General features: G+C 65.3%; 111 protein-coding genes and 2 tRNA genes (1 of these 113 running past the window's edge). 66 read left to right on the forward strand and 47 right to left on the reverse strand.

The window, feature by feature from the left end:
- The first annotated feature begins 205 nt into the window (after positions 1–205).
- The 4 genes from lpxC to ligA all read left to right on the forward strand — a co-directional run bounded on the left by lpxC (position 206) and on the right by ligA (position 6,193).
- On the forward strand, positions 206–1,105 hold the full coding sequence (gene lpxC, locus ABJO18_RS04700; protein WP_348508648.1) for a UDP-3-O-acyl-N-acetylglucosamine deacetylase: 900 nt from the start codon (positions 206–208) through the stop codon (positions 1,103–1,105).
- Between the two features lie 118 nt (positions 1,106–1,223).
- The gene (locus ABJO18_RS04705) at positions 1,224–2,057 is read left to right on the forward strand and encodes an outer membrane protein assembly factor BamD (RefSeq protein WP_348508649.1); all 834 of its coding nucleotides are present in this window, start codon (positions 1,224–1,226) and stop codon (positions 2,055–2,057) included.
- Between the two features lie 25 nt (positions 2,058–2,082).
- Positions 2,083–3,780: a DNA repair protein RecN gene (recN, locus tag ABJO18_RS04710; protein ID WP_348508650.1), complete on the forward strand. Its 1,698-nt coding sequence runs from the start codon at positions 2,083–2,085 to the stop codon at positions 3,778–3,780.
- Positions 3,781–4,084: 304 nt separating this feature from the next.
- Entirely contained in the window at positions 4,085–6,193 is a 2,109-nt protein-coding gene (ligA, locus tag ABJO18_RS04715) for an NAD-dependent DNA ligase LigA (RefSeq protein ID WP_348508651.1), read from the forward strand.
- Between the two features lie 193 nt (positions 6,194–6,386).
- Here the strand turns inward: ligA and ABJO18_RS04720 are convergent, their stop codons facing one another.
- Both ABJO18_RS04720 and ABJO18_RS04725 read right to left on the reverse strand, forming a co-directional pair.
- Complete coding sequence (locus ABJO18_RS04720; RefSeq protein WP_348508652.1) at positions 6,387–6,920, reverse strand: hypothetical protein; 534 nt, start codon at positions 6,918–6,920, stop codon at positions 6,387–6,389.
- Positions 6,917–8,755: an aminopeptidase P family protein gene (locus ABJO18_RS04725; RefSeq protein ID WP_348508653.1), complete on the reverse strand. Its 1,839-nt coding sequence runs from the start codon at positions 8,753–8,755 to the stop codon at positions 6,917–6,919. Before ABJO18_RS04725 ends, ABJO18_RS04720 begins: the two co-directional genes overlap by 4 nt.
- Positions 8,756–8,925: 170 nt before the next feature.
- Here ABJO18_RS04725 and ABJO18_RS04730 point away from each other — a divergent pair, with 170 nt between their 5' ends.
- Positions 8,926–9,087: a hypothetical protein gene (locus ABJO18_RS04730; RefSeq protein WP_348508654.1), complete on the forward strand. Its 162-nt coding sequence runs from the start codon at positions 8,926–8,928 to the stop codon at positions 9,085–9,087.
- A gap of 16 nt (positions 9,088–9,103) precedes the next feature.
- Here the strand turns inward: ABJO18_RS04730 and ABJO18_RS04735 are convergent, their stop codons facing one another.
- Positions 9,104–10,567, reverse strand: coding sequence for a LytTR family DNA-binding domain-containing protein (locus tag ABJO18_RS04735; RefSeq protein ID WP_348515751.1), 1,464 nt, complete (start codon positions 10,565–10,567; stop codon positions 9,104–9,106).
- Positions 10,568–10,668: 101 nt separating this feature from the next.
- Here ABJO18_RS04735 and ABJO18_RS04740 point away from each other — a divergent pair, with 101 nt between their 5' ends.
- Positions 10,669–11,670: a serine hydrolase domain-containing protein gene (locus tag ABJO18_RS04740; RefSeq protein ID WP_348507175.1), complete on the forward strand. Its 1,002-nt coding sequence runs from the start codon at positions 10,669–10,671 to the stop codon at positions 11,668–11,670.
- A 25-nt stretch (positions 11,671–11,695) separates the two neighbouring features.
- On the opposite strand, the gene ABJO18_RS04745 is transcribed toward ABJO18_RS04740, so the two are convergent.
- Both ABJO18_RS04745 and ABJO18_RS04750 read right to left on the reverse strand, forming a co-directional pair.
- On the reverse strand, positions 11,696–12,559 hold the full coding sequence (locus ABJO18_RS04745; protein ID WP_348507176.1) for a 50S ribosomal protein L11 methyltransferase: 864 nt from the start codon (positions 12,557–12,559) through the stop codon (positions 11,696–11,698).
- 52 nt (positions 12,560–12,611) lie between these two features.
- Positions 12,612–13,445 carry a folate-binding protein gene (locus ABJO18_RS04750; protein WP_348507177.1) on the reverse strand — a complete coding sequence of 278 codons (834 nt, stop codon included), beginning with the start codon at positions 13,443–13,445 and terminating at the stop codon, positions 12,612–12,614.
- Between the two features lie 44 nt (positions 13,446–13,489).
- Between ABJO18_RS04750 and ABJO18_RS04755 the strand changes: the two genes are divergently transcribed.
- From ABJO18_RS04755 to ABJO18_RS04770, 4 genes are all read left to right on the forward strand, one after another.
- Positions 13,490–14,467, forward strand: a complete 978-nt coding sequence (locus tag ABJO18_RS04755; protein ID WP_348507178.1) for a glycosyltransferase family 9 protein — start codon at positions 13,490–13,492, stop codon at positions 14,465–14,467.
- Entirely contained in the window at positions 14,464–15,804 is a 1,341-nt protein-coding gene (locus ABJO18_RS04760) for a dihydroorotase (RefSeq protein WP_348507179.1), read from the forward strand. Before ABJO18_RS04755 ends, ABJO18_RS04760 begins: the two co-directional genes overlap by 4 nt.
- 289 nt (positions 15,805–16,093) lie before the next feature.
- Positions 16,094–16,471, forward strand: coding sequence for a DUF6165 family protein (locus tag ABJO18_RS04765; RefSeq protein ID WP_348507202.1), 378 nt, complete (start codon positions 16,094–16,096; stop codon positions 16,469–16,471).
- Between the two features lie 65 nt (positions 16,472–16,536).
- Positions 16,537–17,298 carry a hypothetical protein gene (locus ABJO18_RS04770; protein ID WP_348507180.1) on the forward strand — a complete coding sequence of 254 codons (762 nt, stop codon included), beginning with the start codon at positions 16,537–16,539 and terminating at the stop codon, positions 17,296–17,298.
- 202 nt (positions 17,299–17,500) lie between these two features.
- On the opposite strand, the gene ABJO18_RS04775 is transcribed toward ABJO18_RS04770, so the two are convergent.
- From ABJO18_RS04775 to ABJO18_RS04790, 4 genes are all read right to left on the reverse strand, one after another.
- Positions 17,501–18,682 carry an ABC transporter permease gene (locus ABJO18_RS04775; protein ID WP_348507181.1) on the reverse strand — a complete coding sequence of 394 codons (1,182 nt, stop codon included), beginning with the start codon at positions 18,680–18,682 and terminating at the stop codon, positions 17,501–17,503.
- A 10-nt stretch (positions 18,683–18,692) separates the two neighbouring features.
- On the reverse strand, positions 18,693–19,850 hold the full coding sequence (locus tag ABJO18_RS04780) for an FtsX-like permease family protein (protein WP_348507182.1): 1,158 nt from the start codon (positions 19,848–19,850) through the stop codon (positions 18,693–18,695).
- Positions 19,847–20,542, reverse strand: coding sequence for an ABC transporter ATP-binding protein (locus tag ABJO18_RS04785; protein ID WP_271184999.1), 696 nt, complete (start codon positions 20,540–20,542; stop codon positions 19,847–19,849). Before ABJO18_RS04785 ends, ABJO18_RS04780 begins: the two co-directional genes overlap by 4 nt.
- Positions 20,543–20,629: 87 nt before the next feature.
- Positions 20,630–21,655, reverse strand: a complete 1,026-nt coding sequence (locus ABJO18_RS04790; protein ID WP_348507183.1) for an efflux RND transporter periplasmic adaptor subunit — start codon at positions 21,653–21,655, stop codon at positions 20,630–20,632.
- A 174-nt stretch (positions 21,656–21,829) separates the two neighbouring features.
- Between ABJO18_RS04790 and ABJO18_RS04795 the strand changes: the two genes are divergently transcribed.
- The gene (locus ABJO18_RS04795) at positions 21,830–22,516 is read left to right on the forward strand and encodes a hypothetical protein (RefSeq protein ID WP_348507184.1); all 687 of its coding nucleotides are present in this window, start codon (positions 21,830–21,832) and stop codon (positions 22,514–22,516) included.
- 14 nt (positions 22,517–22,530) lie between these two features.
- Here ABJO18_RS04795 and ABJO18_RS04800 read toward each other — a convergent pair whose 3' ends face one another.
- From ABJO18_RS04800 to yaaA, 4 genes are all read right to left on the reverse strand, one after another.
- Positions 22,531–22,950 (reverse strand): TIGR02301 family protein, encoded by a 420-nt coding sequence (locus ABJO18_RS04800; RefSeq protein ID WP_348507185.1) that lies wholly within the window; start codon positions 22,948–22,950, stop codon positions 22,531–22,533.
- An 8-nt stretch (positions 22,951–22,958) separates the two neighbouring features.
- Positions 22,959–23,444: an NUDIX domain-containing protein gene (locus ABJO18_RS04805; RefSeq protein ID WP_348507186.1), complete on the reverse strand. Its 486-nt coding sequence runs from the start codon at positions 23,442–23,444 to the stop codon at positions 22,959–22,961.
- A gap of 43 nt (positions 23,445–23,487) precedes the next feature.
- Positions 23,488–24,288 carry a 3-hydroxybutyrate dehydrogenase gene (locus ABJO18_RS04810; protein WP_348507187.1) on the reverse strand — a complete coding sequence of 267 codons (801 nt, stop codon included), beginning with the start codon at positions 24,286–24,288 and terminating at the stop codon, positions 23,488–23,490.
- 339 nt (positions 24,289–24,627) lie between these two features.
- A complete protein-coding gene (gene yaaA, locus ABJO18_RS04815) occupies positions 24,628–25,413 on the reverse strand; it encodes a peroxide stress protein YaaA (RefSeq protein WP_348507188.1) in 786 nt (261 codons plus the stop codon).
- Between the two features lie 180 nt (positions 25,414–25,593).
- Between yaaA and ABJO18_RS04820 the strand changes: the two genes are divergently transcribed.
- On the forward strand, positions 25,594–26,658 hold the full coding sequence (locus ABJO18_RS04820) for an endonuclease/exonuclease/phosphatase family protein (RefSeq protein WP_348507189.1): 1,065 nt from the start codon (positions 25,594–25,596) through the stop codon (positions 26,656–26,658).
- Here the strand turns inward: ABJO18_RS04820 and ABJO18_RS04825 are convergent.
- From ABJO18_RS04825 to ABJO18_RS04840, 4 genes are read right to left on the reverse strand one after another with little or no spacing between them, the layout of a single operon-like run.
- Positions 26,655–28,067, reverse strand: a complete 1,413-nt coding sequence (locus ABJO18_RS04825; RefSeq protein ID WP_348507190.1) for an FAD-binding oxidoreductase — start codon at positions 28,065–28,067, stop codon at positions 26,655–26,657. The two genes, ABJO18_RS04820 and ABJO18_RS04825, sit on opposite strands and share 4 nt — an antisense overlap.
- Positions 28,064–29,020 carry an L-threonylcarbamoyladenylate synthase gene (locus ABJO18_RS04830; RefSeq protein ID WP_348507191.1) on the reverse strand — a complete coding sequence of 319 codons (957 nt, stop codon included), beginning with the start codon at positions 29,018–29,020 and terminating at the stop codon, positions 28,064–28,066. The genes ABJO18_RS04825 and ABJO18_RS04830 overlap by 4 nt, the downstream gene beginning before the upstream one ends.
- Positions 29,021–29,059: 39 nt before the next feature.
- Positions 29,060–29,602, reverse strand: a complete 543-nt coding sequence (locus ABJO18_RS04835; RefSeq protein ID WP_348507192.1) for a YceI family protein — start codon at positions 29,600–29,602, stop codon at positions 29,060–29,062.
- A gap of 6 nt (positions 29,603–29,608) precedes the next feature.
- A complete protein-coding gene (locus ABJO18_RS04840; RefSeq protein WP_348507193.1) occupies positions 29,609–30,184 on the reverse strand; it encodes a cytochrome b in 576 nt (191 codons plus the stop codon).
- A 185-nt stretch (positions 30,185–30,369) separates the two neighbouring features.
- Between ABJO18_RS04840 and ABJO18_RS04845 the strand changes: the two genes are divergently transcribed.
- Complete coding sequence (locus ABJO18_RS04845; protein WP_348507194.1) at positions 30,370–32,127, forward strand: acyl-CoA dehydrogenase; 1,758 nt, start codon at positions 30,370–30,372, stop codon at positions 32,125–32,127.
- A gap of 12 nt (positions 32,128–32,139) precedes the next feature.
- On the opposite strand, the gene ABJO18_RS04850 is transcribed toward ABJO18_RS04845, so the two are convergent.
- Positions 32,140–32,523 carry a hypothetical protein gene (locus ABJO18_RS04850; RefSeq protein WP_348507195.1) on the reverse strand — a complete coding sequence of 128 codons (384 nt, stop codon included), beginning with the start codon at positions 32,521–32,523 and terminating at the stop codon, positions 32,140–32,142.
- A 213-nt stretch (positions 32,524–32,736) separates the two neighbouring features.
- On the opposite strand from ABJO18_RS04850, the gene ABJO18_RS04855 reads away from it, so the two are divergent.
- The 6 genes from ABJO18_RS04855 to ABJO18_RS04880 all read left to right on the forward strand — a co-directional run bounded on the left by ABJO18_RS04855 (position 32,737) and on the right by ABJO18_RS04880 (position 36,306).
- Positions 32,737–32,958 carry a hypothetical protein gene (locus ABJO18_RS04855; RefSeq protein ID WP_348515752.1) on the forward strand — a complete coding sequence of 74 codons (222 nt, stop codon included), beginning with the start codon at positions 32,737–32,739 and terminating at the stop codon, positions 32,956–32,958.
- The gene (locus tag ABJO18_RS04860) at positions 32,955–33,275 is read left to right on the forward strand and encodes a YbjQ family protein (protein WP_271185015.1); all 321 of its coding nucleotides are present in this window, start codon (positions 32,955–32,957) and stop codon (positions 33,273–33,275) included. The genes ABJO18_RS04855 and ABJO18_RS04860 overlap by 4 nt, the downstream gene beginning before the upstream one ends.
- Before the next feature lie 8 nt (positions 33,276–33,283).
- Positions 33,284–34,036, forward strand: a complete 753-nt coding sequence (gene lepB, locus ABJO18_RS04865) for a signal peptidase I (RefSeq protein WP_348507197.1) — start codon at positions 33,284–33,286, stop codon at positions 34,034–34,036.
- A gap of 3 nt (positions 34,037–34,039) precedes the next feature.
- Positions 34,040–34,813 (forward strand): signal peptidase I, encoded by a 774-nt coding sequence (gene lepB / locus ABJO18_RS04870; RefSeq protein ID WP_348507198.1) that lies wholly within the window; start codon positions 34,040–34,042, stop codon positions 34,811–34,813.
- 45 nt (positions 34,814–34,858) lie between these two features.
- Positions 34,859–35,731 carry an NAD(P)-dependent oxidoreductase gene (locus ABJO18_RS04875; protein ID WP_348507199.1) on the forward strand — a complete coding sequence of 291 codons (873 nt, stop codon included), beginning with the start codon at positions 34,859–34,861 and terminating at the stop codon, positions 35,729–35,731.
- A gap of 152 nt (positions 35,732–35,883) precedes the next feature.
- Entirely contained in the window at positions 35,884–36,306 is a 423-nt protein-coding gene (locus ABJO18_RS04880; RefSeq protein WP_348507200.1) for an SET domain-containing protein, read from the forward strand.
- A gap of 21 nt (positions 36,307–36,327) precedes the next feature.
- Here ABJO18_RS04880 and ABJO18_RS04885 read toward each other — a convergent pair whose 3' ends face one another.
- A complete protein-coding gene (locus tag ABJO18_RS04885; RefSeq protein ID WP_348507201.1) occupies positions 36,328–37,038 on the reverse strand; it encodes a type 1 glutamine amidotransferase domain-containing protein in 711 nt (236 codons plus the stop codon).
- Positions 37,039–37,189: 151 nt separating this feature from the next.
- Between ABJO18_RS04885 and ABJO18_RS04890 the strand changes: the two genes are divergently transcribed.
- The 6 genes from ABJO18_RS04890 to dxs all read left to right on the forward strand — a co-directional run bounded on the left by ABJO18_RS04890 (position 37,190) and on the right by dxs (position 42,330).
- The gene (locus ABJO18_RS04890; protein WP_348515753.1) at positions 37,190–38,122 is read left to right on the forward strand and encodes a histone deacetylase family protein; all 933 of its coding nucleotides are present in this window, start codon (positions 37,190–37,192) and stop codon (positions 38,120–38,122) included.
- Between the two features lie 92 nt (positions 38,123–38,214).
- Positions 38,215–38,817, forward strand: a complete 603-nt coding sequence (locus ABJO18_RS04895) for a histidine phosphatase family protein (protein WP_348506786.1) — start codon at positions 38,215–38,217, stop codon at positions 38,815–38,817.
- Positions 38,818–38,883: 66 nt separating this feature from the next.
- Positions 38,884–39,132, forward strand: coding sequence for an exodeoxyribonuclease VII small subunit (locus ABJO18_RS04900; RefSeq protein ID WP_271185023.1), 249 nt, complete (start codon positions 38,884–38,886; stop codon positions 39,130–39,132).
- Position 39,133: 1 nt separating this feature from the next.
- On the forward strand, positions 39,134–39,493 hold the full coding sequence (locus tag ABJO18_RS04905) for a tRNA-binding protein (RefSeq protein ID WP_348506785.1): 360 nt from the start codon (positions 39,134–39,136) through the stop codon (positions 39,491–39,493).
- A 9-nt stretch (positions 39,494–39,502) separates the two neighbouring features.
- A complete protein-coding gene (locus tag ABJO18_RS04910) occupies positions 39,503–40,390 on the forward strand; it encodes a polyprenyl synthetase family protein (RefSeq protein ID WP_348506784.1) in 888 nt (295 codons plus the stop codon).
- Between the two features lie 14 nt (positions 40,391–40,404).
- Complete coding sequence (dxs, locus tag ABJO18_RS04915) at positions 40,405–42,330, forward strand: 1-deoxy-D-xylulose-5-phosphate synthase (RefSeq protein WP_348515754.1); 1,926 nt, start codon at positions 40,405–40,407, stop codon at positions 42,328–42,330.
- Between the two features lie 4 nt (positions 42,331–42,334).
- Here dxs and ABJO18_RS04920 read toward each other — a convergent pair whose 3' ends face one another.
- Positions 42,335–43,732, reverse strand: a complete 1,398-nt coding sequence (locus ABJO18_RS04920; RefSeq protein ID WP_348506810.1) for a S41 family peptidase — start codon at positions 43,730–43,732, stop codon at positions 42,335–42,337.
- A 30-nt stretch (positions 43,733–43,762) separates the two neighbouring features.
- A complete protein-coding gene (locus tag ABJO18_RS04925; RefSeq protein ID WP_348506809.1) occupies positions 43,763–44,380 on the reverse strand; it encodes a TetR/AcrR family transcriptional regulator in 618 nt (205 codons plus the stop codon).
- 55 nt (positions 44,381–44,435) lie between these two features.
- On the opposite strand from ABJO18_RS04925, the gene ABJO18_RS04930 reads away from it, so the two are divergent.
- Positions 44,436–45,170 (forward strand): TlyA family RNA methyltransferase, encoded by a 735-nt coding sequence (locus tag ABJO18_RS04930; protein WP_348506808.1) that lies wholly within the window; start codon positions 44,436–44,438, stop codon positions 45,168–45,170.
- A 28-nt stretch (positions 45,171–45,198) separates the two neighbouring features.
- On the opposite strand, the gene ABJO18_RS04935 is transcribed toward ABJO18_RS04930, so the two are convergent.
- The 4 genes from ABJO18_RS04935 to ABJO18_RS04950 form a co-directional block, all read right to left on the reverse strand.
- A complete protein-coding gene (locus tag ABJO18_RS04935; protein WP_348506807.1) occupies positions 45,199–45,987 on the reverse strand; it encodes a hypothetical protein in 789 nt (262 codons plus the stop codon).
- 182 nt (positions 45,988–46,169) lie between these two features.
- Positions 46,170–47,471 (reverse strand): hypothetical protein, encoded by a 1,302-nt coding sequence (locus ABJO18_RS04940; RefSeq protein WP_348515755.1) that lies wholly within the window; start codon positions 47,469–47,471, stop codon positions 46,170–46,172.
- Positions 47,472–47,591: 120 nt separating this feature from the next.
- Positions 47,592–48,683, reverse strand: coding sequence for a chorismate synthase (aroC, locus tag ABJO18_RS04945; RefSeq protein ID WP_348507874.1), 1,092 nt, complete (start codon positions 48,681–48,683; stop codon positions 47,592–47,594).
- Positions 48,684–48,729: 46 nt separating this feature from the next.
- Positions 48,730–49,239 carry a hypothetical protein gene (locus ABJO18_RS04950; protein WP_348507873.1) on the reverse strand — a complete coding sequence of 170 codons (510 nt, stop codon included), beginning with the start codon at positions 49,237–49,239 and terminating at the stop codon, positions 48,730–48,732.
- Between the two features lie 88 nt (positions 49,240–49,327).
- On the opposite strand from ABJO18_RS04950, the gene pdxH reads away from it, so the two are divergent.
- On the forward strand, positions 49,328–50,002 hold the full coding sequence (gene pdxH, locus ABJO18_RS04955) for a pyridoxamine 5'-phosphate oxidase (protein ID WP_348507872.1): 675 nt from the start codon (positions 49,328–49,330) through the stop codon (positions 50,000–50,002).
- Positions 50,003–50,026: 24 nt separating this feature from the next.
- Entirely contained in the window at positions 50,027–50,833 is an 807-nt protein-coding gene (locus tag ABJO18_RS04960; protein ID WP_348507871.1) for a DUF1499 domain-containing protein, read from the forward strand.
- Here the strand turns inward: ABJO18_RS04960 and ABJO18_RS04965 are convergent.
- Positions 50,830–51,741: an MBL fold metallo-hydrolase gene (locus tag ABJO18_RS04965; protein ID WP_348507870.1), complete on the reverse strand. Its 912-nt coding sequence runs from the start codon at positions 51,739–51,741 to the stop codon at positions 50,830–50,832. The genes ABJO18_RS04960 and ABJO18_RS04965 overlap by 4 nt on opposite strands.
- The gene (locus ABJO18_RS04970) at positions 51,738–52,682 is read right to left on the reverse strand and encodes a hypothetical protein (protein WP_348507869.1); all 945 of its coding nucleotides are present in this window, start codon (positions 52,680–52,682) and stop codon (positions 51,738–51,740) included. Before ABJO18_RS04970 ends, ABJO18_RS04965 begins: the two co-directional genes overlap by 4 nt.
- Before the next feature lie 361 nt (positions 52,683–53,043).
- Between ABJO18_RS04970 and ABJO18_RS04975 the strand changes: the two genes are divergently transcribed.
- Positions 53,044–53,976, forward strand: coding sequence for an ABC transporter permease subunit (locus ABJO18_RS04975; RefSeq protein WP_348507868.1), 933 nt, complete (start codon positions 53,044–53,046; stop codon positions 53,974–53,976).
- Positions 53,976–54,881 carry an ABC transporter permease subunit gene (locus tag ABJO18_RS04980; RefSeq protein WP_291886520.1) on the forward strand — a complete coding sequence of 302 codons (906 nt, stop codon included), beginning with the start codon at positions 53,976–53,978 and terminating at the stop codon, positions 54,879–54,881. The genes ABJO18_RS04975 and ABJO18_RS04980 overlap by 1 nt, the downstream gene beginning before the upstream one ends.
- An 81-nt stretch (positions 54,882–54,962) precedes the next feature.
- Here the strand turns inward: ABJO18_RS04980 and ABJO18_RS04985 are convergent, their stop codons facing one another.
- Entirely contained in the window at positions 54,963–55,655 is a 693-nt protein-coding gene (locus ABJO18_RS04985) for a hypothetical protein (RefSeq protein WP_348507867.1), read from the reverse strand.
- Between the two features lie 22 nt (positions 55,656–55,677).
- Positions 55,678–56,277 (reverse strand): hypothetical protein, encoded by a 600-nt coding sequence (locus ABJO18_RS04990; protein ID WP_348507866.1) that lies wholly within the window; start codon positions 56,275–56,277, stop codon positions 55,678–55,680.
- A 128-nt stretch (positions 56,278–56,405) separates the two neighbouring features.
- Between ABJO18_RS04990 and ABJO18_RS04995 the strand changes: the two genes are divergently transcribed.
- Entirely contained in the window at positions 56,406–58,046 is a 1,641-nt protein-coding gene (locus tag ABJO18_RS04995; protein ID WP_348507865.1) for a peptide ABC transporter substrate-binding protein, read from the forward strand.
- A 67-nt stretch (positions 58,047–58,113) separates the two neighbouring features.
- Positions 58,114–59,334, forward strand: a complete 1,221-nt coding sequence (locus tag ABJO18_RS05000) for a DUF3667 domain-containing protein (RefSeq protein WP_348507864.1) — start codon at positions 58,114–58,116, stop codon at positions 59,332–59,334.
- 84 nt (positions 59,335–59,418) lie between these two features.
- Here ABJO18_RS05000 and sppA read toward each other — a convergent pair whose 3' ends face one another.
- Together sppA and ABJO18_RS05010 are read right to left on the reverse strand one after the other, a co-directional pair.
- Positions 59,419–61,206: a signal peptide peptidase SppA gene (gene sppA, locus ABJO18_RS05005; protein WP_348507863.1), complete on the reverse strand. Its 1,788-nt coding sequence runs from the start codon at positions 61,204–61,206 to the stop codon at positions 59,419–59,421.
- Positions 61,207–61,402: 196 nt separating this feature from the next.
- Positions 61,403–61,479 (reverse strand) — tRNA-Pro (locus ABJO18_RS05010).
- Positions 61,480–61,694: 215 nt separating this feature from the next.
- Here ABJO18_RS05010 and ABJO18_RS05015 point away from each other — a divergent pair.
- The 11 genes from ABJO18_RS05015 to ABJO18_RS05065 all read left to right on the forward strand — a co-directional run bounded on the left by ABJO18_RS05015 (position 61,695) and on the right by ABJO18_RS05065 (position 72,441).
- Positions 61,695–61,769 (forward strand) — tRNA-Gln (locus ABJO18_RS05015).
- 619 nt (positions 61,770–62,388) lie between these two features.
- Positions 62,389–63,135, forward strand: a complete 747-nt coding sequence (locus ABJO18_RS05020) for a DUF3450 domain-containing protein (protein ID WP_348507862.1) — start codon at positions 62,389–62,391, stop codon at positions 63,133–63,135.
- A 25-nt stretch (positions 63,136–63,160) separates the two neighbouring features.
- Positions 63,161–64,546: a MotA/TolQ/ExbB proton channel family protein gene (locus ABJO18_RS05025; RefSeq protein WP_348507861.1), complete on the forward strand. Its 1,386-nt coding sequence runs from the start codon at positions 63,161–63,163 to the stop codon at positions 64,544–64,546.
- Between the two features lie 14 nt (positions 64,547–64,560).
- Positions 64,561–65,100 carry a MotA/TolQ/ExbB proton channel family protein gene (locus ABJO18_RS05030; protein WP_348507860.1) on the forward strand — a complete coding sequence of 180 codons (540 nt, stop codon included), beginning with the start codon at positions 64,561–64,563 and terminating at the stop codon, positions 65,098–65,100.
- Complete coding sequence (locus ABJO18_RS05035; protein ID WP_348507859.1) at positions 65,097–65,507, forward strand: biopolymer transporter ExbD; 411 nt, start codon at positions 65,097–65,099, stop codon at positions 65,505–65,507. Before ABJO18_RS05030 ends, ABJO18_RS05035 begins: the two co-directional genes overlap by 4 nt.
- 14 nt (positions 65,508–65,521) lie before the next feature.
- Entirely contained in the window at positions 65,522–65,926 is a 405-nt protein-coding gene (locus ABJO18_RS05040) for a biopolymer transporter ExbD (RefSeq protein WP_348507858.1), read from the forward strand.
- 12 nt (positions 65,927–65,938) lie between these two features.
- Positions 65,939–66,556, forward strand: a complete 618-nt coding sequence (locus ABJO18_RS05045; RefSeq protein ID WP_348507857.1) for an energy transducer TonB — start codon at positions 65,939–65,941, stop codon at positions 66,554–66,556.
- A 137-nt stretch (positions 66,557–66,693) separates the two neighbouring features.
- A complete protein-coding gene (locus tag ABJO18_RS05050) occupies positions 66,694–68,232 on the forward strand; it encodes a tetratricopeptide repeat protein (RefSeq protein WP_348507856.1) in 1,539 nt (512 codons plus the stop codon).
- A gap of 223 nt (positions 68,233–68,455) precedes the next feature.
- On the forward strand, positions 68,456–69,901 hold the full coding sequence (locus tag ABJO18_RS05055; protein ID WP_348507855.1) for a tetratricopeptide repeat protein: 1,446 nt from the start codon (positions 68,456–68,458) through the stop codon (positions 69,899–69,901).
- Positions 69,902–70,217: 316 nt separating this feature from the next.
- Complete coding sequence (locus tag ABJO18_RS05060; protein ID WP_348507854.1) at positions 70,218–70,835, forward strand: TonB family protein; 618 nt, start codon at positions 70,218–70,220, stop codon at positions 70,833–70,835.
- A gap of 97 nt (positions 70,836–70,932) precedes the next feature.
- Positions 70,933–72,441, forward strand: a complete 1,509-nt coding sequence (locus tag ABJO18_RS05065; RefSeq protein WP_348507853.1) for a hypothetical protein — start codon at positions 70,933–70,935, stop codon at positions 72,439–72,441.
- A 280-nt stretch (positions 72,442–72,721) separates the two neighbouring features.
- Here ABJO18_RS05065 and ABJO18_RS05070 read toward each other — a convergent pair whose 3' ends face one another.
- Genes ABJO18_RS05070 through ABJO18_RS05080 form a run of 3 tightly spaced genes read right to left on the reverse strand, consistent with a single transcriptional unit; the run spans position 72,722 to position 76,718 of the window.
- A complete protein-coding gene (locus ABJO18_RS05070; RefSeq protein WP_348515756.1) occupies positions 72,722–74,980 on the reverse strand; it encodes a S9 family peptidase in 2,259 nt (752 codons plus the stop codon).
- Between the two features lie 27 nt (positions 74,981–75,007).
- Positions 75,008–75,418 carry a peptide-methionine (R)-S-oxide reductase MsrB gene (msrB, locus tag ABJO18_RS05075; RefSeq protein ID WP_348507851.1) on the reverse strand — a complete coding sequence of 137 codons (411 nt, stop codon included), beginning with the start codon at positions 75,416–75,418 and terminating at the stop codon, positions 75,008–75,010.
- Complete coding sequence (locus ABJO18_RS05080; protein ID WP_348507850.1) at positions 75,402–76,718, reverse strand: MFS transporter; 1,317 nt, start codon at positions 76,716–76,718, stop codon at positions 75,402–75,404. Before ABJO18_RS05080 ends, msrB begins: the two co-directional genes overlap by 17 nt.
- Before the next feature lie 185 nt (positions 76,719–76,903).
- Here ABJO18_RS05080 and ABJO18_RS05085 point away from each other — a divergent pair, with 185 nt between their 5' ends.
- Positions 76,904–77,992, forward strand: a complete 1,089-nt coding sequence (locus tag ABJO18_RS05085; protein WP_348507849.1) for a DUF2336 domain-containing protein — start codon at positions 76,904–76,906, stop codon at positions 77,990–77,992.
- A 45-nt stretch (positions 77,993–78,037) separates the two neighbouring features.
- Here the strand turns inward: ABJO18_RS05085 and ABJO18_RS05090 are convergent, their stop codons facing one another.
- Positions 78,038–78,409, reverse strand: a complete 372-nt coding sequence (locus tag ABJO18_RS05090; protein ID WP_348507848.1) for a VOC family protein — start codon at positions 78,407–78,409, stop codon at positions 78,038–78,040.
- Between the two features lie 40 nt (positions 78,410–78,449).
- On the opposite strand from ABJO18_RS05090, the gene ABJO18_RS05095 reads away from it, so the two are divergent.
- From ABJO18_RS05095 to ABJO18_RS05105, 3 genes are all read left to right on the forward strand, one after another.
- Positions 78,450–78,986, forward strand: coding sequence for a winged helix-turn-helix transcriptional regulator (locus tag ABJO18_RS05095; protein WP_348507847.1), 537 nt, complete (start codon positions 78,450–78,452; stop codon positions 78,984–78,986).
- A gap of 130 nt (positions 78,987–79,116) precedes the next feature.
- Entirely contained in the window at positions 79,117–79,362 is a 246-nt protein-coding gene (locus tag ABJO18_RS05100) for a DUF2061 domain-containing protein (RefSeq protein WP_348507846.1), read from the forward strand.
- A gap of 125 nt (positions 79,363–79,487) precedes the next feature.
- A complete protein-coding gene (locus ABJO18_RS05105; protein WP_348507845.1) occupies positions 79,488–79,757 on the forward strand; it encodes a zf-TFIIB domain-containing protein in 270 nt (89 codons plus the stop codon).
- A gap of 63 nt (positions 79,758–79,820) precedes the next feature.
- On the opposite strand, the gene ABJO18_RS05110 is transcribed toward ABJO18_RS05105, so the two are convergent.
- Positions 79,821–82,253, reverse strand: a complete 2,433-nt coding sequence (locus ABJO18_RS05110; RefSeq protein WP_348507844.1) for a TonB-dependent receptor — start codon at positions 82,251–82,253, stop codon at positions 79,821–79,823.
- A 364-nt stretch (positions 82,254–82,617) separates the two neighbouring features.
- Between ABJO18_RS05110 and ABJO18_RS05115 the strand changes: the two genes are divergently transcribed.
- The 12 genes from ABJO18_RS05115 to ABJO18_RS05170 all read left to right on the forward strand — a co-directional run bounded on the left by ABJO18_RS05115 (position 82,618) and on the right by ABJO18_RS05170 (position 91,653).
- Entirely contained in the window at positions 82,618–83,124 is a 507-nt protein-coding gene (locus ABJO18_RS05115; protein WP_348507843.1) for a Na+/H+ antiporter subunit E, read from the forward strand.
- Positions 83,124–83,441, forward strand: coding sequence for a monovalent cation/H+ antiporter complex subunit F (locus tag ABJO18_RS05120; RefSeq protein WP_348507842.1), 318 nt, complete (start codon positions 83,124–83,126; stop codon positions 83,439–83,441). Before ABJO18_RS05115 ends, ABJO18_RS05120 begins: the two co-directional genes overlap by 1 nt.
- Positions 83,438–83,812, forward strand: coding sequence for a monovalent cation/H(+) antiporter subunit G (mnhG, locus tag ABJO18_RS05125; protein WP_348507841.1), 375 nt, complete (start codon positions 83,438–83,440; stop codon positions 83,810–83,812). Before ABJO18_RS05120 ends, mnhG begins: the two co-directional genes overlap by 4 nt.
- Positions 83,813–84,436 carry a DUF4040 domain-containing protein gene (locus tag ABJO18_RS05130; RefSeq protein WP_348515757.1) on the forward strand — a complete coding sequence of 208 codons (624 nt, stop codon included), beginning with the start codon at positions 83,813–83,815 and terminating at the stop codon, positions 84,434–84,436. It abuts the gene before it with no gap.
- A complete protein-coding gene (locus tag ABJO18_RS05135) occupies positions 84,433–84,891 on the forward strand; it encodes a Na(+)/H(+) antiporter subunit B (protein WP_348506826.1) in 459 nt (152 codons plus the stop codon). Before ABJO18_RS05130 ends, ABJO18_RS05135 begins: the two co-directional genes overlap by 4 nt.
- A gap of 2 nt (positions 84,892–84,893) precedes the next feature.
- The gene (locus ABJO18_RS05140; RefSeq protein WP_348506827.1) at positions 84,894–85,382 is read left to right on the forward strand and encodes a cation:proton antiporter subunit C; all 489 of its coding nucleotides are present in this window, start codon (positions 84,894–84,896) and stop codon (positions 85,380–85,382) included.
- Complete coding sequence (locus ABJO18_RS05145) at positions 85,383–86,909, forward strand: monovalent cation/H+ antiporter subunit D family protein (RefSeq protein WP_348506828.1); 1,527 nt, start codon at positions 85,383–85,385, stop codon at positions 86,907–86,909. It begins immediately after the preceding gene.
- A gap of 4 nt (positions 86,910–86,913) precedes the next feature.
- Positions 86,914–88,395, forward strand: coding sequence for a proton-conducting transporter membrane subunit (locus ABJO18_RS05150; protein WP_348515758.1), 1,482 nt, complete (start codon positions 86,914–86,916; stop codon positions 88,393–88,395).
- On the forward strand, positions 88,392–88,694 hold the full coding sequence (locus ABJO18_RS05155) for a hypothetical protein (RefSeq protein WP_348507662.1): 303 nt from the start codon (positions 88,392–88,394) through the stop codon (positions 88,692–88,694). Before ABJO18_RS05150 ends, ABJO18_RS05155 begins: the two co-directional genes overlap by 4 nt.
- Positions 88,691–90,442 carry a Na(+)/H(+) antiporter subunit D gene (locus tag ABJO18_RS05160; protein ID WP_348515759.1) on the forward strand — a complete coding sequence of 584 codons (1,752 nt, stop codon included), beginning with the start codon at positions 88,691–88,693 and terminating at the stop codon, positions 90,440–90,442. The genes ABJO18_RS05155 and ABJO18_RS05160 overlap by 4 nt, the downstream gene beginning before the upstream one ends.
- Positions 90,443–90,604: 162 nt before the next feature.
- On the forward strand, positions 90,605–90,964 hold the full coding sequence (locus ABJO18_RS05165) for a helix-turn-helix domain-containing protein (protein ID WP_348507664.1): 360 nt from the start codon (positions 90,605–90,607) through the stop codon (positions 90,962–90,964).
- The gene (locus tag ABJO18_RS05170; RefSeq protein ID WP_348507665.1) at positions 90,961–91,653 is read left to right on the forward strand and encodes a DUF6456 domain-containing protein; all 693 of its coding nucleotides are present in this window, start codon (positions 90,961–90,963) and stop codon (positions 91,651–91,653) included. The genes ABJO18_RS05165 and ABJO18_RS05170 overlap by 4 nt, the downstream gene beginning before the upstream one ends.
- Positions 91,654–91,672: 19 nt before the next feature.
- On the opposite strand, the gene ABJO18_RS05175 is transcribed toward ABJO18_RS05170, so the two are convergent.
- The 3 genes from ABJO18_RS05175 to ABJO18_RS05185 form a co-directional block, all read right to left on the reverse strand.
- Positions 91,673–92,092: a SufE family protein gene (locus tag ABJO18_RS05175; RefSeq protein ID WP_348507666.1), complete on the reverse strand. Its 420-nt coding sequence runs from the start codon at positions 92,090–92,092 to the stop codon at positions 91,673–91,675.
- 83 nt (positions 92,093–92,175) lie between these two features.
- Positions 92,176–92,445 carry a hypothetical protein gene (locus tag ABJO18_RS05180; protein WP_348507667.1) on the reverse strand — a complete coding sequence of 90 codons (270 nt, stop codon included), beginning with the start codon at positions 92,443–92,445 and terminating at the stop codon, positions 92,176–92,178.
- Positions 92,446–92,668: 223 nt separating this feature from the next.
- A complete protein-coding gene (locus tag ABJO18_RS05185) occupies positions 92,669–93,700 on the reverse strand; it encodes a hypothetical protein (protein WP_348507668.1) in 1,032 nt (343 codons plus the stop codon).
- Between the two features lie 198 nt (positions 93,701–93,898).
- Between ABJO18_RS05185 and ABJO18_RS05190 the strand changes: the two genes are divergently transcribed.
- On the forward strand, positions 93,899–95,671 hold the full coding sequence (locus ABJO18_RS05190) for a HAMP domain-containing sensor histidine kinase (protein ID WP_348507669.1): 1,773 nt from the start codon (positions 93,899–93,901) through the stop codon (positions 95,669–95,671).
- Between the two features lie 108 nt (positions 95,672–95,779).
- On the opposite strand, the gene ABJO18_RS05195 is transcribed toward ABJO18_RS05190, so the two are convergent.
- Together ABJO18_RS05195 and ABJO18_RS05200 are read right to left on the reverse strand one after the other, a co-directional pair.
- Positions 95,780–96,688, reverse strand: a complete 909-nt coding sequence (locus ABJO18_RS05195) for a hypothetical protein (RefSeq protein WP_348507670.1) — start codon at positions 96,686–96,688, stop codon at positions 95,780–95,782.
- Between the two features lie 109 nt (positions 96,689–96,797).
- Entirely contained in the window at positions 96,798–98,471 is a 1,674-nt protein-coding gene (locus tag ABJO18_RS05200; protein ID WP_348507671.1) for a hypothetical protein, read from the reverse strand.
- 58 nt (positions 98,472–98,529) lie between these two features.
- On the opposite strand from ABJO18_RS05200, the gene ABJO18_RS05205 reads away from it, so the two are divergent.
- The 4 genes from ABJO18_RS05205 (at position 98,530) to ABJO18_RS05220 (ending at position 102,177) form a co-directional block, all read left to right on the forward strand.
- Positions 98,530–98,871, forward strand: a complete 342-nt coding sequence (locus tag ABJO18_RS05205) for a DUF1491 family protein (RefSeq protein WP_348507672.1) — start codon at positions 98,530–98,532, stop codon at positions 98,869–98,871.
- A 67-nt stretch (positions 98,872–98,938) separates the two neighbouring features.
- Complete coding sequence (locus ABJO18_RS05210) at positions 98,939–99,361, forward strand: hypothetical protein (RefSeq protein WP_348507673.1); 423 nt, start codon at positions 98,939–98,941, stop codon at positions 99,359–99,361.
- 33 nt (positions 99,362–99,394) lie between these two features.
- A complete protein-coding gene (locus tag ABJO18_RS05215) occupies positions 99,395–101,002 on the forward strand; it encodes a peptide chain release factor 3 (protein ID WP_348507674.1) in 1,608 nt (535 codons plus the stop codon).
- Positions 100,999–102,177, forward strand: coding sequence for a mechanosensitive ion channel family protein (locus ABJO18_RS05220; RefSeq protein ID WP_348507675.1), 1,179 nt, complete (start codon positions 100,999–101,001; stop codon positions 102,175–102,177). The genes ABJO18_RS05215 and ABJO18_RS05220 overlap by 4 nt, the downstream gene beginning before the upstream one ends.
- A gap of 6 nt (positions 102,178–102,183) precedes the next feature.
- Here ABJO18_RS05220 and ABJO18_RS05225 read toward each other — a convergent pair whose 3' ends face one another.
- The 3 genes from ABJO18_RS05225 to ABJO18_RS05235 all read right to left on the reverse strand — a co-directional run bounded on the left by ABJO18_RS05225 (position 102,184) and on the right by ABJO18_RS05235 (position 105,773).
- Positions 102,184–103,266: a DUF2336 domain-containing protein gene (locus ABJO18_RS05225; protein WP_348507676.1), complete on the reverse strand. Its 1,083-nt coding sequence runs from the start codon at positions 103,264–103,266 to the stop codon at positions 102,184–102,186.
- 150 nt (positions 103,267–103,416) lie between these two features.
- On the reverse strand, positions 103,417–103,791 hold the full coding sequence (locus ABJO18_RS05230; protein WP_348507677.1) for a PAN domain-containing protein: 375 nt from the start codon (positions 103,789–103,791) through the stop codon (positions 103,417–103,419).
- Positions 103,791–105,773 (reverse strand): EAL domain-containing protein, encoded by a 1,983-nt coding sequence (locus ABJO18_RS05235; protein ID WP_348507678.1) that lies wholly within the window; start codon positions 105,771–105,773, stop codon positions 103,791–103,793. The genes ABJO18_RS05230 and ABJO18_RS05235 overlap by 1 nt, the downstream gene beginning before the upstream one ends.
- A 207-nt stretch (positions 105,774–105,980) precedes the next feature.
- On the opposite strand from ABJO18_RS05235, the gene ABJO18_RS05240 reads away from it, so the two are divergent.
- Positions 105,981–106,817: an ion transporter gene (locus ABJO18_RS05240; protein ID WP_348507679.1), complete on the forward strand. Its 837-nt coding sequence runs from the start codon at positions 105,981–105,983 to the stop codon at positions 106,815–106,817.
- Here the strand turns inward: ABJO18_RS05240 and ABJO18_RS05245 are convergent.
- Positions 106,751–108,691, reverse strand: coding sequence for a PBP1A family penicillin-binding protein (locus tag ABJO18_RS05245; RefSeq protein ID WP_348515760.1), 1,941 nt, complete (start codon positions 108,689–108,691; stop codon positions 106,751–106,753). The two genes, ABJO18_RS05240 and ABJO18_RS05245, sit on opposite strands and share 67 nt — an antisense overlap.
- 116 nt (positions 108,692–108,807) lie before the next feature.
- Here ABJO18_RS05245 and ABJO18_RS05250 point away from each other — a divergent pair, with 116 nt between their 5' ends.
- Positions 108,808–109,260: a YcgN family cysteine cluster protein gene (locus ABJO18_RS05250; protein ID WP_348507681.1), complete on the forward strand. Its 453-nt coding sequence runs from the start codon at positions 108,808–108,810 to the stop codon at positions 109,258–109,260.
- A 158-nt stretch (positions 109,261–109,418) separates the two neighbouring features.
- Here the strand turns inward: ABJO18_RS05250 and ABJO18_RS05255 are convergent, their stop codons facing one another.
- Together ABJO18_RS05255 and ABJO18_RS05260 are read right to left on the reverse strand one after the other, a co-directional pair.
- Positions 109,419–109,622, reverse strand: a complete 204-nt coding sequence (locus ABJO18_RS05255; RefSeq protein ID WP_271185089.1) for a DUF2892 domain-containing protein — start codon at positions 109,620–109,622, stop codon at positions 109,419–109,421.
- On the reverse strand, positions 109,619–109,898 hold the final stretch of the coding sequence (locus ABJO18_RS05260; protein ID WP_348515761.1) for an efflux RND transporter permease subunit. 3,008 nt of this gene lie beyond the right edge of the window; only the last 280 of its 3,288 coding nucleotides appear in the window; its start codon lies beyond the right edge, outside the window; the stop codon is at positions 109,619–109,621. Before ABJO18_RS05260 ends, ABJO18_RS05255 begins: the two co-directional genes overlap by 4 nt.

Raw genomic sequence — 109,898 nt, forward strand, 5'->3', positions numbered from 1 at the left:
CTGGCGTCCGCCGGCGGGCCGTTTTGTTTGAAGCGTCGTGCTGCGAGTGCGTAACAAAACGCAACAATGCTTTAATTGCGTGCTGGAGCCCCGTGGTGTTGTGTGCCAGCCAGGGACGACGGCTTCCGTCGGGGCCTGGCCCGCTTGGCCAGACCACCGGGTGGGACAGACCGTTGAGTAAGATAGTAGCAGGCGGCGTTAGACAGTGACTTACCGGCAGACATTGGCAGCCCCCGCGGTTTGCGCGGGTATCGGTCTCCACTCCGGCGAACGGGTCCGCATGGTCCTGCAACCGGCCTCCGCCGGCTCGGGTATCCGCTTCATCCGCTCCGACATTGATGATCGCGACAACCGTATCGCGGCGCGCGCCGATGCCGTCAGCGAAGTCCGTCTCGGTACCACCCTGCAGAATGACGCCGGTGTGACGATCGCCACTGTCGAGCACCTGATGGCGGCGCTGGCCGGCTTGGGTGTCGACGATGCCGTGATCGAGGTCGACGGTCCGGAAATCCCGGTGATGGACGGTTCGTCCGAGCCCTTCGTCAAGCTGATCCGCCAGGTCGGCCTGAAATCCCAGTCGGTGCCGCGCCGCGCCATCCAGGTGCTCAAGCCGGTCTCGCTGGACCTGGACGATCGCCGCGCCTGCTTCATGCCCGCGCTCAAGCCGATGATCGAGATCGAGATCGCCTTCGAGCACCAGGCGGTGGGCCGCCAGGCCTGCGTGTTCGACATCACGCCGGAAATCTTCTCCACCGATATCGCCCGTGCGCGCACCTTCGGCTTCCGCAAGGATTACGACGCGCTGCTCGCTGCCGGCCTCGCCCGCGGCGGTTCGATGGACAATGCCGTCGTGCTCGACGATACGGGAATCGCCAATCCGGAAGGGCTGCGCTTCAAGGACGAGTTCGTGCGTCACAAGGCGCTCGATGCGCTGGGTGATCTCTATCTCGCCGGCGCGCCGATCATCGGCTGCTATTCCGCCGAGCGTCCGGGCCACGCCATCAACAACATGGCCGTGCGTGCCCTGCTTGAGGATACGAGCGCCTGGAAGTGGGTGAACATGCGCGATGGCGTCACCCGCGACATGGCGATGGCGCACTCCTGACACGCGGTTGACCGTCAAGGTTACTGAAGGGGTACTTTTGCCCCGGCCAATCATCCGCTACAACGCTGATTGAACGGGTGGTCGTCCGGCCGCCAAAATTGTCGAGCCCCGTGTCCCCATGACCCTTTCGCCGCGTATTCTGTTTCCGCTTGCCTTTGCTGTTGTCCTTGCGGGTTGTTCTTCCAACCGTCCGGATACGGCCGTCGCCTACGTCGAGCGCCCGGCGGAAACCATCTACGCGGAAGCCATCCAGCGCATGGACCGCAATCAGTACGACATCGCCGCGGCGATGTTCGACGAGGTCGAGCGCCAGCACCCCTATTCGGAGTGGGCGCGCCGCTCGATGCTGATGGCGGCCTTCGCCAACTACCAGTCGAACAATTACGAGGAAGCGATCTCGGACTCCGAACGCTTCATCTCGCTGCACCCGGGCAATCGCAGTGCGGCCTACGCCTACTATCTGATCGCGATCTGCTATTTCGAGCAGATCATGGATGTCGGCCGCGACCAGGCTGCCACGCGCCAGGCACTCGATGCGCTGGAGCAGGTGGTGCGCCGCTATCCGGAAAGCCGCTATGCCACGGATGCGCGCCTGAAGATCGACATGACGCGCGACCACCTGGCCGGCAAGGAAATGAGCGTCGGCCGCTGGTATCTGCGCCGCAATTATCACCTGGCCGCCATCAATCGCTTCCGCAATGTGCTGCAGGAATACGGCACCACCTCGCACGTGCCTGAAGCACTGCACCGCCTGGTGGAGTCCTATGTGGCGCTCGGCATCGACGAGGAAGCCCGCCAGGTCGCGTCCGTGCTCGGCTACAATTTCCCGGGCAGCGAGTGGTACCAGAACAGCTACGACCTCCTGACGCGTGAGGGTATTACGCTCGAGGTCGATCCCGAGCGCGAGGACCCGTCCTATTTCGAACGGGCCTGGCGTCGTCTGTTCGGCTGACGGGTCGGGGGTGCGAACGCCCTGAATGCTGCTCTCCCTCTCCATTCGCAATGTCGTCCTGATCGATACGCTGGATGCGGTCTTCGAGAGCGGGCTCTGTGCCCTGACCGGCGAAACCGGCGCGGGTAAATCCATTCTTCTCGGGGCTTTGGGGCTGGCGGCCGGCGAACGGGCCGATCGCGCCCTGGTGCGCGCCGGTGCCGACGAAGCCCAGGCCGTCGCCGAATTCGAACTGCCCGACAGTCATCCCGCCCGCGCCCTGCTGGACGAGGCGGGGATCGCGGTCGAACCCGGCGAACCCCTGATCCTGCGCCGCCGCCTTGGCGAGGACGGTCGCTCGCGCGCCCATGTCAACGACCAGGCGGCCAGTATCGGCCTTTTGCGTTCGCTGGGCGATGTGCTGGTGGAAGTCCACGGCCAGCACGACGGGCGCGGCCTGATGGATCCCAAGACCCATCGCGGCTATCTGGACGCCTATGCCGGGCATGACGATCTGCGCACTGCCTGCCGCACCGCCTGGAAGGAGTTTTCCGGGGCCCGGCGCCGGCTCGACGAGCTGGTCAGTGCCAATCGCGCCTCGGACGAGGAAAAGGCCTTTCTCACCCACGCCCTGGAAGAGCTCGAAGCCCTGTCGCCGAAGACCGGCGAAGAGGCCGAGCTGGCCGAAGAGCGTCAGTTCCTGCAGGGCGCCGAGCGGGCGCTGGGCGATCTGCAGGAGGCCCAGGAGGCCCTGGCCGGCGATGGCGGCGGGCTGGAAGGCCGGCTGAACGCGGCCCTGCGCGGGCTGGAGCGTGTGCGTGGCCATATCGGCGAGGGAGGCGGCGCTGCCGGCGAGGCGCTGGACCGCGCCGCCTCCGCCATCGACCGTGCGCTGATCGAGTTCACCGAGGCAGAAGACGCGCTGGGCGATGCGGCCCAGGCTTTCGATGTCGAGCCCGGCCGGCTGGATGCGGTGGAGGAGCGGCTCTTCGCCCTGCGCGGCCTGTCGCGCAAGCACAGTGTCGATACCGACGAGCTGCCCGCCCTGCATGGCCGGCTCGCCGAACAGCTCGACGCGATCGAGAATGCCGCCGACCGCATTGCCGAGGCCGAGAAGGCTGTGACCGCAGCCCGCGCCCGCTATGACGATGCGGCCCACGCCCTGTCGCGCAGCCGCGAGAAGGCGGGCGAAGCGCTGGCTGTGGCCGTGGCCGCCGAACTGCCGCCGCTGAAAATGGACAAGGCGCGCTTCCGCGTCTCCGTCACCTCTGACGACGAGCGCGCCGGCCCGGATGGCCGCGACAGCGTGGTCTTCGAGGTCGCCACCAATCCCGGCGCGCCCTTCGGTGCGCTCGACAAGATCGCATCGGGCGGCGAGCTCTCGCGCTTCGGCCTCGCCCTGAAAGTCTCGCTCGCGGGCGAGGATGAGGGCCTGGTCCTGGTGTTCGATGAGGTCGACCAGGGTGTGGGCGGGGCTGTCGCCGATGCTGTCGGCCGCCGGCTGAAACGCCTTGCCGAGAAAGGCCAGACACTGGTCGTCACCCACTCGCCGCAGGTCGCTGCCGTGGCCGATCATCACTGGAAGATCGTCAAGGATGATGACGGCAAGGGCGGGGTGCGCACCACGCTCGTCCGTCTTGAAGGCGACGAACGCCGCGAGGAAATCGCCCGCATGCTCTCCGGCGCTGAAGTCACCGATGCGGCAAGAGCCCAGGCGGATGCGCTGATGGCGGTGAAGGCCTAGGCCTTTCAGCACCATGCGAATGTCATCCCGGCCGGATAGCCCGCGGAGGCGGGCTGCAGGGCCGGGACCCATACGCTCAGAGACGATCCTGTTCTTCAAAAATCGAAACCGCGCCTGCTCTCGGCCACTGCCGGTGTTTATAGGCCCCGGCTCTGCGCCCGGCCCGGGGCCGGGCATCCGGCCGGGGTGACAATACTGGTGAATTCCGGGAACCCGCGACAAACCCCTCCCGCCCTGCCACTCTTGCTGCGAATGCGGGCCGCGATGCCCTAATCTCGCACTTCGAATCGCAACGGAGCCGGCGATGAGCGCACTCAAGGACGTTGAAAATCTGACAGTCGAAGAGGCGCGGGCCGAGCACAAGCGGCTGGCGAAGGAAATCGCCGCCCACGACAAGGCCTACTACCAGCACGATGCGCCGAAGATTTCCGACGCGGCCTACGACACGCTGCGCCAGCGGCTGGAAGCGGTCGAGGCGCGTTTTCCCGAACTGGCCGGTGCCGACAGCCCGACCCAGCGTGTCGGCGCGGCGCCCTCGGGCAAGTTCGGCGAGATCGTCCATGCGGTGCCGATGTTGTCGCTGGGCAATGCCTTCAATGATGAGGACGTGGCCGATTTCGTGGGCCGTATACGGCGCTTCCTCGGCCTGGCAGAGGACGCGCCCGTGGCGATCACGGCCGAGCCGAAGATCGACGGCCTGTCCGCCTCCATCCGCTATGAAAAGGGCCGCATCGTGCATGGCGCCACCCGCGGCGATGGCCAGACCGGCGAGGATGTGACGGCCAACCTGCTGACGCTGGACGATATCCCGGAAACCCTGCCGGGCTCGGGCTGGCCGGACGTGCTGGAAGTGCGCGGCGAAGTCTATATGTCGCATGAGGATTTCGCCGCGCTCAACAGGCGGCAGGAAGAGGCCGGCAAGCCGGCCTACAAGAACCCGCGCAATGCCGCCGCCGGCTCGCTGCGGCAGATCGATCCGGCCATGACCGCCCAGCGTCCGCTGCGCTTCTTCGCCTATGCCTGGGGCGAGGTGAGTGCACCGCTGGCCGAAACCCAGCTCGACGCGGTCAGGCGCCTGGGCGATTGGGGTTTCCCGACCAACCCGTTGATGAAGCGCTGCGAGAGCGTGGACGATCTCATCGCCGTCTATCGCGATATCGAGGCGAAACGCGCCACGCTGGGCTATGATATCGACGGCGTGGTCTACAAGACCGACCGGCTGGACTGGCAGGAAAGACTGGGCTTTGTCGCCCGTGCGCCGCGCTGGGCCATCGCCCACAAATTCCCCGCCGAACAGGCCACCACCGTGCTGGAAGCCATCGACATCCAGGTCGGCCGCACCGGCGCGCTGACGCCCGTGGCGCGGCTGACGCCCGTCACGGTCGGCGGCGTCGTGGTCACCAATGCCACCCTGCACAATCAGGACGAGCTGGAGCGCAAGGATATCCGCATCGGCGACACGGTGGTGATCCAGCGCGCCGGCGATGTCATCCCCCAGGTCGTGCGGGTGGTCGATCCGGACCGGGCGGGCCGGGCCGAGCCCTTCGAATTCCCCACCGAATGCCCGGTCTGCGGCAGCCAGGCGCTGCGCGAGCACGATCCGAAAACCGGCAAGCTGGACGCGGTGCGCCGCTGTACCGGCGGGCTGATCTGCGCCGCCCAGCTGAAGGAAAGGCTGAAGCATTTCGTCTCGCGCAAGGCCTTCGATATCGAGGGACTGGGCACGCGGCAGATCGACATGTTCCATGAAGAGGGCCTGGTTCGCGAACCGGCCGATATCTTCACCCTGAGACGGCGCAATGAGGCCGGTGAGATCACGCCGCCCCTGCAGGAGCGCGAGGGTTTCGGCGAGACGAGTATCGGCAATCTCTTCGCCGCCATCGACAGTCGCCGCACCATCGCCCTGGGCCGTTTCATCAATGCGCTGGGCATCCGTCATGTCGGCGAGAACACCGCCCAGCTCTTCGCGCGCACCTATGGCAGCTGGACGGCCTTCCGCCAGGCGGCGGAAAACCTCGCCGACGAGACCGTGCGGGCCGAGATGCTGGGCATTGACGGCATCGGCAATGCCGCCGTCGAGGCGCTGGACCAGTATTTCACCGAACAGCACAATCGCGACCTGCTGGACCGGCTGGTGGCCGAACTCGTCATCGAGGACGCCGAAGCCGTCGCCAATGACAGCCCGGTCGCCGGCAAGACGGTCGTCTTCACCGGCACGCTGGAACGCATGACGCGCGACGAGGCCAAGGCCAAGGCGCAATCGCTCGGCGCCAAGGTCTCCGGCTCGGTCTCGGGCAAGACGGATTACCTCGTCGCCGGCCCCGGCGCCGGCTCAAAGGCCAAGAAAGCCGCCGAACTGGGCGTGGAGACGCTCACCGAGGACGAGTGGTTCGTGCTGATCGGGGAAGGGTGAGGGCCATCGTAGGTGTCATCCCGGATGGATGCCCGGCGAAGGCCGGGCGCAAGTCCGGGACCTATAATCCCGGTGCCCATCCAGCTGTCGCGGGCAGTGGACCTGCTTCCGGCCAGCAATAGCACGTATGGGTCCCGGCCCTGCGGCCCGCCTGCGCGGGCCATGCGGCCGGGATGACAGGCAGAACTGCCCCCTACTCCTCCACCCGCCGGTACACCCCGTCCACCGGCAGGTCGCCGTCAAACCCGGCGACATAGCTCAGCAGTACGGCTTCCAGCACGTCCCAGTCTTCCAGGCGGCAGGTGCCGGGTTCGACCTCGTTCTCGAAGATCTCGTAGCGATTGCGGTCGGCCTCGGCGAGGTCGTCGCATTGCGGCTGGTGATAGGCGGCGACGCCGCCCTCATAGACATAGACCAGCCCGTACAGCCACACATCCTCGCTCTGCTTCATGCCGGCATAGAGGCCCGGAGCGATCTCGCGCAGGCGCACGCCTTCATGCGGGAAGTTGGCCACGTCCGAGTGATAGCGCCCGCCGCGGTGCTCGACATAGCCCGTCCACATCGGCCGGTCGAAGGGGCGGCCGTCGGGATGGTTGGGCGTGTGGGCATAAAGACCTTCTTCCAGCGGGAAGTCGGCCGCGAACCGGCCGATCAGGGCCCGGTCTGAATAAAAGCAGCCGCCCAGAAGGGCGGCTGCTGTGATGATGACAAGGCCGGTGCGGATCACGGGGTGGCGCCGGCCAGTGGTTCGGTCGCCTTGAGCAGCCAGTCGGCCACCTCGCCGGAGACCAGCGGCAGCACGCGCTGGCGTACCATGGCGTGATAACTGTCCAGCCAGGCCAGCTCGTCGGCGGTCAGCAGATGCGTGTCGATCAGACCCTTGTGGATCGGTGCGACGGTCAGCGTCTCGAAGCCCAGCATCGGCCGCTCGCCACCGGCAATATCGGCCGCGTCGGTGACGAATTGCAGGTTCTCGATCCGGATGCCATAGCCGTCCGCCTTGTAGTAGCCCGGCTCGTTCGAGACGATCATGCCCGGCTCCAGCGGCACGGTATTGGCGGCCTTGGAAATCCGCTGCGGACCCTCGTGAACGCCCAGGAAGCTGCCCACGCCATGGCCGGTGCCGTGGTCATAGTCGAACCCGGCCTGCCACAGCGGCAGACGCGCCAGCACGTCCAGCTGGGTGCCGGTCGTGCCCTTGGGGAAGCGCACCATGGACAGGGCAATATGGCCCTTCAGCACGCGCGTGAACTGGGTGCGCATCTCCGCTGTCGGAGCGCCGATCGGCACGGTACGGGTGATGTCCGTCGTGCCGTCCGGATACTGGCCGCCACTGTCGACCAGGTAGAGCGTGCCTTGCGCCAGTTTCAGATTGGTCGCTTCGGAGACGCGATAGTGTGCAAAGGCACCATTGCCCTGGGCGCCGGAGATCGTGTCGAAGGAGAGATCGCGCAGTTCGGGCAATTGCTTGCGGAAGCTTTCCAGCTTCTGCGCGGCCTCGATCTCGTCGACCTGGCCGGACTGGGCGAAGGTGTCCAGCCAGTGCAGGAATTGCACGATGGCGCCGCCATCGCGGATATGCGCCTGGCGGGCGCCCTCGATCTCGGCAGCATTCTTGCGCGCCTTGGGACGCATCACCGGATCTTCGGCCTGCTGAACCTCGGCACCGCCGCCGCGCAGGCTTTCCAGAACCCAGGCCGAGGCCGTGGTCGGATCGACGCGTACGGTCTTGCCGGTGTACTCGGCGAGGCCCGCCCCGAACTCGCTTTCCGGACGCAGGGCGATCTCATTGCCCAGATGCGCACGGGTCTCGTCGGTGATCTTCTCCGGCGCGACGAAGAAAGTGGCCGTGCCGTCCTTGTCGATGATCGCGGCCGACAGGGGCAGGGGCGAGCGCGACACGTCGCTGCCGCGCACATTGAACAGCCAGGCGATCGAGGGCGGTGCGGTGATCACCGCCGCATCGGCGCCTTCCTTGCCGACAATCGCGCCGACACGGGCGCGCTTGGAGCCGTGATCTTCGCCGGCATATTCGATCGGGTGCGGGATGACCGGCGTCATCGGCGGTTCAGGACGGTCGGTCCAGGCCCGGTCGACCGGGTTCTCGCTAACCGGAACCAGGGTCACACCGGCCCGGCCCGCGGCGACCTGCAGGCGGTGCAGCGCGGCGGGCGAGTGCAGGCGGGCGTCATAGCCGATCTTTTCACCGGCCTTGCCCTTGTCCTCGATCCAGCCGGCCATGCCCTGTTCCACGAGGTCGGCGTATTCGAAAATCTCGCCATCGACCTGGTTTTTCACCTGCAGGGTATAGCGCCCGTCGACGAAGACCGCGGCGCGGTCCTTCATCACCAGGGCGGCGCCGGCGGAGCCGGAAAACCCGGTCGCCCACAAGAGGCGCTCATTGCAGTCGGGCAGGTACTCATTGTCGTACTCGTCCTCGTGCGGGATCAGGAAACCGTCCAGGCCGAGCTCGTCGAGGGCGGCGCGGATCTTCGGGACGTTCTCGCGACCATAGTGCGGGCCGCCTTTGACGTCGAAAGTCTGGGAAATCATCTGGGTCATGGCGCGGAAGGTATGCCCGCGCGCGAACGGGTTCAATCCTTGTCGCAGCGGGCCTTGTCGCAGCCGGCTTTCCGCCCAGCCATGCGATTGTGCAGGGGCGAATTGCCGGGACGCTGATTGTGCATCGCACAAACTCATGGGAAAGGCCCCGTAAACCAAGGGAGTTTTCCATGTTCTACGGGATCGACGACTGGCGTCACATGAATGCCAACGCCATGATCAACCGCGCCCTCGACCGTTCGCGCGAACGCGCCGGCGTGCGCACCCAGCCGCGCACCACCGATATCGACGCCTTCCTGGCCGGCGCCGGCCTGAGCGCAAAGCGCAAATAAGGCTCACTGTGCAGGGTCAGGCGCTGCCGAGGCGGCGGCGCAGCTCTGCGACGAGGCTGCGGCTGACCGGAATCCGGGTGCCGTCTGTTGTCTCCAGATGATAACGGCTGCCCTCGGCTGAGGTGATTGCCGCAGCCTGGCCGAGATTGACCGCATAGCTGCGGTGCAGCCGGAAGAAGCCGTCTGGCAGTTCGTCCAGCAGGGTGCGCAGATTGCGGTTGTCGAAATGCTGGCCGCCGGACGCCATATGCACTTCGGTGTAATTCCCGGCGGCCTTGAGATAGGCGATGCTATCGGGCTCGACCAGAACGGTGCGGCCCGAGGTCTCCAGCGCAAAGCGTGGCGTGCGCGGCTCTGGATCGGGCAGGAGATAGCTCCTGTGTCGCAGGGCGAAGACGCCCAGCAGCGCCAGCGCAAAGGCATAGATGCCGCGATCGATAATGTCGGCCGGCTGCCACAGCGCATAGGCCGACACGATCAGCAGCCCCGGCACGATCAGTCGCTCGGCCGGTCCGCCGCGCCAGGCCAGCCAGATCGCCGATGAGGCCATCAGCGCGGCCAGGGCAAAGGCGGATTTGCCATCATACCCCGTAACCAGCACGGCGCTCGCCGCCACGGCGGCCAGTGTTGCGGCCAGCCAGGCCGTCGCGATACGCGGCGCTGCCGGCCAGCGCAGTTGTACAAAGCGCAGCCAGCATGTGCCGAAGACGGCCAGCCCGGCCAGGCTTGCGGCCTGGCGCGGCTGGTGCCAGTCATAGGGATAGTTGATCAGCGAGCGGGATATCTCGGCCGCTCCCGCCAGGACCAGGCCGGCCAGAGCCGCCACCAGCCACAGACCCCGCCGGTCGCCGGTGGTGCGGGTGCGCACCATGAGGCTGGCGATCAGGGCGATCAGGCTTCCGCCCATCACGGTCAATGGCAGGTAGTAGCGGATCGAGCGCCGCGGATCGGAGGCATAGGGCATCACGAACAGGCCGTGCACCACCGCATAGGGCGTATAGCCGGCGCGCTGTGAGGAGAAGCGGATGGCAATCCGGTTACCCGACGGGCGGATGAGGCCGGGCGGAATGGCGTAGAGACTGTCGATCGGGCCGGCGGTTTCGGCGTCCCGTGTCGCACCCGGCTCACCCTTGCGGCCGATCACGACGCCGTTGAAATGGATTGTGGCCGACAGCGGACCGATCAGGCTTACGGCCGGCGGCGTGCCGTCATCGGGCAGGGGCACGTCATCCCAGACCATCCAGGCGATGCCGGCCGGGCGTTCGATGGCGTGATAGTGGATCGGCGATCCGGGAAGGTCCGGTCCGGACAGGGCTTCAAGACCGGTATCCGTATCGATCATCTGCACGCGGGCCGGCGCCACGGCGTCGAGTCCGGGGCCGGGCAGGAAGACCAGGGTCACAAGCGCAAGCAGCAGTGCGCCCAGGACCTCCAGCCCCGGGCGGGCGCTGTGCGTCGTGCTGAGCCATCCATCCGCCATGCGAGCAATTCGCCCGTTTTTCCTGTCCGGGGCAAGCAGGGGCTTGCATCAGGCCTTTGCAAGCGCGGCAAGGGTGCCGTGCCGGAAACAGGAGACGAGACGTGTTGTCAGTTACATCCACTGCCATGGCCCTGTGGGCGGCGGTTTCGCTGCAGGCCGTCGAGCCGCAGGTGGAAAGCGCGGCCCAGGCCGCTTTCGATGCCGTTGCCCAGGGCTATCCCGCACTCAACGCCACCGTGATGGTGGGCGATGCCATCGTCTGGGAGGCCGAGGGCGGTCAGGCGCGTCAGTCGCAGGATGGCACCGCGACGGACTATAATTTCTACTCGATCGCCAAGATGCTCACCGGGCTGGTCTATCTGCGTCTGGAGCAGGACGGGCGTCTGGATCTCGACACGCCGGTCCGCAGCATCGATCCGGACCTGCCGGCGCACTATGACGGCGTAACGGTCTACCAGCTGCTCGATCACAGCGCCGGCGTGCGGCACTACGCGAGCGAGGCTGACTGGATCGGCTTTTCCGACCGCCGCTGCGCCCTGCCGTCCGACGCTCTGGGGCATTTCATCGACGATCCGCTGGTCACGACGCCGGGCTACACGACATTCGGCTATGTGCTGCTCAGCCATCTGCTCGTCACGCTAACCGGCCAGGCGGACTTCGATGCAGCGATGCAGGACGTGCTGGGCGAGGCCTACCGGGCGCACACCGATCGCGAGGATGCCGTCAAGGCCACGGCCTGGGTCGGCGAGGCGGGCGACTGGCAGGCCTATGAAGACCTGTCGGCTGAATGCAAGTTCGGCGGGGGCGGGCTTCTGGCCAGTGCCCGCGATCTGGCCGAAACCGGGGCCGCGCTCTATCGCGGCGAGATCGTCGATCCGGCTGTGCTGGCCGAGGGACCGGCTTACTGGGCCGGCCGGGCGGAAGAGGTGAACCTCACCTATGCCGCGCACTCCGGTGGCTCGCCGGGCGGCCGGGCCTTCCTGATCGTCTATCTGGAACCGCAGGTTTCCGTCGCCCTGACCGGCAATTATGACGGCGAGAATCTGCAGGCGCTGGCGATCACCCTGGCCGACCTGTTTGCCGGTCTTCCGCCAGCTGAGTAGGGGCAGCCGAGACGAGGCGGGGCCGTCAGGCCGGGCGCGTGGCGATCAGGGTTTCCCAGCCCTCGATCGGCTCGCGCCGCGTCACCGCGAGGCCGGCATCCGTGTAGGCCTCGCGCACGCGGGCTTCCTGTTCGGTCAACAGGCCGGACAGGATCACCTTGCCGCCCGGCGTCAGGGCCTGCGCGATGCCCGGCGCCAGATCGACCAGCGGGCCGGCGAGGATGTTGGCGAAGATCAGCTCGAACTGCCGGCCGGCGAGCTTGGGATGGTCGAGACCTTCGGCGACGAAGCAGTCGATCCCCGGCGTCGCATTCTTGGTGCAGTTCTCGGCACTTTCCTCGACCGCTTCCGGGTCGATGTCCGAAGCCAGCACCTCGGCGTCCGGCAGCACTTTCGCCGCCGCGATCGCCAGCACGGCCGTGCCGCAGCCCAGGTCGAACACGGTCGCCGGGCTTTCGCCGGCCTCCAGCATGTTCGAGAAGGCCATCAGGCAGCCGCGCGTCGTGCCGTGATGGCCGGTGCCGAAAGCGGGGCCGGCCTCGATCTCGATACCGGTCTGGCCCGCCGCGACCGCATCGCGGTCATGGGCGCCGAACAGGGTGAAACGCCCGGCCTCGACCGGTTTCAGCCCTTCCAGCGACAGGCGCACCCAGTCTTCTTCCGGCATCGGGCCGAATTCCACCGGCACCGCCTCGGTGAGACCGCAGATCTCGCGGAACGTGTCGATGTCCGGCATGGTTTCGAACAGCACGTCCAGCCGCGCGCTGTCGCCATCCTCGAACAGCGACCAGGAGAGGGCCGGGGCCGACGCGGCAGCGTCCAGCCGTTCGACGGCATCGGCGAGGATCGCGAAATCGGCATGCGCGACAAGGCGCCAGAGCGTGGACATGGGCAGCATCTCCTGAAACTGGCGCGGGTGATGGACGTTCAGGGCCGCAAAATCAAGCGCGGCCGGCCGGTTGCGGCGCCGGCGGCGGCAGCAGCGCCTCGTCGATGGTCAGATGCACCTGCTGGCCGTCGGCCTCGGCATGGCGGTCGACCTCGGCCAGCTTGTCGATCCGCGCCAGCACGATCGCCGTGTGTCCGGCCGACGAGCTGATCGCGCCGATCTTGGTCGTACCGGCCATCACGGCGGTGCCGCGCGGCGGCGCTTCGCCAGCAAAGACCGCCGGGATGGAGCGCTTGCGGATCGTGCCGCGGCGCTTCATGCGCGAGACGACTTCCTGGCCGATGAAACAGCCCTTCTTCCAGCCCACCCCGCCATAGACGTCCAGATTGACATCGGTGGGGAAGACTTCCGCCTCGCCATAGTCGCGGCCGAAGGCCGGCACGCCGGCCTCGAATTCATACGTGTCCAGCGGCTTGTCCTCGCCGGTTTCCAGGGCGCGGGCGATGCCGCGATGGATACGCCCGCCCAGGCGCGGATCGGGCGCCGAGCCGGGGAAGGGCGCCGTCGCCCACACGGCGGCCAGATCCGTATTCAGGACGATCTCGGCCTTGGCCCGCAGCTTGAACAGGGTGAGGCGTTTCACCAGCCCTTCGGCCGGGGCCTCCGGCACGTCCAGCCAGACCGTGTTGTCCTCCGCGAAAATCATGAAATCGGCGAGGATCTTCCCCTGCGGCGTCAAGAGCGCGCCGGGCCGGCATTCGCCGGGCTCCAGGCCGGTGACATCGGCGGTGATCACCCGCTGCAGGAAGCTGCGGGCCTCGTCTCCGGCGACGGAGATCACGGTGCGGCCGGGCAGGCGGCGGGGCGGTGTGTCGGGCAGGGTCATGCAATGGCATATGGCATTGTGTTCGCGTCTGGCCAAGTCCCGCCATGCGCGCTATTGCGGCGAGCATGGAACGCGTGCTTTTCATCACCTCGACCCGGATCGGTGACGCCATCATCAATTCCGGGGTGCTGAACCATCTCGTCGAAACGCGTCCGGATGCCCGTTTCACCATTGCCTGCGGCCCCCTGGCGGCCTCGCTCTTTGCCGCCGTGCCGCGGCTGGAGCGGGTCATCGTCATGGCCAAGAAGCCGGCCGGCGGCCACTGGTTCGATCTGTGGCGCCAGACGGTGGGGACTGAGTGGGATCTGGTCGTCGACCTGCGCTGTTCGGCAACGGCCTGGCTGCTGCGCGCGCGCGAACGCCGCATCCTGCGCCAGGCGGACGAACCGGTGCACAAGGTGATCGAGGCCGCCAGCGTTCTCGGGCTCGAAGACACACCGCCCGATCCGGGCCTGTGGCTGTCGCAGGCCGACCGCGCCGCGGCGCTGGAACACATGCCCGAAGGCCCCGGCTATCTGGCGATCTGCCCGTCCGCCTCGTGGATCTTCAAGGTCTGGCCGCCGGAGAAATTCGCCGAATTCATCCTGCGCTTCACCGGGCCGGACGGCGTCATGCCCGGCGCGCGGGTGGTGATGCTGGGCGGGCCGCACGATGCCGGCTATGCCCAGCCGATCTATGACGCCCTGCCGGAATTCGACTTCATCGACCTTCTGGGCCTGGGCCTGCCGGAAACCGCCGCCTGCCTGGCGCGGGCGCGCCTCTATGTCGGCAATGACAGCGGGCTGATGCACATGTCGGCCGCGATGGGCACGCCGACGCTGGGCCTGTTCGGCCCGTCAGACGACCGCTGCTATGCGCCCTGGGGCGATCATTGCGAAGCGGTGCGCGGCCCGGCCACATTCGACGAGATCGACCGCGCCCATGGCGACCGGCGCAAACACCCGGAAAGCCTGCTCGCGGACCTCGCCGTCGATACGGTATATGATGCTGCCCGAAGCCTGTTCGAAAGGACCAAGCCATGAGCCGGACATTCGACCTGATCCTGAAGGGCGGCGAAGTCGTCAATCATGATGGACGCGGCGTTGCCGATATCGGCGTGACCGGCGGCAAGACGGTGGAGATCGGCGATCTCTCGCAAGCCTCCGCGGCCGAGACGATCGACTGTACCGGCCTTCTCGTCGTACCCGGTGTGATCGACACCCAGGTGCATTTCCGCGAACCGGGCATGGAGTGGAAGGAAGACCTGCAATCGGGCTCGCTCGCTGCCGTGATGGGCGGTGTGACGGCGGTGTTCGAAATGCCGAACACCGAACCGACCACCACCTCGCCGGACATGCATCTGGACAAGCTGGCGCGCGCGAAAAACCGCATGCATTGCGATCACGCCTTCTATGCCGGGGCGACATCGGAGAATTCCGAAGTGCTGCCGGAGATGGAGCGCATGGTCGGCTGCTGCGGTGTGAAAGTCTTCATGGGCGCCTCCACCGGTTCGCTGCTGGTGAAGGATGATGAAGGCGTCGAGCGCGTGCTGAACGCGATCTCACGCCGCGCGGCCTTCCACTCCGAGGACGAATACCGGCTGGAAGAGCGCCGCAGCCTGGCAGTCGAGGGCGACTGGACCAGTCACCCGGTGGTGCGCGATGCCGAGGCCGCCATCCTGTCGACCAAGCGCCTGGTGCGCCTGGCCCGCAAGACCGGCAAGCGCATTCACGTGCTGCACGTCTCGACGGCCGAGGAGATGGACTTCCTGGCCGCCCACCGCGACGTCGCCTCGGTGGAAGCCACGCCCCAGCACCTCACCCTGGAAGGCCCGGAAATCTACGAGCGCATCAAGGCGCGCGCCCAGATGAACCCGCCCCTGCGCGACGCCTATCATCGCGCCGGCCTGTGGCGCGGCCTGCAGCGCGGCATTGTCGACGTGATCGGGTCCGACCACGCCCCGCACACGCTGGAGGAGAAGGCCAAGCCCTATCCGGCCAGCCCGTCCGGCATGCCCGGCGTGCAGACCCTGGTGCCGATCATGCTGGACCATGTAAACGCCGGCCGTCTGACCATCGAACGCTTCGTCGACCTGACCTCCCACGGCGCCCAGCGCATTTTCGGCATCGCCGGCAAGGGCCGCATGGCCGCCGGCTGGGATGCCGACTTCACCCTGATCGACATGAAGCGCTCGGTGGAGATCACCGATGACTGGTCGGCCTCCAAGTCCGGCTGGACGCCCTTCGCCGGCATGACCGTCACCGGCTGGCCCGTCGGCACGATCGTGCGCGGCAAGAGCGTCATGCGCGACGGCGCCCTGGTAACCGAAGGCGCCGGCGAACCCGTCATCTTCCAGGAAGCGCTGCCGAAGCGCGGGTAGGGCGTGGTGACGGGCAAAAGGACGGCGTAGATTGTCATCCCGGCCACCCGCCTACGCGGGCGCAGGCTTCTAGCCCGTGGATGCGGGCTGCAGGGCCGGGACCCATAAACACGAACGCTGGCCGGAAGCGGGCAGGGTGTCGATACTGCAGATAGCTGGAACAATACCGGGATTATGGGTCCCGGACTTGCGCCCGGCCCGGGGCCGGGCATTCATCCGGGACGACAACGGAAACGATGTCGCCCTTCAGGAAACCGCATAGAGAGACAACCCCGTGACCACGACCATCATGACGGCCATTGCGCCGGGCGAGCTGATCGACAAGATCACCATTCTGCGCATCAAGTCCGAGCGCATCGGCGATGAGGCGAAGCTGAAGAATGTCCGCACCGAGCTGGATATCCTGCAGAAGACCCAGGCCGCAGAAGTGCCGCAGAGCGACGAGATGGTGCGGCTGGAAGATGCGCTGAAAACCGTCAACGAGGCGCTGTGGGAGATCGAGGACGATATCCGCGACTGCGAGCGCAAGGGCGATTTCGGCGCGGAATTCATCCGTCTGGCCCGCGCCGTCTATGTCACGAATGACAAGCGCGCAGCGCTGAAGAAGGAGATCAATCTCCTCCTGGGCTCGACCATCGTGGAAGAAAAATCCTACGCCGAGTATTGAACCGGGCGCTGTGCGCCGGTATGCGGCGCTGAAACCGACAGCGCTACCGAGCAAGGACAGTCCGCGTGGATCGCCAGAGCTTCTACTTTTTCGATATCGACGAGAATATTCTCCACCTGCCGACCCGGATCCATCTGCTCAACACGATGACCGGCGAAGAGCAGGCCATGCGCCAGCACGAGTATGAGGACATCAAGGCCTATCTCGGCGTGCCGGGCCTGTGGGAAGACTGGGCCGATCCGCCGGCGCGCGCCTATCGCGAGTTTGCCGACGGCAAGGATCGCAATGGCGAGGAATACCTGCTGCGCGATGTGCGCCGGGCGCTCGATACCGCCAGCTGGAAGGGCCCGTCCTGGGAGATCTTCAAGTACGCCGTGCTCAAGCGTCGCCCGGTGGCGATCATCACGGCGCGCCAGCACTCCCGCGAGACCATTCGCGAAGGCCTGAAACTCCTGGTCGAACACGGCCATCTGCCCGAAGAGCCGAACTATCTGGCGATCTATCCCTGCTCCAATCCGGAAATCCGCGACGAGCTGGGCCCGCACCTCACCACGGCCGGCCTGAAGCGCCGCGCCATCCGGCAATGCGTCGAGATGGGGCTGGAACAGTATGGCCGTCAGCTGCCGCACTCCTTCGGCATGTCGGACGACGATCTGAAGAATGTCGACCTGATCACATCGGCCATGCTCGAAAGCAAGCTGGACCATCCCGACAAGCGTTTCTTCGTCATCTCCACCAATCGCCGCCGCCACGTAAAAATGGAAATCCTCCCCCCGCACAAGGACGAGGAAAAACTCCGCGCGGCCGAGGACGCGTATTACGGGTAGGTTTTGCGTGGCCGCTGCCGCGGCCGCCCCTCATCCGCCGCTTCGCGGCACCTTCTCCCCGGCGGGGGAGAAGGGGTTACGCACTTCCTCTCCCCGACCGGGGAGAGGAGGAACGTGGCTCCGCTGGAAACCCCTTCTCCCCGACCGGGGAGAAGGTGGGCGAAGCCCGGATGAGGGGCGGCGCGTAGCGCCAGAAAAAAACCTACTCGCTCCGGTGCACCGTCAGCAGGGGTACATAGGCCGAGCGGATGGCGGGGACGAGGCCGCCGAAGAAGCCGATCACCACGGCCATCACCATGCCGGCAATCACCGATCCGCCGGTCACGGCGAAGGAGAACACGACCTGGGTGAAGCCCGAGCCCAGCGTGGAGGCCGAGACGCCATTGAACAGGAGATAGGTGGCGAGTGCGCCGACGAGGCCGCCCAGGGCAGCCAGCACCAGCGATTCCACCATTGTGCCAACGGCGGCAGCAAAGCCGGAAAAGCCGATGGCCCGAAGGGTGGCGATCTCGCGCATGCGGGTGTCGACCGAGGAATACATCGTGTTCCACGCCCCGGCGAGCGCACCGATCGCCATGGTGATGGCCAGCGGCCAACCGATATAGGTGATGATGTCGGCCATGCCGCCGCTCTGGTCGGCGTAGAAGTCCACTTCCGACGTGATGTCCAGTTCCAGCCGCGGATCGTTCTCGGCGAAATCACGCAGTTCCTCGATGGCGTCCGGTGTGGTGAGGCGGGCGCGTACGGACTGCATGGAGCTGCCGCGTTGGTAGAGGTTCTGCACGACGCCGATATCGGCCCAGATCTCGCCCTCGAAGACAGAACCGCCGGTCGAGAAAATGCCCACCACGACCCACTCGTTATTGCCCAGGCGGATGCTTTCGCCGAGTTCGAAGCCGGCATACTGGCTCTGCACGGCTTCGCCGATGACCAGCTCATTCGTGCCCGGTTCGAACATGCGGCCTTCGAGAAGGCGGAAATTGCCGCGCAGGGCGGCGGCTTGCGGGCCAGCCCCGCGCAGGGGCATGTTGGCTTCAGTGTCCGAACCGCGCTTGATGGCGTTCACGACCACATAGAGCTCGCCGGAAACGAGCGGCTGCCCGTCGCTGTCCGTGGCAATGCCGGGGGCCGTTTCCAGAATGCGGAACTGTTCGGCCGACAGATTGCTGTTGAGTTCGGCCTGGGAGCCGCCGCGCAGCATGATGGCGACATCCTCCGAGCCGGTGCCCGACAGGGTCTGGCGAAAGCCGGCCGCCATGGCGAGGAAGCCCAGAAGCACGCCGACAACCAGGGCGATGGAAAGCACGGTGGCGATGGACAGGCCGGCCCGCTGATGCAGCGAGCGCAGATTGATCATCGTGACGGCGCCGATCTGATTGAACATGGCGCGTCTCCTATTGCTTGCCGAGCGCGTCGACGATGCGCACGCGATGGGCGTTGAGGGCTGGCGCCAGGCCGGTGATCACGCCGAAGCCCAGCATCAGTGCGACGGCGATGCCGAAAATGCTTCCGGTGACTGTCATGCCGGGCAGGACCTGGGCGAGAAGCGGGGCCAGGGCCTGAAGCAGACCGGCCGCCAGGCCGATGCCGAGCAGACCGCCGACCAGGCTGAGCAGCACGGACTCGATCAGCACCATGCGGAAGATGCGTGGCGCCGGGAAGCCGAGCGTTTTCATCACGCCGATTTCCTTGGTGCGTTCCTGGATCGCCATGATCAGGCTGGTGCCGACGATCAGCAGGATGATGCCGAAAGCAGCGCCGACGACATAGAGCATGATCAGGCCGATATTGCCGATCTGGTCGATGAAGGCCCTGGCGAAGGCGGCTTCGTTCGCCGTCTTGGTCTCTGCCGGCGAGTTGGCGAACATGGCGTCGATTTCCTGCGCCACCCGCTCATTCACCGCCGGATCCGTGGTGTTGATGATCATCATCGAGATCTGGTCCTGACCGAAGGCCAGCGACTCGTTGAAATAGTCGTAGTGCAGGTAGGCGGCCATGGTCGAGATTTCCGGCTCGGAGCCGGTATAGATGGCGCAGATATCGAATTCCCAGTTCGAGGACCCGTCCGGCTTCTGCCAGATGTTCGACAGCAGCGGAATCCGGTCGCCGATCTCCCAGCCATACTGGAGTGCCAGCATCTGGCCGACCATCAGGCAGGTCCGGTTGGTCGTGAAAGCCTCGGCCTGGTCTGCGGGGACGACGATTTCCGGATAGGCTTCCAGATAGGTCGCCGGGTCGACCGCGAAGGTCTGCACGATTTGCGTCGGGTCCTGATAATAGCCGCCGAACCAGGTCATGTGAGAGACATTGCGCACACCCTCAACGCCCTGCACCCGGCCCCAATAGGCATAGGGCATCGAGACCGTGAAATTGATCGTGTTCATGGTGATCATGCGATCGGCGGCAGCCATCTCGACACCGGCATTCAGCAGCCGGTTGAAGGCGCCGAGAATGCCGAAGATGAAGAAAGCGATCAGGATCGACAGGGTCAGCAGGATCGCCCTCAGCTTCTTGCGGAAGAGATTCTTCCGGATCAGCGTGAGATCGTTCATTGCGCCGGCTCCGCCTTGGCCTCGATGAAGCGGCCCTTGTCCAGATGCAGTTCGCGTGCGGCGTATTTGGCGGCCGAGGGGTCGTGGGTGACCATGACGATGGTCTTGCCCAGTTCCCGGTTCAGCAATTGCAGCGTTTCCAGGATCTCGTCGGCGGAGGCGCGGTCGAGGTCACCGGTCGGCTCGTCGCACAACAGGACTTTCGGGTCGGCGACGATGGCACGGGCAATCGCGACGCGCTGTTGCTGACCGCCGGAGAGCTGGCGCGGCCGGTGGCCCTTGCGGTCGGCCAGGCCGACAATGTCCAGCGCCGTGGCAACGCGCTCCTTGCGCTGCTTGCCCGACAGCTTGGTCAGAAGGAGGGGAAGTTCGACATTCTGGGCCGCGGTGAGCGTCGGCATCAGATTGTAGAACTGGAAGATGAAGCCGACATGCTGCGAGCGCCATTTGGCCAGCTTGCCTTCCGACAGCTTGTCCACGCGAACGCCCTCGCACTCCACCGAGCCGGAGGAGGGGCGGTCGATGCCGCCCAGCAGGTTCAAGAGCGTCGTCTTGCCCGAACCGGACGGTCCCATGATGGCAATGAAATCGCCCTGCGGGATCGACATGGTCAGCTCTTCGAAGATGGTGATCGTCTCCTTGCCGCGCGTATAGCGCTTGGACAGGTCCTTGAGTTCGTAGAGCGATGTCATCGTGTCAGTCCTCCCGGTCCGCCCGTCTCCTCCCCGGAGCGGGCGCCGTCATCGTGTTCGGATTTAACTTTACAAAATAAAGTTCTTTTACTCAACAAAGATTACGCGAGCCGCCATTTCCGGCAGGATCCGGTCGTCGCGCTCGTCGAAGGCGACGCGCACCTGGATGGTCGCGCGGGCGCGGTCGGCGGTCGGGATGATCGCCTCGACATGGGCCGCGATCCGCCAGTCCGGATAGGCATCCAGCCGCGCTTCCACGCGCTGGCCCGGCGAGACGCGTCCGATCTGGCCTTCATTCACATCGACCTCGATCTCCAGCGAGGCCATGTCGACCAGGGTGGCGACACCGGTCCGGGTGAAACCGCCGCCGGCCGAAGCCGGGGACAGGATCTCGCCGACCTGGGCATTCTTGGCGACAACGACACCGGCGAAGGGGGCGCGAACGATATGCCGGTCGATCAGGTCTTCCTGGCTGGCGACCTGGGCTGAAGCGGCCTGGTAGTCGGCGCGGGCGGCATTGATCTGGGCGGTCAGGCTGTCGGCCTGGGCGCGGGCTGCGGTGACGGCGGCCTGCGACCCGATATCCCGGTCGGCGAGGTTTCGCGCGCGCTCGAACACGCGCTCGGCCTCGGCCAGCTGGGCCATGAGGGAGCGGGCGCGTGCCTGGGCAGCATCGCGCTGGGCCTCGAGCAATTGCAGCTGGATGCGGGCACGGTCATCGTCGAGCCGGGCGATCACTTCGCCGGCCTCGACCACCGTGCCTTCCTCGACCAGCACCTCGCTGATCCGGCCGGTGATCTCGGCGGATACCGTCGCCTGGCGCCGCGCCACGACATAGCCGGTCGCAACCAGTCCGGACGAACGCGGCGTGCGTTCGGTGCTCGCGGCAGCGGGCGTGGCCGGCTCGCTGGCTGGCGGGGGCGTGGCGGGCTGTTGCGCCGCAGGCGCCGGATCGGGCGTGTTGCTGCGGGTGAAATACCAGGTCCCGCCGGCCGAAAGACCGGCGACCACCAGCGCGATCGCGGCGGTCACGCCAACAGAGACACCGCCGCCACCTTCCGGCTCGTTGCGGTCAATGCTCAAGGATTCCAGCTGTGAACGGCGATCCGACATCCTGTCCCCTCATTCCCGTCCGGGCATGAATAGACGGTCATGAAGAGATTTGAAACGGGACAATCGGGGCTTGTGTCCCACATGTCAGAAAAGTGCTTTTTTATCACAAGCAATTAAAGGTTGTTGTTCGGGCGTTCCTGTGCTTGTCTGACATGGTCTGTCGGGGAGGGCAGGATGCGCGCGGCAAGCTTGGCAGGTCTGGGAATAATCGCGATCGCGCTGGCCGCCTGCGCGACACCGCAGCACAATTACGTGCCGGAACGCAGTGCCTTCAGCCGCCCGCCGATCGGTGAGACGGTCACGGCCCGTGTCGGGGACGTATTGCTGGCGCAGGGCGAGGTGACGCGGACGCAGGGCATCGACGTCCCCGCGGGAACACAGATCGGCGGCTATACGCTGCAGGGCGGTTTCTATCCGCAGACCGGTCAGGACGAGACCCATACCTATCACGGCTTCGCTTTCGGATCGTCAGCGCCCGGCGGGCTGATCGCCGGTGCCTTCATGGACCCGCCGGTCTCGATCCAGGCCGGCAGCGAGGCCGGCCAGCTGTGTGTCGTCACGGCGTTCAATATCCGCGCCTGCCGGGAGCGCGCCTTCGAGCGCACCGAGCGCGTGCTCGAACGCGACAACTCCTTCCAGCAGACCCTGATCTATAACGGGCGTGTCGGGGATCGCATCAATATCGGCTATCGCGAATTCTCTGGGAACATGGCCCGGCCCGCCTTCTCGAATGCCGTGGAATACGATCTCTCGGCCTCGACGCTGATCGGCTATCAGGGCGCGCAGCTGGAAATCGTCGAGGCCACGAACACCTCGATCACCTATCGTGTCCTGAGAAATTTCAACACCGCAACGCCTTGAGGGGCCAGGTCCGGTCAGTCGAAATAGGCCGAGCGCATCATGTCGGAGAGGTCGCGGCCGCGATGGGCGAGGGCGCGGCGTTCCGCATCGGCCTCGGCGCCGCACCGCGCCCGGTAGCGCTGCTGCGACCGATAGCCCTCGTTGAAACTCTCGATCAGCCGGTCGCGGCGGCGGCCATTGTCCGAGGCTTCCATGGCAAGGAGTTCGACCATGCGGTCGCGCCATTGCTGGGCATTGTCGCCCTCGCAGGCATAGGCCAGATAGTGCAGCTCACCGAGCGTATAGGCGAGGAAGGGCAGGGTGCGGTCGAGGTCGAGATCCTGCTCGTAGCGGGCCTCGCCCTGCGCCGGCTCGCGCGACGGCTTCTGCGCCTCCGCGAGGGGCGGCAGAGCCATGGCCAGGGCGACCGCAAGCAGGAGACGCGTCGGGATCATGGCCGGCATCATGACGTCGATTGTGGCGCGCTCAAGGCTGGATCTGCCAGCGCCTCGACAATCGCGCGGGCCCGGCCGATCACGTCCCGCGTCTTGTCCCAGCGGGTCATCGCCACCGCCTCGTCATAGGGAAAGAAACCGGCCTCGCTGACATCGTCTGCGGCGACCGGCTCGCCGCCCGTCCACACGCCGGCAAAATCGACCAGCACATAATGCCAGTCGCCCGGATGGCCGGGTTCGCGCGCACCGATGGAATCGATGACATCGATCAGCCCGGCGATCCGGGCGGTCGTGCCGGTCTCCTCGGCCAGTTCGCGCAGGGCGGCTTCCGCGGCGGTCTCGCCATATTCGATCTTGCCGCCGGGCAGCGACCACTCGCCTTCATAAGGCGGTTTGCCGCGCCGGATCAGCAACACCTCCTCGCCGCGAAAAACGACGATGCCGGCGCCGGCCACGGGACGGGGCGCTTGTGTGTCCGGATGCGTCCCGGACATCACTCGTATGAGGCCCTTGTGTCACCCTTGTGTGCACTCAATGTCACTTTGCGGTCCATCCACCGTCAACGCTGATCCAGGACCCATTCATATTGGCTCCCGCGTCGGAGACAAGATAGAGCAACGCACCGGCGAGCTGGTCATAGGTGACGAATTGCTTGGTCGGCTGGGCCGCCAGCAGCACGTCGCGCACGACTTCTTCCTCGGTGATTCCGCGTGCCTTTGCCGTGTCGCCGATCTGGTTCTCCACCAGGGGCGTCTTCACATAGCCCGGGCAGATCGCATTGCAGGTGATGCCCTGTTCGGCGACTTCCAGCGCCAGCGTCTTGGTGAAGCCCATCACGCCATGTTTGGCGGCGACATAGGCCGACTTGAAGGGCGAAGCGACGAGGCCGTGGGCCGAGGCCAGATTGACGATCCGCCCCTTGCCCTGACGCTTCATGATCGGCAGGGCGGCCTTGGCGCCGTGGAAGACCGAGGTGAGGTTGATGGCGATGATCGCATCCCACTTGTCTTCCGGGAATTCATCGACCGGCGCGACATGCTGGATACCGGCATTATTCATCAGGATGTCGAGGCGCCCGAACTCCCGCTCGGCGAACGCCACCATGTCGGTAATTTCGTCGGATTTCAGCATGTTGGCGGGGTGGTAGCGGACCTCCACGCCGTGCCGTTCGGCAATCCCGGCGCGTTCTTTCTCGATCGCATCCGCATCGCCCAGACCGTTGATGATCACATTCGCGCCATTCTCGGCCAGGGCGTCGGCCATGGCGGCGCCGATGCCGCTTGTGGAGCCGGTGACGATGGCCACCTGGCCGGTGAGATCGGTGCGGATGGAAGACATGAACCACCTTTCAAGTTTGTGCTCCGCGCAAGAAACGGCAGGCCGGAGGCCGGGTCAAGAAACGCATATGGTGTGTATTTTTCAAAATACAACCAATGCGCGTTTTTTGTGCAAGAATGAAAACGCCGGCCCAAGAGGCCGGCGCAATCCAAGGAGGGAGCAATGTTTCGGTTTCCGAAATGCTGCCTCGTCCTTTTGGTGAGGAGAAGACGGATCGGCGGGTGGACCCTGTTGATCCGGCTCTCCATCGCCTGAAGGGCGGCCAAGGGAGGTGGTGGCAGCCATCTCCTGCGGCCCTTGGAGGATAGCACACTGTCCAGGTGCGGGGAATATGGAGGCCTAAGCCGCCTTCGCCGCCACAGGCTGGGGACGCGTGAACAGAAGCTCGTCCTCGCTGGAGCCGTCCGCCTCGAAACGATAGCCACCCAGATCGAACTTGCGCAGTTCGGCCGGATCCCCGACGCGGTTCTGGATCGCCCAGCGCGCCATCATTCCGCGGGCCTTCTTGGCGAAGACCATCAGGGCGCGCAATTGCCCGTCCTTCTCTTCCTTGAAGTTCGCCGTGATGACGCGGCCCTTGAGCTTCTTGCGGTCGACCGATTTGAAATACTCGTTCGAAGCCAGGTTCAGGACGACGGGATTGTCCTTGCCTTCCTGCAGGCTGTTGAGCTCTTTCGCGATCCGGTCGCCCCAGAAATCATAGAGGTTTTCGCCGCGGCGCGTGTGCAGCTTGCGGCCCATCTCCAGCCGGTAGGGGTGGATGGCATCGAGCGGACGCAGCGCGCCATACATGCCGGACAGGATGCGCAGATGGTCCTGGGCATAGTCGAGATCGGCGTCCGACAGGCTGTCGGCCTCAAGCCCGCGATAGACCTCGCCATTAAAGGCAAAAGCCGCCTGCTTCTCGCCCGGCGCATCGGCATCGAAAGCCTGGAAACGTTCGCGGTTGAGGCGCGCCAGATCGTCGGAGATCTTCATCATCGCCTTGATCTTCGGCGCTGTCAGCTGGCGCGTCGTCTTCGACAGGATGCGGGTCTGGTCGATCAGCGATGGCTCGGTGGCGGGCAGATCGCGTTCGACCGGGTCGAAATTCATGTTCTTGGCGGGCGACAGCAGAATCAGCATGGCAGGCCTCCTTCTCCTCCAAAGTAGGGGAGGCGGTCGGGCAGGAAAAGGCACCGGGCGCCGCTTCTGCCATGAGTTCTCTCAATGTCCGCCCACGGATTTTCCAATGAGGCAAGCGTGCAGCCAATGGCGCGCCGCCCGTTTTGGTTGTATGCTGGCGCCAGCTTGCGAGGTGTCGCCATGTCGTTCTTCTACAGCCTGGACAAGGCCGATCCGGTACAACGGCGCATCGCGGCACGTCTCCTCAGATTGGGCGCCCGGCTGGACGCCGAAATTCCCGCCAAGACGCTGGACGCCACCCTCCTGCTGGCGACCTGGAATATCCGCGAGTTCGACAGTCCCGCCTACGGTCTGCGCGGGATGGAGCCCTACCACTACATCGCCGAGATCATCTCGCGCTTTGATCTTGTCGCGCTGCAGGAAGTCCGGCTCGACACGGCGCCACTGGACAGGCTGCGCAAGCTTCTCGGTCCCTGGTGGAAATACCTGGTGACCGATGTCACCGACGGCACCCGGGGCAATAAGGAGCGGATGGCTTTCCTCTATGACAGCCGCAAGGTGCGCTTTGGCGGTCTGGCGGGGGAAATCGTCATTCCGCCGATCGAGACGCGCGACGAGGCAGGCCGGCTGGTCTATTCGCCTGCGAGCCAGCTTGCCCGCACGCCCTATGTCGTGGGTTTCGAGGCCGGCTGGTTCAAATTCATGCTGTCGACCGTGCATATCCTCTATGGCGAGAGCCGGGCCGACGATCCCGATCGCGAGCGCGAAATCCGCGAACTGGCCCGCTTCATGGCTGCACGGGCAAAGGAGGATCACGCCTGGGCGCGCAATCTCATCCTTCTGGGCGATTTCAATATTTTCGCACCTGACGACGTCACCTTCTCGGCGCTGACCGATGCCGGTTTCGTCATTCCCGAGGGGCTGCAGCAGGTCACCAATGTCGGGCGGGAAGAACGCTTTTTCGACCAGATGGCCTTCATGACGCCGAACCTGACGCGCGACCAGATCGTCGCCGCCGGTGCCTTCAACTTCTACGATTGCGTCTACTGCGAGGATGACGAGGCGCTCTATGTGCCCGATATGGGCGAGGCCTATCATACTACGTCGCGGGGCGAGCCTCGGGGCAACAAGTCGCTCTATTACCGGACCTATTGGCGCACGCACCAGATGTCCGATCATCTGCCGCTATGGGCGGCGATCAAGGTCGATTTCGGGCGCGAATACCTGGCGTCCAGAACGGTCTAGAACAGCACCCGCGGATTCATGATCCCCTTGGGATCCAGCGCCTGCTTGATCGCGCGCATCACCTTCACATCGACCGGCTTGCGATTGGCCAGTTCCTCGCGCTTGAGGATACCGATCCCGTGCTCGGCGGAGATCGATCCGCCGAACTCGTCCACCGTATCGTAGACAATCTTCGACATTTCACCGGCACGCGCCATGAAGCCGGTATGGGCGTCCGGATCGATGCAGGCGATGTTGTAGTGAACATTGCCGTCGCCGACATGGCCGAAGGCGACGACGATGCCGTCCGGAAAGTCCCGGTTCACGCGCTGCGTGGCGACGTCGATGAAGGCGGACATTTTCGACACCGGAATCGACACGTCATGCTTGACGGCGAGGCCCTGGCCGCGTTCGGCCTCGGCGATGCTTTCGCGCAGGCGCCAGAGATCCTGCATCTGGGCCTCGTTTTCCGCGATCACGGCGTCCTGGACCAGTCCGGCCTCGAAGCCCTGCTCCAGTGCGGCCTCCATGGTCTCGCGCGCACCGTCCGGGCGGCCGAAACTCATCTCGCAGACGACATACCAGGGATGTTTCGCCTCCAGCGGATCGCGCGTGTTGGGTATCCGCATCAGTACGAATTCCAGCGCCAGGCTCGGCATCACCTCGAATGCCGTCACGGCACCGCCGGAGACCTGTTTCGCCATGCCGAGGAACTTCACCGCATCGTCCACGGAGTTCATCCCGATGAAGGCCAGCTCCATGCGGCCGGGACGCGGATAGAGTTTCAGCGTGGCCGCCGTGATGATGCCCAGCGTGCCTTCGGCGCCGATCAGCAATTGCTTGAGATCATAGCCGGTATTGTCCTTGCGCAGGCCTGTCAGCCCGGACCAGATCGTGCCGTCCGGCAGCACGGCTTCCAGGCCCAGGACCAGTTCCCGTGTCATGCCATAGCGCAGGACGTGCACGCCGCCCGCATTGGTGGAAATCAGCCCGCCGATCATGGCCGAGCCCTGGGAACCCAGCGAGAGCGGGAAGAGGCGGTTTGCGCCTTCCGCCGTCTGCTGCAGGCTTTCCAGCACGCAGCCGGCCTCGACGGTCATGGAATCATTGTCGGTGTCGATCTCGCGCACGGCGGTCATGCGCTTCAGCGAGATCAGCACTTCGCCCTGGGGCGTCGCCGCCCCGCACAGCGAGGTATTGCCGCCCTGCGGCGTGATCGCCACGCCGGCCTCGGCGCACAGCTTGACCACAGCCGAGACTTCCCCGGTGGAGGCCGGTTTGAGCAGGATCGGCGTTTCGCCCTTGTAGCGGCCGCGCCAGTCGTGGACATGCGGTTCGAGTTCCTGCGGATCCTGGCTCCAGCCTTTCGGGCCGAGTGCGGCCTTGAGATTGTCGATCAGGTCGGCAGGCAGGGTCACGGCAGCAGTCATGGCGTCGGGTCGTCCTTGGGCGCAGCGGCGCGTTGCAAGCGGTCATTGATGGCTTCACCCAAACCCTGATCCGGGATGGGCGCAACCGCAATGCGTTCCGGCCCGCGTGCGTCGAGATCACGCAGGGCGGCAAACAGGCGTGTGGCGGCTTCGGCGAGATCGCCGGCCTCCGACAGGTTGATATGTCCACCGATGGCACCGAAGCCCAGCAGCAGCTCGCCGGGCCGGGCTTCGCTGGCATTGAGCCGCATCGCCGCCTTGGGGGCGTAATGGCTTTTCAGCATGCCGGGGCTGGCGAGCGGGGCGTCGGCCCCGGGGGCTTCCAGCGGGCCGGTGATCGGCTCGATCTGTACGCGGGCCAGACCACCGGGCCGCAACAGGATGGCGCGCTTGCCGTCGATGGCGACAACCGTCGATTCAACCCCCACCGGGCAGGCGCCGCCATCGAGGATCAGATCGACCCTGTCGCCCAGACCGTCGGCGACATGCTGGGCCGTGGTGGGGCTGATCGAGCCTGACGGGTTGGCGCTGGGCGCCACCAGGGGCGCGCCGAAAGCGCTGATCAGCGTACGCGCCGCCGGGTGGGCCGGCGCGCGCAAGGCGATACTGTCGAGCCCGGCATTGGCAATGTCGGCAATGGCAGCGTCCGGCTTCTTCGGCAGAACCAGCGTCAGCGGTCCCGGCCAGTAGGTCGCGGCGAGTTTTGCACCCAGCTCCGGCCATTCGGCGATGCGTTGGGCCATTTTCGGGCCGGTGACGTGGGCGATCAGCGGGTTGAAGCGCGGCCGCCCCTTGGCGGCATAGAGCCGTGCAACGGCGTCCGGATTGGCGGCATCGGCGGCCAGGCCGTAGACGGTCTCCGTTGGCATGGCCACGAGACCGCCCGCCTTCAGGATGGCGGCGGCTTCGGCAATGGCTTCGGCAGAGCCGGCGGGCTTGATCGGAGCGGTCATGGGGCGTGAGCTAGCGCTTCACGCCCCTGCCTTGCAAGCCTACTCGGCGGCATCGGCCTCGATATGCAGCACGAGGGTCACCTCGGCCGCAGCCGAACCCCAGCTGGACGAGCCGACGCCGTAATCGGCGCGGGCGAGTGTGTAGCGGCTGTCCGCGACGGCCCGGCCACCGTCGATAGCGAGGGTGAAGGGCAGCACGATGTCGCGCGCGGTGCCGGCCATGGCGAGCGTGCCGTGGGCTTCATAGCCCTCATCCGTCGCCCGGATATCCTCGGAGACAAAGGTTGCGGCCTCGTACTCCGACGGGTTCAGGCCGGAATCGGACAGCATGGAACTGTCCATCTGGCCATTGCCGGTCGTGCCGCTGGAGGTGAGCACGCGGGCCGAGATGGTGGCGTTGTCCAGATCGGCCGGGTCGAGCACGATCTCGGCCGACCAGTCCGAAAACTCTCCCGTTACCGCACCGCCGGACACCGTCGTCTCGAAGCCGACGGAGCTGCCGGCCCGGTCGACCTGCCAGGACTGGGCACCGGCAGGTGCGGCAGCGAGGGCCAGCGGGAGAAGAAACGCGTAACGCAACATCGGGGCTTATCCTTTCAGGACCGGGATCATGCGGGCGATCAGCCCGTCGCGGTCGACAAACTGGTGTTTCAGGGCCGCTGCGGCGTGCAGGCCGAACAGGATCAGGATCGGCCAGCCGCCGGCCCCGTGGATCGAGCCGGACACTTCGTGCAGGCTCTCGCTTTGCGGAACCGGCAGGCGCGGCAACGGCATGTCGGGATTGTTGAACAGGAAAGAGGGCAGTTCCGAGGCAGAGGCGGAAATCCAGCCCATGATCGGCATGCCGATCATCAGCACGTAGAAGGCCCAGTGCACGGCATGGGCGGCCAGCTTTTCCCAGGGTTTCATGCCTTCGGGCATGCCCGGGGTCTTGTGGGTCAGGCGCCAGGCCAGACGGATCAGCGAGAGGACCAGGATCGCCATGCCGGTCGTCTTGTGCAGGTTATAGGCCTGCTGAACCTCTTCCAGCGGCACTGTGCCGGCAAACAGGCCGTCGCGCAGGTCTTCCATGTACCAGCCGAAGAACACCATGCCGAGCAGCAGGACCGCGAGGATCCAGTGAAGGGTGATGGCGACGGCGGTGTAGCGTGGCGTGTCGGTCATGGTTCGGGCTCCCCCAGGGGCTTTTCCGCCCGGCCGGGCGGCTCTCGTCACAGTATATGCCCGCTGCCTGCGCGTCCGAAAAGCCACACAACGTCGCGGGCTGGACAAAACACTGTTTCCGGATTCGCATCGGCGGGAAGGCGGGTTATGTTCCGGCCACAAAAAAATGATGACGGAGGTCGGCCATGACATATCGCGCACCGCTGGATGAAATGCGCTTCACGCTGGAAGAGGTAGCGGCTGTTGAGGGGCTGAAGGCGACGGGTGCCTTCCCGGATTTCACCTCCGATCTGACGGCGGCCATTCTGGAAGAGGCGGCCAAGCTGGCCGAGAATGTGCTCGCGCCGCTCAATCGCGTCGGCGATGCCGAACACTGCAAGCTCGAGAATGATGCCGTCACCACGCCGACCGGCTTTCCGGCGGCCTATGCGCAGTTCGTCGAGGGCGGCTGGCAAGGGCTGCAATTCCCGGCGGAGCTGGGCGGTATGGGCCTGCCGCGGGCGCTGGGCGTGGCCGTGCTGGAAATGATCCAGGGCGCCAACCTGTCCTTCGGCCTCGGCCCGATGCTCACCTATGGCGGTATCGAGGCGCTGATCTCCCACGGCACTGACGAGCAGAAGGAATTGTATCTGGGCAAGCTGCTCACCGGCGAGTGGTCGGCCACGATGAACCTCACCGAGCCGCAGGCCGGGTCCGATGTGGGCGCGCTGCGCACCAAGGCCGAGCCGAATGCCGACGGCAGCTGGGCGATCTCGGGCCAGAAGATCTTCATCACCTGGGGCGAACACGACTGCGCGGAGAACATCATCCATCTCGTGCTCGCGCGGACGCCGGGATCGCCGGAAGGCACGAAGGGTATCTCGCTCTTCATCGTGCCGAAAATCCTGCCGGACGGGTCGCGCAACGATCTGCGCGCCATCGGGGTCGAGCACAAGCTGGGCATCCACGGCTCGCCGACCTGCACCATGGAATACACCGGTGCGACCGGCTGGCTGATCGGCGGTGAAAATGCCGGCATGCGCTGCATGTTCACGATGATGAATTCGGCGCGTCTGAATGTCGGCGTGCAGGGGGTCGGTATTGCCGAACGCGCCTTCCAGCAGGCGCTGGCCTATGCCCAGGACCGCAAGCAGGGCCGTGCCATCGATACCGAGGGCCCGGCACCGCACGCCATCATCCATCATCCGGATATCAAGCGCACCCTGTCACTGATGAAGGCCAAGATCGCCGCCTCGCGCGCCATCTGCGTGTCCTGCGCCGTGGCGACCGACATGGCCGAGCATGCCGAGGATGCCGACGAGCGCGCCGCGGCCAAGCGCCGCGAGGAATTGCTGACGCCGGTCGCCAAGGCCTGGTCGACCGATATCGGTGTCGAGGTCGCTTCGCTGGGCGTCCAGGTCCATGGCGGCATGGGCTATATCGAGGAAACCGGCGCGGCCCAGCATCTGCGCGATGCTCGTATCACGCCGATCTATGAGGGCACCAACGCCATCCAGGCGATCGACCTGGTCGGCCGCAAGCTGAACATGGATGGCGGCGCGGCCTTTGACGAGCTGTTCTCGGATATCGGGCAGACCATCGAGGCCTGCACGACCTCGTCACACCCGGACCTGCCGCCGCTCGGCGATCGCCTGCAGGACAGTCTGGATGCCATGCGTGAAGCGGTCGACTGGCTGAAAGAGGTCGACATGAAGGACCGGCTGGCCGGCGCCACCCCCTTCCTCACCCTGGCGGGCGAGACGATCGGCGGCTGGCTGCTGTGCGTCGGGGCCGTCGCAGCTCGCCGGCGCCAGAAGGAAAACATCGGCGATCCGGCCTTCGCGGCCCAGCGGATCGCGCTGGCGAACTTCTATGCCGAAGCGGTGATGACGCTGGCGCCGTCGCGCGTCGACGACGTCACCATGGGGTCGGAGATGATTGACGAGGTGGGCTTCGGCGTCTGACGCCGGCCCGCCCTACATCCACATGCCGTGCGGGTCGGGGTGGCCGCGTCCGTCCACGAGGCGGACCAGGCCCACGATCGACCGCGCCAGCATCCACACCCAGATCAGGGCAAAGCCGATCAGGCCGAACGGGGCCAGGATCACCGTGAGCACCATGACCGTGCAGGCCACAATGCCGACGATGGCCGCCCAGAAGCTCTTGATCTGGTATGTGAAGTGCGATTGCAGCCAGTTCGGTGATCCGTCGCGGCGCGCATAGGCGATGATCACGGCGACGAGGCTGGATACGCCGATGATGTTGCCGACGATCAGCAGGGCATAGTTCAGCCCCGCCAGAAGGCGGTCGTCCCGGTCGGCTGCCGGCGTCGAGGTCGGTTCATAGATCGTCTGGTTCATGAGACCGATCCTTCCCCACGAAGATGGCCAAAGCGCGGCATGGGACAGGGGATGCGACACCTTGCCGTCCCCCGTCTTTGCGCGGCGTGGCTGCGGCGGCGATGCCACGGCAGGCTGAAAATGCTGTCATCTCCGCGCCCAAGCCTTGGTTGTGACGGCGTTTCGACGTATTCGGAATGCTGATGCGTGAGCACGGGAGGTGTTCGGGTGCCCTTGGCGCGTTTCCTGGACCATGCCGGTATCGTCCTGCTTCTCGGCGGGATCGCAGGGTATGTCATTCTGCTGGCAGCCGGATTGATCGGCCGCTGGTATCTGCCTTACCCGCTGAGCGGTTTCTGGCTGCTGGTCACGGGCATGCCCGCTGCCGGCGTGGCGATCATGTTCCTGCGCGCAAGGGAGAACCGGATCGTGTTCGAAGACGGAGACGAGGAATGAGCCTGATTGTCACCATGGCGGACGCCGTGCCGGGCCGCGAGATCGACCGTGTGGTCGGTATCGCGCGCGGCAATGTCGTCCGGGCCCGCTTTTTCGGCCGCGATTTCATCGCCGGCCTGCGCAATATCGTCGGCGGTGAAGTTCCCGAATACACCGACCTTCTGTCCGAAGCGCGCGAGACTGCGCTCGACCGGATGGCGAAGCATGCTGAAGAGCTGGGCGCCGACGCAATCGTGACGGTGCGCCTGTCGACCTCGTCGGTGATGGAAGGTGCGGCGGAAATCCTGGCCTACGGAACGGCGGTAAAACTGAAATGAGTGCCTTGATGAAGCGCCTGGCAGGCCGGGCTGCGAGCGAGATTGTGGAAACCGTACGCTTTGTCGCCGGTGTGGCAGCCGTCTGGCTGGGGCTGGTGACCTTCGGTTTTGCCGCCTTTCATATCCCGTCGGAAAGCATGCAGCCCTCGCTGGAAGTGGGCGACCGGGTTCTGGTGTCCAAATGGGCCTATGGCTATTCGGTCCACTCTTTGCCTCTGGGCATCGGCTACATGCTGCCGGACAGCTGGAATGGCCGCCTGGCCTGGCACAACCCGCGGCGCGGCGATGTCGTCGTCTTCCGCGACGAGCGCCAGTCGCCGCCGCGCAATCTGATCAAGCGCGTGATCGGCATCGAGGGCGATGTGATCGAGATGCGCCAGGGCCAGCTCTACCTCAATGGCGAGCCGGTGCCGCGCGAACTCATCGAAGTGCGCTCCTACCGGGATCATCCGCGCGACAATATCGTCACGGCGACTCTCTTCGAGGAAACCCTGCCGGGTGGCCGGGATCATCCGATCTATGAGCGTGGCGACAACTATCAGCTCGACAGCTACGGGCCGGTGACGATCCTGCCCGGTACGGTGTTCGTGATGGGCGACAACCGGGATGCCTCCAATGACAGCCGGGCCTCGAACGGGCCGGGCCTCGTGCCGCTGGAGAATGTTGTCGGCCGGGCAGAGACGGTGCTGTTTACCTTCGAGCGCTGCCGCCGCGAAGACGGGCTGTACTGCCCGCGCGGGCGGGTCTGGCAAGGTCTCTAGGCCATGAAACGCCTGTCACGCCGGTCTCTGCGTCTCCGGGCAGCCCGCATCGGGGCCGAGCTCGGCGAGGCGATCAACATGTTTGCCGGCGTGGCGGCGGTGTGGTTCGGCTTCACCTCGCTCGCCTTTGCGACCTATTACATTCCCTCAGAGAGCATGCAGCCCTCATTGGAAGTGGGCGACCGGATCGTGGTGTCGAAATGGGCCTATGGCTATTCGCGCCACACCCTGCCGCTGGGGCTGGGCAATCTTCTGCCCGACAGCTGGGATGGCCGCATCGGCTGGAGCAGCCCGCGGCGCGGCGATGTCGTGGTGCTGTGGGATGACCGCCAGGATCTGACCCTGATCAAGCGGGTGATCGGTCTGCCCGGCGACATCGTGGCGATGCGCGATGGCCGTCTTTTCATCAACGGGGCCCAGGTCGACCGCATGCTGGTGGAGGACCGGACCTATCGGGAAAGCGCCGATCCGCAAGAAGCAGTCCGCGTACGCCTGTACGAAGAGCGTCTGCCCGGCGGCCGGGTTCACCCGATCTACGAGCGCGGCGACAATAACTGGCTGGACGAGTACGGCCCGGAAGTCGTGCCGGCGGGCCATGTCTTCGTCATGGGCGACAATCGCGACAATTCCGCCGACAGCCGTGCGCCGGAAGGGCCGGGCTTTGTGCGTTTCGAGAATATTGTCGGCCGCGCCGAGACCGTTCTCTACACGTTCGAACAATGCCGGCACGAAGACGGGCTGTATTGCCCGCGCGGTCGGGTCTGGCGCGGGCTGTAACGGCGCTCTAACCTCTCCGGACACACATTCCGGGGAGACACGGCCATGAGCCTCAAGGGCAAGACGATCTTCATCACGGGTGCCAGCCGCGGTATCGGCCTGGCGATCGGCGAACGCTGTGCGCGCGATGGTGCCAATATCGTTATCGCTGCAAAGTCCGACACGCCGGATCCGCGCCTTGAGGGGACGATCCACACGGCGGCCGAGACCATCGAGAAGGCCGGCGGCCAGGCCCTCGCCGTGAAATGCGATATCCGTCACGAGGAAGAGGTGGAGGCCGCTGTTGCTGCCGCTGTCGACCGGTTTGGCGGTATCGATGCCGTGATCAACAATGCCTCGGCAATCTTCCCGCGCGGCACGGCCGATACGCCGATGAAGCGCTACGACCTGATGCACCAGGTCAATGGCCGCGGCACTTTCCTGACCACCCAGAAATGCCTGCCCCACCTGTTGAAGGCGGAAAATCCGCACATCATCGCCCTGGCGCCGCCGCTGGACATGCGCGGCCTGTGGTTCGGACCCCATGTCGCCTACACCTCGGCCAAATACCAGATGAGCCTGTGCGTGCTGGGCTGGGGCGAGGAGTTCAAGGGCAGGATCGGTGCGAATGCGATCTGGCCGCGTACGGCCGTCGCGACGGCCGCGATCTCCAACGTGCTGGCCGGCGAAGAAGCGATGAAGAACTGCCGCAAGCCGGAAATCCTCGCCGATACGGCCTATGCCGTGCTGAACAAGCCGGCGGACGAGTTCACGGGCAATTTCATCATCGACGACACCTTCCTCTGGGAGGAGGGCGAGCGCGACCTGGACAAGTATTCCTACGACCCCGAAATCGAGCTCCTGCCAGACTTTTTCGTGCCGGAAGATGTGCCCGCGCCGCCAGGCGTGAAAATCATGAATGTCACGCTGGGGCATTGATGCCGGGGCGGTCATCGCCCCAGTTTAAAATACCGCTTGCATCGCGCAAAAATTCGCCAATATGAGCGTTGGAGCGTCGCACTCTGCGGCCGGTTGATCCGGCCGCTTCATTCTCGCCGGCCGTCGACGCGGCCGGCCGGAGTGTCAGACCCATGCTTCTGGTCGAAACCTATCTTCAACCCAGCCCGCTGGAAGGGCTGGGCGTGTTTGCCGTCAGACGAATCCGCAAGGGCACCTTGATGTGGACCCTCGACCCGGCGACCGATCTCGTGCTTACCGAGGCGCAACTGGCCGAACGGCCGCCGGTCTATCGCGGCTACATCCAGCGCTATGCCTATTTCGACCGTGGCCTGAACGGCTATCTGCTCGATGGCGATCATGCCCGCTTCCTGAACCATTCCAGCACGCCCAACCTCGATTTCTCGGCGGCTGACGGAAGCGGCGTGGCTGTGCGGGATATTGCCCAGGGTGAGGAAATCTTGTGCGACTACAGCCAGTTCATGGAGAATGTCGTGCTGCTGCCGACTCCGGCCCGGCGCCGGCAGGCCCCGCGGATCGCCGCTGTCAGCGGTTAGACCTGTCGCAGCTCCGGCGCGCTAAGCCGGTTCCGACTGCCTGTTCTTGAGTGCGGCGAGGACCTGGTCTGCGAGCGGCTTGCTCGAGGCCGGGTTCTGCCCCGTGATCAGACGGCCGTCGCGTGCGACATGGGGGCCGAAAGCCTCGTCATTGCCTTCGAACACCGCGCCCAGCTCGCGCAGGCGGCTTTCCAGCAGGAAGGGCACGACATCGTCCAGCCCGACCTTGCGCTCCTCGGCATCGGTGAAGCTGTTGACGCGCTTGCCTTTCACGAGAGGGGTACCATCGGCGAGCGTGGCGCCCACCAGGCCGGCCGGGCCATGACAGACCGCCGCGATGATGGCGCCGGCGTCCCAGGCCTTCCCGATCAGTTCGGCAACCGCCTTGCTGTCGGGCAGGTCCCACATCGTGCCGTGGCCGCCGGGCAGGTAGATGGCGTCGTATTCGCCGGGCGTCAGATGGGCCGCCGGCCGGGCCTGTTTCAGGGCCTGCATGGCGGCTGCGTCATCCATGAAGCGCTGCACGGATGGGGGGCGCTCGCCTTCGCCGTCATCCGAGCCGGGATCGGCCGGCGGTTGGCCGCCATGAACGCTGGCGATCTCGACCGTGTCGCCGGCATCGCGGAAAGCCCAGTAAGGATCGGTCAGCTCCTGCCAGTGAAAGCCGGTCGGCTTGCCGGTCTCGCCGAGCGTGCCGTGGGATGTGGTGAGGATGAGAATGCGTGACGTCATGGAAGCCTCCATTATGTCGTGACTGAGCCTGGGTGCGGGGCGATCACGCCCCTCAGCGTCGCAACGGCTGCAGCGCCGTCCCGTTCCGCGGCTGCACAGGACGCCGGTCTCCGCTAGGGTGCCAATTGCAGCAGCCAGCGGATGGACGGCCATGAAAACCACCCTCATCGACAGCCCCGCCAGTCTCGCCCATCGTCTGCCTGACGGGCATCCCGAGCATGACGGCCGCTATACCGCGGTGCGTGAGGCCTTGGCCGGGATTGCCGGCACGGTCTGGGCGGAAGCCGGGCAGGCGCCGGTCGAGGCACTGGCCCGGTTTCATACCGTCGAACATGTCGATCGCGTGCTGACGGCCTGTGCCGAGGCGGGTGTCGAGGGCTTTGTCGGGCTGGATCCGGACACGATCGTGTGCGGCCAGTCGGCGCGGGCTGCACTGTCAGCGGTCGGCGGGGCCATCGCCGGTGTCGATACGGTGATGCGGGACGGGGAGGGGGCAGTCTTCCTGCTGGCGCGGCCGCCGGGCCATCATGCCGAACCCGACCGCCCGATGGGATTCTGCCTGTTCAACACCATTGCCATCGCCGCCATGCATGCGCTCGAGGTCCACGGTCTGCCATCGGTCGCCATCGTCGATATCGATGTGCACCATGGCAATGGCTCGCAATGCCTGGCCGAGCGTGACGAGCGGGTGCTGTTTGCCTCGCTGCACCAGTCGCCGCTCTATCCGGGCACCGGGCATCGCGGCGAAACCGGTCTTGGCGGCAATGTGGTGAATGTCCCGCTGCCAGACGGGACTGACGGTGCGGCCTGGCGCGCCGCCTTCGAAGCCGAGATCGTTCCGGCCCTGCGCAAGACGCAGCCGGCGCTGATCCTGGTCTCCGCCGGTTTCGATGCGCATGCGGATGATCCGCTTGGCGGGCTGGGCCTGGTCGACGAGGACTATGCCTGGGCGGCGGAACGCCTGGCTGCCCTGGCATCGGAATTTGCGCATTCGCGGCTTGTCTCCGTGCTGGAGGGCGGATACGACTGCCCGGCACTGGGCCGGTCGGCCGCGGCCTTTGTCCGCGCGCTTGCCCGGGCCTGAGCGGGCGGGCACTCCCCGTCATCACAGGATTGAAGTGTCGGCGGGTAACGACGGGGCGTACCGGCTGGCTGACCCTCCCCCGTGCGACCCCGATGAACCCTTCTTCAACAGACCTCCAGAGCCTCTCGCCGGGCAGTATCACTATCGCCCGCCACGGCCGTCCGGACGCCAATCGCGAGCGCTGGCTCGACTGGCGCGGATACGAGGACTGGTGGGATAATGAATATCAGCCCGCGGGGCTTGTCGAAGGGCAGTCTGCGCCCGACGCGCTGATCCGGGCTGCTGCAGAATCACACACCGTCTTTGCCAGCTCCCTGCGCCGCGCCATCGAGACGGCGCAGGCCGTGGCACCTGACCGGGCGCCCGTTATCGATCCGGTCTTCATCGAAGCCGAATTGCCGCCGCCGCCCATGCCGGGGCGTTTCATGGCCAAGACCTGGGGCGTGTTTGCGCGTTGCTCCTGGTGGATGGGCTGGTCACGCGGCCGGGAAAGCCGGGCTGACGCCGAGGCCCGGGCACGGCAGGCCGCCGACCAGTTGATCGAGGCGGCTGCAGCCGGACCGGTTGTCTTGTGCGCCCATGGCTGGTTCAACCGCATGATGCGTCCGCAATTGCGCGGGTCCGGCTGGGTATGTGTCCGCGATGGCGGTGATACCTACTGGTCCTGGCGCCGTTATGAATACCGGCCGCGCTGAGCCCGCAATCGCGGCATTGCCGCGCCTGAGTCCGCTTTCTATGCTGCCCGGAGACGAGAGGAAGCCATGTCCGATACGCCGCTACCCGACATCGAGACCCTGAGTTTCGAACAGGCGCTCGCCGAGCTCGAGCGCATCGTGCAGCAGCTCGAATCGGGCGAGGTCGAGCTTGAAAAGTCGATCCAGATCTACGAGCGCGGTGCGGCTCTGCGGGCGCATTGTGAGGGCAAGCTGAAGACCGCCGAACTGAAGGTCGAGAAGATCGTGCGGGGCGAGGACGGCCAGCCGGCCACCGAACCGGCCGGGCTCGACTGACATGGCGCAGGACGAGCCGGCGGCACCGCTCGCCACGATCGAGGATTTCCTGAAGCTCGATATCCGCGTCGGCACGGTCGTGCGTGCGGAGGCCTTCCCGGAAGCGCGCAAACCCGCGATCAAGCTGTGGGTCGATTTCGGACCCGAGCTGGGCGAAAAGAAAAGCTCGGCCCAGATCACCGCGCACTACACGCCGGAAGAGCTGGTGGGCCGCCAGGTGCTTGCTGTCGTCAATTTCCCGCCGCGCCAGATTGGCCCGATCCAGTCGGAAATCCTCGTTCTCGGGGCCTCCGATCCGGACGGAGCGATCATCCTTCTGGCGCCGGACAAGCCCGTGCCGAACGGCGCGCGGATGCATTAGGGCTGCCGAATGGATTCTTTCGAACAACGCCTGAACGAAGCTGCCGACCGGGTGACCGTGGCGCTGGATGCCCTGCTGCCGCGTGCGGAAGGTCCCGAAGCGCATCTCAACTCGGCCATGCGTTATGCCGCGCTGGGGCCGGGCAAGCGGTTGCGCCCCTTCCTGGCGGTCGAGGCCGGGCGGCTGGTGAATGCCGATGAGCGTGGCGTTCTGCGCGCGGCCTGCGCGCTGGAATGCATCCACGCCTACTCGCTGATCCATGACGATCTGCCGTGCATGGATGATGACGACATGCGCCGGGGCCGCCCGACGGTCCACAAGGCCTATGACGAGGCCACGGCTGTCCTGGCGGGCGATGCCCTGCAGTCGGTGGCGTTCGAGATTCTGGCCCATCCCGACACCCATCAGCGCGGCAGCGTGCGCTCGCGCCTGGTCGAGCGTCTTGCCCGCGCCTCCGGCCCCTATGGCATGGTGGGCGGCCAGATGATCGACATCCGCGCCGAGACCGAACAGTTCGACATCTCGGTCGTCACGCGCATGCACCGGATGAAGACCGGCGCGCTGATCAACTATGCCGTCGAGATCGGCACCATCCTGCGCGAGGTGGAAGATCATATCCGCCGGGCGCTGGAAGGATTTGCTCACGACCTCGGACTGGCCTATCAGATCACGGACGACCTTCTGGATGCGACGGGGGACCAGGCGGAGATGGGCAAGGCGGCCGGCAAGGACGCCGGTCAAGGAAAAGCCACCTTCGTCACCATTCTGGGGGTGGAAGGCGCGCGGGACCGTTCGCGGCACTTGGCCGCACAGGCCAAGGACCACCTTGAACCCTTCGGCGCGCGAGCAGATGTTTTGAGAGAGGCCGTCGACTTCATCCTCGACCGGCGCTCGTGAAAGGCTGGACCCGTATGGCACCCACCACCCCGACCCTCGACCAGGTCCGAGAGCCCTCCGACATGCGCAATTTCTCGATCGACCAGCTGCGCAAGCTGGCCGATGAGCTGCGCGCGGAGACGATCGACGCGGTCTCGGTCACGGGCGGGCATCTGGGGGCTGGCCTGGGTGTGGTCGAGCTGACGACCGCTCTGCATCACGTCTTCGACACGCCCCGCGATACGCTGATCTGGGATGTCGGGCATCAGTGCTATCCGCACAAGATCCTCACCGGTCGGCGCGACCGTATCCGCACCCTGCGTCAGGGCGGCGGGCTGAGCGGTTTCACCAAGCGGGCCGAAAGCGAGTATGACCCGTTCGGCGCCGCGCACGCCTCGACCTCGATCTCCGCGGCGCTGGGCTTTGCCGTGGGCCGCGACCTCAAGCATGAGGATCGCAATGTCATCGCGGTGATCGGTGACGGGTCGATGTCGGCCGGCATGGCCTATGAGGCGATGAACAATGCCGGCCATATCGGCGGCCGCCTGATCGTCATCCTCAACGACAACGACATGTCGATCGCACCGCCGGTCGGTGCGATGAGCCATTATTTCGCGCGGCTGGTCTCCTCGAAGAGCTACCGGAGCCTGCGCAAGCTGGGCAAGGGCGTGGCCAAGGCGCTGCATGTCGAGGAGGCCGCGCGCCGGGCCGAGGAATACATGCGCGGCATGGCCATGGGCGGCACGCTCTTCGAAGAGATGGGCTTCCGCTATGTCGGCCCGATCGACGGCCATGATCTCGACCAGCTGGTGCCGGTGCTGCGCAATGTCCGCGACGGCGACAATGGTCCCGTGCTGGTTCACGTGGTCACGCAGAAGGGCAAGGGCTATGCGCCCGCCGAAGCGGCCGACGACAAGTATCATGGCGTTGCCAAGTTCAACGTGGTGACCGGCGAGCAGCAGAAGTCGAAGGGCGGTCCGCCGTCCTACACCAAGGTCTTTGCCCAGCAGCTCATCCGTGAAGCCGAAAAGGACGACAGCGTCGTGGCGATCACCGCGGCCATGCCGGGCGGCACCGGGCTCGACCTGTTCGGCGAACGCTTCCCCGAGCGCATGTTCGATGTCGGCATCGCCGAGCAGCATGCGGTGACCTTTGCGGCCGGTCTTGCGGCCGACGGCATGAAGCCCTTCGCGGCGATCTATTCCACCTTCCTGCAGCGCGGTTACGACCAGGTCGTCCACGATGTGGCCATCCAGAACCTGCCGGTCCGCTTTGCGATCGACCGTGCGGGCCTTGTCGGGGCCGATGGCTGCACGCATGCCGGCTCGTTCGACGTCGGCTATCTCGGGCAATTGCCCGGCATGGTGCTGATGGCTGCGGCCGATGAGGTGGAGCTGTCACGCATGGTGGCGACGGCGACGCAGATCGACGACCGCCCGTCCGCCTTCCGCTATCCGCGCGGCAATGGCACGGGCATCGAGATGCCGGACGTTATCGAGCCGCTCGAGATCGGCAAGGGCCGGATCGTGCGCGAGGGTTCGCGGATCGCAATCCTGTCGCTGGGAACGCGTCTGGGCGAGAGCCTGAAGGCTGCCGATGCGCTGGCGGCCCAGGGCTTTTCCACCACGGTCGCCGATGCGCGCTTTGCCAAACCGCTCGACGAAGACCTCATCCTGCGCCTGGCGCGCGAGCATGAAGTCCTGATCACGGTGGAAGAGGGCGCCCGCGGCGGTTTCGGTGCGTTCGTGCTGCACTTGCTGGCCGAGAAGGGCGCGCTGGATCGCGGGCTCAAGATTCGCACCATGACCCTGCCGGACGTCTTCCAGGACCAGGATACGCCCTTCAACATGTATGAAGAGGCCGGCCTCAATGCCCGTCACATCGCGGCCCGTGCGCTCGAGGCGATGGGCCAGGATGAAGCGGCTGCCGAACGCATTGCCGCCGCTCTCGCGGCAAGCTGACCGCTCAGTAGAGGCTGGAAAGCGCGTGCTCGGCGAGCGCCCGGACGGCCCGGCCATGTGAGCCGACAGGATCGTCCGCGTCAAACACGTCGAGCGCGACTTCAGGCTCAAGGCCGCGCCCCTCGTGCACCACGCCTTCGGCGTCGGCGAAGATCTCGTTCGCCAGCTCGACATACCAGCCATTGGGCAGCGGTTTGGCCAGCGGGGTCGAGAAGGCGCCGCGCGTGGTTCCGCCGGCCTGTGTCACGTTCGGCAATTGCCGCAGCATCATCGTCGTGATCTCGCCGGCGGACACCGTGACATCGCTCGTCAGCACGTAGACGGGCCCGGTATAGCGCGGTCCGTCATGCGGCTCGATGCGATAGACCGCATCCGGCTCACCGCTCCAGTCGGTGCGGACCGTATAGCCGGTGAAGGGCGTGTCGGTGAAACGGCTGGCGATTGCACGCGTGACGGCATCATAGCCGCCGCGATTGTTGGACAGGTCGAGTATGACGGCATCCGCATCGGCAAAGCCGGTCAGGGCTTCGTCGAGCATTGTGTCGAGTGCGGCGAGCTCGGCGGCGGCCCATTCCGGCGTGCCGGGCGTTTGCGTGTCCGTGAAGCCGCCCATGGTGAATATCTGGATATAGCCGACACGGCCGTCGATCATGCCGGTTATGACGCGATCATTGCCGATATGGCGTGCGCCCGGATCGAGAACCTCCCCGAGGGTCTGCTCGATCAGGCCGATGAGCCAGGGCGTTTCACCGATACCGCCGGCGATCATGGGCAGGGTGGTCCCCAGCCCGTACTGGGCGCGATGACGCTCGCCGTCGAATTCGGCAATCAGCTTGGTGTGACTGTCGCCCAGCGGTTCGATCAGGCTGGCGAGAAGGGCGAAGACGTCCGCATCGCTCATATCGTCGCTCAGCCGGGCCCGTGCCTCGGCGACCCGGGCCTGCCAGTCGACACCGCGGCGTTCGAAGAAGGCGTAGTGGCGTTCGAAGATCGAGGTGAAGACATCGAAGGTCGCGCGCCGGCCCGAGAGGTCTTGTGCGCCACACGTCTCCGGCAGGGCACCCAGCCGTTCGAAAACCGTATTGCCGTCGCTGGGCAGGTATTCGAACTTCGCGCGGTCTGAGCCCAGCGGCGTGATGTAGCGATACTCCACCTGGCTCATCAGGGTCGGACCGTCTTGCGCGGTCGCGTAGCACCCGGCGGGCGCATCCTGCCAGCGCGTGATCCCGTCCGCGTCAATCTCCAGGATCCAGCCGTAATCGGTGGAGTGCCAGATGCCGCGCGCCGGCTCGATCGTGCCATTGCTGCTGAAAATTTCACGAGGCTGCGCGAACGCGGAGGGCTCAACGCAGGCGGTCAGAAGCAGGGCAGCACAGATCGCAAGAGAAGAAGGTCGGGACATGGGAAACAAAAAAGTGACTACGGTCACCTTTTAGCGATCCTCTGGCTCCGCGGCAAGGGCTTGATAGCCTGCCAGCGCGCACAGGCGCGACAGCCGACTTTCCACGCGGTCTTCCAACCGGCCTTCCTGACCCGAAGTCAGCCATTCGCGAATCGAGCCCGTGACCAGCGTGACAACCAGATCCGCCATGGCCGCCGCATCGGTCGATGCGGGAAGTGCGCCCGCATCGGCCGATGCCGCAATCATTCCCGCAATGTCCCCGGCGACCAGGCGATCGGCCTGACTCTCGGCCGCCTGGACTGATGGTGTGGCAACCGCATGCATGTGTTTGGCCTGCCACATCCGGGGGGATGCTGCGGCAAGATCCGAACTGCGCAGGGCCAGTGCGGTCAGGCGCCGGGGCAGGGGGGCGCCGGTCAGCTCCGGCGGTTCGATGCGGGTCCGCGCGATGACATCCGCATACCATTCGGCAAGCAGATCGGCCTTGCTGGGGAAGTGGTTGAAGAAGGTCCCCTTGGCCACGCCCGCGGCCGCAACGATCTGGTCGACACTGACGGCATCATAGCCGTCCCGCTCGATCAGTGTGTGGGCTGCGTCATAGAGGGCTTTGCGAACCGCCCGCTTTTTGCTTTCTCTCTTGCCGGTCATCGGCGCAGGATGCGCAGTTTGGTGACCACAGTCACTTATTATCCGCAGGACCTCGATGCGCGCAGACCGCTACCTTGTCGAACACGGCTATTTCGAGACCCGGGCCCGGGCGCAGGCGGCGATCGCGGCCGGCAAGGTCCGGGCCGATGGCGAACCGGTCGGCAAGCCGTCGCAGAAGATCGCGCCAGGGGCACAGATCGAGGCGGAGGAGGCGTTTCCCTGGGTGTCGCGCGCAGCGCTGAAACTGGTAGCGGCGCTTGATGCTTTCGACATCGATCCGGCGGGGCGGGTCTGCCTCGATGTCGGCGCCTCGACGGGCGGTTTCACCGAAGTGCTGCTGTCACGCGGCGCGCAGCATGTCTATTCGGTCGATGTCGGGCGGGATCAGCTGCACGCGCGGCTTCAGTCCGACCCGCGTGTGACATCCCTTGAAGGCATGGACGCGCGGGCGCTGGAGGCGGATTTGTTCAGCGAACCGCCATCGCTTGTGGTCTGCGACGCCAGCTTCATTTCATTGCTCAAGGTAATCATGCGGCCGCTGGAGCTGGCTGCACCGAGCGCCGAACTGATTGCCTTGATCAAACCCCAGTTCGAGGTCGGCAGGGCGGCCATCGGCAAGGGCGGCCTGGTGAAGAACGAGGCCGACCGCCGGCGCGCGGTCGACACCGTCTGCTCCGGGCTCGAGGCCGGTTCGGATTTCAGGGTCGGCGCGGTCATCGACAGTCCGGTCGAAGGGGGTGACGGCAACAGGGAATACCTTATGGCCGCCACCCGCTCGAACCCAGCATGAAAGCTCGAAATGTCCGCGACTTAATGGCTCAATAGGTGTCGGCGGGACGCCAGATGCCGTCGGCACCCTGACACATCTGGATCTGGTCGCTCACGGCCCGGCCATAGCTGTCGACGCTCTGCGTCCGGCGCCACTCGCAGCGGCCGGTCGCCGACACGGTGGTGTAGCTCGAAGAGGCCGAATAAGTGCGCGCCGGCTCGTTGCGCTGGCCACCCAGAAGCTCGCCAGAGGACCCGTAGCCGTCGTCGTAATAGCGGTCATCGCCATAGCCGGCATTGCTGTCATAGTAGCGGTCGTCTTCATAGTAAGGATCGTCGCCGTAATAGCCGGTGTCGCCGTAATAGCCGTCCGGCTTGCCCGGATAGCGGTTGTCCGGGTAGCGGCTGTTGGACGGATAACGGGTATTGCCGCAATCCTCGCCGCCGGCGATGCCCGCACCGATCAGGGCGCCGACACCGGCACCGGCGATCGTGCCGACTTCCTCGGCATTTCCGCGATCGCGGTGCTCATAGCGGCGGTCGCGCCGGCCGTAATAGCCACGGCCATGACGGCGGGCGTCATCCCAGCGGGCGTTCCGGTCCCAGCGGTCGGGACGTCCATGGCGGTTGTTATTGCTGTCGTCAGCGAGCTCATTGCCGATCACGGCACCGAGAATGCCGCCGATCAGGGCACCGGCAACCTGCCGGTTCTGGCGGCCGGCTTCACAGTCCTGATAGGTCTGGCCCGAACGGGCACCATAGGACTGGGCTTCGGCGACGGCCGGCAGTGTAACCGAAAGAGCCGTCGCAGCGAGCAGGGCGGGGGTCAGCAGTTTCATCATGTGCCTCCATGCGTCGGGAGTGCTTTGTCCCAATGTCCAGGTGATCCTAGGCGGCGGGCGATGAGCCCAGGATGAACGGGCAGATGACAGTTTCGCAATCCCCCGGACAAGGCCCTTCACATGCACAAACGGGGCCGGTGATGACCGGCCCCGTCTGACATGCGCCCGAAGCGGGAGATCTACTGGCGGTGGGCAACCTGCCAGTCGCCGTAACCGTCGCGGCACATGCGCACGCGGTCGTAATTATACGTGCCGTCGGGCATGTAGATCTCGGCATCGCCCCACCGGCATTCGCGTCCGGCGGTGTAGTAGGTCTCGCGGACGACAATCGTGCCGCGCACGCCGGAATACGGGTTCGCCCAGTAATAGGGTTCGCCATACTCGAAGGCGTAGTTCATCGCGTAGTGGTATTGCGCCCGGTCGCAATTATCCATGCGATCGAGACTGCTGCCCAAGGCTGCCCCGAACCCTGCACCCAGCAGGATGCCGGCGCCGACACCGTCATCGCCGGCAGCCGCGCCGCCGACGAGGGCCCCGAGCAGTGCGCCGACAATCGCACCATCGCTGCCATTGCGGTCATAGCGGCACAGCCCGTCATAATAGGCAAAGCGGCGGCCCTCATAGCCATGGCTGTAGTACTGGCGGTGATAGCGCCAGCGATCCGACGGCCCCCAATGGCCATAATAGCGTGAGTTCGACCAGCCGCGATTCAGATGGTGGACCCAGTGCAGGCGGGCCTGACGGCGGGCCCGGTCACGATAGAAATCGCGGCGGCGCTGGGCATACTCCCAGCGGCGGCGGTCGTGATGGGCGCCGGGCCGGCGGCCGCGATCATTGTCCCACCGGCGGTCCCGGCGATTGTCATGATAGTCCCGGCGCTGATCGCGGCGATCCCAGGCCGGGTTCCGGCCATTGCGGTCCCGGCCGGCATCGCGATGATCCCGGCGACGATCCCAGTCGCGCTGGTCACGGCGATTATTGTCCCAGCCCGGATTGCGGCCATTGCGGTCGCGCCCGGCATCGCGGTGATCGCGGCGATCACGGCGATTGTCCCAGTTGCGCTGGTCGCGCCGGTTGTTGTCCCAGCCGGGACCCCGGCCATTTCGGTTGCGGTCACCGGCCTGGTCGCGGCGGTCATGATCGCCTGCACCGCGGCGATTGCGATCCTGTCCGCCCGGTTGACCGTCCCGGCGATGATCGCCTCGTCCCGTTCCCGGCGGGGGATCGCGGCGCTCGCGGCGGGCGTCGCCCCGGTCCCGGCCGCGCCGCTCGCGTGCATCCCGGTTGCCACGATCAGGTTGGGCCTGTTCGCGCCGGGCTTCGCGGCCGGCCCGACGGTGTTCGCGACGGTCGGGATCGCCATAGCTGTTGCCGTTTTCCTGCCGCTGGGCGTCCGCAGGTGCGGCCACCGCCAGCGTGGCAGGCAGAAGGACGAGAGCGACAAGGGCGGTGCCAAGCAGGCGGTGCTTGCGTGGTGTCATGGGACACGCCTCCGGGTCTACGCCGGGACGGACCCGGCCAGGTTGACCGAAGGTTAATTCCGTATGGATGAGCCCAGCATGAACAGGGCCTTCATCTTTCGTCCGAACCCGGAAAACCGCTCAGAACGCGCTCTGACCGGCATGCCGCAGCTTGTGATCGGCCAGCACGAGCGCAGCCATGGCTTCACCGACAGGAACGGCGCGAATGCCGACGCAGGGGTCGTGCCGGCCGCGGGTCTCGATTTCGGTCTCGTTGAAATCGCGGTCCAGCGTGCGCCGGGCAACACGGATCGAGGACGTCGGCTTGACGGCGAAACGGATCACCAGATCCTGGCCGGTGGAAATCCCGCCCAGTACGCCGCCATTATGGTTCGACAGGAAGTGCGGGCCGTCCTCGCCCATGCGCATCTCGTCGGCGGCCTCTTCACCGCGCAGGGCAGCCGAGCCGAAGCCGGCACCGATCTCAACACCCTTCACCGCATTGATCGTCATCATCGCCATGGCGAGGTCACTGTCGAGCTTGCCATAGACAGGCGCACCCCAGCCGGCCGGCACACCGGAGACCACGACTTCGACGATGGCACCGGTCGAGGAACCGTCACGGCGTAGCGCGTCCATGTCCGCTTCCCACAGGGCAGCGGTTTCCGCGTCGGGGCAGAAGAAGGGGTTCTCGTTCACCTGGTCCCAGTCCCAGCGCGAGCGGTCGATGGCGCGGGCGCCGACCTGGACGAGCGCGGCCCGGATCGCGATCCCGTCGCCCAGCACCTTGCGGGCAATCCCGCCGGCGGCGACGCGCATGGCCGTCTCGCGGGCCGATGAACGCCCGCCGCCGCGATAATCGCGTACGCCATACTTCATGTCATAGGTGTAGTCGGCATGACCGGGGCGCCACTTGTCGCGGATATCGCCATAATCCTTCGACCGCGCATCGACATTCTCGATCATCAGCCCGATCGGTGTGCCGGTGGTGACGGGGCCGCCCGTCCGGTCGTCCTCGAAAACGCCGGACAGGATACGCACGCGATCGGGCTCCTGGCGCGGCGTGACATGGCGGCTGGAGCCCGGGCGGCGCTTGTCCAGCCAGGGCTGGAGATCCTCCTCGCTCAGGGGAATGCCGGCGGGACAGCCATCGACAACGGCGCCGATGGCCGGGCCGTGGCTTTCGCCCCAGGTGGTGATCCTGAACAGGTGTCCGAATGAGTTGTGAGACATGATCGATCCGCGTTTTGGCGCAGACTAGTCGCGGATCATGCGTCCGTCACGCAGCCGACTGCGCTTTGCGGATCCAGCGGGCCAGGCGCGCATGGGCGGACGGGCGGGAATATTCGTGAATGAAGGCTTCCAGATCCGCCCGGTCGAGCAGGGAGGGGATGTCGGATGGCCCCGTATCCTGTGCTGTTGCGATGCGGATTGTGATGATCGTGCCGGGCTCGCCGACAGCGGTCACGCGTTCGCCGTCGCGTGTGCCGGCCGGGATGCGCACCAGGACGGGGCGCTCGCCATGGCGCAGGGTGCGTGTGACGCCGGTGGCAGCCTCGGTCCGGCTGATCTCGATATCCAGGCAGACCGGCGCATTGGCCTTGATCAGGTCCATGGCCGCAACGATTTCCGCCAGTCGCGCGAGCGTCTGCGGCGTTGGCGGTGTGACATCGGGATGCAGGGTTTTCACCAGCGCGCGAAAGGCGGACTTGGCCGCCTCGCGCCCGTCACCGGGCGCGAGTCCGAGGGCGGCATAGGCCTGTCCGATACTCGTAACACGCGCTGTCATACCGTGAATCTAGGACGAGAAGATTCCCGAAAGGTTGACGCCGCTGACTTTGAGCGTACCTAGGCGGCAAGCACGCCGGAGGTGAATCATGTCGAAGTCGAAGCCGGGTCTCATTCCGCCCTCACCGGACGCGGATGCGTATGCCAAGACCGCCGATGCCAATGCGGCGGAGATTTTCGACCGCGAGGAACCGTTCGCGCTTTTTGCCGACTGGCTGGAGGATGCCAAGCGCAAGGAGCCGAATGACGCCAATGCGATGGCGCTGGCGACCGCCGATGCCGACGGGCTGCCGGATGTGCGCATGGTGCTCCTGAAGGATGTCGATCCCGATGGCTTCGTCTTCTACACCAATCTGGAGAGCGCCAAGGGCCAGCAGCTGGCGGTAAATGCCAAGGCTGCGCTGTGTTTCCACTGGAAATCCCTGCGCCGCCAGGTGCGGGTGAGGGGGGTGGTCCAGCCGGTCGCGGCCGATGAGGCCGACGCGTATTTCGCCTCCCGCGCCCGGGACAGCCGGATCGGCGCCTGGGCCTCGAAACAGTCGCGCCCCCTGGAGAGCCGGTTCGCCCTGGAAAAGGCCGTTGCCCGCGAGGCGGCGCGCTTCGGTCTGGGGGAAGTGCCGCGCCCGCCGCACTGGTCCGGTTTCCGGATTGTGCCGATGTCGATCGAGTTCTGGCGCGACCGGCCTTTCCGCCTGCACGACCGAATGACGTTTTCACGACCGGATTCACACTCGCCTTGGCAGGTCGATCGGCTGTATCCTTGATGCGAAGCCAAGCGGGGGCTTGATATGCGCAGTTTTGGCAAATTCCTGCGGGCGATCCTCGTCCCGCTCGGATGGGTGTGTGCCCTTCTGGCCCTGGGTGTGCCGCTCTGGTTCGCAATGGCGGCCTTCGGGGCAAAGTGGGAATTCATCGATCTGGCGACGGGCCTGGGGTGGATGACACACACGATCGGCCGACCGCTTCTCTTCGCGAGCCTCGCGGCGGGCGGGTTGAGCCTCATTCTGTCGCTTGTGCATCTGATCGCCCGCCGGCGCTTCTTCGGTGCGCTTTTGTCACCCCTGCTCGCCGTCGTGATCGGTGTCGCAGGGCTGGGGTGGGCCTGGCAGATCGACAGGCAGCGCAGCGCCCGGCCCCTGCTGCTGGACGTGACAACGGATCTGGAAAACCCGCCGCACTTCACGCCGTCCTTCGCTGCGCGCCGGTCTGTGCATCACCAGGCGCTCGATTATGCAGGCAAGCTGGGCGAGGACGGACGTTCGCTCGCGGCCGTGCAGGCGCAAGCCTATCCGGCGCTGGCCACCGTTCATGTCGACCGGGCGCCGGAGGCGGTGTTTGCAGATGCCCTTCGCTATGCGCACACGCATCGCTGGCGCGTCGGGACAGCCTCGGCCAGTGCCGGCATGTTCGAAGCAGGTACGGAGAGTTTCTGGTACGGTCTGCGTGACGATATTGTCGTACGCGTGCGCGATGACGGTGCGGGCGGCAGCCTCGTCGACATCCGCTCCCTCGCCCGCCAGCCCATCCACGATCTCGGTCGCAACGCCCGGCGCGTCCAGGCTTTCAGCACGGCGATCGCGGACGACGCTCGCTAGGCCACTGCTACACCCAGCGTGTATTCCGCTTCCAGCCCGGGCTCGCCTGTGCAGGCGATGCGGCCGGTTTCGATCATGTGGATGAGGTGGGCGAGTACCGAGTGGGCGGCGGCGGGGTGCAGCCGCTTGTCGACATCGGCATACATCGCCTCGACCATGTCCCGCACGCGGTGCCGGCCGGCGCGGACCTGTTCGAGAATCTGCGCCTCGCGCTGCATGCGGTGGTCGATATAGGCTTGGATGAAGGGGCGCGGTTCGGTGATCGCGGGACCGTGGGTCGGCCAGAGAATGTCGAAATCGCGGTCGCGGATACGGGCCAGCTCGCGCAGATAATCGCCCATATGACCGTCCGGCGGGCTGATCACGCTGGTCGACCAGGCCATGACATGATCGCCCGCGAACAGCGTGTTTTCGTCCAGCAAGGCATAACAGACGTGATTGGACGTATGGCCGGGCGTGTGAAGCGCCTCGATCGACCAGTCCTTGCCCCGGAAAACCTGGCCGTCGCGCACCTGGACATCCGGCTTGAAACCCGTGTCGTCGCCAGCCTCGAGGCGAACCTCTCCGCCGGCGGGCGGGGTGATCTGCGGGCCGTAGCCATAAACCGTCGCGCCGTGCTTCTCGGCCAGTGGATGGGCCATTGGCGAGTGGTCGAGATGATGATGGGTGACGAAGACATGCGTCACGCGCTCGCCGTCCAGCGCGCGGTCGAGGGCGTCGATATGGTCGGGATGAACCGGGCCCGGATCGATCACGGCAACCTCGCCATGACCGATGATGTAGACCCCTGTCCCGGTGTAGGTGAACGGGCCGGGATTGGGGGCGACAACGCGGCGAATCCGGTCGGACAGCCGGTCGCAGCGGCCATACTCGAACTCAAACTCACGGATAAAGGGGATGGCAGTCATGAAAGCCTGTCGGGCTGTTGGGGTGATGAGGGGCGGACCAGGTCGCGGAAGGCCGCAGCAAGCCGCCGGGTCACGGTGATCTTGTCGCGCAGCTTCATCGCAATGGGCGGGCCCATGTCGGTCTTGTTCACATCGACGACGTAGAGGCGACCGTCGGTGCGGTCGCGCAGCACGTCCAGCCCGCCCCAGTCCAGCCGCATGGCCTGCGCAAAGCGGACCAGGCTGTCCTGCTCGTCGGCGGTGAAGACGGTATCGGTCTCGGCGAAATCGACCTCGTCGTTGGAATTGCAGAAGCGCATCGACTCGCGGCGGCGCTTGCGCAGCACCAGCGGGATGCATCCGCCGACCATCGGGCAGCGCAGGTCCTCGACCAGGCCGCGACCGTTACGGTTGTCGATCACGCGCTGATAGACTTGCCCATGGCGGGCCGGAGCGGGACCCTGGATGATGCGGCCGTCATGGGCGCCATTGGTTTCTGACTTCTCGACCATCGGACCGGTCCAGCTTTCCGGATCGACCGAGAGCGGATAGCCGAAACACTGTTCGAACACGCGGGCGACATGGCTCTTGGCGATGCTCTGGCAGCCGGCATTGATGAGGCGTGTGCCGGGCTGGACCTGGACCGGGTTGCACACTGTGCAATCGTCGAACACGAAGACGGCGTCGGCCGTCTCGGGGCTGTCGGCGATGCGGGCGCCTGCCGCGTGAAGCACCGACCATACGAGATACCAGGGCCGCGGGCGGTCCGGGGTGAACCAGATGCGCGGGCCGGGTTTCGTGGCGGCCTTCAGGCGCCAGGATTCGACCACGAAATAGAAGGGGAACCAGGCCAGCACTTCGCCGATCAGCCCCGGTTCGAGACGCAGGCGTGCCCCGGTCTTCTTGACGGTGACGACACCGTCCTGGAACTCGAAGTCTCGCCACCACAGCGCACTGTGCATGGAAGGGCCTTTCTCCTGTCGTCACGCCGCATCCTAGGCATGTGCCGGACACATGCAATTCACGCTGGATCACGGACGGCGCGGATCTTGCGTGAAGTGGCGCGCAGCCGAACACGCGAGGCGAATGTGAACGTCGGGGAATTCATAAGCAAGCGCGTCCTGCGCCTGGGTTGGCTCGTCCTCATGCTGATCGTGGCCGAGTCTTTTGTCAGTGGTGCGACAGATCAGGCAGCACTGTCCCGGACGGCCCCCTTGCCCCCGGCCGATACCGCCCTGATGCAGGAGTAACGGCAGAGGCTTCATTGACAATGCCCGCGCCCCATTGAAACTGCGGCGAACTCCGGAACGAGCCGATTACTGCATGTTTGGTTTTGTACTCCGGCGCGTAGGCGTCGCCATCCCGACTATCCTGGTGATCATCACGATCGCCTTTTTCATGATGCGTGCCGCTCCCGGCGGGCCTTTCGATCTGGAACGGCCCATGCCCGAGGAGACGCGGCAGATCCTGCTGGCCAATTACGGCATGGATCAGCCGCTGTGGCGGCAATATCTCGACTATATGGGCGATCTCGCCCGAGGCGATCTCGGACCGTCGCTCAAGCTGCGTGACAAGCAGGTCAACGAGATCATCGCCGAAGGCTTTCCGGTCAGCGCGACGATCGGCCTGTTCTCGATGCTGCTGGCGATCACGCTCGGCTCCTTCCTCGGTTCCGTGGCGGCGTTACGGCAAAACACGGCGGGCGATTTCTCGGTCATGACCTTCGCGATGGTGGGAATCAGTATTCCACCCTTTGTGATGGGGCCGATCCTGGCGTTGGTCTTCGGCCTCTATCTCGGTCTTGTGCCGACGGGTGGTCTCGATCCACGCTACGGCATGACGCCGGACCGGCTCATCTTGCCCATCATCACGCTGGCATTGCCGCAGATCGCGATCATTGCGCGCCTGATGCGTGCGTCGATGATCGAGGTGATCCGCTCGAACTATATCCGAACCGCACGCGCCAAGGGCATGTCCGCCCACGCCGTCATCTTCCGGCATGCGCTGCGGTCGGCCGTGCTGCCGCTGGTGAGCTATCTCGGTCCGGCTTCGGCCGCCGTGATTTCCGGTTCGCTTGTGATCGAACGTGTCTTCCAGCTGCCCGGTATCGGCAAGCATTTCGTCGATGCCGCCCTGCAGCGTGACTACACGGTCGTGATGGGCGTGGTGATCATCTACGCCACGCTGATCATCGTGCTGAACCTGCTCGCCGACCTGCTGTACGGCGTCCTCAGTCCCAAAGTGAAGTACGAATAATGACGTTGCTGTCGACGCCCGGGGAAAAGGCGGAAATCCTCGAAGCCGCCTCCGTGAAGGGCCGTTCCCTCTGGGACGATGCCCTGGCGCGCCTCATGCGCAATCGTGCCGCCGTCACCTCCATGGTGATCCTGGGCATCCTGATCCTGCTGGCGACGGTTGGACAGGCGCTGTGGGTGCACGACTACGACACGATCTATCGCGACAAGGTCTGGATCGCACCGACCTGGGAAGACTGGCACATTCTGGGTACCGATGCGCAGGGCCGCGACATGGTCGCGCGTATCCTGGTGGGCCTTGGTGTGTCGCTCATGGTGGGCGTGGTGGCGACGATCGTGTCGTTGCTGATCGGTGTGACCTGGGGCGCGACGGCCGGCTTTATCGGCGGCCGGGTCGATCAGGCCATGATGCGCTTCGTCGACATCCTCTACTCGCTGCCCTTCATCTTCTTCGTGATCATGCTGATGGTGGTGTTCGGACGGAATATCATCCTGATCTTCGTGGCCATCGGTGCCGTGGAATGGCTGACCATGGCGCGCATCGTGCGCGGCCAGACCCTGGCGCTGAAGAACATGGAATTCGTCGAGGCCGCCGAGGCCGCCGGCGTGTCCCGCTTCAAGATCATCCAGCGTCACATCATTCCCAACGTGCTCGGACCGGTCGTGGTCTATGTCACGCTGATGATCCCGGTCGTGATCCTGGCCGAAAGCTTCCTGTCCTTCCTTGGCCTGGGTGTGCAAGAGCCGCTGACCTCGCTGGGCCGCCTGATCTCGGCCGGTGCACAGGACATGGAGCCCGCGCCCTGGACGCTGATCGGGCCGGCGGTGACGATGATGGTCACGCTGTTCTGCCTGAATTTCATCGGCGACGGCCTGCGAGACGCGATCGACCCGAAGGACCGCTAGCGGCGAACGCAGCCGCTACGACACAAAAAAAAGGCCGCTCCGGGCTATCCGGGGCGGCCTTGTCCTTCGAGTGTGCCGGTCTTATTGTTCGCGACGTACGCGAATCGCGCGGCCATCGCCATCAATGCGGAGAAGATAACTCCCCATGGCACCCCGCCGGATTTCGGCGAAGTGTGGCCCATTCCCCCAAAGCCGGACTTCACCATCGTCTACCTGACGCCATACTTGGCCGTTGGCCATGTAGAAGACCGTCGTGTCGTAGCCCACGACTCGTGTCCGATCGATCCTCATGGTGACTGTATCGACATTGCCGTCGCGGTCGCGTTCAACAACCCTAACTTCATTGCCATCCAGTTCGGACGCGCTCTGTGGCTCTGGTGCAACTGCCGTTGCCGATGGCTGGGAGGAGGTCGAACTCGTGGAGGGTGCCTCCTCTATCCCGGAGGCGTTCAGTTCCGCCACAGCGTCGTGTTCGGATTGCGCGGCCATCAGGCTCGGGAGCCGGAACCGGGGCAGACTCGGCAGGTTGAAACCGAAGCTGTCTCGTTCGACGGCTTCGACATCTTCCCGCTCGACAATGACGATATCGCCCGAATGCCTGGCCGTCGCCAGTCGCTCTGCGCTGGCATCGAAGCAGGCTAGTCGGGCCTCGATGTCGACGACCGACCTGCAGGCGAGAACATCGTCAACCGGGTCGGTCTGAAGCGCCGTGGCGCCGGGGCTAAGAAAGGCGACGGCTGCAACAGACAGGCCGACGCGGAAAAGAACTGACATGGCTGATTCCCTGATTGTAAGGCTATTCGACACGTTCGGCCCGGAACCAGCGCCCGCCATTATTCAGGCGCATGAAGTAGGAGCCGAGGGCCCCGCTGCGGATATTGGCCGTCAGGCCGGGGCGGACGCCGCCGCGAAGTCCCTGTATGTGAGTTCCGTCCGTCTGCCGCCACACCTGGCCATTGGCAAGGGTAACCACGACATCGCCGGCGCGATTGATCTCGATATCGGTGACCGACAGGTTCTCGATCCGCTCGATATCGCCGTCTTCGGTGCGGTGGACGATACGGTCCGGCGATTGGGCCGTCGCATCGGCCTCGACCAGATCGCCTTCGCCGCCGCTGCGCCGGCCCAGTCCCGGGATGGAGAAATTGGGCAGGCTCAGACCGAAAATCGATTCTTCTGCCGCTTCGATCTGGCCGCGATCGACCGCGACAACTTCGCCGGACTCCGCATTTCCGTAGAGGGTTTCCACCGCTGCATCGAGACAGGCCAGGCGCGCGTCATCGTCTGCAATGTTGCGGCACTCGAACAGCGGTTGCAGGGGCGAGTCACCGGATTGCGCATAAGCGACGGGTGTCAGGACAAGTGGCGATATCACAAGGAGTAATCGGGCGTTCATCTTCTTTCCGTCAAGTTGCGCACGCTTCGAACTATGCGCGACCGGCAGGCGGCTGTCGACCGGCCCGTCATGTTCGGCTAGAACGAGAGTCACATCTTCCAGTGACGCGTCGGAGGGGAGACCGAACCGTGATCCGCAAAGCCATTATCAGCACCCTTTTCCTGTCCGCTTCCGCCCTTGTGCTGGCGAGTTGCGGCGGCGGCCAGCCGACCGACAGCGACGCGGTTGTCCTGCATCGCGGCAATTCCTCCGAGCCCCTGTCGCTGGACCCGCACAAGGCCACCGGTACGTGGGAGAACAACATTATCGGTGACATGTTCATCGGTCTGTTCACCGAAGACGTGTCGGGCACGCCGGTTCCGGGCATGGCCGCAAGTTGGGACGTCTCTGAAGACGGTCTGACCTGGACCTTCACCCTGCGTGAAGCTGTCTGGTCGGATGGCGAACCGGTGACGGCTGACGACTTCGTCTACGCCTGGCGTCGTATCGCCTCGCCGGCGACGGGCGCGCAATATGTGTCCCTCCTGTACCCGATCGCCGGCATGGAAGCGGCGACGCGCGGCGAACTCGACCCGCAGGAGATCGGCGTGCGCGCGATCGATGATCGCACGCTGGAGATCAGCCTGGTCAATCCGGCGCCCTATCTTCCCGGGCTTCTGACCCACTACACGACCTTCCCGCTGCCGCAGCACGTGGTCGAGCAGTATGGCGACGAATGGGTCCGCCCGGCGAACATCCAGGTCAATGGCGCCTACCGCCTTGAAGACTGGCGTACCAACAATTTCGTGCACCTGCAGCGCAACGAGATGTTCTTCGACAACGAGAATGTCTGCATCGACGACGTGTATTACTATCCGACCGTCGACAACTCGGCGGCCGGCCGCCGGGTGCGCAATGGCGAGCTGCACATCAACAATGATTTCCCTGGCCAGCAGCTGGACTTCCTGCGCCGTGAAATCCCGGACTATGTGCGCATCGCGCCCTATATGGGCACGATCTATTTCTCCATCAACACGGATCTGGACGGCTTCTCCAATCCCGACGTACGCAATGCGCTGGGCATGGCGATCGACCGGCACTTCATTGCCGACGAGATCCTGCGCGCCGGGTACGAGCCGGCCTATTCGCTGGTTCCGCCGGGCGTGGCCAACTATCCGGGCGGCGTGCGCGCCCAGTGGGCCGACATGCCGATCGAGGCGCGCCGCGAGCGTGCCCGCGAGCTGCTCGAGGCTGCCGGCTACGGTCCGGACAATCCGCTGCGCTTCGAATACACCTATCGCGCAACCCGCGATAATCCGCGCGTTGCGCCGGTGGTGCAGAATGACTGGTCGGCGATCGCCGAATGGGTCGAGCCCGAGCTGATCGTCAACGACACGCAGATCCACTACGACAATCTGCGCGCCCAGGACTTCCAGATCGCCGATGGTGGCTGGATCGCGGACTATAACGACCCGTACAATTTCCTCTTCCTGGGCGAGTACAGCTCGGTGCCGATGAATTACTCCCGCTATAATAATCCGGAGTATGACGCGCTGGTCACCGAGGCGAACCGCGAGCTTGATCTGGAACGCCGGGGCGAAATGCTGGCCCGGGCGGAGCAGATGTTTGTCGACGACATGCCGATCATTCCGATCGTCTATTATGTCTCGAAGAATCTGGTGAACCCGGACGTGACCGGCTGGGAAGACAATATCGTCGACCTGCACCGCACGCGTTATCTCTGCCTGGCCAGCGCAAGCGAAGCTGGCACAGAAGGCGAAGGCGGCTAGCCGAACTTGCAGACGACATCCCCCCGACCTAGCCTGCGCACAACAGGGCAAGGCCGGGGGATACGTCATGTCTGGAAGTGATGTCGTCAGTGATGCCGTTGTCGGTGGCGCTGCCGCCGGCGAACTGGAAGACGCGATCCGGTCATCGCGCCGCCGCAAGTCCGACCGGTTTTCGGTCTTTACTCCTCCGACGCCTGCGGGGACTTGCTCCAACTGCGCAACAGAGCTCTCCGGCCCGGTCTGCCACAGCTGTGGACAGGCCTCGGACACGTTCCACCGGCCGGTCTGGGACCTTCTGCTGGACATTCTGGATGGATTGTTCGGACTGGAGGGACGGCTGTGGCGGACCTTGCCGCCGCTCATGTTCCAGCCGGGAAAGCTGACGACGAATTATCTGACGGGCGTGCGGGCACGCTATGTCATGCCTTTCCGGCTCTATCTGACGGCCAGTGTGCTGTTCTTCCTCGCCTTCTTCGCAGTGAACGAGGGCCTGAACACCGGGCCGGAGCCGGCCGCAAGCTCTGACGTCGCAGAGGCACGTGAGGCGCTGGAGACCGGCGATCTGGAGGCGGGGCTCGCCATGATGCCCGAAGAGGCGCGGAACGAGGTGATCCGCCAGGTCGAGCGCGGTCTGGACGAGGCAGAGAACGCCGAAAGCGCGGAAACGCCCGAGGCGCGCGAACTGCGTCAACAGGCCGAGCGCAACGAGCTGAAGCAGCGTATCCGCTATGGCCTGCTGCCGGAATACTATCCCCGCGAGGCGGCCGCGCTGGACCCCGACGAGACCGTGGAAATCTCCGAGGGCATGGTGATGAATTTCGACGGGATCGAGGAGGTGCCGCTCAGCTTCCGGCTGCGCCTGGCCGATGGAATTGATGCGGTCATCGATTCACAGGGGCAGGCGCTCTGGGTCGCCATGAAGACCTGGGCGCCGCGGCTGATGTTCGGCCTCTTGCCGATCTACGCCCTGCTGCTGGCGGTCACGCATTTCTACAAGCGCGGGCTCTATTTCTACGACCACCTCGTGGTGACGCTGCATTTCCACGCCTTCCTCTTCTTCATGTTTATCGTGGTCGGGGTGGTCAGCCTGGTCATCGATTCCGCGCTCGCCTTTCTGGTCTTCTTCCTGTGGTCGAACTACTACCTCTACAGGCTGCACCGCACCGTCTATGCCCACGGCCGGTTTTCGTCCTTCCTGCGGACGGTCTTCATGGATTTTCTCTACATGATTGTCCTGAGCTTCGGAGTGCTGGTGCTGGTTTTCGTCGGCTTGTTTACGGCGTCCTAGCCAGGGAGCTCCGCCTTCATACCGGACACAAAAAAAGGGCCCGCCGGAGCGGGCCCTTTCCTGTCTTCAGCAATAGCCGGCGCGCTATTGCGGCACGGCCACCCGGCTGCGCATCTGCACGCCCGGCTGGTTCGCTTCCTGGCGGGCCTGGATGGCCGCACGCACTTCCGGCATCTCCATCAGCGCGTTCAGGCGGGCTGCCGTTTCGGCAGACTCGGCGGAGACGCCGAACAGCTCCTGGAAGGCTTCCAGCGGGGTGCGCTGGCGCGGGAAGCGGCGCAGACGTACCTCGTCCTCGGGGGCCAGGCCGGCCAGCTCGCGAGCCGCATCGACCGCATCGCGGAAGCCGCCGATCTCGTCGACCAGGCCCAGGTCGAGCGCCTGGGCGCCCGTCCACACGCGGCCGCGCGCAATCTCCAGCACGCGTTCCAGCGGCAGGTCGCGGCCATCGGCCACGCGCTGGGTGAAGTCCTCGTAGACATTGGCCATCTGGGCGCGGAAGGCGGCGCGCTGGCTGTCCGTCCAGGCTTCCTGGCTGGACATGGCCGTGGCGTATTCACCGCCCACCGACAGCGTCTCGACATTCAGGCCGACCATGCCGAACGTCTCGTCCAGCACGATCTTGCCGCCCAGCACCCCGATCGAACCGGTCAGCGTGGTGGCGTGGGCCAGCACATAGTCAGCCGGCGCGGCCATGTAATAGCCGCCGGACGCGGCGAGCGAGGCCATCGACACCACGACCGGCTTGCCGGCTTCGCGGGCCCGGTTGATCGCGTGCCAGATCTGGTCGGACGCGATGGCCGATCCGCCGGGCGAATCGACCCGGATGATGATGGCACGGACGTTCGGATCGTCTGCAGCGGCCAGGATAGCCTCGGACGTGAAGTCGCCGCCGATCATCTCGTCGCCGCCAAGCGGGCTGGCATCGGCGTCGCCGGTCACGATGGCGCCCTGGCCTTCGATCAGGGCGATGACCGGCGCATTGCTCCAGGCCGGCGAGGCCTGCTCGTGATAGACGGAGAGCTCCACCACCTCGCTGCCGGCACCGGCACGGTCGAGCGCGGCTTCACGGGCTTCGACGACATGGCCGAGACGGTCGACAAGGCCGGCATCGAGCGCCTCTTCAGCCGTATGCGGGGCGGTTTCGAACACGCTGCGGATCTCGCTCGTCGAGAAGCCGCGATCGCCGGCGATCGCGGCGACGGCGGTGTCGTAGATTGAACCCAGATAGGACTCCGCAGCTTCGCGGTGCGCGTCGGTGAAACCGGTCTGGGTGTAGGTGTTGGCGGCGTTCTTGTACTCGTGGAACTGCTCGAATTGCGGTTCCGCATTGAAGTGCTCGAACAGCCCGCCGAGGAACATCACCTCCGACGCCAGGCCGGCCGGCGTGAAGGATGCCGTGTCCTGCAGCCAGATCTCGTCAGACCCGGAAACCGCGAAATAGCCGGTCACGCTGGTGCCTTCAAAGCCCTGGGCGTGGGTGATCACGAACTTGCCGGCCTCGCGGAAGTCAGCGATCGCATTGCGCATTTCCTCGGCCATGCCCGGCGACAGGCCGAATTCATTGGCGCGAATGAAAACGCCCTGGACGCGGGCATCGTCTTCGGCGCGTTCCAGGGTCTGGACGATATCGACGACCGAGAGCGGCTCGGCGAAGGCGAAGGGCGAACGCGACGGGCTGTCGAGCCTTGGCGTGCGCAGATCCAGCTCCAGGACAATACCGTCATGGGGAAGGGCGGTCTCGCGCTGGGCGCCCTCCATGGCGGAGTTGATCATGGCGCCGATCATGAGGAAGACGACGATGACGGTGAGGACCGAGCCGACGACGACGCCGACAATCGATCCGAAGAACGTTACCCAGAACTGTTTCATGGAAGCCCTTTCGACCCACGCAGACACACGGAGACGCCGCAGTGCAAGATGCGGTCCCCTTTTGCACCATAATGTAGGGCCCGCAGGGATTTGGGTCGAGGGATCGTGTCCGGCAAAGTCCCGCTGGCGGCAATACGGCGCAGTCCGGTGGCCGGAAGCGGATGCTGTGCAGTGAGATCAGGGGCGGGAAAGTGAATGGTCGGAGTAGCAAGATTCGAACTTGCGACCCCCGCCTCCCGAAGACGGTGCTCTACCAGGCTGAGCTATACTCCGAACCGAGGCGCGGCTTATAGCCAACTCTTTTGTACGGCGCAACGCGCCAATGACAGGCAAGCTGCAGTCCGCGCCGGAGCGGGGTAGAAGCTATGCGGATTCACCTGCGGACATGCGTCATGTGCAGTTTGCGCTGCAGCAAACCGCATTGCCCCGTTGCATCCCCCCCGGGGGTTATGTATTTACCGCGCTCCGTCCTCGCTGACGGGCCCGGTTGGGGCGTCGCCAAGTGGTAAGGCATCGGTTTTTGGTACCGACATTCCCAGGTTCGAATCCTGGCGCCCCAGCCATTCCTTTCCAGATCATATCGGAAAAGAACCTGCCGGATCACCGGTCCGGCCATGCCGGCATCGCGAAATTGTGATGTTGGCACGCCGAGCCGCTCGCGGTCCGCGTGCGGCCACACGGTCCGATTTTTCGCCTGTTCCCGAAATGTCGTGTTTCGTCCCGTTTCGCTGTGCAACCGTACCGGAAACGGAATACCATTTTTGCGCGAATGACAGGCCGGGGGTGGTCGCGATACGCGAATCTTGGCGATTTGAGCGCAGCTGAGGCCGCATTCCAGCCACAAAGATGTATTGATCGTGGTGTAACGCTGGTGTTAGCGTTCATGCCAATTCGCAAGCGGCGTGCATGCGCCTATAAGTTGATGGGCCAACCATCACGGGGTTTCGAAAGGGTTGCTGGAGCGATACCTTCGAGGACTAGAATACAAACCGCCCTGTGCGGTCGCTGTCTGCAGGCCGCTCAGACCGGGCCGCTTGAGAACGAGGGTAGGGGGCCTAACCGGCAGGTTTTTGCCGGTCAGCATCGAAGTTTTTTTGGGGCGGGGGACCTGCATGGGAACCCGCATTGACCATTGTGAGGCGAGAAATGGTGAACTTGAAGAATTTGGTTCGCGCGTCGCTTATGGCGACAGTTGCGGCGGGCGCCTTCGGCGGTGCCGCCGTTGCGCAGCTGGACCAAACGCTCAGTGTTGCGCGCAACAACACGCAGGAAGGCGCGCAGACGCAGCGCCGCATCGACCAGCTGGACGACCAGCGGACCGATATTGAGCTGGAGTATCGTGCTCTGCTCGAGCAGATCGAATCGCAGCGTTTGTATGTCGAGCAGCAGCAAGTCTTCATCCGCTCGCAGGAAAGCGAAGTCGCGTCCCTCCAGGGACAGATCGACCGCGTTGACAGCATCGAGACCGATCTGGCGCCGATGATGCGGGAGATGGTTCAGAACCTCGAAGAGTTCGTGAATCTCGACCTGCCCTTCCGCCTGGAAGGCGAGAACGGCCGTCTGGCCCGCATCGAGAACCTCTACGAGCTGGTTGACGATCCCAATATCTCGCCGGCCGAGCGTTACCGCGTCATTCTCAACGCCTACGAGATCGAAGCCTCCTACGGCCGTTCGCTGAACGCCTATGAGGACACGGTCCTGGAAGAGGGTGTTCCGGTGAATGTCACCGTGCTGCAGATCGGCCGTGTCGCCATGATCCGCCAGTATGACGATGGTTCCATGACGATCCGCCATAACGGTTCCAGCGACTGGGAAGCCCTTCCCGGCAGCTATGAAGCCAACGTGACCCGCGCCATCCGCATCGCCCAGGAAGTGACGACGCCGTCTGTCTTCCTGGCGCCGCTGCCTGGCCCGGCAGTTGCCCAGTAACGGCTTGGAACGGAGAGTGAAAGTTATGAAAACCACGATGAAGATGCTCGCCGCCGCCGTTTCCATGGGCGTGGCTCTTACCGCCGGTGCCGTGGCACAGACCCAGCCGGCCGGATCCCTCAACGAGCTGCTGCAGCGCGTGCGTTCCGACGCCCGTGAAGCCAGCGCTGAAAACCAGGAACGCCTTCGCGAGTTCCAGTCCAGCACCAACCAGCAGCAGGCGCTGCTGAGCCAGGCGCGGGCCGAGCTTGCGGCCCTGTCTGCTCAGTCCGAGCGCCTGAATGCTACGTTTGAAGCCAACCAGGTCCGTATTGACGAGCTCGATGCCGAGCTGCGTCAACGCCAGGGCGCTTTCGGTGAACTGTTCGGCGCTGCCCGTCAGGCCGCCGGCGAGTTCGCTGCCATTATCGACAGCTCCATCGTCTCGGCCCAGTTCCCGGGGCGTGCCGATGCGCTGGAAGAACTGTCCAATTCGCGTACCCTGCCGACCCGCCAGGAACTGGACTATATCTGGCGTCGTGCGATCGAGGAGATGATCCAGCAACAGCAGGTCGTCACCTTCAACGCCCGCGTCACCGGCCTCGGCGACGGCGAAGCCGTACCGACCACCCGCGTCGGTCCGTTCGTTGTGTTCACCAACCACAACAACAACCAGCGTTTTGCCCTGTGGCAGGAAAACGATACGACGGGCGCATGGGCGCTCCGCGACCTGCCGGCCCAGCCGCCGGCCAACTTCGTGGGCGGTGCCTCGAACCTGTACAATGCCGATCCCGGCGAGATCGTCATGGGCGTGGTCGACCCGTCCCGCGGTCCGCTCCTCGACATCTACAAGGACGTTCCGGGCCTGGAAGAGCGTATCGAACAGTCGGGCAATGTCGGTAAGGTCATCATCGGCCTGCTGGTCATCTCCGCTGTCTTCGGTCTGTTCCGCCTGGTCTCGCTGCTGCTGACGCAAGCTGCCGTGGCCGGTCAGAAGCGCAAGTCGTCCGGTTCCAAGTCCAACCCGCTGGGCCGCGTGATGCTGGCTTACGAGGGCGCCAAGGACAAAGACGTCGAGACGATGGAACTGAAGCTGGATGAAGCCATCCTGCAGGAATCGCCGAAGCTCGAATTCGGCCTGAACTTCCTGAAGCTGGCTGCCGGTATCGCTCCGCTGCTGGGTCTGCTGGGTACGGTTACGGGTATGATCAAGACCTTCACCCAGATCACCCTGTTCGGTACCGGTGATCCGCGCATCATGGCCGGTGGTATTTCCGAAGCCCTGATGACCACGGTGCTTGGCCTTATTGCCGCCATCCCGCTGCTGTTCATTCACTCCTTCGCTCAGTCCTTCGCGCGCGGCGTCCAGCAAGTGCTCGAAGAACAGGCCGCAGGCATGGTCGCGCGTCACGCTGAAGAGCGTCACGGTTAATCGGAGGAACCGCTATGGATTTCCAGGCCGTATCAACCGGCCTTCAGGAGTTCCTCGAGCGGGGAGGCCCCGTCCTCGTTGTCATCATGGCAACAACATTTGTGATGTGGGCCTTCATCCTCGAGCGCTTCGTCTTCTTCTACTTCGCCCAGGCCGGGCTAGCGAAGCAGGCGCAGCGGGAGTGGAATGCACGGGCAGACCGGAAGTCCTGGTATGCCCATGCCATCCGCGACCAACTCATCTCGGAGGTCAAACAGCGTTGCGATCAGAATGTCGAGCTGGTGAAAACCCTCGTCGCTGTCGCTCCGCTCTTCGGACTGCTCGGCACAGTGACGGGCATGGTTTCGGTGTTCGACGTCATGGCGATTTCGGGCTCTTCGGATGCCCAGGCCATGTCGGCCGGCGTCTCGCGCGCCACGATCCCGACCATGGCCGGCATGGTGGCGTCCCTGTCGGGACTCATCTTCGCCAACCAGATCGAACGTCTCGCCCAGTCGCGCACTGCGAAACTGGCCGACTCGCTCGAGATCGGTGAGGGGAGTGTCGAGTCATGAGACGCAGAAGCAAGCACCACGACGATCAGGCTGAAGTGAACATGACGCCGATGCTCGACATCGTGTTCATCCTGCTGATCTTCTTCATCGTCACCGCCACCTTCCTCTCGGAAGAAGGCCTCGACATGCGCCCGCCACCCGACTCGGACGACACGCCTCCAGATGACGCGCCGCCTCCGATCGTGGTTCAGGTTGACGACGATAATAATATCTTCGTCAACCGGACGCGGACCGATGTCGATCGCGTGCTCTCGGCCGTCAACCGCTTCCGGGCGGAAGAGCCGAACAGCGCCGTGCTCCTGGAAGTCCAGGACGAGGCCGACCACGGCATCATCGTGCAGATCTGGGACGATATGGGCGCCAATGGCGTGCCGGTTTCGATCCAGCGCACGAATGAAGACAGCTAGACCGGGAGGAAGCCATGGCGCGACGCGTCAGTCGAGTGAATACCGGTGAGGAAGAGATCGAACTGAACATGACGCCCATGCTGGACGTCGTCTTCATCCTCCTGATCTTCTTCATCGTCACCTCGGTCTTCATCAAGGAGCCCGGTGTGGACACAACCCGCCCGGATGCCATGACCGAGGAAGACCGCAATCCGTCGATGCTGATCGCGGTGACGTCGGACAATGAGGTCTGGGTCAACCGCCGGGTCTACGAGATGAATGAACTTCGCGGGGTTATCGAGCAGTTGCTGCAAGAGAACCCCAAGGGCCGGGCGATGATCCAGGGCGATGAGGGGGCCAATATCGGCCTCATCCTCGACGTCCAGGATCTGCTCATCGAGATGGATGTCGAAGTGCATATTTCGACACTCCAGACGTAGGGAGGAGACAATATGGGTAATCTTGTCCGCCTCATCATCGGCATCCCGATCGCCGCCTTCGTCACGGTGATCCTGTTCTTCGTCATGACCCGCCTCATTCTGGTTGAGGGGGAACCGCCAGACGAAGACGTCGAGGACCGGCAGTTCACGATCAATGACGAGGTCGCCGATATCGAGGCTCGCCGCCGCGATACGACGATCGACGATGTGCAGCAGGTCGAGCCGCCACCCCCGCCGCCGCAGATCGAACGGCAGCGTGCGGAACAGCCGTCCGAAGGCCTGGCTACCGTGATGGGGGCCATTCCCGACTTCGAGGCGCCGCAGCTGAACAGCGACAGCGTGAACTTCTCGGTCTCCGACCGTGATGCGCAGCCGCTGGTCCGGATCGAGCCGCAATACCCGTTGCGGGCTGCGGAACGCGGTGTCGAAGGCAGCTGCTGGGTCCGCTTCGACGTGACCCCGGACGGTACGCCGACGAATATCGATATCTTCCGCTGCGACAGCTCGCTCTTCGAGCGTGCGTCCATGCGGGCGGTGGAGCGTTGGCGCTACAATCCGAAGGTCGAGGAAGGGGTGCCTGTGGCACGTCGCGGCGTGGAAACGCGCTTCGACTTCCAGCTGTCCGATTAATGGGAAGACGGGCGGGGGTCGTCGACACCCGCCCCGCTCTCCCGCGGGACGGAACCGGAAAGCCTAAGGGCTGGAGTGGTTCCGTAGGAATTGTCAAAGCCGGTTCGGGGAGTTGGACCGGTATGAAGGAGCCATCGATGATCCGTCTTAACGGTTTCGATACATCGGGCCTGTTGCGCTCCGTCGCGACGCTTGCCCTGGCTGCGGCCATGACTACAATCGTGCTGGCTGACGCCGATGCCCAGCGCCGCAATCGCAACCAGGAGGAAGAGAATGACGGTGCCGACCGTACATTCACCGCCCGGGTCGGCGAGATCGTGCTGGAAGCTCAGGAGCAGCAGGGCAACGACCAGTTTTCTGCATCCATCGATACCCTGAACCGCGCTTTGGGGATTGACGGCATCAATCCGTACGAGCGGTCTGTCTGCCTGCAGTTGCGCGGCCGGGCCTATTATGAGACGGAACGCACGAGCCAGGCGATCCAGGACTGGCAGGGCGCGATTGCTACGGGCGCTATGCTGTCCGAGGAAATCGTCAATCTGCGTATCAATATCGGCCAGCTTCTGATCGCCAATGAACAGTACAACGAGGGTATTCGCTCGTTGGAGCAGGCTATCGAGATGGGCGGCGAGGAAGCGGTCAATGTCGGGGTCGCCCGCATGCTGGCTCAAGCCTATGGCCAGGCCGAGCGGTACCGGGAAGGCCTGCGCTGGGCGGAACGCTTCTGGGAGCTGCGTCCCGCCGCTGAACGCAGCCGCGGCGACTATTCGCTGATGCTGTTCTACTATCAACAGCTTGACGATGTGCCGAACCAGTTCCGCATTATCGAGGGCATGGTTGCGCGCTGGCCCACCGAGAAGAGCAATTGGCGCTCCTACGCCTCTCTCCTGGCCCAGACTGGCCGCGAGGAAGACGCGTTCGAAGCCAACAAGATCATGTACATCAACGGCATGCTCACCGAGAGCCGTGAAATTGTGGCGGTGGCGCAGTATTACAGCTTCTATGAATATCCCTACCGGGGCGCGGTGATTCTCGAACGCGAGCTCAATGCCGGCGCTGTCGAACGCACCAGCAGCAACCTGCAGCTCTTGTCGAACATGTGGCGGCAGGCCCGCGAATGGGAACGTGCCATCCCGGTTCTGCGCCAGCTGGCTCAGACGACCGGAGACGGCGACGACTATCTCAAACTGGCTGAGGCCCTGTTCCAGGAACAACAGCTGGCGGAAGCAGAGGAAGCCTTCCAGGAAGCGCTGAACCGTGGCGGCCTCGATCGTCCGGGGACGGCGTGGACAATGCTCGGAAACGTCCGTGAGGAACTCGGCCGGACCGAGTCGGCGTTGGCGGCCTTCCGCGAAGGTGCGCGGTATAACTACTCGCGCGAGACGGCCAATGGCTGGATCCAGTTCCTCGTCGGTCGTCAACAGGAAGCGGCGAACAGAGTGCGGATCCGGGAACGCGTGCGTCAGGAAGAGTGCCGCTTCGCAGTCGAGGACCTGCGCGCGACAGCCACTCTGCTCGGTGAAATCGATGATAGTGGCCGTATCGTGATCGATGTTCCGGACAATTGCAGAGACCTCTACAACCAGTATGGCGAACGTCTGAACCAGAACGTTGCCGAGGGCGAAGAGGCTCCGGCCGAAGCGACCGAGGACGATACCGAATCCGACGCCGGCTAGGCGTCCGGTCATCCGGTGACAGGATCAACGCCCCGGCCCGCGCGGCCGGGGCGTTTTTCTTTGCCGGACCTGCACGGTACCGGCACCGGACCAACCTGTGCGCGATCTGATCCGGCTTTCAATCACCGGTGCCCCATTCTCGCCCGATTGTGACAGCAAGCTTTCCACATCATGACGTTGCACCGGGGCTGGGGAGTTCGCGTCATGTGCTGGGGAGGTGCACATGGGATACCCGAAATTCACCACCGGTGCGGCTGGCGGTCTGGCTGCGCTCGTCATCGCATTCACGACGCTCGGCCCGCCGGCGGCGGCACAGCGAAGCCGGCCACCGGAAACCGTCGAACGAACGCTCTCGCAGCGTGTCGGCGAGCGCATTCTTGAACTCATGGAGCATGAGGGCGCCGGCGAGCACGCCGCCGCGCTGGCGGGCTATCGCGACATGCTCGAGACCGAAGGCCTCACCCCCTATGAACGTGCCATGCTGCTGCAGCTTGCCGGGCGCAGTGCCTGGGAGCTGGACAATCCGCGTGAGGCGATCGCGGCCTGGCGAGCGGCCATCGCGCTCGACGCGCTACCGGAAGACGACGCCAATACGTTGCGTATCAATACCGGCCAGCTCTTGCTGGCCGAGGGCGAGTACCGGGCCGGGATCGATCTGATGGAGACGGCCCTGGCGCGCGGTGTGCCGCTGGGCCCGGATCTCGCCATGCGCCTGGCCCAGGGCTATGGCCAGCTGGAGGCCTACGGACCCGGTCTCAACTATGCCCGCCAGGCCTTCGATCTGGCCGAAACGCCGGACCGGCCGCATTTCTCGCTGCTGCTCTTTTTCTACCAGCAACTGGACATGCTGCCCGAACAGACGGGGCTTCTGGGGCAGATGGTGGCGCGCTGGCCGGACGAGAAAGCCTACTGGACCAGCTATGCCTCGCTGCTGGCACGTACGGGGCGCGAAGCCGATGCCTTCGAGGTGAACCGCATCCTCTATCTCAACGGCATGCTGACGGACAGCGACGAGCTGATCCGTCTCGCCCGGTACTATTCCTACTACGAATACCCGTTCGGCGGGGCATCCATGCTGGAGCGCGAGCTCAATGCCGGGCGGGTCGAGCCGGAGCCGGAGCATTTCCGCCTCCTGGCTGACCTCTGGCGGCAGGCGCGCGAGTGGGAGCGGGCGCGGCCCGTCCTGCAGCGGGTCGCGACCCTGACCGGTGCCGGGCCGGACTATGAGCGCCTCGGCGAGGCCCTCTACCGCGCCGGCGCGTTCTCCGAGGCCGAGGCCATGTTCGTGCAGGCCCTCTCGCGCGGCGGGCTCAACCGTCCCGGCGACACCTGGACGCTGGTCGGCAATACACGGGTCGAGCAGGACGATCTGCTCGGCGCCATCGACGCCTTCGAGCGCGGGCTGGCGTGGGAGTATTCCCGCGCCACCGCCCAGGGCTGGATCGGCTTCATCGAGCAGAAGATCGCCATCCAGCGCGATGGCGAACGCTTTGCCCAACTCACCACGATCGAGGCGTGCGAGCTGGAGATCGAGCGCATGCGACGCGGCCCGGTGATCTCCGAGGATCAGCTGGACAGCGAAGGCGTTCGCATCTTTGACCTCTCGGCCGAATGCGAACCCTATTTCGACGTCAATGGCCGTCTGAAGCCGGAATTCGAGCGCGCCTGACCCTTCATCCTTTCAGGACAATCAAGCGGCCGGGCCCGTCCATCCAGATGGACGGGCCCGGTCCGTTTCGCCCGCATGTTTCCCCGAGACCGCCATATTTGACCCTTTTTGCGCCCCGGTTTTGCCGGACGGGCGGGGTCTCATGATCCTGCGGCAAGGAGCTGTGTTGTGGCTCCGCAAGAGGTCGCGCCGTGTTGTGGCGTGCCCGTCCGCACCGGCCTTCCCGGCGGCGATGGCCGCCGCCGGGGGCCTGGCCGGTCAGGGGGCAGAACTGTCGGGGCCATGCAGGACCGCCCGTACTGGGGAGCCTGTAATCATGACAGCCACCTTTCATTCCGTCCGCACACCGCTGGTGTTGCCGGCTGCCGGCGCCGTTACCGCCGGTCTTTTCCTGCTGATGCGGCAATTGATCGATATCGGGCCTTACGTGCCCGAACCCGTCGAGGAACTGCCGCCCCTGCAGATCCGGTTCGATGTCGAGCCCTACGATCCGCCGGACCCAATAACCCCTGACGAGATCATGCAGCTCGATCCGCCGCCGCGGCCGCCGTCCATCGAGACAGATCGCGCCGCCGTGGAAGCCATACCGGACGGGTCGCGCTGGGCCCTGCCGCCGATCGAGGCGGTTGAGATCAGCACGGGCGGCGGTCTGGTCAATATCGACCGCCAGCCCTCGCCGCGCGTGCGCGTCCAGCCAGTCTTTCCGGCCAATGAGGCGTCACGCGGCCGCAATGGCGTGTGCACGGTCGTGTTCGACATCACGGCGGAAGGTCGCACGGCCAATATCCAGGCCCGCGACTGCACCAGCCCGGCCTTCGAGCGGGCGACCATCAACGCGGTCTCCGGCTGGCGCTACGACCCCCAGGTTCGCGATGGCGAGCCGGTGGTCTATCGCGGCGCCACCACCCAGCTCGTCTTCTCGCTGGAGGAGTAGGCATGTTGACGGGGGCGGACTATCCGCTCCCGTCTTTCTTCCCGGCTCATTGGCGATATACTTCCCCGAGGGGGGCGATAGAGGGGATCGATTGCCCATGTTGCCCAGATGTGTACCGACGGTCCTGGCCGCCGGTTTTATGTTCGTATGTCCGGCGCCCGCTGCGGCACAGGCCGGAACCGCCGATATTGCCTATACTCTGGCCGCCGACGGGGATTTTTCCGCTTTCGACGTCACACTGCGTTTCCGTGGCGAGGAAGACGGAGAGACAGGTATTCTTCTGCCCTCGGAATGGGGACCGGAAGCCGGACTGGACCGTCAGTTCAGCGACTTCGGGATCATCGAGGCAGACGGGGAGCCACGCCCTGTCGAAGCGGCCGGCGGGCGTATCGACGTCGTGCACGCACCCGGCGCCTGGCTGACATTGCATTACCGCTTCGCCCAGGATTATGACGGCTTGCCGTCCTGGGAGCAGCAGCGGGTTCCCGGCATGCGGCCTGTAACCCAGCCCGGATTTGCCGTGTTTGTCGGCGCTGCCGCCTTTGTGCATCCGGAAATGTCTGCGGACGACACGCTCACTTATACCGTGCGCGCTGAAGTTGACGGAAGCCCGGTCGAGATCAGCTCGAGCCTGGGAGAGGGGATGGCGATTGAAACCGGCGCACTCACACCAGCCAGTTTTCTGGATACACTCTGGCTGCTTGGCGATTTCAGCCGCAGCACGCATCTGACGGACGGCGCGCGTGTGCATACAGCGATCCGCGGGGACTTGCCGCTCGCGCGTGACGCGTTCCAGGATCTGGCCGACCGGACCATTGCCGGGGCTGCCAGCCTGTTCGACGACGTGCCCTTCGACAGTTATCTCATGGCGGCCATGCCCTTGCCGCCGATCCCGGACCAGTCGGCGGTGATCGGCACGGCGCTGCATCAGTCCTTCTTCCTTCTGACGACCTCGAATGCGGGAGCTGCCGAGGTGCGCCGGACTGTGGCGCACGAGATCCTGCACGAATGGATCACCGGCCGCATGGGCCCGACCGATGAAGCGACCGACCCTGCGCGTATGTGGTTCACCGAAGGTTTCACCGAATACTTCACACATCTTGTAAGGCTGCGTCAGGGCGAGATCGATCTGCAGGGTTTTCTGGACGCCATGAACGGGCTGGATGCGGAGTACAGGGTATCGCCGGTGCGCGGCTTGCCCCGCGACGAGCTGATCGAGCGTCTCTGGGAAAGCCGGGAGACCGAGCGTCTGCCCTACCAGCGCGGCGCACTGCTGGCCTTTCTGACCGACAGCGATCTGGCCGGTCGGGACGATGCCCGTCTGGCGGACGTGGTGGCGAACCTGATCGCGGAAAACCAGTCCCATCTGGCACAAACGGGTGTGCCGCTGCCGCTGACCGACGACCGGATTGCAGCTGCTCTGGAGCACGTGGCAGGGGGCGGAGCCGTCAGCCGTATCGATGCCGTGACGGGCGACGGGGCCATCCTGACCATGCCTGCGGGCCTGTTGTTCGGCTGTATCGAAACCCGCCCGGAAGGACCGGCGTTTTCGCTGGCAGACGGCGCGGATGCACAGGCGTGCGAAGCGGGAATCACGCGCGGCTAGGCGGCGCATGAAATCGGCGCCACCACCCAGCTCGTCTTCTTGCTGGAAGAGTAGGCTTCCCCCGCCAAGGCGGGGGAAGTGGCCGAGCCCGGCCTTGGGCCGGGTGAGGTCGAAGGGGGTGTGTCTGCGCGCTGCCGCTCTCTGCGGTGCTCTGCACCGCCCCCTCAGTCTGCTGACGCGGACAGCGCCCCCGCAAGCGGGGCGAGCCCTGGTGCAAGCAGACAGAAAAAGGGCGCGTCCAGGCCGGACGCGCCCTTCCTCATTCAGACGTGCGGGCAGCCTATTCGGCCGCGATTGCCTCGACTTCCTCGTCGGCCAGGCCGACTACCATCAGGGCGAAGGCCCAGTTGAGGGCGGTTTCGCGCAGGCTGTCGAAACGGCCCGAAGCGCCGCCATGGCCGGCCCCCATATTCATCTTCAACAGGGTCAGCCCGTCATCGGTCCGCCGGTCGCGCAGGCGGGCGACGAATTTGGTCGGCTCCCAGTAGGTGACACGCGGGTCGGTCAGCCCGCCCGTTGCCAGGACGTGGGGGTAGTCCATCTCCTGGATCTGGTCATAGGGGCTGTAGGCGAGCATCGTCTGATAATCTTCGGCGTTCTCGATCGGATTGCCCCATTCGGGCCATTCCGGCGGGGTGAGCGGCAGTTCCGCGTCCGACATGGTGTTGATCACGTCCACGAAGGGCACGGCGGCGATGGCACCGGCAAACAGGTCGGGCTGCAGATTGATCGCGGCGCCGACCAGCAGGCCGCCGGCCGAACCGCCATAGGCGACGATATTGCCGCGCGACGTATAACCTTCGCTGGCCAGGGCCTCACCGGCCGAGACGAAGTCGCGGAAAGTGTTGATCTTCTGCTCCAGCTTGCCGTCCAGATACCACTGGTATCCGTTCGCCATGCCGCCGCGGATATGGGCGACAGCATAGACCATGCCGCGATCGACCAGCGGCAGCGGGGTGACGCGGAAGGCGGCCGGAATGGTGATGCCGTAGGAGCCATAGCCGTAGAGCAGCAGCGGCGCCGATCCGTCCATCGGCGTGTCGCGGTGGTGCAGGATGGTGACCGGGATTTCCACGCCGTCATGGCCGGGTGCCATGATGCGGCGCACGACATAGTCTTCCGGATTGTGACCGGAGGGGACTTCCTGGCGCTTCAGCAGCACACGCTCGCGCGTGGCCATGTCGAAATCATAGGTCTCTTCCGGCGTCGACGGGCTTTCATAGGAGAAGCGCAGCGTGTCGGTCTCGAACTCATAGCCCTGCGAGATGCCCAGCGAATAGGCCTCCTCGTCGAAGGCGATATCGTATTCCTCACCGCTCTCGTAATTGTGCACCACGATGCGCGGCAGGGCGTTCTGGCGCTCCATGCGCACCTGCCAGTCGGCAAAACCGATCACGGCATTGATCAGCGTGCCCGGACGGTGGGCGACGACCTCTTCCCAGTTCTCCCGGCCCGGATTGTCGATCGGGGCGGCGACGATCTTGAAGTCCACCGCGCCGTCGGCATTGGTCAGGAAATAGAAGCGGTCGCGGGCCTCGGTGAGATAGTATTCGACATTCTCCTCGCGCGGCGCGATCAGCTGCGGCTCGGCCGTCGGATCGCTGGCGTCGATCAGGCGCAGCTCGTTCGAGGTGTGGCCGCCGGCATTGATGACGATGTAATTGTCACCGTCCGAGGTGCCGACCGAGACGAAGAAACCGTCATCGGGCTCCTCATAGATCAGCTCGCTGGCGCCGCCGCTGCGCGACTGGCGGTAGACGCGCTTGGAGCGGGAATTCTCGTCGCGCCACACCCAGTACAGCGTCTCGGAGTCATTCGCCCAGACAAAGTCGCCCGAGCTTTCATCCGTCAGCGTGGCGACGATGGCGCCGGTCGCGATCTCGCGGATGCGGATCTCGTAGTATTCGGAACCGCGGATATCGACGCCGAAAGCGACATATTGGTGGTCCGGCGAGTGTTCCATCGAGGAGAAGTCGAGATAGTCGAAATCGGCTGCCTCGGCGTCGCCATCGACCAGCACTTCTTCTTCGCCGGCCGGCTCGCCGGTTTCCGGATCGATCGGGCGGCGGGCGTAGATCGGATACTGGCCGCCTTCGCGGTAGCGGGTGAAGTATTCATAGCCGCCATCGCGCTCGGGCACCGAGCTGTCGTCTTCCTTGATGCGGCCGCGGATCTCCTGGAAAATCCGTTCCTGCAGATCGGCCGTCGGCTCCATCACCGCGTCCAGATAGGCGTTCTCGGCGTCCAGAAGCTCGCGGATATCGCTGTCCAGAACGTCCGGCTCGCGCATCACCTGCTGCCAGTTATCGTCCTTGATCCACTGGTATTCGTCGACGCGGGTAAAGCCCAGCTGCTCGATCTCCACGGGGCGCTGTTCGGCGCGCGGCGCTTCCAGCCCGCGTGCCCGTTCGATCAGGGCCGAGGTCTGCGGCGCGGCAGCGGTGGTGTCGGCGGTCATGTCAGTCTCCTGGCTGCAGGCGGTCAGCGCGAGGGCGGTCAGCCCGGCGCCAATCCGTCCGGCAAGTTTTCGCGATATCATCGTCTTCCCCTCGTGCGTGGGCCGGCCTCACGCGCCGCCCGTCTCCTCCGGCCGGAAATCCAGCACGGTCCCGTTGGTACAATAGCGTTGTCCGGTCGGTCTGGGACCGTCGGAGAACACATGGCCCAGATGCGCGCCGCAGTTGGCGCAGTGAATCTCGGTGCGCGGCAGGCGCAGCCGGAAATCCGTCTTCGTCTCCACCGCGTCAGAGGCCATCACATCGTAGAAGGAGGGCCAGCCCGACCCGCTCTCGTATTTGTGCGCGGCCGAGAACAGCGCCTCGCCGCACACCTTGCAGTGATAGGCGCCGCCGCGCTTTTCCGCATTGAGCGGGTGGGTGAAGGCGCGCTCGGTGCCTTCCTCGAAGGCGATTGCATAGGTCTCCGGATCGAGCCGGGCCTTCAGGGCGTCGATTTCGGCGTCAGTCAGTTTCGGCATGGTTGCGCGCGTCCTCGTTCGGCGGCAGCGCGGCCGGATGGGTATGGCCGCGCCGGACGGACAATATGGGCGTCGTCAGGGAAATTACCACGAGAACCAGACCGAGGCCGATCATCGGGATCAGTGCCGAGGTCTGCGGTCCCAGGAAGCCGATCATGAAACCCATCAGCACCGCGCCGGCCGGCATGCCGCCGAACAGGCCGAGCTGGTAGACCGACATCACCCGCGCCAGCTTGTCCGGCGGGGCCTGTTCCTGCACCACCGAGCGCGACAGCGAGATCGCCACACCGGCGCCCAGCCCCCACACGAAAACGAGGATGTAGAGCGACCAGAAGGGCAGGGGCAGGGCAAAGGCGCCCGTCGCCAGCACGGTCACGCTCTGGGCGATGATCAGGGCGCGGCCGGGGCGCTCGATCTGCGGGAAGCTCGCCAGCGCGACATTCGCCAGGAAGGCGCCGACCCAGAAGGACACCATCAGGCTGGCGATCTCGGGGAACCCGCCGCCATAGGTCTCGCGGATCAGCAGCGGGATCAGCACCAGGAAAGAGCCGCCCACGACCAGGAGGCCGATGGCGATCATGATCACCGTCATCGGCATCAGCACCGGCGAGCGGAAGACGGCGCGCACCCCCTCGGCCAGATCGGCCATGGGGTGGGCGGTGGACTTGTTGCGCGTCGAGCCCAGGCGCGGCAGGAAGGCGGCGGACAGGCCGCCGATGAAGAGGCCGATCCCCTGGCAGACAAACAGCGCGCCCGGGCCGGTGTAGGCGGCGATATAACCCAGCCCCATGCCCAGGATCTGGGCGCCGAACTGCACCGCCGAGGCCATCACCACGGCGCGCTGCAGGTCGATCCCGCCATGGCGGGTGCGCCCGGAAATCCGCACCACCGGATTGATCGCGCTGTCGCGGGCCGGCATCACGAAACCGCCTGCCACGCCGATCATCAGCGCGAAGGCGACCATGATCCAGTAGGACAGGTGATCGGTCATCAACAGCGCGCCCAGCGTGGCCGCGGCAAGACCGGCGAAAATGTAGAAATAGAAGATGATCCCGCGCCGGTCCTTGCGCTCGGCCAGCACGCCGGCAAAGGGCAGGAGCAGCATCATCGGTGCGGTCAGCGCGGCCTGGGCGATGCCCAGCCGCTCGGCGCTTTCGCCCAGGGTGAAGGTGATGACACCGGGAAAGATGGTGGTCTGCAGGCCGAAGCCGAAGAACCAGCCGGCGACCAGAACCAGATAACCGCCGAACGGCGGCAGTCGAAGGCGGCGATTGCCGGCGAGGGGGCGAAATACGGGCAAAGGGGCGTCGCGCTTTATTGATCCGGATGTCCGCGCCGCGAGCGGCGGACGATTGCAGCTCGCCCTGTCTACCAACTTGTGGGCGCAAGGCAACTCCCGGCCATCGTGTAGCCGCGGGCAGCACCTTTCATTAACGCCGTCACGGCATTCTGGGCGCTGATTCCAGACTGGCAGGACGCGTCCCGATGGCCGAGGCCAAGCCCTATGATCTGACCGAACCGGTCGCCACGCCGAAAACGCGGGCGCTGCTGGCGCGCCGGCTTGCGGATATTGTCGGCCTGCCGTCCAGCCGCATCACCCCGCGCGAGCGCTGGATTGTCGGCGACCTCCTGTATGATGTCATCCGGGCCTCGGATCTGGAACTGCGCCGGCGCTGTGCGGAACGTCTGGCGGCGCTGAGCGAGGCGCCGCACCGCCTGCTGCGCACGCTGGCGAGCGATGATTTCGAGGTGGCCCAGCCGATTCTGGAACGCTGCACGGCGCTGACCGATTTCGACATGATGGAGATCATCAATTCCGGCACGCTGCAGCACCGCATGACGATCGCGCGCCGCGAAGCCCTGTCCGAGACCGTCGCGGCGGCGCTGGCGGCCTATGGCGAACCGCCGGTGGTGGAGCGTCTCCTGCGCAACAAGACGGCCCATCTCGCCGCGCCCACGCTCGATCATCTCGTCGGGGCCGCGACCGAGGAGAGCTCCTATGCCGCGCTGCTGATCCGCCGCGAAGAGATGCGCCCGGCCCAGGCCTTCCGCCTGTTCTGGAGCTGCGAGCATATCGACCGTTTCCAGATTCTCGACCGCTTCGCCGTCGACCGCACCATCCTGCTGGAAGCCTCGGAAGACATTTTTCCCGCCGCCGCAAAGGAAGGCTGGTCCGATCCGATGGTCGCCCGCATCCTGCGCTATATCGACCGCCGCCAGCGCAATCGCGAAGCCGCCGACACCAGTCCCTACGGATCGCTGGAAGGCGTGTGCGAGGCGATGGAGAGCGAGGGCGCGACCTCGGACATCATTGCCGAGATCAGCCGCCTGGCCGCTGTCGAGCGCCGGCTGGTCGTGCGCATGATCGACGACATGGCCGGCGAGCCCCTGTCCGTGCTGTGCAAGGCGACCGGCCTGAAATGGCCCTTCTTCCTGCATATGTGGCGCGGTCTGGGCCGCTCCGATCAGAGCGATCAGGTCGAGCAGGCCCGGCGCGTCTATGACAGCCTGTCGGTGGAAAAGGCCCAGACGGTGTTGCGCTACTGGAACCTGTCGTCCGAGGACAAGGGCTGACCTGGCTCTGCCGGCTTCCGGCAGGGCGTGAGGTTCCGGTCGCGGCTATCGGGTCAGATCCTGGGCCAGCATCAACGCATTGCCGTCCGGATCGTAGAAGGTTGCCGTGCTGACCATTCCCTCGATGGTTTCGGTCTCTCCGTCAAACGACACGCCGGCTCTTTCGAGGGCCGTCCGCGCCGTCGCGATGTCCGCCACACCGAATACGGGAACGGTGTTGCCGGGCGTCGGCTCGGACTGCTCCCCCAATCCCAGGGTGACACCTTCGGTAAGCGTGCGCATCTCGCTCCAGCCTGCCTCATCGATGTGATGGATCAGCCGGAAACCAAGATGTTCCCCATACCATTGTGCGCTTGCATGCCTGTCGCGGACTGACAGGGCGAGGGTGATGGTATTGTCCAGTTGGGCGACCGGCATGGCGCTTCCTTTTGTAGCAAAAATATAGTAGCTATAATTTATGGATATAGATCTCCTTGTCAATCTGACATCCAAGGCCTGGTCGCTGAAAATCCTGTCGCTGCTGGACGGCGGTGTACCGGGGCGGCAGGCGCCGCTGATCGCGGCTTCGGGCGCGAGCCGTTCAGCGTTCGCCGCGAGCCTGGAGCATCTGATCAGGATCGGACTGCTGGAACGCAATCCGGGGCATGGGCATCCGCTGCGGCCGGAATTCCGCCTGACCCGGAAGGGCGTCGCTGCCGCTGCGATCGCGCGCCGGATCGTGGAGATCGTTCCCGATGACAATGCGTTCGCGGTCGTAAGGCGGAGCTGGGCGGTTCCCATTCTGGCGGTTACCGAAAGGCCGGCGCGGTTTTCCGCGATCAAGACAGGACTGGGCAGCATCACGGACCGTGCGCTGTCGCAGTCGCTGGGCGTGCTGGAACAGCAGGCGTGGGTGAGACGGGATATCGATGTCTCCCAGCGGACGCCCTTTCCGATTTACCACGCGATCAATGAGGGCAGGCAGATCAGCCGCGCCATCAGCCTCGCTGTCTAGGCGGGAGCGCCCGGCCGGACGCGCCGGGATAAGCGGCTTCAATCGCAGCAATCGGAAGAATTGATTGGCGCGCGCCACGCGCTTGCTTCAAGGTGCAATTGCGAATTGTTCGCAAGTTCCGGAGTGCCCGATGTTGTCCCGTGTCCATCGCTGTTGCCGCCTGCCTGACCGCAATGCCTTGCGCGTGCCGCGCGGTGCGCTGAAAACCCTCAGCTATGCCCTGATGCATCTGGGCGTCGCCATGACGGTCGCTTTCGCCCTGACCCGCAACTGGCATGCCGCGCTGGCGATCGGCCTGATCGAGCCGTTGGTGCAGACCGTTGCCTATTCCATGCACGAGCGCGTCTGGGCCCGGCGGACGGCCTCTGCTGTCTAAAAGGGGCGGCCTGATCGCAAGGCGGGATTCCGGACCGGCGCGTCCACCTTGCCGCGGTCTGGCGGGCGTCCATATCTGCGTCTGCAATCTGCAATCTGCAATGCACGGCAAGGAGGCCCGCAAACATGAAATGCCCCGTCGACGAGGAAACCCTGGTGATGACCGACCGCAACGGTGTCGAGATCGATTATTGCCCGAAATGCCGGGGCGTCTGGCTCGACCGGGGCGAGCTGGACAAGATCATCGAGCGCAGCGCATCCGCCGCGCCCGTCCAGTCGGCCCCGCCGGCGCGCGAGCCGCGCCGTGAGGAGCGTCATCACGACGATCGCCGCTATGACGACCGGCGCCGCTACAAGAAGCGCGAGAGCTTCCTCAGCGAACTCTTCGACTTCTGATCCCCGAAACAAAAAATGCCCGGCCGGAGCCGGGCATTTCCTTGTGCGGTTACCGCTGCCAGCCTACCAGCTGTAGCGGATCCGGCCGTAGACATAGCGGCCGGAGAAGCCGAAGGGCGAGAAGCCGGAGAAGGGGAAGATCCGGCTGAACGTGCCGTCCAGCGCCGGGGTCTCTGCCGTCACATCCGGATACTCGTCGAACAGGTTGTTGGCGCCGAAGGCGACATTCAGCCCGTCCGTGATGTCGGCCGAGAATTCGGCGTCGACAATGGTCTTCGGCGAGAGCACCTCGTCGCCGGAACCATCGGCTGCCGTGCCCGGATCGACCGTTTCGCCGAAGCGCGTCGCCCGCACATAGCCGGCAAACGGACCGCGCGACCAGTCGACCGACCCGATCAGCTTGTTCTCCGGCTGGCCGACCTCGAAGCGGGCGATCTCGCGCCGTGCAAAGAGGGAGACACCCGGCAGGACTTCCGAGGTCGGGGCGTCGGTGACTTCGGTCTCGGTGAAATTGGCACCGAAAGTCAGGTCGAAATCACCCCAGTCGGCCGTCTCGAAACCATAGCTGGCGACCACGTCGACACCGCGGGTTTCCGTTTCCACACCATTGATGAAGAAGCGGGCGCTGGTGATGTTGGTGATGCCGGCATTGACCAGCAGGGCTTCCACATCCGGGCCGGAGAGGTTTTCCGACAGCACGATGCGGTCGTCGATGTCGATGGCATAGGCGTCCACCGTCAGCGTGAACCCGCCCTGGGCGAAGACCAGACCGCCGGAGATGTTCAGCGATTCCTCGGCTTCGAGCGGCTCGCCGCCCAGCGCGGCCGCGACCGGGCTGGTGGCCGGGAAGGTACCGACCTCGACCGGCGTCGGCGGCGTACCGGTGAACACGGTCGATGTGGAGGTGAAGTAGGACTGCTGCAGCGAAGGCGCCCGGAAACCGTTCGACACGGCCCCGCGCAGTGCCAGCGCGTCGGTCAGCTGGTAGCGGGCTGCCAGCTTGCCGGTGACCGTTTCGCCGAAGTCGGAATAGCTTTCCGCGCGCGCCGCGGCGGACACGGTGAAGCGGTCGGTGACGTCGGTTTCCAGATCGATATAGGCGGCGATGGAATCGCGATCCTCGTCGATCGCATTGGACGGCTGGAAGCCCGGGAAGACCTGGCTGCCGGTGGCGAGAATCTCGCCATTGGGGCCGGTCACGCCGCCATTGATGTAGGAGGCAGGTTCACCGGCCTCGATCTCGTAGCTTTCCAGGCGGTATTCCAGGCCGACGGCGACGCTCAGCGGGCCGGCGAAGGCGTCGACCGCGTAATTGCGCTGGAAGTCGGCATTGGCGGTCAGCTGGTCATAGATCAGCGCGCCGGCATCGAAGCTCGTCGGGCTCGCGGCGCCCATCGAGGTGTTGACCGAGTTCTCCACGCCATAGCCCAGCTCGTTGCGGCCATAGCCCAGGCTGAAATCATAGCCCCATTCGGCCCAGTCGCCGCGCACGCCGCCCAGCACGGAGATGTCTTCGACGTCCGTGGTGATGTAGGGCAGGAAACCGTCCGGATAGATCGACGGGACATTGCGCGAATCCGAGGCGCGGCGATAGAAGCCGGCGCCCTGGCCGTCGCGCTGCTGATAGCTCGCCCAGCCATAGAGTTCGGCATCGGCATTGATCGGCAGGCCGGCATTGGCGAACAGGCTGATCGCCTCGGAGGCCGACAGGCCGAAGCGGTGATTGATCCGGTCGAAGCTCTGCTCGCGCGGGTCGAGACCGCCGCCGGGCAGGTCGGGATATTGCTGGCGGGTGTCCGGGCCGGCGCGGTTGGTGGGTTCGCGGTCGCGGTATTCCGCCGACAGGGTGAGGAAGCCTTCCGCGCCGAGCGGCAGGCCGACCCAGCCGGACAGGCTGGTCGTGTCGCCGTCCGAGGCCGAGCGCGGCTGGTCGACGAGCGGGATGTCGGTGGCGTACTGGCCGAAGCTGGCCGTCACCTGACCGCCCTCGCGCGCTTCACGCAGGCCGACATTGATCACGCCGGCAATGGCATCGGAACCGTACTGGGCCGAGGCGCCGTCACGCAGCACTTCCACGCGGCCGATGGCGGAAACCGGGATGGTGTTGAGGTCGACCGCCGAGGAGCCGCGTCCGACCGAACCGTTCAGATTGACCAGGGCCGAGGCGTGGCGGCGGCGGGAATTCACCAGCACCAGCGTCTGGTCCGGACCCAGGCCGCGCAGCGTGGCCGGGCGCACATGGTCGGTGCCGTCGGTGATGGCCGGCTGCGGGAAGTTGAAGGAGGGCAGGGCGTAGGACAGGGCCACATTCAGCTCGGTCGAGCCGTTGTTTTCCAGCGTGCCGGCCGAGATCACGTCGACGGGCGCCGTGCTTTCCAGGGCGGTGCGGCCTTCGGCGCGCGTACCGGTGACGACGATAACGTCTTCCGCCGACTGGGCGACGGCTGACGCTGCGGTCAGGGCGCCCAGGGCGACGCCGAGAAGCAGGTGTTTCATGAAAATCCCCTCTTGTTTTTACGGGTATTGGGTTTGAATCGACCGTCCGTGGGGCCGGGTTGGACCCGCCATTTGGGGCGTCATGCAACCGATACAAGAATATGACGGGAGTTTGACGTCTCCTGTGGGCCAAATGTCACACTCCGGCCCGGCGCCGCGGACCGCGACTGCAATTCGTGGCGCGGCGGGCAGGCGGCCGCCCGCACCTGTTTATATCCGCGCGCGCGTGTACCTGTTTTATGCACATGCCTGCCCCCTTGATGACCGCACTGAAAGTGTGTGCAACTGGTCGCCCGGTTCTTCTGGTCAAGCCCGTTTCCGGCCGCTAATAACCGGGTGAAGCGTTAACGCGCGGGGAGAATCCATGTTCTACGGCGTCAGCCTCACCGCCATTCTGGTGGCGCTCTGGCTCACCCTTTCGGGGAGCTATACCCTGAGCGGCGACTATCCCATCGTGATGGGATTGGGCGTGATCTCGATCGTGATCGCCGTCGCCCTGACCTTTCGCATGCGGATCGTCGACCGCGAGACCGTGCCGGTCGCTCCGGCGCCGGCCCTGTTCGGCTACTGGTCCTGGCTGGGCCGCGAGATCGTCAATGCCAATCTCGCCGTCACCCGCATGGTGATGAAGCCGGAAATCGACATCGAGCCGCGCCTGGTGCGCGTGCCGGCGCAGCAGCGCTCGGGCCTGGGCCTGTGCGTCTTCGCCAATTCGATCACGCTGACGCCGGGCACGGTGACGGTGGATGTCGAGGATGACGGCTTCCTGGTGCACGCGCTGGATACGTCCTTCACCGATCCGGCCGGCTTTGCCGAAATGGGCGCGCGCTCCGACATCGCCACCGATGGCCGCCGCAAGGAGGTGAAGTGATGGAGTGGGTGAATTTCATCATCGCGCTGGGCGTGGCCGGCGCCATGGCCATCATGCTGGCGCGCCTGTTTGCCGGGCCGACGCTCTATGACCGCGTGCTGGCCGCGAACTCCTTCGGCACCAAGACCGTGCTCTTCCTTTTGGTCTTCTCCGCCATTGCGGGCCGCCAGGACGCGATCGACATCGCGCTTCTCTATGCGCTGATCAATTTCGTCGCGACCATCGCGATCCTGAAATTCTTCCGCTACCGCTCGCTGGAAATCGCCCTGGCGCAGATGTCCCTGCGCAAGGCGCTGGACGGGGAGTACGAGAAATGAGCTGGGCCGAGATCCTGCAATACGCGCTGTTCGCCGGCTCGGTCGCCGCAATGGCCACGGGCCTGGTCTTCGTGCTTGCCGGTGCGACCGGCGTGATGCGCCTGCCCGACTTCTACACCCGCATGCATGCCGCCGGCGTGACCGATACGCTGGGCGCCGAGCTGATCATTCTGGGTCTCATGCTGCAGGCGCATGACTGGCAGACCGTGGCCAAGCTCCTGCTGGTCGGCCTGCTGCTTTTCCTGACCAGCCCGACCGCCACCCATGCCATCGCCAATGCCGCCCACCGGGCCGGGCACAAGCCGCGCCTGTCGCGCTTCCATCCGGCACACCCGGCCGAAGCCGGCAAGGCCAGCGGGGAGGGCCGCTAGATGGATCATTCCGATCTCACCCAGTATCTGGACTATGCGCTGATCGCCATGCTGCTGGCGGTGGGCTTCGCCATTGTCCGCCTGCGCAATCTTTTCGCCGTGGTGATGCTGACCGGCGTCTATTCGCTGCTCTCGGCGGCCTGGTTCGTCTCGCTCGACGCGGTCGACGTGGCCTTCACCGAAGCGGCCGTCGGCGCGGGCATTTCCACCGTGCTGATGCTGGGCGCCATGCTGCTGACCGCCCGCGAGAGCGAGCCGGCCGGCGCCAAGCGCCACTGGGCCGCCCTGGCGGTCGTGGTGGCGGCGGGCGCGGCGCTGTTCTTCGCCATCCCCGACATGCCGGTCTATGGCGATCCCAATTCGCCGGCCAATTCCTATGTCGGCATGGACTACATGACCTCGACCCCGAACGAGATCGCCGTGCCCAATGTGGTCACCGCGGTGCTCGCCTCCTACCGGGGCTATGACACGTTCGGCGAGACCGTCGTGATCTTCACCGCTGCGCTCGGCGTGATGCTGCTGCTGGGCTTCGGTACCGGCCGTCGCGAGGACGACGATGACGCGGCCGCCGGCAAGGCCAAGGTCAAGGCCGGCAAGGCCGGGAAGACGGAGGACAAGGCATGAGCCCGCACCTGATCCTGCGCGTCGTCTCCAAACTCCTGATCCCGATGATCGTGGTGTTCGGTTTCTACGTTCAGTTCCACGGCGATTTCGGCCCGGGCGGCGGCTTCCAGGCCGGCGTCATCATCGCGGTCGCGGTGATCCTCTACGCCCTGATCTTCGGCATGGAAGAGGCCCGCCGGGCCGTGCCGCCGGCCGTGGTGCGCTACGGCGCCGCGCTGGGCGTGCTGATCTATGCCAGTGTCGGCGTGGCCACCCTGTTCATGAACGGGGCCGGCGAACCGCTGAACTTCCTGGACTATGACGCGCTGCATCCCGACCAGGGCCACCATACCGGCCAGCACTACGGCATCCTGCTCGTCGAGCTGGGCGTGCTGACCACGGTCGCCTCGGTGATGCTGGCGATCTTCTACGCCTTCGCCGGCCGCGTGCCGGACATTCCGGACGAGGAGTGGTGAGCATGCTGGAAATCATCCTCGAACGCTTCAACTACATCCCGATCATCATCCTGATGATGACCGGCCTGTATGTGGTGATCGCCACCGGCAATCTGGTGAAACGCCTGGTCGGCCTGTCGCTGTTCCAGACCTCGGTCTTCCTGCTTTACATCACCATGGGCAAGGTGTTCGGCGGCCAGCCGCCGATCATCGCCGGCGATGCGCATGGCGGGGACGCCGGTCATGGCGCCGATGCGGCTGCCGGATATGCGGCCGGACATGGCGCCGAAGCCGCCGCCGGTCACGCAGCCGAAACGGCGCACCACGTCGCCGAAATCGCCTATTCCAACCCGCTTCCGCACGTCCTGATCCTGACCGCGATCGTCGTCGGCGTGGCGACCCTGGCCGTTGGCCTGGCGCTCGTCGTCCGCATTCGCGAGGCCTATGGCACGATCGAGGACGACGCGCTCAATGCGGCCGATTATTCCCTTGAGACCGGGAGTGCCGAATAAATGGACATGCTGGCCTCTCTCCTGCCGGCAGGCATTGCCGTGCATGCGCCTGCGCTGATTGTCGTCATTCCGCTGATCATGGCGGCCGTGGCGGCCCTGATGCCGCGCGGCATCTTCGCCTGGGGTGTCACCCTGGCGACGGCGATCGCCGTGGCGGTGCTGTCGCTCAACATTCTCGGCCAGGTCTCGACCGGCGGGGTGATTTCCTACGCCATGGGCGGCTGGCTGCCGCCGGTCGGCATCGAGCTGCGCGTCGACATGCTCAACGTGCCGCTCCTGCTCCTGGTCGGCATTGTCGGCCTCTTGTGCGTTATCTACGCCCTGCCGTCGGTCGCGGACGAGATCGCGAAGAAGCAGCAAGCGCTGTTCTATTCCGCCTTCCTGGTCTGCTTTGCCGGCCTGCTGGGCGTGACGATCACGGGCGACGCCTTCAACGTCTTCGTCTTCCTGGAAATCTCCTCGATCTCCACCTACACGATCATCGCCATGGGCGCCGGCAAGGACCGCCGCGCCCTGACCGCCAGCTACAATTATCTGGTGCTCGGCACGATCGGCGCGACCTTCTTCGTGATCGGCGTCGGCTTCCTCTACATGGCCACCGGCACGCTCAACATTGCCGACATGGCGGCCGTGCTGGAACAGAACGGCCATGACCGCGTCACCCAGGCCGCCTTCGCCTTCATCGTGGTGGGGCTGGGCCTCAAGGCCGCGATGTTCCCGCTGCATGTCTGGCTGCCCAACGCCTATGCCTTCGCGCCGAACTTCGTCACCGCCTTCCTGGCCTCCACGGCGACCAAGGTCGCCTTCTACGCGCTGATCCGCTTCGTCTTCTCGGTCTTCCACCCGGAAGTGAGCTTCGTTGCGCTGTCCTTCACCTGGCTGTTCGCCGTGGTCGGGGTCATCGCCATGATCGTCGCCTCGGTGCAGGCGGTCTTCCAGACCGATGCCCGGCGCCTTCTGGCCTACTCCTCGGTGGCGCAGGTCGGCTACATGATGCTGGGTCTGGGCATGGGCACCGCGGCCGGCCTGTCGGCCAGCATGCTGCATCTGATGAACCACGCCCTGATGAAGGGCGCGCTGTTCATGGCGCTGGGCGCGTTCGCGCTGAATTTCGGCGTGCGCCGGGTCAAGGATCTCGCCGGTCTCGGCCAGACCATGCCGGCCTCCTCGGCGGCCTTTACCGTCGCCAGCCTGTCGCTGGTCGGTGTGCCGCTGACGGTGGGCTTCACCTCGAAATGGTATCTGGTCACCGCCGCGCTCGAGCGCGGCTGGTGGTGGGCGGTTGCCGCGCTGATGATCTCCTCGCTGCTGGCGCTGGCCTATGTCGCCCGGCTCCTCTCGGCGATCTGGATGGAAACGCCGCCGGCCGGCAAGGCGGGCCTTGCGCCGGCCCGCCGCCTGGCGCCGTGGATGGTGCTCGCCCCGATGAGCCTCCTGGCCTTCGCCAATATCTACTTCTTCTTCCACGCCGCCCCGCTGGTCGGCCTGGCCCGCGCGGCCGCCAATGCCGTGATGGGAGGAAACTGAGCCGATGTGGACGCCTGAACTCTCCCTCGCCCTGGCGCTGGCCATCCCGGCCATCGGCGGTGTCGCCGTGGCGCTGCTGGGCAAGTATCCCAATCTGCGCGAAGGCGCGACGCTGGTCTCCGCCGTCCTGCTGGCGCTGAATGTCGCCTATCTGGTCGAGATCGCGCCGAGCCATCCGGTCCTGGAACTGGCCAATCTGGCGCCGGGCCTGCACCTGGTCTTCCGCCTGGAACCGCTGGGCGCGCTGTTCGCCGCGGTGGCCTCGGGCCTGTGGATCGTCAACTCGCTGTATTCCATCGGCTATATGCGCGGGAATGGCGAGAAGAACCAGACGCGCTTCTATGTCTGTTTCTGCATCGCCATCGGGGCCGCCATGGGCGTGGCCCTGTCCGGCAACCTCTTGACGATGTTCCTGTTCTACGAAGTGCTCACCCTGTCGACCTATCCGCTGGTCACGCACAAGGGTGACGCGAACGCCAAGCGCGGCGGCAAGATCTATCTGTCCATCCTGCTGGGCACCTCGATCGGCCTCTTGCTGCCCGCCGTGATCGCGACGCACTTCCTCGCCGGGTCGACCGATTTCGTCGCCGGCGGCCTCTTGGCCGTGAACGAGGTGACGCCCGCCATCGCCGGTGTGCTCCTGGTGCTGTTCGCCTTCGGGATCGGCAAGGCGGCGCTGATGCCGGTTCACCCCTGGCTGCCCAACGCCATGGTCGCACCGACGCCGGTCTCGGCCCTTTTGCACGCCGTGGCCGTTGTGAAGGCCGGCGTGTTCGCCATGCTGAAAGTGGGCACCTACATCTTCGGTCCCGCCCTGATCGCCGCCACGCCGACCTCGGACGCGCTGGCCTGGATCGCCGGTGTCTCCATCGTGCTGTCCTCTGTCGTCGCAATGACCAAGGACAATCTGAAGGCCCGGCTGGCCTTCTCCACCGTCTCCCAGCTCTCCTATGTCACGCTGGGCGTGATGCTGGCCTCGCCGCTGGCCATGCTGGGCGGGGCGCTGCAGATCGTCATGCACGCCTGGGGCAAGATCACCCTCTTCATGAGCGCGGGCGCCATCTACACCGCCACCAAGAAGACCGAGATCTCGCAGATGGCGGGCCTGGGCCGCTACATGCCCTGGCTGTTCATCGCCTACACAGTCGGCGCGCTGTCCATCATCGGCCTGCCGCCGCTCGGCGGCACCTGGCCCAAACTCTTCCTGATGCAGGGCGCCTGGGAATCGGGTCACGGCCTGCTGATCGTGGCGCTGGTGGCCTCGTCCATCCTCAATGTCGCCTATCTGCTGCCGCTCTCGGCGCGCGGTTTCTTCTCCGCGCCGGAAGAGGCCAAGCTGAAGAAGAAGCCGCCCATGCTGGTCATCCTGCCGCCGGTCATCACGGCTGCGGGCGTGCTGGTGCTCTTCTTCCTGATCGGGCCGCTGCGCGATTATCTCGCGCCGGTCTTCCTGTCCTCGTCCCTTGCTGCGGAGGCCGCCCTGTGAGCGATCAATCCGGCAAACACGATGAACTCGTGCATCCCGCGGCCCGGCCCTTCTTGTGGCTGGACGCGAAATGGCTGAAATCCTCGATGATGTGGATCCTGCTGGTCCTCGCCCTCGGCTTTGCGGCGATCGACCTCTTCCACCATCGCCATGAATACGTGCACCTGGCCGAGACACCGGGCTTTTACGCCCTGTGGGGGTTCGGCTCCTTCGTGCTGGCCGTGATGGTCGGCTGGTTCGTGATCCGCGGCTTCCTGGGCCGTGAGGAAGACTATTGGGACGGGGAGGGCGACCAATGATCGAGGCCCTCTACGACGTCTCTCCGGCCTGGCCGGTCATCATTGCCGGCCTGATCGCGGCCGCCGTGCCGAACCATTATGTGCGTAAGGGGCTGGCCCTGATCGCACCGGTGCTGGCGGGCTTCCTCTGGTTCAACGTGCCCTCCGGCGTTCACACCGGCGGCATTATCGAACTGGGCGGGTTCACGCTGGAAACCTTCCGCTATGACGGCCTGTCCCGCATCTGGGGCCTGATCTTCATCATCGCCGCCTTCATCAATGCGCTCTACAGCCTGCATTCCAAAGACCGCGTCGGCGATGCCTCCGGCCTGATCTATGCCGGTGCCGGTCTCGGTGCCGTCTTTGCCGGCGATCTCCTCTCGCTCTTCTTCTTCTGGGAGCTGACGGCGATTTCCTCGGTCTTCCTGATCTGGGGCTCCAAGACCAACGAAGCCTACAAGGCGGGCCTGCGCTATCTGGCGATCCATGTCCTGTCCGGCGTCATGCTGCTGGCCGGTGCCGTGATCCACTCCGCCGATACCGGCAGCTGGGCGTTTGACGAGAGCCTCTCGGTGAACACGCTGGGCGGTTTCCTGATCTTCCTCGCCTTCGGCATCAAGTGCGCCTTCCCCTTCCTGCACAACTGGCTGCAGGACGCCTATCCCAAGGCGACGGTCACGGGCGCCGTTGTGCTCTCGGCCTTCACCACCAAGCTGGCCGTCTACGCCCTGGCGCGCGGCTATGCCGGGACCGACATGCTGATCTGGATCGGCGCGATCATGACCGCCTTCCCGGTCTTCTTCGCCGTGGTCGAGAACGACCTCAGGAAGGTGCTGTCCTACTCGCTGAACAACCAGCTCGGCTTCATGGTGGTCGGCATCGGTGTCGGCACCGAGCTCGCCATCAATGGCGCCGCGGCCCACGCCTTCGTGCACATCATCTACAAGGCGCTCTTGTTCATGAGCATGGGCGCCGTGCTCTACCGCGTCGGCACCGTGAAGGCGTCCGAACTGGGCGGTCTGTTCAAGACCATGCCGGCGACCGCGATCTTCTGCATCATCGGTGCGGCCTCGATCTCGGCCTTCCCGCTCTTCTCCGGCTTTGTCGCCAAGGCGATGACGCTGGCGGCGGTGGCGCACGAGGGGCACTATATCGTCTGGTTCATCCTGCTGTTCGCCTCGGCCGGCGTGCTGGAGCACTCGGGCATCAAGATCCCGTACTTCGCCTTCTTCGCCCACGACAAGGGCCACCGCGTCCGCGAGGCGCCGGTCAACATGCTGATGGCGATGGGGATTGCCGCGCTGATGTGCGTCTATCTGGGCTGGCCGGACATGTTCGGCATCCCGGGCGGTTATCGCGCGCTCTACAATCTCACGCCCTTCCCGGAGGTGGCGAACGAATATCCCATGTGGACTTTCGACCACGTCGTCGGACAGATGCAGCTCCTGCTCGCCGCGCTCTTCGCCTTCGCCTTCCTGGTGCGGATGAAGTGGTATCCGGACGAGAAGCGCTCGATCAATCTGGACTTCGACTGGGTCTATCGCCGGGCCCTCGACGGCACGGCCCGCTGGGGTCACGCCATGTTCGGCCGGCTGTGGGCGTCGATCGGCAATGTCCTGGCTGCGGCACGCACCCGGATGGGTGGCCGGCTGTTCCAGGCATTCAGTCCTATGGGCGCAATCAGCCGGGATATCCCCTCTGGCATGCTGGCGATCTGGACCAGTGCGCTTTTGGCCATCGTCCTGATCATCGCCTATATCGCCCCTTAGGTTCCAAGGGGTTAGAACAAAAACGAGGGCGTCACACGCAAGGGTGGCGCCCTCTTTCTTTGCAACGCTAATAGGAATATTATCCCCACCGGGCGTAGTCCACCTAGCCTTTCACTCACGCCGCGGCCGCCTTTCGAGGCCGCGCGAGACCGGGAGTGCAGGATGGAACGAGCGATGGAAAGACTGGCCGACGATGTGGCCCGGGCCCGCCTGGCGCAGAGCGCCGCGGCCTATGCTTTCGGGGTGCCGCAGCAGGATCTCGAGGCGCCGACGCGGCATTCGAGGGAGGCCGCGCTGGCGCGGCAGGTGGCGATGTATCTCGCCCATGTCGCCTTCGAACTGCCGCTGACCCGCGTCGCCCAGGCCTTCGGCCGCGACCGTTCCACTGCCGCCCATGCCTGCCACCGTATCGAGGACCGGCGCGACGATCGCGATTTCGACGCCTGGATGGATGCGCTGGAGGAAAGCCTGCGCGGTACACCGCGCATCCTGGTGCAGTCCGGCGGGGAGGAGCGGGCATGAGCGCGCCGCGCTGGATGCGGGCGCTGTCGCGCCGCGGTGCCGTCCTGCTGCCGCATGCCGGTTCGCACGCCGTCTTCGCCGGCCCCGATCGCCGCCGCCGCCCGCTCGCCCGTCTCACACCCGCCCAGATGCGCGAGGCCGAGACCAAGGGCTGGCTCGCCCGCTCCGGCGACGGCTACACGCTCTCGGCGGCCGGTCATGTCGCACTATGTGGCAGCAATGGGTCACCCATGGTGCAGCAATCTCACCTCATTGAGCGTCCTGTGATGCACGAAAGCGGGCGTATCGAGACGGTCATGGCCAATGCGCTGGAAGGCCCGCTGGGCAAGTGGAGCGGCCTTCTGGGCCCCGCCGAACACAATGCCGCGGAACGCTTCCTGGCCGATTATCACCGTTCCAGCCTGACCCAGCGCACCACCCGCAACTGGTCCCCCACAGCCCCGCGCCGCGGCGAGGGACAGCGCCGGGGACCGGAAGACGCCACGCTGGGCGCCATCGCCGCAAAGGACCGTGTTTTCAAGGCGCTGGATATGCTGGGACCGCAACTCTCGAAAGTCGTCGAGGCCGCACTGATCCGCGAGGAGAGCCTGGCCGCCATGGAGCGCCGTTTCGGCTGGGGCCAGCGGTCGGGCGGCACGGCCGTGAAACTCGCCCTGGGGCGGCTGGCGGAAATCTATGGCTCGGGGTGAGGGTGTGCCCGTGTGGACGTCAGGCCCCCGCCGCCCCGCGAATGCGGCCGATCATCGAGGTCAGGCCGTTGGAGCGTTGCGGGGAGAGGTGTTCGGACAGGCCGATCCGCTTGAGCACCTCACGCGCATCGACCGACAGGATGTCCGCCGGTGTACGGCCGGAATAGACCCGCAGCAGCAGGGCGGCGAGGCCCCGCACGATATGGGCGTCGCTGTCGGCGCGGAAGGTGAGGGTGTTTTCGCCCGGTTCGGTGACCAGCCAGACCTGGCTGACGCACCCTTTCACCTTGTTGGTGTCGGTGCGCTCGCTCTCCGGCATGTCGGGCAGGGCCTTGCCCATGTCGATGAGATACTTGTACCGCTCCTCCCAGTCGCCCAGGAGGTCGAACTCGTCGACGATATCTTCGATCTCGGAATGGATGTCGCTGTGTGCCGTCATGTCAGGGCCGACGTAGTGCGGCCGTGGCGGCAAGGCAAGCATCCGGTGCGGTATTGGACAGCATTCCCGTGGTGGGGGAAGCGTCAGGAATTGCGTTCGGCCTCGTGCTCGACAAGCGCAGCTTCGATCCGGGTGGCGGCCATGTCGGTCAGGAAACCGCCAAGCCGTGCGGCTTCGCGGCCGGCATCGCACAGGGCGGCATTATCCTCACACCAGGCATTGACGGGTTCACCGGCATCGATCCGGGTTTCAGCCAGGTTTTGCGGCAGGTCGAAGGCCTCTCCCGCGAAATCGCGGGGGACAAACACGCTGACGACCGCAAGCCAGAGGGCTGCGCGCAGCAAGAACATCATGATCGACCTCCTTCTTATTGGCACCCGAAAGGCGAGAACCTTCCCAGTGCAGGATTGAGGCTAGTCGAAGAGGCGAAGTATAGCGAGCGAATCCGCCGTTAACCAAAAATGTCGTGCAAATATGGATCAGCGTTTTTTTGTAAAATTTGCCCGCAATTTTATCTTGTCCCTGATCGAGACACTTTTTGTTAACACGTCGCCATTCGAGCCGCTCAAATGCGGTCTATTCGGACGTATCCGCGGTATCGAGACAGCGGCTGACATCGAGCAGGGCATGCTCGGCGATGCAGAAACTGTCCTCATACTTGAAATGGCCGGCGGCAACGCATTGCTGCAGGTCCAGCCGGACCCAGGCGAGGCAACGCTCGACCATCGGGTCGCTGAGCAGGCTGTCGATCGCGGCATCGGTATCGGCACCGGTGTCCTGCAGCGATTGCAGGGCGGCGACCGAGAGAATGCGGCCGACACGGGAGCGGTCGGGGTCCGGAACCGCTTCGCCGACGGTCAGCGAAAGCTGCGGCGTCAGCGCGTCATCCACCGGCGTGGCCACATCAAGCGGCGTCACGCGCTCGAACAGGGCCGAGGCCGGGACTGCAGCGCCAAGGCTGCTGCCGGCCGACAGGCGCAGCGTGTCCGGAAGCGTCAGCGGGCTTTCGGTCAGCTCGGAGATCGCCGCCAGGCGGTCGGCCCGGTCGCGATAGACCCGGTTGGCCCAGCGCTCGGACTGCAGGGAGTAGGCGGCCGAGCGGTAGCGCTCGGAGACTTCGCGGATCTCGGCATTGTCGCGCCCGACGGCATCGATCACCGAATCCTGGGCGTCACCGGCCGCGGAGAAACTGGTTGCGAAGGCGGGATCGTTCATCAGGCCGGACATGGCGGCATTGGGCCCGTAATAGTCGGCCAGCTCGCGGACCTGGTCGATATAGTCCGGGTGATGCGCGGCGATGATCGAGGCATAGGCGATCCAGGCGGGCGCCAGCCTGTCTTCGCCGTAGAAAGCGGAGAGCCGGTCCATCGCCATATCGAGATCGTCGCCCGATCCGATCGGCGCTTCCCGCAGATCGGCAACCACGCCGTGATAGGCGGCATACTGACCGGCAGAGCGGCGAACCATGCCTTCGGTCTGGGGCGGCGCAATGTCGAGCTGGAGCTGCGGGGCGGGGGCGCTGCTGGCGGCCGTTTCCGGCGCCGGCTCTGCCGTGTCCTGCGCGACAGACATCGTGAGGACGAGCGCCGTGAGCGAACTGACAAACATTCAAAGACTCCTGACACGTCCCGCAAGCATATTGCCTTGTCCCGCGAACAGCGCCAAGTGTCCATGCGTGATGAATTATTCGAAGACCGGTTTGTTCAGAAAAGTAAATGAACCGATCTTAAGATTCAGCATTTGTTAACGATAAAGGCGAAGATTCCCGCGTGTAGGAATCACGTGGCAGTCCGCACCGGTTGAGAGATGGACCCGAAGAGCGACGATATCACGGCCTGGATCGCCCGCCGCGGTGGCGTGATTGTCAATCTGGTATGGATTGGCACGCTGGCGGCTGCCGCGCCGCAGGTCTGGCCTCTGCTGGGCGGTGCCGAATGGATGCGCGCCCTCGGTCTGACGGCGCTCGCCCTGCCGGCGATTGCCGGTCTCATCCTGCTGCCGCGTCTCATTCACCCGTTCGAACGCTTTCTCCTGGCGATGATCTGGACGGCCTTTGCCGCCGGGATCGCCGTCACCGGTGGCGGTGTCACCGGCATCGGTGCGCTCGCCTTCCTGCTGGCGCCGGCTGTCGCCGCGGCCAGCGGCCTCCGTGACGGCGTCGTCAAGGCGGCGTCCCTGTCCGGGCTGGCGGCACTGGTCGTCGCCGGACTTCAGATCACGGGATTCATTGCGCCGGCGCCGATGGCCGTCGAACTGCACCTGCCCTTCGTTCTGGGCTGCGCCCTGATGCTGGCGACCGGCTTCGGCCTGGGCGCCCTGCGCGCGGTCCGCGAAGCGGATGCGGTGCGGGCCGAAGCCGAACGGGGCCGCGTGCGCTCGAAGGCTTTCGATCATGCTCCGGCAGCCATTATCGCCTGCGATGGCGATGGCAACATCCTCGCCGCATCGGACGCGCTGCGCGAGATGTCGCCGGGCCTGCCGCGCGAGCTGGCCGGTCTGCCGCTGTGCGATCTGGGCTTTGACGATGAAAGCCGCGCCGATCTGGCTGCGCGCGCCCGCAAGGCCGCGCTCGCGCCGTCGACCGGGCATCTCGTCCTGCGTGGGCCGAGCGGTCACGAAGCCGATGTCCGCTTCCAGACCCGGCCGCTGCCGGGCGGCGGTTCCGTTGCGCTGTTCGCCGAGGATCAGGGGCCCGCGCTGCAAGCCCGCCTCCGCGAAGCCGAACGCGCCCGCGAAGAGGCGGAAGAGGAAGCGCGCGCCAAGTCCCAATTCCTGGCGTCCGTCAGCCATGAACTGCGCACGCCGCTGAACGCCATCATCGGCTTCTCCGACGTCATGAAGGCGCGGCTCTTCGGGCCGATGCCGGCGCGCTATGCGGAATATGCCGATCTGATCCATGAAAGCGGCCAGCACCTGATGGAGCTGATCGGCGATGTGCTCGACATGTCGAAGATCGAGGCCGAGCGCTATGAGCTGGTCCGCGAGCGGTTCGATATCGACGAGATCGTCGGCCTGGTCGCCAAGATGATGCGCCTGCAGGCCGAAGAGGCCGGCATCACCCTGTCGGTGAAGCGCAATGATGTGGCCGTGCCGGTCATGGGCGACCGCAAGGCCTTGCGCCAGATCCTGCTGAACCTGCTGTCGAATGCAGTGAAGTTTACGCCGGAAGGCGGGGCGATTGTCGTGATGGCCCGGCCGTCCGGCGGCCAGCTCGTCCTGGCGGTGGGCGATAGCGGGGTCGGGATCGATCCGGAAGAGGCCGAGCGTCTGGGCCAGCCCTATCAGCAGGCTGCCAATGCCCGCGACATCGAAAAGCGCGGCACCGGGCTGGGGCTTTCGCTGGTACGCGCCCTGGCCGAACTGCATGGCGGTCACATGTCGATCGCCTCGCGCAAGGGTGTCGGTACGACTGTGACGGTGACCCTGCCGATCCTCGCCGACAAGCGCGGTGATGTGGAAACCTGGCCGGCCGGTACAGTGGCCGGGCTGGATGTGCGTCAGCAGATCGAGCGCGCCCAGGCCGCATCGCAGGACATCACGGCCGCGCCATCGACCGGGCGTACCGGCACGGAATCCTGACGCCGGAGCATTTTCAGCAAAAGTGGGCACCGGTTTTTGCGGTTCGAAAATGCGACCGCTCAAAAGCCGGAGCCATTTCATCGACCTCAATTGCGATGAAAATGCTCTCTAGCTCCGCGGAACCGACAGATTGCCCGAGCGCACGAAAGCGCGGGCAGCACCGAAATCGCCGATCTCGAAATAATAGTGACCGACCGTATCGCCATGCCCGTCGATCAGCTCGATACGGGCTGTCTCGCGCGGGTCTCGGGCGATGATGGCGTCGACGGCGCTTTCGGGGAAGTGGAAGACCAGACCGGTCCCATCGGCGCTCAGGGCTGCCTGTTCGGCGGCATTGCCGCGGCCGCTGGCCCAGACCAGCGCGCGGGCATAGTCCGGCGGTGTCCAGTCTGCCCATTCCGCGCCGTCCGGCGCGGGGAAGTGTCCGTCCAGCGTCGGGTCGTACAGGTCCGGCTCCCGGCGCATGTCGCGCAGCACGAGAACAGCGGAGACCGCGCCCGGGGTTGCGGGCATGGCGGCGGAAAAGCGGATGCGCTGATCGGTCCGGCTCAGACCGACACGCAGCGTTCCGGTGTCCTGAAGCGCCGCCCAGCCGGGTTGCCCGGCGATGAATGAGCGGGTTGCGGTCCAGCCGAAATCCAGACCGTCGAACTGCATGTCGCGCAGCCGCTGCCAGCCGATGAAGGCGTCCGCCACGCGGTAACGCAGCTCGGCGACTTCCGGCCAGCTGCAGTCCGTCGCGCCGGCCTGGGCCTCGATCTCGTCGGCGTAATCGTCAAGGGCGTGGACCGAGATACCGTCGCGCAGCAGTGTTCCGCGGGCTTGCAGCCGGGCGGCATTCAGCGCGTCGCGTTGCTCGGCGGTAAACAGGCCGCAGCGCGTGTCGAGATCCAGCGCCAGCTGGCGCTCGCCGAAGATAAGGCCTGTCGCCTCATTGGCGACGGCCGGTCCGCTGGCGACCGTGAGTGCGGCGGCCAATCCGGCGGCTGCGATCCGGCTTCTGGTTGAAAAGCGCATGTTTCGTCCCGTTCCCTACAGGTCCGGGTTTAGCAGAGACGCTTTTATGCCGCGTGAAGAAGAAGGGTTAATGCCTGGCTAAGGCATTGAGTAAAATGAAATCCTCGTCTCACGCACTGGCCTTGCGGCGGCGCATGGCACCGCGCAGCAGCAGGAGAAGCGCCGCGCCGAACAGCAGGAAGGCGGCATCGCGGGTGTGATCCACGGCCAGCTCCTGCACGCGCTCGAACAGGGTCGGAGGCTGGACGGTGAAGTCGAGCGGGGTCACACCGCGCGCGCTCCACACCGCCGCCCGGCCTTCCAGCGCCGACCAGAGATTGGAGCGGGCCAGCTGGCGGCCGGCGCTCTCGAAGGAGGCGATATCCGGTGCCGTCAGCGTGCCGATCCAGCGGCCGGCATTGCGGCGGTCCTGGAAGAGCGAGGCGACACCGACACCCAGTTCCGCCCCTTCACGGGTCGTGGCCGTTTCGCCGTCGCCTTCATCGGCATAGGCGGCTGCAGCCAGGCGCATCAGGCCACGCTGGCCGCGCGAGCGTTCGGCGGCACGCAGGGCGGCGCGCAGCTCGTCCGGCGCATTGTGGTCGATGACTTCGAACTGGGTCGAGTTGGGGCCGACGAGCAGAAGATTGTGATTGGCGGGAGCCTCTTCCTCCGCATCGCCATACCAGGCATAGAGCCAAGCTTCGCCGCCGATCAGGGCCGCACGGGCAAGCACGGACAGGGCGCCATAGCGGTCGCTGTCGAAGCGGGTGGAGAACTGCACGGCGGTGCGGGCACCCTGGTCGGCGCTGAATGGCAGGCCCGAGGCCGCGAAAGTGCGCAGGTCGGCTGTCTCGGTAAGGGACGCATCGACCTCGATGGAGGGGCGGCCGAGGCGGTCTGCCCGGATGGCGTCGGCGGCGAGGAAGGTCGCGCCATGTCCGGCAAAGGAGCGCGCGCCCATCAGACGGGCTGCAGCGGTCGCTTCGTCGATATTGCGTCCGGTCACGACAAGGCGCGGCTGGCCGTCATTATAGAAGGCGATTTCCGGGCCCTGGCTGGTTTCCGAACGCAGGGCGGCCCGGTCGGTCTCGTCCAGGCGGGCAATCTCGGCGATGCGCACAACCAGATCGGCATTGGCGGTGTCGCCGGAGAACAGCGGTACTTCCCCGGCGCGCAGGGCGAGGCCCTGGGCGACCAGGCTTTCCAGCGTGATCCGCTCGCGGCCGGCTTCGGTGTCCAGTGCGATGCGGCGCGGCGCCGCGAAGTCGGATCCCAGCGCCTGTTCAAGCTCGCCCAGCGTCGACAGCGGTGCGACGGGCTCCAGCGTCAGGCGCAGGCGCGAGCGGCGCGCATCGACGATCCAGCCCGTGGCGGCGTTCTCGGTTGCATAGCTGATGGTCAGGGTGTTCTCGCCCGGGCGGAAATCGGCGGAGAAGAGCGCGAAACGGGCTTCCATCGCGCGGGCCTGCGGGCGGATGACAATCGGGTCGCCGCCATTGACGCTGACCTGGATGCGGCCATCCGTGCCGTCGCTGGCCGGCCGTGCCGCCAGGCGCAGCCAGGCTTCCGAACTCACGACGTGCGGCGGCAGGGTGAAATGGATATCGGCCGCCGGCTGGGAGGTGGAGAGAACGAAGGCGTCGCCGCGTCCGTCGAGATCGGCGAGGGCACGCTCCTCGGTGTTCACCCGTTCGGCGGCAAGCTGTTCGGCCGGCGCAGCCTCCTGTATCGAGGACGCCTGAACACCGGACACGCACACGGACCATGCGAAAATGGCCGCCGACACAACACGAACAAACATGGAATACTCCCTCACCCGTTTAACAGATTATTAAGCAATTGAGCGGCCATCAACGAAAATGAGCGAACTGAAGACGAAATTCTGGGTCGACGCCCTTGTCAGACGGGCTGATACGGGTCTGGCGTCCGCCTATGTGATTCGCCGGGGAGACGAAGATGCGGGCGCCGTGCTCGTAAAAGTGGTGCTCGCACGCGACCTGGCACAGCTCTATGTCCCGGCACGGGACGGTGAGGGGGAACGGATCTGGACGGTGTTCCGCCCGGTTCCGGCGGGGGAAGCCGATATCGATGCCTATTGCCGGCGGCGCATCGAGGATGATCCGGACATCTGGCTGGTCGAGATCGAGGACCGGGGCGGGCGCCACTTCCTGACCGAACCGGTGGAATCCGCGGCGCGGTAGAAAAGCTTTAACGCCATCGCGCGAAAATGGGTGACGCCGAAAAACTCATTTCGTAGCGAGACGGACGATGTTGTTCCTCTTCAACGATGTCGTGTTCGACCTGGGTGATTTGAAGTCGGTGCTGAATGACGGCGCGATGCCGCTCACGCCAACCCAGATCGAGACACTTACCGCCGGCCAGCTCAATGCGCTGGTCCGGGAGGCTGTGTTTGCCGATCCGAATGTCGCTCGAAACAAGCCTGAACATATCCGGCATCTGTGCGCACTGATCTGCTATGTCGCGCCCGGAGCAAACGGGTTGTTGGCCGTGCGCCCCGACGGGGCGACGAGCTGGCACGCCGTGGGACTGCGTTATGCGAACGTCCCGATCACGACGCTGGCCTATCTCTGGCGGGAGCAGGCTGACGGGCACCTGACAGCCGCCAAGGCAAACAGTGCGGTCTGGATGGCAGGCAGTGAACCCTTGCCTCAGGCCACGGGAACGGGGTAACCCCCGGCTTGCATTGTCTTGCGAGCCCTATAGATGACTTCCAATTCGACAGACGCGCCGGAATGGGCGCGCCGCCGGTCCTTCGCCATCATCTCACACCCGGACGCCGGTAAGACCACGCTGACGGAGACCCTGCTGCTCTCGGCCGGTGCGATCCGCCTGGCCGGACAGGTGCGGGCGCGCGGCGAGAACCGCCGGACCCAGTCGGACTGGATGAAGATCGAACAGGAACGCGGCATCTCGGTCTCGGCGTCGGTGATGACGTTCGAACACCGCGGTCTCCTGTTCAACCTGCTCGATACGCCGGGCCACGAGGACTTCTCCGAGGACACCTATCGCACGCTGACCGCCGCCGACAGTGCCATCATGGTGCTCGACGCTGCCAAGGGTGTGGAGCCGCGCACGCTGAAACTGGTCGAGGTCTGCCGCCTGCGCGACATCCCGATCGTCACCTTCATCAACAAGATGGACCGCGAGGCGCTGGATCCGGTCGACCTCTTGGAAGACATCCAGGACAAGCTGGCGCTGGATGCCACGCCGATGCAGTGGCCGTCCGGATCGGGCAAGCGCTTCAAGGGCGTGCTCGACATCGCGACCAATGATCTGCTGCGTTTCCAGAAGCCGGGCGAGGACCGCGATCCGCACGAGCCGGCCGAACGCGTTGCCCTGGATGGCAATTCGATCAGCGAAGTGCTGAGCGCGGAGGAGGCCGACGAGTTGCGCGAGGGCGCAGAGGTCGCCAAGGAACTTTGCCCGCCCTTCAACCGTCAGAGCTTCCTGGAAGGCCATCTCACACCGGTCTTCTTCGGCTCGGCGCTGCGCGGCTTCGGCGTGCGTGAGCTGCTCGAGGGACTGGCCGACATCATCCCGGGACCGGCGCCTGTCACGGCGTCGTCGAATGGCAATCCGGTCGAGATCGAACCGGGTGGCAAGGAGGTCGCGGGCTTTGTCTTCAAGGTCCAGGCGAACATGGACCCCAATCACCGCGACCGGGTGGCGTTCGTGCGTCTGTGTTCGGGCAGGTTCAAACGCGGCATGAAGCTGAAGACCGAGGCTGGCAAACAGCTCACCGTGTCTTCGCCCATCCTGTTCTTCGCCCAGGATCGCGAGATCGCCGACGAGGCCTTCGCCGGCGATGTGATGGGCGTGCCCAATCACGGTACGCTACGCGTCGGCGACAGCCTGTCGGAAAGCGGCAAGCTGCGCTTCACCGGCATTCCCAACTTCGCACCGGAAATCCTGCGCCGGGCCCGCCTGGCCGATCCGCTGAAGGCGAAACACCTCAAGAAGGCCCTGGAAAGCCTCGCCGAGGAGGGTGTCACCCAGCTCTTCCGGCCGACGCTGGGCGGCGACTTCATCGTCGGGGCCGTCGGGGCGCTGCAGATCGACGTGATGCGTGAACGTGTTGCGGCGGAATACGGGCTGGAGGTCGATTTCGAGGCGGCGCCCTACGAGACCGCGCGCTGGATCGAGGGCGATCGCGACAAGATCGAGGCTTTCGCCGACCGGCACAAATCGGCGATGGCCGTGGATATCAATGGCGATCCGGTCTTCCTGGCCAAGAGCGCCTGGGAAGTCTCCTATTCGGAAGAAAAATTCCCCGACGTGTCCTTCCACCGGGCCAAGGAGCGTTCCGCATGAGTACGACTGCCGCCGACAGCATTCCCGAACAGCTCCAGGAGTTCTGGGGCATAGTCGTGAACGTCTGGGAGACGTCCTTTCTGGGCATCAGCGTCGGCCAGGGCCTGCTGGCCATCCTGGTGGTCCTGATCGGCATCGGCATTCGCGGCCTGATCGCGAAATGGCTGCTGGCCGCGTTGCAGCGCCTGGCCAAGCGGTCGGAGACCGAGTTCGACGATGCGGTCGTCGAGGCGCTCGCCGGGCCGATGAAGCTGGTCCCGGTGATTATCGCGCTCTTCTTCGCCATCAATATCGTCCAGCTGGGTGGCGACGGGGCGCTGCGCGGACATCAATTCGTCCAGTCGCTGGTCGTCATCGCCCTGTTCTGGGCGCTGCACAACGCTGTCGGCCCGTTCGCCTTTGCCCTGCAGGGCCTGCGCAATGCGCTGACGCCGGTCATGGTGGACTGGCTGACCAAGGCGCTGCGGATCGTCTTCATCGTGGTGGGGGCGGCGGCCGTCCTGCAGGTCTGGGATATCCCGGTTGCCGGCATCGTCGCGGGTCTGGGCCTGTTCGGCGTCGCCATCGGCCTGGGCGCCCAGGACCTGTTCAAGAACCTGATTGCGGGCATCCTGATCCTCACCGAAAAACGCTTCCTGCCGGGCGACTGGGTGAAGGTGGACGGCGTGGTCGAGGGCACGGTGGAGGAGATCAATTTCCGCTCCACCCTGGTGCGCCGTTTCGACAAGGGGCCGGTCTACGTGCCGAACTCGAAACTGTCGGACAATGCGGTGACCAACTTTTCCCGCATGACCCACCGCCGCATCAAATGGGCGATCGGCGTGCGCTACGATACGACGTCCGAGCAATTGCGCGAGATCCGCGACAAGGTGCTCGCTTACGTCTCCGACAATCCGGAATTTGCCGATCCGCCGGAGGTCGCGACCTTCATGCGCGTCGACGCTTTCGGGCCGTCCTCGATCGACTTCCTGCTCTACTGCTTCACCAAGACCACCAATTGGGGCGAGTGGTTGCGGCTGAAGGAAGAGCTGGCTTTCTTCGTCAAGCAGACGGTGGAAGAGGCCGGTACGGAGTTCGCCTTCCCCTCGACCTCGGTCTATCTGGAAAGCGGCGCGGAAGTGTTCGAGCCGCCGCAGGACGACGCGGCCGGCGCAGTGGCCGCCGGCAAGGCCTGATAAGGCTCAGGCGGCCATGTTCTTGCGCATGCGCCAGAAGCGCATGGCGCGGGCGGCGTCGTCGGCGGTGATCGCGTCGTAGAGCTGGCCCAGTTCGCGGGCATCCCGGAAAGCATCCTCGCCCGCGGCGTGGCGCAGTACGGCGAGGGTCACGAAGAGCGCCTTGTCGAAGCCGGCAGACTTGCAGATCAGCGCCAGCGGGTCGATCGATTCCTGCTGGATCGCGCGCCGGGCGGCGACATAATCGACCCCGGTCATTTCGGCGAAGGCGGCATAGAATTTCGAGTATTCGCGTTCGCGCAGAAGCCGCGCGAGCAGATTGCCGGTCAGCTGTTTGCGCAGCGCCATGGTCTGTACGAATTTCTGCGCAGCCGCGATGTCGCGATCCTCGGCCATGCGCTGGGCCAGCCGCGCCTTCGAGGCGTTCATGGCATGCTCGAGCACGGCCGGGTCGACCGCGTCGAACCGTTCCATGATCCGCTCGCGCAGGCTGTTGCCGACGGTCAGCATCAGGTCGGCCAGGAGATCGTTCGGCGTGTCGCCGCGCTCGACCAGCGGGCCCTGCAGGACCGGCGAGCTTTCGGCGCGTTCGGTGACGGTCTCGAAGGTCTCGCGCGACAGGCGGGCGCCGTCATTGCGGATCAGCTGGGCGACGGTCTCGTCATCGCCGCGGCGGACGATTGTGTCGGACAGGCGCTCGCAAACCTCTTCGCGGCGCGACATGGCCTTGAGGTGGCCCTGTTCGGCGGTTTCGGCGATGGAGAGCAGGTCGTCGTCGGTGAGCACTCTGGAGCGGGCCAGCATCGGGGCCGCCACCTCGATCGCATCCTGCGCCAGTTGCAGCACCAGCCCGCGCGGGGCCTGGGGCGCATCGGCGAAGCGCTGCGACAGTTCCTCACGCGCATCCTGGGCGGTCTGTTCGGCCAGCGAGGACAGCAATTCGTCGAATTTGTGCGAGGTGGCGCTGCCGCTGTCCGGCGTCTCCTCGAAGAAGAGATCCGTGACTTCACGCAGCAGGGTCCGCCGGCGCTCCGAGGACTTCTCCTTGGCCAGTTCGACCAGATTGTTCAGCTTGCTGACGACGGCCATTGCCCACTCCCACCGATCAGGGCTTGCAGGTTGCCCCACGCGGGTAAACAAAGCGTCAGCCGGGGCATGCAAATTGTCGGATATAGTGTGTTTTTTATTTGCGTGAGCACAGGGTCCGCCGGTCCGCAGGCGGGCGCCGCGCGATATCGCCTAGTCATGCTCACCGTGCTGCATCGACTGCAGGGCGTTCAGCTCGCGCGGGCTCGGCGGCCGTTCCGCCGCGGCCTCGATCCGTTGAACCAGACCGGCCGACAGCCCGGTCACCCGGCCGGGCGACCGGAACGGGGTCGGCGCGGCAGAGAGCAGGGCGCATTGCGTGTCCGGGCCGTCCAGCCCGGCGATCGTCCAGACCCAGGACCGACAGTTTCCGTCGCGACTGCACAATGCCGCGCAGCTGGCGGGCGTGCCGTCATCCATGGCGATGGAGGCATAGACCGCGCCGCGGCGCGACCAGCCGTCCATGACGTCGTCGGCGTTCGCCGGGCCGGACGCGAGGACAAGCGCGAGCAGGATGGTGGCACGCATCACTGGATGCCGGCCTGGCGAATGGCTTCGGCCGGCCCGGGCCGGCCACGGGCCGGCGTGAAGTCATAGGTCTTGCCGAGAGCCGACGGGATGGAACCGGCCGGCATGGGGGCACCGATCAGATAGCCCTGGATGTGGCGGGCGCCCATGGTCCGCAGGATGTGCATCTGCGCTTCGGTCTCCACCCCTTCCACAACGCACCCCAGGCCCAGCGTGCGGGACAGGGAAAGCAGGGTGCGCACGATCTTGAAGGAAGCCGTGTCCTCCAGAATGTTGCGCACGAAGGAATGGTCGATCTTCAGCTTGCTGACCGGCAGGAGCTGCAGGTATTGCAGCGAGGAATAGCCGATCCCGAAATCGTCCAGCGACACACGGTGTCCGGCCTCGCTGATCTGGTCGATCGCCCGGCGCGCCTGATTGAAGTCGCTCATCATCGCGGTTTCGGTGATCTCGAACTCGATGCGCGATGGTTCGATGCCGCTGCCGCGCACAGTGGCGAGCGCACTCTCGACCGCATGGGGTGACATCAGGTCATGGGTCGACAGGTTGAAGGCCAGGGTGATCTCGTCCGGCCAGCTGGCCATCGCGGCGAGGGCCTTGCCGAGCAGAACCTGGGTCAGCGGCCGGATCAGGCCGGCCCGTTCGGCGGCAGGAATGAAGATGTCCGGCGTGACGGCGCCCAGTTCCGGCGAGTTCCAGCGGGCCAGCGCCTCGAAGCCGATGATGCGTCCTTTCACGAGGTCGAACTGTGGCTGGAAATGCAGCTGGAACTCGCTGTCATAGTCACAGCGGCGCAGCGCCTTGTCGACCTGGCTGGAGTTCGCCATCTCCTGTTCCAGCGCCGCGTTGAACAGTACCGCCTTGCCCTGCAGGGCCCGTTTGGCGAAGTAGAGCGCATGGTCGGCACGCTCCATAAGGTCGTGCGCACTCAGTTCCGGATCGTCGCAGATCAGGAGGCCGACAGAGCCGGATCCTTTGCAGGTGTACTGGCCCAGGCGATAGGGCTCGGACAGCTTTGCCTCGATGCGTTGCCCCAGTGTCAGCGCGGCTTCAGCCGTCTTCGGATTTGCCGCGGTCAGGAGTGCGAACTCGTCGCCGCCCAGACGCGCTGGCAGGGCGTGATGGCCGACGATGTCGGTCAGACGCCTGGCCACGGTCTGCAGCATTTCGTCGCCGGCCGCATGCCCGTAGGTGTCGTTGACCGGCTTGAACCCGTCCAGGTCGACGAGGCCGAGCAGGAAGGGCTCACCGTGCGTGCGCAGGCGCTCGACCCGTTCATTGAGCGCCAGGAAGAAGCTGCGCCGGTTGGGCAGGCCTGTCAGGGCATCGCATTCGGCCAGGTGACGCGCCTCGCGCGCCAGCTCCTCGGCGATCTCGCGGTCGTGGATCGCATCCAGCCGCGCCTTGACCGAGCGCAGAACGGCGGTGCGGATGATCGCGGCGATCGAAACGCCGGCGGCGATGCCCGATACGCCGACCCAGGCATAGTCCGTCAGCGCGGCCGGCATGTTCTGCCAGACCAGCCACATCAGATTGGCGAAGGAGATCAGTACGGCCAGCGCGATGGTGCGGCGGCGCGGCAGGATGGCAGCGCAGATCGGCATCATCAGTACGGCATAGGCCAGGTTCTCGGCCTCGAAGTGCAGGTTCTGCTGCAGGTTCGAACTGAACAGCATCGCCAGGCACAGGGTCGCGCCGCAAATCTCCAGCTGAAAGGCCGAGCGGGGCTGTCGCAGATATTGCCGGACCAGTTGCGCAAGGATCGTAGCGATGCCGACCGATGTCAGCATGATCCCCAGATGGGCCTCGCCCGGAAAGAACGCCCGGCTGACAAGGTCGAACAGGAAATAGCACAATACAGCCGTGGCCGCTCCGCGCAGGATCGGCTGGTAGGCGATGGTGATCTCGTCACGCCGCACAGGCGGATCGGAGTCCTCGCTGCCGCTCTCCGGCGCTTGCTGATTGTGCACTTCGGGCCGCATGGGCTGGTCCGCTCCTCGTTCAACGGCCTTATGCAATATGCGTCGTTAAATCGCGGATAAGTTGTCGTTTAAAATTTGAACGGTTTGCGATTTTTTCGCCGATGCTTTCCGCATCGCTTACACTGATTGAATTTCCAGCCCTGTAGAGCTAGGAGCAGGCGCTCAGGGTTGGGGGACCGGCCCGGAGCGCACCGGAGGGGATACAGGGTGAAGGCTTTCGTCGAGAGTTCGCATTTCCGCAACTTCATCATGACGCTGATCGTGATCAACGCGATCACGCTGGGGCTGGAAACCTATCCCTATGAAGGCGACTGGTTCACCACCTGGCTGCCGATGATGGACCGCATCATCGTGGGGGTTTTCGTCGTCGAGCTGACCCTCAAGCTGATCGCCTACCGCCACCGCTTCTTCCTGTCGGGCTGGAACTGGTTCGACCTGTTCGTGATCACGGTATCCGTCATCCCGGCGGCCGGCGGGTTCTCTGTCCTGCGGGCGCTGCGGATCGTGCGGGCCTTCCGCCTGTTCTCGGTGATGCCGGATCTGCGCAAGGTCGTGGAAGCCCTGCTCAACGCCATCCCGGGCATGGGGGCCGTAATCGCGGTGCTGGGCCTGATGTTCTACGTCTCCGCCGTGATGGCGACCAAGCTCTATGGCGAGGCCGTTCCCGAACGCTTCGGCACGCTGGGCGACAGCGCCTTCGCCCTGTTCCAGGTGATGACGCTGGAAGGCTGGGCGTCCGATGTCGCCATTCCGGTGATGGAAACCCATCCCTGGGCCTGGATCTTCTTTGTCGTCTTTATCGTGCTGACCAGTTTCGCGGTGCTGAACCTGTTCATCGCCATCATCGTGGACAGCCTGCAGTCCAAGCATTTCGACGACGAAGAGGCCCGCGATGCCGAGGCCGATGCCGACCGGGAAATCCTGCACACCGAGATCGCCGGCTTGCGCGCCGAGATTGCGGCCCTGACCGCGGTCGTTCAGCGCTCGCTGGGCGAGGCGCCGTCTTCGAGCAGTTCGGAAAACGCGGACGACAGGTCGGAATAGAAAGCCGCCAGCCGCTCTTCACGCTCGGACCGCGTGCGCGGTGCCGGGGCGCTCAGGGCACGGGCCGGCAGGCCTTCGTGCACCCGCACCATGAAGTCGCGCCAGATCTGGGCCGGCAGGCCGCCACCCGTCACATTCTCCATCGGGCTGTCATCATCATTGCCGACCCAGACGCCCGCCGTGTAGTCGGCGGTGTAGCCGATGAACCAGGCATCGCGGAAGGACTGGCTGGTGCCGGTCTTGCCTGCCGAGGCGCGGCCCGGCAGGGCGGCCCGGCGGCCGGTGCCGGTCATCACGACATCCTGCAGCATGGTCGACATGGCCTGGGCCGTTTCCGTCTCCAGCGCCCGTTCGGCACCGGGATCGCGATGCTCGTACAGCACATCGCCGCGCGAGTTCGTGATCGAGAGAATGAAGTAGGGCGCGCGGCGTTCACCGTCATTGGCAAACACCGAATAGGCGGCGGTCAGCTCGACCAGGTTCACTTCCGCGGCGCCGAGCGCGATGGCCGGCAGTTCGGGCAGGTCGGAGCGGATGCCCAGCCGATGGCCCATTTCCACGATGCGGCCGATCCCGACCTCGTCGGCGACCTGGACGGCAACCGTGTTGATCGAGCGCTTGAGGGCTTCCTGCAGGGTGACCAGACCGCGATAGGAGCCGGAGAAATTCTGCGGTGTCCAGCCTTCCAGATCGACCGGTTCGTCCCACACCGCCGATGACGGGTCGTAGCCCGCCTCCAGCGCCGCGGCGAAGACGATGGGCTTGAAGGCCGAGCCCGGCTGGCGCTGGGCCTGGAGGGCGCGGTTGAACTGGCTGTCGCGATAGTCCCGCCCGCCGGCGAAGGCACGGATCGCTCCGTCCGGCGCCAGCAGCACGATAGCGGCTTCGCCGGCATTGGCAGCTTCGCCCTGTTCGGACAAGACGCGCTCCACGGTCTCGTTCGCGGCGCGGGCGAGGGCCGGGTCCAGCGTGGTGCGGATGATCAGGTCAGGGATGTCGCCCGGGACCAGGCGCTGTGCCTCGGCCAGGGCCATGTCGAAGGCGTGGCCCCAGTTCGATGTGGCGTTGGGATCGGAGGTGTCGGCGACGGGTTCTGCCGGATCGGCAAGCGCCTCGGCGTGCTCGGTCGCCGTGATGTAGCCGGCTTCCTCCATCGCGGCGAGCACCTGGGCGGCGCGGGCGCGGGCGGCATCCAGATTGACGGTCGGGTCGAGCCGGCTCGGCGCCTTGGGCAGGGCGGCCAGCAGGGCGGCTTCTGCCAAGGTGAGCTCGGTGGCAGACTTGTCGAAATAGCGTTCGGCGGCGGCTTCGATGCCGTAGGCGCGGGCGCCCAGATAGATGCGGTTGAGGTAGAGCTCAAGAATCTCCGTCTTGGACAGCTGGCGCTCCAGCGCCCGCGCCAGCCGCATCTCCTGGATCTTGCGGCGCAGCTCGCGGTCGGGGGTAAGCATGAGATTCTTCACCAGCTGCATGGTGATGGTCGAACCGCCCTCGACCGTGGCGCCGGCCCGGAAATTCCGCCAGAGCGCCCGGGCGACACCGCGGAAATCGACGCCGGTATGCTGGTAGAAGCGCTGGTCCTCGATGGCGAGAAAGGCCTGCGGCACGTGTTCGGGCAGGCTCTCCAGGGCGACGGCGCGGGCATAGAGCGGACCGCGCACAGCGAGGACCCGGCCTTCGCGGTCGGCCAGGGTGACGGCCGGTTCGCGGCGGACATTCCACAGCTCGGCGGCGCTTTGCGGCGCGGACGGCAGATCGTGGAAGGCCCAGTGCCAGCCAGCGAAGGCAAAGGAGACGAGCATGATCGCAATCAGCGCCAGCGATCCGCCCACGATCAGGCGGCGGCGCTGTTCGCGCCGGTCGCGTTCCATCATGTGATCCGCGCGAAACGGCTCCTGGTACATGCTTTTTGCCAACCCCGAATGCCTGGCTGCGTGTTAGGCTCGCCCTGTCTAAAGCCTATCAATAGCGGCGGAATTCAGGCGGGACCATGCCTCAGCCTTTCTGGAAAATGAAATCTCTGGACCAGATGTCCCGTGCCGAGTGGGAATCGCTCTGCGACCATTGCGGAAAGTGCTGCCTGATCAAGCTGGAGGATGAGGATACCGGGCTGCGCATGGAGACCGATGTCGCCTGCACGCTGTTCGATTGCGAGAATGGCGGCTGCCGCAATTATCCGCATCGCCATACCCAGGTGCCGGACTGTGTCGTGCTGACACCGGACAATATCCGCACCCTGCCCTGGATCCCGAAAACCTGTGCCTACCGGCTGATCGCCGAGGGCAAGGATCTTTTTGACTGGCACCCGCTCGTGACCGGCGATCCGCACTCCACCGCCAAGGCGGGCATGAGCGTGGCCGGTCAGGTGGTCAGCGAGGACGATTTCGACGGCGACCCTGACTGGGAAGAACACATCGTGGAATGGCCGGGGGAAGAGGACTGAGGGCCGAAGGCAGTGTCTTCCCCCTCATCCGCCCTGCGGGCACCTTCTCCCTTGGGGAGAAGGGGGCCTTCGTGACACGCGCAACCGGAACTCCCTCTCCCTGGGGAGAGGGCGGGGAGAGGGGGAAAGCACCGGCCTTCGCCCTCCCCAACGCGTCTCTAGCTGAACACCGCCTTGTCCTTGGCGCCGAGGGCCTTGAAGACCATGGCGGCCGGGCAGAAGCCGGTGAAGCTGGTCTGGATCTGGTTGAGGCCGACGAAGGCGGTGAGCAGCAGCCACCATTCGCTGACCTGCCAGGCGAGGATCGCCGAGAGAAGGGTCATGCAGCCGGCGAAAAGCATGACGGCACGTCCGAGAGTCATGAGGTTTCTCCTTGATGGGACGCTTCGGAAAGGGCCGGCCGGTAGGGCGCATCGCCGTCCTTGAAGACGATGTAGATCGCCGGGATAACCAGCACGGTAAGAAGGGTGGACGAGGCGAGGCCGAACAGGAGCGAGATCGCCAGGCCCTGGAAGATCGGATCGCCCAGGATGACCGAGGCGCCGATCATCGCGGCGATCGCGGTCAGGAGGATCGGCTTGAAGCGGATCGCGCCGGCCCGCAGCAGGGTCTCCCGCAGGGGCTCGCCCTCCTCGGCG

Source organism: Maricaulis sp., from assembly GCF_039978735.1.
In the GTDB taxonomy this organism is placed as follows: domain Bacteria; phylum Pseudomonadota; class Alphaproteobacteria; order Caulobacterales; family Maricaulaceae; genus Maricaulis.

What these genes read in the sequence shown, in the direction of transcription:
- ABJO18_RS04705 (WP_348508649.1), top strand. Translation starts at nt 1,224, where the DNA reads ATGACCCTTTCGCCGCGTATTCTGTTTCCGCTTGCCTTTGCTGTTGTC.
- recN (WP_348508650.1), top strand. Translation starts at nt 2,083, where the DNA reads ATGCTGCTCTCCCTCTCCATTCGCAATGTCGTCCTGATCGATACGCTG.
- ligA (WP_348508651.1), top strand. Translation starts at nt 4,085, where the DNA reads ATGAGCGCACTCAAGGACGTTGAAAATCTGACAGTCGAAGAGGCGCGG.
- ABJO18_RS04725 (WP_348508653.1), bottom strand. Translation starts at nt 8,755, where the DNA reads ATGACCCAGATGATTTCCCAGACTTTCGACGTCAAAGGCGGCCCGCAC.
- ABJO18_RS04730 (WP_348508654.1), top strand. Translation starts at nt 8,926, where the DNA reads ATGTTCTACGGGATCGACGACTGGCGTCACATGAATGCCAACGCCATG.
- ABJO18_RS04735 (WP_348515751.1), bottom strand. Translation starts at nt 10,567, where the DNA reads ATGGCGGATGGATGGCTCAGCACGACGCACAGCGCCCGCCCGGGGCTG.
- ABJO18_RS04745 (WP_348507176.1), bottom strand. Translation starts at nt 12,559, where the DNA reads ATGTCCACGCTCTGGCGCCTTGTCGCGCATGCCGATTTCGCGATCCTC.
- ABJO18_RS04750 (WP_348507177.1), bottom strand. Translation starts at nt 13,445, where the DNA reads ATGACCCTGCCCGACACACCGCCCCGCCGCCTGCCCGGCCGCACCGTG.
- ABJO18_RS04755 (WP_348507178.1), top strand. Translation starts at nt 13,490, where the DNA reads ATGCGCGCTATTGCGGCGAGCATGGAACGCGTGCTTTTCATCACCTCG.
- ABJO18_RS04760 (WP_348507179.1), top strand. Translation starts at nt 14,464, where the DNA reads ATGAGCCGGACATTCGACCTGATCCTGAAGGGCGGCGAAGTCGTCAAT.
- ABJO18_RS04765 (WP_348507202.1), top strand. Translation starts at nt 16,094, where the DNA reads ATGACGGCCATTGCGCCGGGCGAGCTGATCGACAAGATCACCATTCTG.
- ABJO18_RS04775 (WP_348507181.1), bottom strand. Translation starts at nt 18,682, where the DNA reads ATGTTCAATCAGATCGGCGCCGTCACGATGATCAATCTGCGCTCGCTG.
- ABJO18_RS04780 (WP_348507182.1), bottom strand. Translation starts at nt 19,850, where the DNA reads ATGAACGATCTCACGCTGATCCGGAAGAATCTCTTCCGCAAGAAGCTG.
- ABJO18_RS04785 (WP_271184999.1), bottom strand. Translation starts at nt 20,542, where the DNA reads ATGACATCGCTCTACGAACTCAAGGACCTGTCCAAGCGCTATACGCGC.
- ABJO18_RS04790 (WP_348507183.1), bottom strand. Translation starts at nt 21,655, where the DNA reads ATGTCGGATCGCCGTTCACAGCTGGAATCCTTGAGCATTGACCGCAAC.
- ABJO18_RS04795 (WP_348507184.1), top strand. Translation starts at nt 21,830, where the DNA reads ATGCGCGCGGCAAGCTTGGCAGGTCTGGGAATAATCGCGATCGCGCTG.
- ABJO18_RS04800 (WP_348507185.1), bottom strand. Translation starts at nt 22,950, where the DNA reads ATGATCCCGACGCGTCTCCTGCTTGCGGTCGCCCTGGCCATGGCTCTG.
- ABJO18_RS04805 (WP_348507186.1), bottom strand. Translation starts at nt 23,444, where the DNA reads ATGTCCGGGACGCATCCGGACACACAAGCGCCCCGTCCCGTGGCCGGC.
- ABJO18_RS04810 (WP_348507187.1), bottom strand. Translation starts at nt 24,288, where the DNA reads ATGTCTTCCATCCGCACCGATCTCACCGGCCAGGTGGCCATCGTCACC.
- yaaA (WP_348507188.1), bottom strand. Translation starts at nt 25,413, where the DNA reads ATGCTGATTCTGCTGTCGCCCGCCAAGAACATGAATTTCGACCCGGTC.
- ABJO18_RS04820 (WP_348507189.1), top strand. Translation starts at nt 25,594, where the DNA reads ATGTCGTTCTTCTACAGCCTGGACAAGGCCGATCCGGTACAACGGCGC.
- ABJO18_RS04825 (WP_348507190.1), bottom strand. Translation starts at nt 28,067, where the DNA reads ATGACTGCTGCCGTGACCCTGCCTGCCGACCTGATCGACAATCTCAAG.
- ABJO18_RS04830 (WP_348507191.1), bottom strand. Translation starts at nt 29,020, where the DNA reads ATGACCGCTCCGATCAAGCCCGCCGGCTCTGCCGAAGCCATTGCCGAA.
- ABJO18_RS04835 (WP_348507192.1), bottom strand. Translation starts at nt 29,602, where the DNA reads ATGTTGCGTTACGCGTTTCTTCTCCCGCTGGCCCTCGCTGCCGCACCT.
- ABJO18_RS04840 (WP_348507193.1), bottom strand. Translation starts at nt 30,184, where the DNA reads ATGACCGACACGCCACGCTACACCGCCGTCGCCATCACCCTTCACTGG.
- ABJO18_RS04845 (WP_348507194.1), top strand. Translation starts at nt 30,370, where the DNA reads ATGACATATCGCGCACCGCTGGATGAAATGCGCTTCACGCTGGAAGAG.
- ABJO18_RS04850 (WP_348507195.1), bottom strand. Translation starts at nt 32,523, where the DNA reads ATGAACCAGACGATCTATGAACCGACCTCGACGCCGGCAGCCGACCGG.
- ABJO18_RS04860 (WP_271185015.1), top strand. Translation starts at nt 32,955, where the DNA reads ATGAGCCTGATTGTCACCATGGCGGACGCCGTGCCGGGCCGCGAGATC.
- lepB (WP_348507197.1), top strand. Translation starts at nt 33,284, where the DNA reads ATGAAGCGCCTGGCAGGCCGGGCTGCGAGCGAGATTGTGGAAACCGTA.
- lepB (WP_348507198.1), top strand. Translation starts at nt 34,040, where the DNA reads ATGAAACGCCTGTCACGCCGGTCTCTGCGTCTCCGGGCAGCCCGCATC.
- ABJO18_RS04875 (WP_348507199.1), top strand. Translation starts at nt 34,859, where the DNA reads ATGAGCCTCAAGGGCAAGACGATCTTCATCACGGGTGCCAGCCGCGGT.
- ABJO18_RS04880 (WP_348507200.1), top strand. Translation starts at nt 35,884, where the DNA reads ATGCTTCTGGTCGAAACCTATCTTCAACCCAGCCCGCTGGAAGGGCTG.
- ABJO18_RS04885 (WP_348507201.1), bottom strand. Translation starts at nt 37,038, where the DNA reads ATGACGTCACGCATTCTCATCCTCACCACATCCCACGGCACGCTCGGC.
- ABJO18_RS04890 (WP_348515753.1), top strand. Translation starts at nt 37,190, where the DNA reads ATGAAAACCACCCTCATCGACAGCCCCGCCAGTCTCGCCCATCGTCTG.
- ABJO18_RS04895 (WP_348506786.1), top strand. Translation starts at nt 38,215, where the DNA reads ATGAACCCTTCTTCAACAGACCTCCAGAGCCTCTCGCCGGGCAGTATC.
- ABJO18_RS04900 (WP_271185023.1), top strand. Translation starts at nt 38,884, where the DNA reads ATGTCCGATACGCCGCTACCCGACATCGAGACCCTGAGTTTCGAACAG.
- ABJO18_RS04905 (WP_348506785.1), top strand. Translation starts at nt 39,134, where the DNA reads ATGGCGCAGGACGAGCCGGCGGCACCGCTCGCCACGATCGAGGATTTC.
- ABJO18_RS04910 (WP_348506784.1), top strand. Translation starts at nt 39,503, where the DNA reads ATGGATTCTTTCGAACAACGCCTGAACGAAGCTGCCGACCGGGTGACC.
- dxs (WP_348515754.1), top strand. Translation starts at nt 40,405, where the DNA reads ATGGCACCCACCACCCCGACCCTCGACCAGGTCCGAGAGCCCTCCGAC.
- ABJO18_RS04920 (WP_348506810.1), bottom strand. Translation starts at nt 43,732, where the DNA reads ATGTCCCGACCTTCTTCTCTTGCGATCTGTGCTGCCCTGCTTCTGACC.
- ABJO18_RS04925 (WP_348506809.1), bottom strand. Translation starts at nt 44,380, where the DNA reads ATGACCGGCAAGAGAGAAAGCAAAAAGCGGGCGGTTCGCAAAGCCCTC.
- ABJO18_RS04930 (WP_348506808.1), top strand. Translation starts at nt 44,436, where the DNA reads ATGCGCGCAGACCGCTACCTTGTCGAACACGGCTATTTCGAGACCCGG.
- ABJO18_RS04935 (WP_348506807.1), bottom strand. Translation starts at nt 45,987, where the DNA reads ATGAAACTGCTGACCCCCGCCCTGCTCGCTGCGACGGCTCTTTCGGTT.
- ABJO18_RS04940 (WP_348515755.1), bottom strand. Translation starts at nt 47,471, where the DNA reads ATGACACCACGCAAGCACCGCCTGCTTGGCACCGCCCTTGTCGCTCTC.
- aroC (WP_348507874.1), bottom strand. Translation starts at nt 48,683, where the DNA reads ATGTCTCACAACTCATTCGGACACCTGTTCAGGATCACCACCTGGGGC.
- ABJO18_RS04950 (WP_348507873.1), bottom strand. Translation starts at nt 49,239, where the DNA reads ATGACAGCGCGTGTTACGAGTATCGGACAGGCCTATGCCGCCCTCGGA.
- pdxH (WP_348507872.1), top strand. Translation starts at nt 49,328, where the DNA reads ATGTCGAAGTCGAAGCCGGGTCTCATTCCGCCCTCACCGGACGCGGAT.
- ABJO18_RS04960 (WP_348507871.1), top strand. Translation starts at nt 50,027, where the DNA reads ATGCGCAGTTTTGGCAAATTCCTGCGGGCGATCCTCGTCCCGCTCGGA.
- ABJO18_RS04965 (WP_348507870.1), bottom strand. Translation starts at nt 51,741, where the DNA reads ATGACTGCCATCCCCTTTATCCGTGAGTTTGAGTTCGAGTATGGCCGC.
- ABJO18_RS04970 (WP_348507869.1), bottom strand. Translation starts at nt 52,682, where the DNA reads ATGCACAGTGCGCTGTGGTGGCGAGACTTCGAGTTCCAGGACGGTGTC.
- ABJO18_RS04975 (WP_348507868.1), top strand. Translation starts at nt 53,044, where the DNA reads ATGTTTGGTTTTGTACTCCGGCGCGTAGGCGTCGCCATCCCGACTATC.
- ABJO18_RS04980 (WP_291886520.1), top strand. Translation starts at nt 53,976, where the DNA reads ATGACGTTGCTGTCGACGCCCGGGGAAAAGGCGGAAATCCTCGAAGCC.
- ABJO18_RS04985 (WP_348507867.1), bottom strand. Translation starts at nt 55,655, where the DNA reads ATGTCAGTTCTTTTCCGCGTCGGCCTGTCTGTTGCAGCCGTCGCCTTT.
- ABJO18_RS04990 (WP_348507866.1), bottom strand. Translation starts at nt 56,277, where the DNA reads ATGAACGCCCGATTACTCCTTGTGATATCGCCACTTGTCCTGACACCC.
- ABJO18_RS05000 (WP_348507864.1), top strand. Translation starts at nt 58,114, where the DNA reads ATGTCTGGAAGTGATGTCGTCAGTGATGCCGTTGTCGGTGGCGCTGCC.
- sppA (WP_348507863.1), bottom strand. Translation starts at nt 61,206, where the DNA reads ATGAAACAGTTCTGGGTAACGTTCTTCGGATCGATTGTCGGCGTCGTC.
- ABJO18_RS05020 (WP_348507862.1), top strand. Translation starts at nt 62,389, where the DNA reads ATGGCGACAGTTGCGGCGGGCGCCTTCGGCGGTGCCGCCGTTGCGCAG.
- ABJO18_RS05025 (WP_348507861.1), top strand. Translation starts at nt 63,161, where the DNA reads ATGAAAACCACGATGAAGATGCTCGCCGCCGCCGTTTCCATGGGCGTG.
- ABJO18_RS05030 (WP_348507860.1), top strand. Translation starts at nt 64,561, where the DNA reads ATGGATTTCCAGGCCGTATCAACCGGCCTTCAGGAGTTCCTCGAGCGG.
- ABJO18_RS05035 (WP_348507859.1), top strand. Translation starts at nt 65,097, where the DNA reads ATGAGACGCAGAAGCAAGCACCACGACGATCAGGCTGAAGTGAACATG.
- ABJO18_RS05040 (WP_348507858.1), top strand. Translation starts at nt 65,522, where the DNA reads ATGGCGCGACGCGTCAGTCGAGTGAATACCGGTGAGGAAGAGATCGAA.
- ABJO18_RS05045 (WP_348507857.1), top strand. Translation starts at nt 65,939, where the DNA reads ATGGGTAATCTTGTCCGCCTCATCATCGGCATCCCGATCGCCGCCTTC.
- ABJO18_RS05050 (WP_348507856.1), top strand. Translation starts at nt 66,694, where the DNA reads ATGATCCGTCTTAACGGTTTCGATACATCGGGCCTGTTGCGCTCCGTC.
- ABJO18_RS05055 (WP_348507855.1), top strand. Translation starts at nt 68,456, where the DNA reads ATGGGATACCCGAAATTCACCACCGGTGCGGCTGGCGGTCTGGCTGCG.
- ABJO18_RS05060 (WP_348507854.1), top strand. Translation starts at nt 70,218, where the DNA reads ATGACAGCCACCTTTCATTCCGTCCGCACACCGCTGGTGTTGCCGGCT.
- ABJO18_RS05065 (WP_348507853.1), top strand. Translation starts at nt 70,933, where the DNA reads ATGTTGCCCAGATGTGTACCGACGGTCCTGGCCGCCGGTTTTATGTTC.
- ABJO18_RS05070 (WP_348515756.1), bottom strand. Translation starts at nt 74,980, where the DNA reads ATGATATCGCGAAAACTTGCCGGACGGATTGGCGCCGGGCTGACCGCC.
- msrB (WP_348507851.1), bottom strand. Translation starts at nt 75,418, where the DNA reads ATGCCGAAACTGACTGACGCCGAAATCGACGCCCTGAAGGCCCGGCTC.
- ABJO18_RS05085 (WP_348507849.1), top strand. Translation starts at nt 76,904, where the DNA reads ATGGCCGAGGCCAAGCCCTATGATCTGACCGAACCGGTCGCCACGCCG.
- ABJO18_RS05090 (WP_348507848.1), bottom strand. Translation starts at nt 78,409, where the DNA reads ATGCCGGTCGCCCAACTGGACAATACCATCACCCTCGCCCTGTCAGTC.
- ABJO18_RS05095 (WP_348507847.1), top strand. Translation starts at nt 78,450, where the DNA reads ATGGATATAGATCTCCTTGTCAATCTGACATCCAAGGCCTGGTCGCTG.
- ABJO18_RS05100 (WP_348507846.1), top strand. Translation starts at nt 79,117, where the DNA reads ATGTTGTCCCGTGTCCATCGCTGTTGCCGCCTGCCTGACCGCAATGCC.
- ABJO18_RS05105 (WP_348507845.1), top strand. Translation starts at nt 79,488, where the DNA reads ATGAAATGCCCCGTCGACGAGGAAACCCTGGTGATGACCGACCGCAAC.
- ABJO18_RS05110 (WP_348507844.1), bottom strand. Translation starts at nt 82,253, where the DNA reads ATGAAACACCTGCTTCTCGGCGTCGCCCTGGGCGCCCTGACCGCAGCG.
- ABJO18_RS05115 (WP_348507843.1), top strand. Translation starts at nt 82,618, where the DNA reads ATGTTCTACGGCGTCAGCCTCACCGCCATTCTGGTGGCGCTCTGGCTC.
- ABJO18_RS05120 (WP_348507842.1), top strand. Translation starts at nt 83,124, where the DNA reads ATGGAGTGGGTGAATTTCATCATCGCGCTGGGCGTGGCCGGCGCCATG.
- mnhG (WP_348507841.1), top strand. Translation starts at nt 83,438, where the DNA reads ATGAGCTGGGCCGAGATCCTGCAATACGCGCTGTTCGCCGGCTCGGTC.
- ABJO18_RS05130 (WP_348515757.1), top strand. Translation starts at nt 83,813, where the DNA reads ATGGATCATTCCGATCTCACCCAGTATCTGGACTATGCGCTGATCGCC.
- ABJO18_RS05135 (WP_348506826.1), top strand. Translation starts at nt 84,433, where the DNA reads ATGAGCCCGCACCTGATCCTGCGCGTCGTCTCCAAACTCCTGATCCCG.
- ABJO18_RS05140 (WP_348506827.1), top strand. Translation starts at nt 84,894, where the DNA reads ATGCTGGAAATCATCCTCGAACGCTTCAACTACATCCCGATCATCATC.
- ABJO18_RS05145 (WP_348506828.1), top strand. Translation starts at nt 85,383, where the DNA reads ATGGACATGCTGGCCTCTCTCCTGCCGGCAGGCATTGCCGTGCATGCG.
- ABJO18_RS05150 (WP_348515758.1), top strand. Translation starts at nt 86,914, where the DNA reads ATGTGGACGCCTGAACTCTCCCTCGCCCTGGCGCTGGCCATCCCGGCC.
- ABJO18_RS05160 (WP_348515759.1), top strand. Translation starts at nt 88,691, where the DNA reads ATGATCGAGGCCCTCTACGACGTCTCTCCGGCCTGGCCGGTCATCATT.
- ABJO18_RS05165 (WP_348507664.1), top strand. Translation starts at nt 90,605, where the DNA reads ATGGAACGAGCGATGGAAAGACTGGCCGACGATGTGGCCCGGGCCCGC.
- ABJO18_RS05170 (WP_348507665.1), top strand. Translation starts at nt 90,961, where the DNA reads ATGAGCGCGCCGCGCTGGATGCGGGCGCTGTCGCGCCGCGGTGCCGTC.
- ABJO18_RS05175 (WP_348507666.1), bottom strand. Translation starts at nt 92,092, where the DNA reads ATGACGGCACACAGCGACATCCATTCCGAGATCGAAGATATCGTCGAC.
- ABJO18_RS05180 (WP_348507667.1), bottom strand. Translation starts at nt 92,445, where the DNA reads ATGATGTTCTTGCTGCGCGCAGCCCTCTGGCTTGCGGTCGTCAGCGTG.
- ABJO18_RS05185 (WP_348507668.1), bottom strand. Translation starts at nt 93,700, where the DNA reads ATGTTTGTCAGTTCGCTCACGGCGCTCGTCCTCACGATGTCTGTCGCG.
- ABJO18_RS05190 (WP_348507669.1), top strand. Translation starts at nt 93,899, where the DNA reads ATGGACCCGAAGAGCGACGATATCACGGCCTGGATCGCCCGCCGCGGT.
- ABJO18_RS05195 (WP_348507670.1), bottom strand. Translation starts at nt 96,688, where the DNA reads ATGCGCTTTTCAACCAGAAGCCGGATCGCAGCCGCCGGATTGGCCGCC.
- ABJO18_RS05200 (WP_348507671.1), bottom strand. Translation starts at nt 98,471, where the DNA reads ATGTTTGTTCGTGTTGTGTCGGCGGCCATTTTCGCATGGTCCGTGTGC.
- ABJO18_RS05205 (WP_348507672.1), top strand. Translation starts at nt 98,530, where the DNA reads ATGAGCGAACTGAAGACGAAATTCTGGGTCGACGCCCTTGTCAGACGG.
- ABJO18_RS05210 (WP_348507673.1), top strand. Translation starts at nt 98,939, where the DNA reads ATGTTGTTCCTCTTCAACGATGTCGTGTTCGACCTGGGTGATTTGAAG.
- ABJO18_RS05215 (WP_348507674.1), top strand. Translation starts at nt 99,395, where the DNA reads ATGACTTCCAATTCGACAGACGCGCCGGAATGGGCGCGCCGCCGGTCC.
- ABJO18_RS05220 (WP_348507675.1), top strand. Translation starts at nt 100,999, where the DNA reads ATGAGTACGACTGCCGCCGACAGCATTCCCGAACAGCTCCAGGAGTTC.
- ABJO18_RS05225 (WP_348507676.1), bottom strand. Translation starts at nt 103,266, where the DNA reads ATGGCCGTCGTCAGCAAGCTGAACAATCTGGTCGAACTGGCCAAGGAG.
- ABJO18_RS05230 (WP_348507677.1), bottom strand. Translation starts at nt 103,791, where the DNA reads ATGCGTGCCACCATCCTGCTCGCGCTTGTCCTCGCGTCCGGCCCGGCG.
- ABJO18_RS05235 (WP_348507678.1), bottom strand. Translation starts at nt 105,773, where the DNA reads ATGCGGCCCGAAGTGCACAATCAGCAAGCGCCGGAGAGCGGCAGCGAG.
- ABJO18_RS05245 (WP_348515760.1), bottom strand. Translation starts at nt 108,691, where the DNA reads ATGATGGAACGCGACCGGCGCGAACAGCGCCGCCGCCTGATCGTGGGC.
- ABJO18_RS05250 (WP_348507681.1), top strand. Translation starts at nt 108,808, where the DNA reads ATGCCTCAGCCTTTCTGGAAAATGAAATCTCTGGACCAGATGTCCCGT.
- ABJO18_RS05255 (WP_271185089.1), bottom strand. Translation starts at nt 109,622, where the DNA reads ATGACTCTCGGACGTGCCGTCATGCTTTTCGCCGGCTGCATGACCCTT.